This is a genomic window from Vibrio sp. 2132-1, from assembly GCF_033344315.1.
In genome coordinates this window covers 115344-223468 of record NZ_JAWPON010000010.1, presented here as the reverse complement: position 1 = coordinate 223468, position 108125 = coordinate 115344, and the positions used below count along the sequence as shown (strand labels likewise).

Sequence of the window (108125 nt, the reverse complement as noted above, 5' to 3'; positions counted from 1 at the left end):
GCTGCAACCCTGCTTGCTCAAAATCTATTCAAACATGGTTGTGCTTTGGGGAAATTATGAGGGGATCCCTCAGTACTTAACACCCAACGTAACTGCTGAGTTACTGGGATATGAGATGTTAAACGCTTCGCTAGAATTGTGTATAAACACCCACTAATTAAAGCAAATAACATGTATAGATCACCAATATTACTATTGCTGCTAATAGAATGAATATTTCCCCCTGTAATGACGATTACCACTCCGCAAAAACTGATTAGTGCACCTAAAATAGTTTTAACCGAAATGGAAGTCTTGAGAATAAAGCCCGACAACAAGATAGTGACAAGTGGTAGGTTTGCCTGAACAACCGCTGCGTTAACTGGGGTAGTAAATCTCATTGCAGAGAAAATAGAGAAGTTTTGGATAGTTACACCCACGGTTGCTATAACAAACAACGACAACATACTTTTTCGTGTGAGTTTGGCTCCATATGGAGAGCGTTTAGTACCTCTTATCAGTAAGAGTATTAAAGCTGCAACGGAAAATCGTAACGTCGCTGAATCCAAAGGAGAGACATCGCTATTAATAGCCTTTATTACGTTAAAGTTACTAGACCAAAAAAAGATAGCGACAACAACACCGCACCAAATTGATAAATGCTTAGACATAGATCTTCCTGATAAAAATTAACTTGACGCGATAATGCTATATATTTCATATTTGATTTTTAATAGCCAAATTTAAGAGGGTTAATCCCAAATATGGAACGTCACTCTTTGGATGACCTTTTGTTATTCGTTTCTGTTGCTCGCTATCAAAGCCTAACACAAGCATCTGAGCGTCTTAATGTCCCGTTAGCCACGCTAAGCCGGAAGTTAAAAAGGCTAGAAACAAACTTAAATTGCAGACTATTTAACCGCAGTGCACACCACTTTGCGTTAACAACTGATGGCGAAAAATATTATCAACTCTGTGAGCCGTTACTTCTTAGCTTAAATAATGTGACATCGAGAATTGCGACTGAGCGTCAGTCTTTAAGCGGAACGATCAAAATATCAGCGCCAATTAACATGACACAGATGTGGTTAAAGCGGTGCGTTTATGAATTTGCAGAGCAACATCCGAAGATATGTATCGATTTAGATGTACAGAATGAAAAAATCAATCTTGTATCTAACCGTGTCGATGTTAGTTTTCGTCTTGGTGATCTTATTGAACAAGACTGGATTGCTCAGAAATTATGGTCGATTCCATTTGCGCTTTGTGCATCACGAAGCTATTTAGAACAACACCAACCGATTACCCATCCAGAACAACTTGTTCATCATCGCCTAATTACGGTAAACAACGACTGCCAATGGAAATTAGTTAATCAAATCACCAATGAAACATTTGATCATCCGCTAAAGTTTCAATTCACTTCAAATGATGTACTGCTAGTTAGAGACGCCGTCATCCATGGTTTAGGAATTGCGTGGATTCCAACCTATTACTTTCATGAGCTAAATCATGATCAACATAACCTGCTGCCTTTGTTGCCAGAATGGCAATGCTCGGGTAAAGAAGTATTCATTATGTATCGAGACCGCGATAAAAGGCCTGCAAGAGTTGATGCATTTATTGAACATGTCTTAAATTGGAAAAATCGCATTCAAATGTTTGCTTGAAAGAGGTTTATCACATTGTGCTGTGCCGGTAACCTCAATTGAAGCTTCATGACTCTGCTTCAATTGAGTTCATTTATTTAACCTCTAAAAGAATCATGAATACATAGGCAGTTAATGGGATTCGAGTTTACAAGTGATTCGGTCAGCTAAAACTCAAGCTAAGTAGAAAGTATTTGCAGTTGTATTTGCCTCTGAAAATCGTTTAGAGCTTTCTCATCCGCGAAGTTCTATAAGAAATTATTAAGGATATATTTGTGTGCGATTTCGTGAAAAAAATTATTGTAGGTTTACTTTTCAGTGCTTCGTCTTTTGCTTCCTTAAGTCAATATGTTCCAGCAATGAATGATAAGAACGGTTATGTAGAACCATTTCAGATGTTTGATAATGTCTATTATGTAGGAGACAAGTGGGTCTCATCATATGCCATTGCTACAGACGACGGACTCGTTATCATTGATACGCTTGACTTCCCTTACTCTGAGTGGATACCTATCAACCTAGAGAAGCTAGGGCTAAAAGATAAGCCAATAACGCACATATTGGTAACTCATGGGCATTCTGACCACGTTGGGGGCGCCCAGTTACTTCAAGAGAAGTATGGTTCCAAAGTCGTGATGACCAAAAGCGCTCATGAACTATCTATACAGCAATCAAACAAAAGCGAAGGTGAGAACAAGTTCCTTCCTCCAAATTTAGACATAGAGATAAAAAGCGATAGCTCCATGGTTATTGGTGGACATGAGTTTAAGTTCTATCTCACACCTGGCCACACGGAAGGTGACTATTCCTTAGACTTCGCTGTTGAAGATAATGGCGAACAATATCGTGCTTTTATCGTTGGTGGGCATAGCGTAAGTAGCAATGATCCAGAAGTTATTGGCCAGTTCCTGACTAGCATGGAGAAAATTAGAAAAATTTCACTACAGGCACCTATTGTGAACGTTAACCTTTCGAACCATCCACATAAAAATTTCCTTTTTGAAAATAGGAAGAAGCTCGGCACAAGCGGTAACCCGTTTATCAGTGAGGCAAACTTCTTCATGTTCCTTAAGCAACAAGAAGATTTAGCTAAGGGAAAACTAGAAGAACTATAATACCATGGTATACGAGCAGCCTTCGTTATTAGGTTAGAGATTTGCTCTTGAGTTATAGCTAAGGCTTTAATAAGTTGCTCAATCAAGATTCGACACTGGTAGCAGCTATATTGTTTGTCGGTTCTAGTGACAAAGGCGCTGTGCGTAAACATTCGTATTGTGTGCCTTAAACCTTTGCAAGGCGTTACGTGCTTTCTGGAAAAGTCTCAAAATAGCGTACAATTAGCGTTTTGACACAGCGGAAATCATCATGGCCAAAACTGTTCAGCAGCAAATCGGAAACATTGCTCTAGTCGTTGAAAATTACGACGATGCTATCGAGTTCTATACTCAAAAACTTCAATTCACTCTGGTTGAAGATACCCACCTAGGTGGTGGTAAACGCTGGGTTCAAGTTTCTCCTCCAAACTCCAATGGTACAAACCTACTTTTAGCTCAAGCGAGTACACCGGAGCAAACGCATGCAGTAGGAAATCAAACAGGTGGTCGTGTTTTCCTGTTTCTGCAAACTAATGATTTTTGGCGTGACTACGAGTTGATGAAGAAAAATGGTGTTGTATTTAATGAAGAGCCTCGTGTGGAAGAATACGGGACAGTGGTGGTGTTCCAAGATCTCTATGGTAATAAGTGGGACTTACTGCAACTGAACTGAGAAACTACACAGCACCTGCATAACATAGTGTTCATGAGGAGTTTCCAACAAGCCTTTAAGGCTCTGAGATATTAGTGCTAATTCATAGGTTCTCAGAAGTTACTGTATTTCTAAATCACTTTTGTGCAAACAATAACTAGCCATCATTCCTTCTCGATGTATCAACAAGTGTTAGGGCGGCACACCAAAAACAAAAAGGCGAACCAAACGGTTCGCCTTTGTCGATTTAGAGACTACAAAAATTAATCTTCGTAGTTATCGATGCTTGGGCATGAACAGATTAGGTTACGGTCGCCGTATACGTTATCTACGCGGTTTACCGTTGGCCAGTACTTCCAAGATTTGGTCGCTTTAGACGGGAAGCAGCCAATCTCGCGAGAGTAAGGGCGGTCCCAATCTTCAGCTGAAAGATCAACTTGTGTGTGTGGCGCGTTAACAAGTGGGTTGTTATCCAGTGGCCATTCACCGTTTTTCACTTTCTCCATTTCTTCGCGGATAGCGATCATCGCATCACAGAAGCGGTCCAGCTCTTCTAGATCTTCCGATTCCGTTGGCTCAACCATTAGCGTGCCCGCTACAGGGAACGACATAGTTGGTGCGTGGAAACCGTAGTCCATTAGACGCTTCGCGATGTCTTCTTCGCTGATACCTGTTTCTTCTTTCAGCGGACGAATGTCGATAATACATTCGTGCGCTACGCGGCCATTTTTGCCACGGTAAAGAACAGGGTAGTGTTGGCGAAGTGTTTCCATCACGTAGTTTGCGTTCAGAATTGCTACTTTTGTAGCATCTGTTAGGCCAGCTTCGCCCATCATTGCGATGTAAGCCCAAGAGATAGGCAGGATAGAAGCGCTACCCATATCTGCTGCTGATACTGCGAAATCTGCGCCTTCTACACCGTCTTCAATATGCCCTGGTAAGAAAGGAGCTAGGTGAGATTTCACACCGATAGGACCCATACCCGGACCGCCACCACCGTGCGGGATGCAGAAGGTTTTGTGTAGGTTTAGGTGAGAAACGTCTGAACCGATGAAGCCTGGTGATGTTAGACCAACCTGCGCGTTCATGTTAGCGCCGTCTAGGTAAACCTGACCACCAGCGGCATGAACCATTTCACACACTTCTTTCACTTTCTCTTCGTAAACGCCGTGCGTAGAAGGGTAAGTGATCATAATGCTTGATAGGTTGTCTTTGTGTTTCTCGATTTTCGCTGCTAGGTCGTCGATGTCGATGTTGCCTTCTTCATCACACTTAACCACAACCACTTTCATTGACACCATAGATGCTGTCGCAGGGTTAGTACCGTGCGCAGAGCTTGGGATCAAACATACGTTGCGGTGACCTTCGCCACGGCTTTCGTGGTAGCGTTGAATCGCGATAAGACCTGCGTACTCACCCGATGCACCAGAGTTTGGTTGTAGTGAGAATGCGTCATAGCCAGTGATTTCACATAGCTTTTCTTTAAGGTCTTTTGCGAGTGCTGCGTAACCAGCTGCTTGTTCTGCTGGTGCGAACGGGTGGATCGAACCAAACTCAGGCCAAGTAACTGGGATCATCTCTGCTGCTGCGTTCAGCTTCATCGTACAGCTGCCCAGTGGGATCATGCCGTGCGTGAGTGAGAAGTCTTTGTTCTCTAGCTGTTTTAGGTAACGCATCATCTGTGTTTCGCTGTGGTGCGTGTTAAACACAGGGTGTGTTAGATATTCTGTTGTGCGGCGCAATGCTTCTGGAATGGCTGCAAACTCGTTGCCTGCGATTTCAGTTGATAGTGCTGCGACTTCTTCTTTCACACCGAATACTGCGAATAGGGCTTCTACATCTGCCACGGTTGTGGTTTCGTCGAAGCTCACACCTAGCTGAGTACCCAACTTACGTAGGTTGATGTCTGCGGCTAGTGCTTTCGCGTATAGGTCTTCAGTTTGTGCACCTGTGTTGATAGTGATGGTGTCGAAGAAGCTGTTGTGAGCAAGCTCGAAGCCGCCTTTAGTTAGGCCAGCGGCTAGGATGGCTGTCATGTGGTGCGTACGACGAGCAATCGTGCGTAGACCTTCTGCGCCGTGGTAAACCGCGTAGAAAGACGCCATGTTCGCTAGCAGTGCTTGAGCAGTACAGATGTTTGATGTCGCTTTTTCACGACGGATGTGCTGTTCACGCGTTTGCATTGCCATGCGCAGTGCTTGGTTGCCGTTAGTATCGATAGAAACACCGATAACACGACCTGGCATAGTACGCTTGTGCTTGTCACGTGTTGCCATGAAGGCAGCGTGTGGACCGCCGTAACCCATCGGCACGCCAAAACGTTGTGCTGAACCGATTGCTACGTCTGCGCCCATTTCACCAGCAGGTTTAAGTAGGGTAGAAGCAAGAAGGTCCGTTGCTACAGTCACTAGTGTTTTGTTTGCTTGCGCTTTAGCGATGATGTCCGTTAGGTCACGAACTTCACCTGTTGTACTTGGGTATTGAACTAGTGCGCCGAACACGTCTTGCTCTGGTAGTGATTCTAAAGAACCAACCAAGACTTCAAAGCCGATGAATTTCGCACGAGTTTTTACCACTTCGATGGTTTGTGGGTGAACGTCGTCAGCAACGAAGAATACGTTGCTCTTGCTTTTACCCGCACGCTTACAAAGTGTCATCGCTTCTGCTGCTGCCGTTGCTTCATCGAGCAATGACGCGTTCGCGATTTCCATACCAGTAAGATCCATCACCATTTGTTGGTAGTTTAGAAGTGCTTCTAAACGACCTTGTGAGATTTCTGGTTGGTAAGGGGTGTAAGCAGTGTACCAGCCCGGGTTTTCCATCACGTTGCGTAGAATCACGTTCGGCGTGAAGGTGTTGTAGTAACCCTGACCAATGAATGTACGTTTAACTTGGTTCTGATCGGCGAACTTACGCATTGCTGCCAGCATGTCTGCTTCGCTTTTCGCTTCTGCCAAGCTCATTGGTTGCTCTAGGCGAATTTGTGCTGGTACGGTTTCGTCGATAAGCGAATCTAGGCTAACTGCGTTGATCGCTTCCAACATTTTCTGTTGGTCAGATTTGTTTGGTCCATTGTGGCGAGCAACGAACTCGTTTTGTGTGCTGAGGCTTTGAAGTAATTCAGTCATTGTCCTTTACCTACTCCTTGGTTCGGGTAACGGATTTGCGTTACTGATAAATTAAATTATACGTCCGAACCTAGAAAAAAAGCTGTTCTCTAAACAGGCTAGGGAACAGCTTTCGTCACATCCTAATTACTCTTCTTCGATAGAGTTTAGGTATTCGTCTGCGTCTTTCAGGTTATCTAGTTCAGATACATCAGACATCTTCACTTTTACGATCCAGCCACCTTCGTACGGCTCTTCGTTAATTAGCTCTGGGCTGTCTTCTAGTTCTTCATTGATTTCTACGATTTCACCAGTGATTGGTGCGTAGATGTCTGACGCTGCTTTTACAGATTCAACGAGAGAGAAGCTTTCACCTGCTTCAACTTCGTCTTCTACGTCTGGTAGGTCAACGAATACCACGTCACCTAGCATTTCTTGTGCATGCTCAGAAATACCAATTGTTACTGTGCCGTCACCGTTGTCACGTACCCACTCGTGGCTATCTGCAAACTTCAGTGTTTTGTCCATTGCTTAATCTCCGAATAACTTGTCAGGAATTATTATGATTTTAAAAAAATCGTTTACTGGTATAGAGGAAAGCGACTGCAAAGTTCTTTTACTTCTTTGCGAACGCGTTTTTCAACTTCTGCGTCACCTTCAGGGTTGTTCACTAAACCGTCCAGTACGTCACCAATCCAATTACCGATGAGTTTGAATTCTTCAGCGCCAAAGCCGCGGCTTGTACCCGCAGGCGTTCCTAAACGGATGCCCGATGTAATCATAGGCTTCTCTGTATCGAATGGGATGCCATTTTTGTTACATGTGATCCCAGCACGCTCTAGAGCTTCTTCTGCTTTATTGCCTTTCAACCCTTTCGGACGAAGGTCAACCAGCATTAGGTGCGTGTCTGTGCCACCAGTTACGATGTCGCAACCGCGAGTTTGCAATACTTCCGCTAGGACTTTTGAGTTATTGATCACCGAATCAATATAAGTTTTAAATTCAGGGCCAAGCGCTTCACCAAATGCGACCGCTTTGGCTGCGATAACGTGCATCAGTGGGCCACCTTGTAGGCCAGGGAATACGGCTGAGTTGATTTTCTTAATGATGTCTTCGTGGTTAGTAAGAATCATACCGCCGCGAGGGCCACGCAATGTTTTGTGTGTTGTAGTCGTAACAACGTGTGCGTGTGGCAGTGGGCTAGGGTGCGCGCCTGTTGCGATAAGACCGGCGATGTGTGCCATGTCGACCATAAGAATTGCATTTACTTCGTCTGCGATTTCACGGAATTTTGCAAAGTCGATAGTACGTGGAATAGCGCTACCACCTGCGATGATCATTTTAGGTTGGTGCTCAAGTGCTAGCTCACGAACATCTTCGTAGTTGATTTCCAGTGTTTCGCGATCAACACCGTATTGAACTGCATTAAACCATTTACCAGAAAGTGCAGGGCGTGCACCGTGCGTCAGGTGACCACCTGCGTCTAAAGACATACCAAGAATGGTGTCACCAGGTTGAAGCAGTGCTAGTTTTACTGCGCCGTTTGCTTGTGCGCCTGAGTGTGGTTGAACGTTTGCGTATTCACAATTGAAAAGTTTTTTTGCGCGTTCGATAGCAATGGCTTCCACTGTATCTACGTGCTCACAACCACCATAGTAACGACGACCTGGGTAGCCTTCAGCGTATTTGTTTGTTAGGCATGTGCCTTGAGCTTGCATTACCGCTTTAGAAACAATGTTCTCAGAAGCGATAAGTTCGATTTGTTCGTTTTGGCGAGCGGATTCCGCTTGAATTCCAGCAAAGACAGCATCATCTGTCGCAGAGAGGTTGGTAGAGAAAAAGTTTTCCAAGCTGTGGTTAGGGTAACTCTTATTCATGGTAGTTGACCTTCCAAATCTGAAAATGAACCCGCAATAGATGAGTTATGATTTGCGGTTGTGGTTCATTTGTCCTCAAAAACAGCTGAACTGCGTAGCAGAACAGAGTGAACATCCGGCCCTAAATTTGGGCAAAAACTCCGTTGGATTGCGTGTTTCCTTTACCAATCTCTTACGGAAATATGCATCTCTACATCTAACAAGTTGGTAACATAGCGCCTGTGACGGGAACAATCAACCAAAAATTTCCTATAGGAAACAAGATTTCAAAATTTGTTAACAAGAGCACGGTTTAATTCACTTGGTGGACTTCTATCCACTATGTGCTTCATGCACAATGCGAGTAAGACAAAAAATATGGATATCTATAGAGGGATTTATGGCAGAAAGTATTTACGATGAATACCCATCGATGACGTTGGCAAAAGAGCAACATGACCAAAATATCGAGCCGTTAAAACTGGGCCAGCGTATTAAGGATATCCGCTCGAAACTCGGTATCACATTAGAAGAGGCCAGTCAGCGAACCGGGCTTGCTCGATCTACACTGAGCAAAATAGAAAATGAGCAGATCTCCCCGACGTTTCAAGCGATGCAAAAATTGGCACTTGGCTTACAAATTGACATGCCACAACTATTTGAGCCACCTAGAAAAAAGGTAGCGACAGGGCGTAGGGATGTTACCAAGAAGAATGAAGGTAAACCACACCCAACACAAACTTATGAACATGAACTGCTCGCGACACAACTTTCCAATAAGAAAATGATGCCGTTTAAGAGCCAAATTCGAGCTCGTAGTTTTGATGAATATAAAGACTGGGTTCGTCATGATGGCGAAGAATTTCTGCTTATCTTATCTGGTGAGGTCATGTTCTATTCTGAGTTTTACGAACCTGTTGTTTTAAGCGAGGGAGACAGCGTTTATTACGATGCAAATATGGGACATATGTTGACCAGTGTTAGCGAGGAAGATGCGCTCATTTTGTGGGTGACAGCCAAATAGTGATAAATACTTGTAAATTTCCTATAGTGAAAGCAAACGATTGCTGTTGGTGGTCGTTATGATGAAAAGGCGCTTTTTTGATGAGAACTTGCTCATTAAAGCGCTTTTTTTGTACGATTTTTTGTGATTAAAATGTTAAGAGTCACACTTTTGCAAGTCGATCTACGTCTTGTTCGTGCAAAATAGAATGAGCCATGTTTATTATTGGAAACACATCGAATGCCGATAGCATTCTCGGGTCTATCTAAATGGAGACGAAAATGACTCAAGAACTACTGAAAACACCACTACACGCACTTCACGTTGAAGTTGGTGCCAAAATGGTCCCGTTCGCGGGTTACGATATGCCTGTTCAGTATCCTCTAGGCGTAAAGAAGGAACACTTACATACTCGTGATGCGGCAGGTCTGTTTGACGTTTCTCACATGGGACAGCTTCGCCTAATTGGTGACGGTGCAGCTGCGTTCCTAGAAACATTAGTTCCAGTGGATATTGTGGATCTTGAGTCTGGTAAACAGCGTTACGCTTTTTTCACTAATGAAGAGGGCGGCATCATGGACGACTTGATGGTGGCTAACCTAGGCGATCATCTGTTTGTGGTTGTGAACGCAGCATGTAAAGCGCAAGATATCGCACACCTACAAGCGCATTTACCATCTGGTGTTGAGCTAGAAATTATCGAAGACCGAGCTCTACTTGCAATCCAAGGCCCTAAAGCGGCGGCTGTATTGGCGCGTTTTGCACCAGAAGTTTCTGAAATGCTGTTCATGGATATTCGTAAAGTCGATATTTTAGGCGCCGAGTGCATTGTTTCTCGTAGTGGTTATACAGGCGAAGACGGTTACGAAATCTCGGTTCCTGCTGACAAAGCGGAAGAGCTAGCACGTAAACTGACTGCTGAAGATGAAGTTGAATGGATTGGCCTTGGTGCTCGTGATTCGCTTCGTCTTGAGTGTGGCCTTTGTCTATACGGTCATGACCTAGACACAACAACAACACCTGTTGAAGCGAGCTTGCTATGGGGTATCCAAAAAGTTCGTCGTATTGGTGGTGAACGTGAAGGTGGTTTCCCTGGCGCAGACATTATTCTTAAGCAGATTGAGACTAAAGATGTGGCGCGTAAGCGTGTGGGTCTAGTAGGTCAAACCAAAGCGCCAGTGCGTGAAGGTGTTGAACTGTTTGATGCTGACGGCGTTAAAATTGGCGTTGTAACCAGCGGTACGGCGGGTCCGAATGCAGGTAAGCCAGTCTCAATGGGTTATGTTCGTGCGGATTTGGCGGCGATTGGTACTGAAGTGTTCGCTGAAGTGCGTGGTAAAATGCTACCAATGACAGTTGAAAAAATGCCGTTCGTACCACAACGCTACTACCGTGGTTAAAACGAATTGAAACAAAAATGCCGAGCTTTGTAGCTCGGCATTTTTTATGTCTTCTTTTCGCTTGTTTACTTTTAGTTTACTGCTTCATCAATAGTACAGCACATATCAATAACGATATCTTCAAGCTTTTCCGGATGAATCATCTCTTCTTTTGGGATCCCAAATTGAGAGGCCATAATGGTATTAAACAATTCCCAATGCTTGATCAGCAGTTTTTCGCGATTATCTGCAATATCCGGCCATGTTTCTTGCATCATTGGCGCGAGACTGACAGCACCATGTGCGAAGATCAACATTTGCCACTTTGATTCCCACTGATCAAATTGTGCATTAGGGTTTTCGCTGTTGTACTGCTCGAAAATTCCGGTAAATATCGCAGCGAACTCATCTTTTGACTTTAAGAAATACTGCAGCAGAGCACCGTCATCGCCTTGTCGAATGGCATCGGCGATCATCTGTACTGGATGAGGATTGACGAGAGCAAATGCTAGCATGCGAACCATAAACAGATAAATTTTTCTATTCGAAGGTGTGTTCTCCGGCATTTCATTGATGAGTTCAGCCATATAGCACTGCATGAACTCGTCCATTGCATCGCTAACCGCTTGCCAGATTTTCTCTTTGCTGCCGAAGTGGTGACGGATCAAACTATGTGAAACACCAGCCTTTTCACTGATATTGCGCAGCGAGACACGCTCGTAACCAAGTTCACAAAACATATCTGCTGCCACTTTAAGGATCAGACACTTAGTTTGTTCTGCTGCTTCAGCACTTCTACGCCCCTGCTTTCTTTCATTCATAGTTCGAATTTTCCCGAATATTAATCACGCGCTTACTTTTACCAGAAACCGAACGCTTTGACTAATTAATTTGCTATCCACCTGGAAAATATGTTGATCAATTTCAAATTCTGCTTATACTGCACGGCTGTGTAATATATAAAACCTACGGAGAAAGCGGGTGCGAAAACAATATTTAAAGCGCACTTTAGTTGGCGCAGTGGTGACATTAAGTCTTTCTGGGATGCTAACTGGGTGTAATAAAGCCATTTCTGAGCCGTCTGAACCTTTAATCAAACCTGTAAAATTACTGGCGGTGAAAGACCTAGAACTTGAAGACTCGCACGCCTTTTTAGCGCGTATTGATGCAACACATCGCGCGCAGCTTTCTTTTCAGGTTGGTGGAGAGGTTGATGAATTACGTGTACGCATGGGTCAAAAGGTCCAAAAAGGTGAAGTGCTCGCAACGTTAGACCCTAAAGATCTTCAGCTTGCGTTAGATGCCGCTCAAGCGCAGTACGCGTTAGCGAAAACACAATGGGACCGCGCGAAAAACCTTTACGGAAAAAAACTCATTAGTACTGATGAGTACGATCAGAAAGAAACTCAATATAAAGCGGCATTGGCGAACTACGAACAAGCTAAAACCGATTTGAGCTATACCAAAATTCACGCACCGTTTGATGGCATTGTGTCATATACCTATGTCAACCCGTTTCAAGTAGTAGCAGAGAAGCAGGAGATCTTGAATCTCATTGATAACACGACGTTGGATGTATCTTTCACCTTGCCAGTAAGTTATGCGGAATCTGTATCACTTGAGTCACTGCAAAACTCCGATATGTGGGTGACGATGGATAGCGAGCCAGGAAAACGTATTCCTGGGCAATTTAAAGAAATTTCGACGCAGCCAAACATCGATACCAATAGTTATGAGGCGATCGTGACCATCACTCGACCAGAAGATCGCAATTTGCTGACAGGTATGACAGGGCAGGTACACATTGCTAAACAACATGTATCGGACGCGATGACGTTACCTCAGTCTGCTTGGGTCAACAAAAATGGGACGCAAGGTGAAGTTTGGGTAATGGACAGAAGCACGCAGCAGGTCAATAAAGTCACTGTGTCACTTGATGCAGCAGGTGGTGTGAAAGCCGGGCTTGATAACAATGATTACGTTGTTATTGCTGGTGTTGAGAGACTGGTTGAAGGGCAAGTGGTGAAAGCTTGGGTTCGTGAGGGAGGCATTTAATGAAACGTTCTCTACTTACGACCTCTGCGATTGCACTTGCAGTTTTAACAGGGTGCAAAAATGAAAACCAAGCTATCGTCGAGCAGCCACTTTTTGTGTCGACTATCTCGGTGGATGCACCAGTACAAAGTCAACATCGCGCGTTCAAAGGCATAGTAGTGCCTGCAGAGCAAACGCCAATGGCATTTCGCCGCGCTGGGGAAGTTCAGCACGTATTGGTTAAAGCGGGTGACGTTGTGAAGCAGGGGCAAATGATCGCAAAGCTAGATGATAGCAAAGAGAAGCAAGCCGTGAATGACGCAGAAGCACAATACACACTTGCAATTCGTCAGCTTAAACGCGGTGAAGACTTGCATGCACGTCAAATGATTTCAAAAGCGGAACTTGATGAGCTAACCGCCAATAAAGAGCTAGCTGAGGCTACTTTCTATAACGCGACCAATCAATTGAATTACACCCGTTTATTCGCCCCGTTCGCCGGTAAAGTATCTGATGTTTTCAAAGAACGTTTTGAGCGTGTGGCAATTGGTGAACCCGTGTTAAACCTATACCAAAACGATTTGGTTTACGTGCGTATTGAGCTTTCCGACAATGTTTTAGCGATGGTAGACCCAAACTCAGACAGCATGAGCTACAAGCCTAGAGCAACCTTCTCCGGCATCGATGGCAGATTTGCTTTGGACTATTTAGAGCACACAAGTGAACCCAACGCTGAAACTCAAACCTACGAAATGTACTTGACGATGCCACAGCCAAAAACAGAGATATTGCCGGGAACCAGCGTAAGCGTTTTGGTCGATATGGTGAAGGCGGGCATTACCTCTATCGATGGTTACAGTGTTCCTGTCACGGCGCTTCAAGCAGGCAGTGAAGGGAATGAGTTCTTTGTGTGGAAAAAAGAAGGTGACATTGTCACACGAGTGCCTGTCATGATTTCTCAAGTGAATGGCAATGGAGCCATTGTGTCGTCAGGTGTTAGCCAGGGCGATATTCTGATTAATTCAAATCTGCGTAAATTACGCGAAGGTAAACATGTGGATGTTGTGGAGAATAACCAATAATGAACATTGCTGAGTATTCAATAAAAAACAAAGTCATCAGCTGGTTGTTCATTATTATCCTTGCTGTTGGTGGTTTAACGTCATTTTTGGAGCTTGGACGATTAGAAGACCCGGCATTTACGATCAAAGATGCCATGATCATCTCAACATACCCTGGCGCGACGTCAAAAGAAGTTGAAGAAGAGCTGACGTATCCTCTAGAAAAAGAGATTCGAAAACTCCCTTATATCGACAAAATTACCTCTACGTCTTCTAATGGTATGTCTCAAATAACGGTGAGCATGGAAATGGACTATGGTCCTGATGAACTGCCGCAAATTTGGGATGAAATGCGCCGTAAAATTAATGATTTACGACCATCATTGCCTCAAGGTGTTCAGTCTTTACAGATCATTGATGATTTCGGTGACGTTTATGGCGTGATGTTAATGCTCACTGGTGACGATTACGACTATGTAGAGCTGAAACGTTATGCGGATTACCTGACCCGTGAAATCGAGCTTGTTGATGGTGTTGGTAAGGTAGACATCACGGGCGATCAGCAAGAAATGCTATTCGTTGAGATCTCACTTGATAGCCTTGCTGCACTGAACTTAGACATGAATGTGGTTTCGAGCTTGTTGAACCAGCAAAACAATGTGGTTTCAGCAGGGGAAGTGATGGTCAATGGCGAAAGCCTTGTTATTCGCCCAAGCGGCACCTTAAACACTGTAGAAGCACTAGAAAATCTGATCATTCATGGCCGTGACACAGGAAATCTAATTCGTCTAAAAGACGTAGCAACGATTTCTCGCGGTATTCAAGAGAAGCCAGGCAACGTCGTACTCTTTAACGGTCAAAAAGCGATTAATATCGGTATCTCGTTTGCGTCAGGTGTGAACGTGGTTGAGGTTGGTGAACGTTTGGATGCGGAGCTCGCGAGCCTAGAGTCTATCAAGCCTGCTGGCATCGATATGAACTACTTTTACAACCAAGCCAATGAGGTGGATGAATCTGTTAAAGCGTTTGTAATTAGTCTAGCGGAGGCAGTGGCGATCGTAATCATTGTGTTGCTGTTTACTATGGGTTTACGCAGTGGTGTCATCATTGGAGTTGTGTTGTTATTGACGGTATTTGGTACCTTCATTTTGATGAATTACAACAACATCGAACTGCATCGTATTTCTCTTGGCGCGTTAATTATTGCCTTGGGTATGCTGGTTGATAACGCGATTGTTGTCGTGGAAGGCATATTGGTTGGCCTAAAGAAAGGGCGTACCAAAGTTCAAGCGGCTGTCGATATTGTAAAGCAAACACAATGGCCTTTGCTGGGCGCAACTGTTATTGCAATTACGGCTTTTGCACCTATCGGCTTGTCGCAAGATGCGACAGGCGAGTTCATGGGCTCTCTATTCTGGGTGCTGTGTTTCTCATTATTTTTAAGCTGGATTACCGCTATTACACTGACGCCTTTCCTTGCCGATCTTTTGTTGAAAGAGGAAAACAAAGAGCAGGGTACTAGCGAAGATGATCCTTATAAAGGCTGGTTGTTTGTCGTATTTGGGGCATCGCTGAAATTTGCATTGCGATTCCGCTGGCTTACCGTTGCTGGTATGGTGGCGCTATTAGTGGGTGCTGTCGTGGCATTTGGTAATGTAAAACAGCAGTTCTTCCCACCATCGAATACGCCGATGTTCTACGTGGATATGTGGATGCCAGAGGGCACTGACATCCGTGAAACGATCAAAAAAGCTGAAGAGGTCGAAAGCTACATTCGTCAGCAAGATGATATTGACTTTGTTTCTGCTTCGATTGGGCAGGGCCTACAGCGTTTTGCTTTAACCTATCAACCAGAAAAAAGTTACGAAGCGTACGCTCAGTTCCAAGTTCGCGCGACTGATCGTGAGAAAATGTTTGGTTTGCTGCATAAGTTAGATGCGAATCTGGCGAAAACATTTGATGCGCCTACGTTCCAGTTTAAATTGATGGAATTTGGTCCATCACCAGCGTCTAAGATCGAAGCGCGTATTACTGGCCCTGATCCACAAGTTTTACGTGACTTGGCGGTGCAAGTTGAAGACATCCTTCATACCGACCCTGGTGCTCGAAACATTCGTCACGATTGGCGAGAGCGCACCAAGGAACTTGTACCCGTTTTCAATGAGTCTAAAGCTCGTCGCTTAGGTATTTCGAAAGAAGATCTTTCAAGCACACTGCAAATGGCGTTTGGTGGTAGCACCTTAGGTTACTTGCGTGATGGTACACATACGTTGCCAATTATGACACGCCTTCCTGAAGAAGAACGCGTAGATTTTGAATCACTACAAAACGTGACCATTTGGAGTCCTTCGTTGCAAACGTACATTCCGGTTGATCAAGTGATTGATGGCGTTCAACTGGATTGGAGTGAGCCGCTAATTCAGCGTCGTGACCGTAAGCGTACGTTAACCGTTCTCGCGGACCATGATGTGTTGAGTGACGACACGGCAGCAAGCTTATTTGCTCGTGTACAGCCTAAAGTGATGGCATTGCATGTTCCAGAAGGATACGAAATCACATGGGGTGGTGAGTACGAATCATCCAAAGATGCACAAGAAGGCCTATTCGGTTCATTGCCGATGGGTTACTTGTTGATGTTCATCATTACTATTTTACTGTTTAACTCAATCAAAAAACCGTTGGTCATTTGGTTCACCGTTCCGTTAGCGATCATTGGCGTTGCTTTTGGTTTGCTTACCACGAACATGCCGTTCAGTTTTACAGCATTCCTTGGTTTGTTAAGCCTAAGTGGCATGATTTTGAAAAACGGTATTGTGTTGCTTGACCAAATTAACCTTGAGTTGGAGTCAGGTAAAGATCCTTACCTCGCGATTGTCGATAGTGCGATAAGCCGCGTTCGTCCGGTAAGTATGGCTGCCCTAACAACTATCTTGGGGATGATTCCACTGGTCTTCGACGCCTTCTTTGGCTCGATGGCAATAACGATTATGGCAGGTCTTGGTTTTGCTACTGTACTGACACTGATAGTGGTGCCAGTGATGTTTGCAATTCTGTTTAGGGTAAAACCGACCACTGCATAGGGACTCCTGGCTATTTGCCAGCTTCCTGCCTAGCCCTGAAGGTTTTCTTCGGGGCTTTTTTGATCTTACTAATATATACCAAACCATTCATTTGCTTGATTTTAATGATTTTCTTACGATTACAATGCAAATCATGCGTATACTGATGTAACGACACATCAAAGATTGAGATTACATGAATAAGCGCATATTAAACGGACTCTTCTTCGTTGGTTCTTTCACCTTGGTTGGCTGCACCGCGACGGATAGCATGCCGACAGAAACCAAACAACCTGCCCCTAAAGTCAACAGTGTTAGTGCTGAAGTCATTTCCAGTTGGATTGATAGTAAGGTTTTAGCCCCTGAAGGGCTGTCGCTCGAGCAAGACAATCTACGTTATCTATCGGGTAGCGCCGACCTAAACAGCGACGGAAAGGCAGAACACATAGTGTTGCTTCAAGATCGCTATTTCTGTGGTAGTGGTGGCTGCTCTGCATATATGTTTGATAATGAGGGAAACGTTATTAATCGAATGTCGGTAACTCGCACGCCTATTGTACTAGCCGACAGTTACAGTAATGGTTGGCAGGACTTTATCGTTTGGAGTAATGGCTCATATCGACTCATGAGTTACAACGGTGAGTCTTATCCAAGTAACCCGTCACTAGAGCCAAAGGTGGATCGAGACGCTAACCAGCAGGCGGCAATCGCAAATGTAATGGCGACAGAGCTTTATCAGCAAGACGGCTATGACATTCTGCCCGCAGAATCAAAAACCTTGTGGACGCCAGCTAACGTTTACCACTTTACCTTCAAGCACTACGGTGACCCGCATAGCGCTTATCAAGCAACGGTGGATATGAGCAGTGGGGAAGTAGACATTGTAGCCGTTCCGGCTGCGGAATAAAAAGCACCTCCCTTAACCGGAATTAAAGGGAGGTGCTAAATGCCAAATTCGAGGGTGGCATTGTTAACCGGAGTCGCTCTAATTAAGCTGCGACTTCTTGTTTCGCTTCTGCTTTGCTTTTTAAGAATGCGTAAGTAAAGCCAGTTACCGCTGTACCTGCTGCAATAGCCACTAAATACATTAATACTGGTGAAATTGCGTTAGGAATTAGCAGCACGAATAGACCGCCGTGTGGTGCCATTAATTTCGCACCGAATAGCATCGATAGGGCACCAGTAAGCGCGCCACCTGCCATACAAGATGGAATCACGCGCATTGGATCTTTCGCAGCAAATGGAATTGCGCCTTCAGAGATGAAACAAAGGCCCAAGACAAATGATGCTTTACCTGCCTCACGTTCATTTTGTTCAAATTTGTTCTTCGCAATGAAGGTCGCTAAACCCATACCTAGCGCAGGAACCATACCTGCGGCCATGATTGCCGCCATTGGCGCGTAAGTTTGTGAAGCCAAAAGGCCAACACCAAATGCGTAAGCGGCTTTGTTTACCGGGCCTCCTAGGTCGAAACACATCATTGCGCCAAGGATAATACCCAGTAGTACTGCACTGTCAGATCCCATGTTGTTTAGGAAGTCAGTCAGGCCGTTCATGATGCCTGAAACTGGGCCGCCTACGATGTAGATCATGACAAGTCCGGTGAACAATGTTGCCACAAATGGAATAATCAGAATCGGTTTAAGCGCCTCCATCGATTGTGGCAGTTTCACCTTATCTGCGAGGAGTTTCGCTGCGTAACCAGCAATGAAACCAGCCGCGATACCGCCAAGGAAACCTGCGCCAGTAGAACTTGCTAGCATACCACCAACAAGACCAGGAGCCAGACCAGGACGGTCAGCGATTGAAAACGCAATATAGCCAGCAAGTACAGGAATCATCAATGCGAATGCAGAGCCACCACCAATGTTCATCAAGGCTGCTGCTAGTGTGCCTTCTTCTTTAAATGCTTCAATACCGAACACGAAAGATAGTGCGATGATCAAACCACCTGCAACGACAACAGGAAGCATGTGCGAAACACCCGTCATTAGGTGTTTGTAAGCGCCTTTTTTCTCTTCGGTGGTAGATGAAGAGTTAGCTGAACCAGAATGCTGATACACAGTGGCTTGCTCGAATGCTTTGTCCATCTCTTCGGCTGTTTTTTTCAGAGCTGGGCCTGTTTTCGTGCGGTACATCTTTTTGCCGTTAAAGCGATCAAGTGGCACTTCAATATCGGCAGCAATGATCACCAGATCGGCGTCTGCAATTTCTTGCTCAGTCAGTTGGTTTTTAGCGCCAACTGAACCACGAGTTTCCACCTTGATTTGATGGCCACGACGCTTGCCTTCTTCTTCTAAAGCTTCTGCCGCCATAAAGGTATGCGCAACGCCAGTAGGGCAAGCGGTGATTGCAACAATTTTCTTCGCTGCTGATGTTGTATCTGCAGTGATAGGGGCTGCAAGTGTGGTTGCTTTTTCAAGTAAAGTGGCGTTTTCAACCGCTTGCTGGAGAAACGCAGTTGCGTCTTTTGCTATTTCGTTAATTTCCGCTTGGTAAACCTTTTTTCCTACAAAACGAGAAGTGTCGACGCTAGTATTTGCCGCAATGACAATGACTTCTGCTTGTTCAACGTCAGCTTCCGTCAATAGTGTTGGTTCAACCACACTTGATTGACATTCTATTTTGGCATTCCAGTTTAATTTTGCGGCGGCTTGTTCTAGTAATCCTGCCGCAAGGATGCTATTTGCTACACCGCTTGGACAGGCAGTAATAATGGCAATATTCATACAATAACCTTCTGTTCCTTAGTTTTGTTCTAAGTTTGTAATAGGGTAAAGCGCGCTAACTTCAGTTTGTCGCTTGATATTTTCCAGTTCTTCCTGACTGGTTAGCCCTACGCCAACTTGACTAACTGCCAAAGCAGAAAGTGCCGTAGCGAAGCGCAATAAATCGTTTTTAGGCATCAGTTGCATGTGGCCCCAACACAAGCCAGCGACCAGCGTATCGCCTGCGCCAACGGTGCTCACTACATTCATTCGAGGCGGTTTTGCACTAAGCCATTCGCCTTGGTTGAGCCACATAACACCGTCAGGTCCCATAGAAACCACGATGTTTTCTATGCCTTTGTCGCTCAGTGTTTGCGCTGCAGCTTGGCATTGTTCAGGTGTTGCTAGATGTTCGCCAACAAAATCACCAAGTTCTTCATCGTTAGGCTTAATCAACCATGGGTGAGCCTCAATACCTGACTTCAATGCGGCTTTGCTACTGTCGAACAACACCTTTTTGCCTTGTTGATGCAGTGCTTCTATCCATGCAGCGCATTGTTCGGCGGTTACGCCTCCAGGTAAGCTACCTGCAAGTACAAAGTAATCATGCGTCTCCGCTAGACGAAATAGTGTCTCCTCAAAGCGAGTAATTTCGTCGGCCGCTACTTGAACGCCAGGGAAGTTGATATCACTGACGTTGCCATTGGCCTCAACCAGCTTAACGTTGATACGAGTGGCACCCTTTACTTCCACAAATTCATTCTTAACGTTGATGTCATTGAAAAGCTGATGAAATAGCTCAGGGTTATCTTTACCGAGAAAGCCGGTAACCGTGACGTCTGCGCCTAAATCGCTCAATACTTTTGCTACGTTGACACCTTTACCAGCAGCGTGGAGATTGCTTTGCTGTACTAAGCTCACGGAACCAACGTTTAGTTCATTTACTGAACCTGTTAAATCCAATGCTGGGTTGAGCGTAATAGTGACAACCTTATTTGTTTTTTTTGTCATATCGGATCCTTAACCTTCACCAAGGCCAGAAGCGATTGCATTTCCGATAGACTCCAAGGCTTGCGGCGCATCAGGGCCTTCTGCTGTAAATTGAAGTTGGTGACCGTGCTTAACGCCCAGCGCGATGACTTTCATTAGGCTCTTCGCGTTTACTGCTTTTCCATCTCCGTCTAGGTTGGCAACACGTATAGTGGATTCAAACTTTTTCGCTTCTGCGACTAACATTGCCCCCGGACGAGCATGTAGGCCGTGGGAGTTTTTGATTTTAAATACAGCGGTATTGCCTTCTTCTGAAGATGCAGCTGTGACTTCTTCACCTTTGAACAAAGCAAGAATCTGTTCTACTGATGCATCTAAAAGCTTGCCGTGTTCATTGTTAAACACAATATTAGAAAGCGTTTTTAGGATAGATTGGTGAGCATTGTTACATGCTGCGAACGCGACAAGTGCACGCACTTTTTGACCTTCATATTCGCAGTCGTTTGCCGTCGAGACAAATGACACGCCTGTGCGAGTGACATGTTTGTCACTGCCAATTAACCACAGGCCATTACCTAGGTGAGTTGGTTGTTTGGTAACGAGATCAGCAACGAATTCGTTATCAGCACATCCCGTATTTTTTAACAGACCACCAGCAACAGCACTCATCTGTAGCATGTCGCTCGCAGGGAACATGAGTTGAATTAAAGAAGCGTCAAAGTCTGCTTCAAGCTGAACATCACCGTGCAGTAGGGCGATGATCTCGTCTTCGTTTTTTGCATTACGCAGACGCTCTTCTACGCCATCTGCGCCTAACACTTTGGTGAGCTGTTTAAGAATGCCAAGGTGCTCATCAGATTTAGCTGCGATACCGATAGCGACGAACACAGTATTGCCATCACCCCAGTCGACACCTTGTGGGAAGTGGTGCACAGCAACACCCGTTGTTTTCACCATTGAGCGAGTGTCAGTCGTGCCATGTGGGATAGCAATACCGTTCCCCAAAAACGTAGAGTTTTGGTTTTCACGGTTTAGCATGCCTTCAACGTAACCGTGTTCAACTAGGCCTTTATCAGTCAGGCTATGAGCAATACTCTTTATTGCTTCAAACTTATCTGTCGCTGATTGCGAGAGGGTAATGTCGTTCTTATTTAGCTTAAGCATGGTGCTTCTCCAGCCTTAAGGTATCAATTTAAAAATGTATTCTGTGTGAGAATTTGAACGCCGCTTCTTCTGAGCGCTTATCACTCCTCAAACCTTTTATCTTTCAAGCTAAATCGATTCAGCTTGTTGGTAAATTTTTTAAAAGACTCAGAAAAACTGTTTTAAAAACTGACGTTAACAAACGAGCCTTTGCCGCTGTCCTATAGCCTAGCTCACAAATTGGTTTGTTGCGTGTTCGGGTGATTTACGTCAATTTTTAAGTTTTGCTGAATCCTTTCAGCTTTTATACTGAATCGGTTCAGCCTATAATTCAACTTATCGAAAGATCGTTGATGTATTAATATGATCGCGCGCACAGAATAAGGTTTAGAATATGACACTGGATGAAATAGCCAAATTAGCGGGTGTTTCTAAGACAACTGCAAGCTATGTGATTAACGGAAAAGCGCAGAAATACCGCATCAGCGAGAAGACTCAGAAAAAGGTGATGGCCGTTGTAGATGAGTACAATTATAAGCCAGATCATGCGGCGTCTTCCTTGCGGGCAGGTAATTCACGCTCATTTGGGCTTATCATCCCAGACTTAGAGAACACCAGTTATGCGCGTCTTGCAAAGCTGATAGAGCAGAACTCTCGGAAAGCGGGGTACCAAATTTTGATTGGCTGCTCTGATGATGATCCTGATACAGAGCAAAAGGTGGCGGAAGCATTAGTCAGTCGTCGCATTGATGCGTTGTTTGTGGCAAGTGGTATGCCCACTGCAAACGAGTATTACCTTAAGTTGCAAAATTCTGGTACGCCAGTTATCGCGCTAGACCGTCCAATGGATGATGAGCACTTTTGTTGTGTCATCAGCGAAGATTTTGATGCCGCACTTGAACTCACTCAGTCAGTACTGTCAGAGGATATTAAGTCCATTGGCTTAATCGGTGCATTGCAAGATCTTCAAGTCTCAAAAGAGCGTGAGCTCGGTTTTCTATCTGCTTCTCAACAAGGTGGCAAAACGGCAACAGTGGGTTATGGACAACACTTCTCCCGGGAAGAAGGCAAGAAAGTCTTAGAGAGATGGTTAATAGAGAACGCATTGCCAGATGCCATTGTTACAACGTCATACACACTGCTAGAAGGTGTGTTGGATGTAATGCTAGAAAAACCAGAACTGATGGGAAAGGTGCGTTTAGCGACATTTGGTGATAATCGACTGCTGGACTTCTTGCCTGTGAAAATCAACTCTTTGCCTCAACAGTTTGAGTTGATCGCGGACAGCGCAATGGAGTTAGCACTCAACGCTTCCGCCAAGCGTTACAAGCCTGGCGTAGAACTTATCCCGCGTAAAATTGTGAAACGTCACTAAGTAACTAAATAGGTTGCTCAAAGCTTTACTTCAGCCGTCAGCGCCACAAATGCGTGGTCGCTGGCGTTTTTATCTCTGTCATAAATCGGGTTGATCAGATGTTGGTTAGACACCTGATAGTCAACAACCTCGGCAACCGATATATCTGATAAGGTGTCAAACTCTTGTGAGAGCAAGATATAGTCGAGTACATTCCCAGTGGAAAAATGATAGTGCGTGGCTGGGCGTTCATCCTTCAGGGTGTAACTTTGCAATAACCAACCATCTTTGAGTTGTAATTCAGTGACGCTGTCACCAGTGTTGGATACCAATGCGCTGTTAACGCTGATAGGAGTGATAGGTTGATTCATATCGCCCATTAACACTGTCGGCATTGGTTCTTTTCGATACCTCTTTTGCATCGCGTCTCTTAACATCGCTGCTTCCCAGCCTCTTTGCTGGGTGGATAACCAGCGCCCAATAATCGTGCTAGACGTTTCTGGTTGTTCTGAGTCGGCTGGGCGTTGAGATTTCAGGTGCGTTACGTAAACGGCGATATGACCAAGTACAGGATGTATTACTTGGGCATAGATAGGTTTGCGACTGAACTCTGGAACAACACTTACTCCAAAAGGCTCAAGCGTTGCTAAGTCAAACTCTACCGCTTGTACTTTTTCTATTGGAAACCGAGATGCGATTGCCACAACAGGGCTTGAGTAAATGTACTCATCTTCAACATGTGGGGTGTCAACGGTCGCAAAGTAGGGGTAGCCGATGGTTGAAAAGAATGCCTGGGTCTTCTCGATACTGAATACTTCTTGTAAGCCAATCACGTCGCCTTCCAGTTTTTCAACTTGACGTTGCGTCCACGAAAGTTTGTCTCGCCATTGCTCTAACGAGTATATGTTCTCGAAATCATAGTAGGCGTTAGGCGGTGCGACAAAATTAAACAAGTTCGCAGTGACAAAGGTAATTCTACTTGGTTGAGACAAAATATTCGCTCTTTTCAACAATAACTTAGAGAGTATATACCTTCAGGTTGCGTAATTGCAGCTTCGTTTGAGCTACGCATCGGTATACAAGTTAACAAGCGACAAGTTAAATGGGTTAAGAGGTGCTCAAATGCCAAGGCGAATCGGTGATTGAACATCGGCAGAGGTTTCTATTTTTAAGCATTGCGTTTAAACTTCAGGGCATCAAATAGTAAGAGTAAGTAACATGACCCAAGATTACGACCACGAAGAGTATTTAGAAGGCGAAGAGATTGAGATCGAAGCGATTGGCATCGATGTTGATGCGCATCCAATCGAACTGTACAAGCTTTTTAAAATCGCAAACTTGGTCAGCGGTGGCGGCGAAGCAAAACATATCATCGAGGAAGGCTACGTCGCGGTGAATGGTGAACTAGAAACACGTAAGCGCCGCAAGATGTATGATGGTGACTTTTTCGAGTTTAACCAGGAATATTATGTTGTGGTTTGCGATGCGCCAGTAACCGAACCTGAAACGGCAGAGCAAAAAGCAGAAAAGAAAGCGAAAAAAGAAGCACAGTCTTCTCGTAAAGATAAGTCTCGTCAAAGTAAGTCACCTAAAGCCTCTGGGCCTAAATCAACAGGCCGCAAAGCGGCACATAAAGAGCGTAAAGCGCAGAAAGAAGCGTTGTCTCAGTCTGCTAAGAAAGGCAAAAAAGAAGACAAACCGCAAGCCACTCGTGATCCGAAGAGCGGTCGTAATTCTATTGATTTTTTCTAGGGAAATGAACGCTTAACTAAATAAGTGACATCTGAGTAAAACTAAAAAGCGCCGAGCATATTATATCGGCGCTTTTTTGGTTTCACTGTGCTGTAAGTGGGCAGTGTTAATGCACTGTCGTCTCGATGTTTAGGCTATCTGTCCAGTGATGAATGGCGCAAGGCTTTCCTAAGTAAAAGCCTTGGTAATAATCCAAATTAAGTTGATACATAGCTTGTAGTTGCACGTCTTCTTCAACCCCTTCTATAATGACTTTTGCTCCCATATGATCCGCTAGATCAACGGCGCTATGTATGGAAAAGGTTTCTCCGGCGCAGTAGTCTAGCAAATAGGAACGATCGATTTTGATGATGTCAGGGCAGAGCTGCTGAACACGTGCGATATCAGAATGTTGGGCGCCAAAATCATCGATAGCAAAGATAAAGCCATTCGCTTTCATTAACTGTACGGCTTTGATTAATAAATCCGTATTTCCGCATGACTCTTCGACTACTTCAAAAACTACGTCTGATGGGCTCATACCAAGTTCGGAAAGGCGTTTGTAAAGCAGGCCGTTATCTTTAAAGCCCATGTCTTTGGTTAGCGTGAGTAGCGTTTGAGGCATGACGTTAAGAAACAGTTTGATCGGTGTCCCTGCGAAATAGCGTGCAAAATTTCGAATGTGCATTGCTCTGGATAAAAACTCTACACATAAGCGAAAGTAGGGATCAAGACCATTATTGGCCAGAAACACGTCAGGACGAATTAGGGAACCATCAATGCCACGAATACGCAGTAAGGCTTCCATACCAATAATACGTTGGCGTCTATCAAAAATTGGCTGATAAACACTGTGAAAAGTGAATTGATTGAGAGCTACGTAATATTCACCAAGATTATCTTGTTTTATGTATCGCTCGTAGTCGGATTGATTCTTTAACTCCATGAAAAACGCCGAAAATTTAGCATTTTGTCAATGTAACAGGGTGCAATTCTGATTTGAAGAATCAAATGTGCCTAATTACATATGCAGTTGAGTTAATTTGAAATGGCTTCCGATTTTGCTTCAATATGGCGAAAAATAAGTGACAGACCAAAACAAATTAAGAAGTAAGCGAGGCCGACAATCAACCAAATTTCAAATATATACCCTGATGAATTTGCCATCTCTGTCCCAACAAACGTCATTTCTTGTATCGAAATCAGTGAAACAATAGAGGTGTCTTTCACCAAAGAGATGGTTTGACCGGCAAGTGCAGGTGTTATTGATTTAAGCACCTGTGGCGCGATAACAAATCGGTATTTCACCCACCGAGACAAGCCCAATGAGTCAGCCGCCTCCCACTGACCTTGGTCGATACTTTGTAAACCACCGCGCACAACTTCTGCAATGTAGGCAGAAGAGAGTAAGCCGACACATAACACGCCAGAGGCAAGGTTTTCCCAAAGGTTCGAAGGCCCAAACAGAAAGCGCTGTAGCGCATTTGGTTCGCCGTTGTAGTTTCGTAGAAGATCTTCCAAACCGAGTAACGGGATCAATTGGTTAGAAATGAAAAAGTAGAAAATAAAAACAAACACCAACGGAGGGATGTTTCTCACTAACTGGATAAACGCATTGGCAGGTGTGCGCAACCAAACGGAACGAGAGAAGCGTGCTAAGCCTAACAAAGTGCCAAACACTAATGCGAAGCTGATGCCCCAAATACTGAGCCTTAACGTCGAAATCAAACCTTGGAAGAAGTAGGGCAAACCACCATCTGCTCTAGGCGTGAAAAGTAATTCAAGCGCCTCTTTCCACTGCCACAAATAATGCACACCAACAGCGGACCGATGGTACAGCCAAACACCACTGATACCGCACATAACAAGTAGTACCCAGTCTAGTGTGTTTAATTGCGGTAAAAGGTAGCCTGTGCTGGATTTCGCGGGTGCTGTGCGAGTGGTAGTGTGTTCGCCCAAAAATTTGACTCCGATAAGTTATGGAAAAGTAAAATGGATGATTGGAGAGTATAGGCTCGCGGCGTCCACGAGCCATTTAGATTACTGGCCTTGCGCGACTTGATCTTGCCAATCTAATGTCGAGAACCAGTATTCATAACGTTGTTTTAACCATCCATCTTGGGTTCTTGCTTCAATCCATTTATTGAAAAAGGCCTTTTTATCTTCTTCCCCCAAGCGAACTGCAAAGGCTTCGTTGCCTTGTGATAGTCGCTCAGAGAATGGAAGGAATAGTTTGTCGCTGTGTTTCACTGTCTCATGTTCTGGTTTTGGGCTAGAAGCAATGACCGCGTGGGCGTTACCATTCAGTACCTCTTGGAACGCTTGCGCGTCGTCATCAAATTGCAGGATCTTCGCTTTCGGGAAGGTTTCTCTGGCGACTTGAACGGTGAATGCGCCACGACGGGCCGCTATTTTTATGCGTCGTGAGTCAAAGTCCGAAAATTCGCTAAAACCAGAGGCGAGTTCTTTGTTTGCTGCTACTTGAACGCCTGAGTGCGAGTAGGGCGCAGTAAACAAGACGCTTTTGGAACGTTCAGGCGTAACAGACATGCCACCAATGATCACGTCGAACTTTTTCGCCAGTAATGCGGGAATAATGCCATCCCACGCAGTCGGTATGAATTCCACTTTCAAACCTGAATCTTGTGCTAAGCGTTTGGCAACATCGATTTCAAAACCGATTAACTCACCTTGCTTGTTACGCATTGCCCAAGGTACAAATGTTGACATACCAACGCGCAAAGTGCCTCGTTCTTTGATTTGATCTACATTGGGTGTGGCGACATCTTCTTTCGCGATTGTAGGCATAGCGATGGCTAGCCCTAATAATGCAGTAATGGTCGCTTTGAATAACTTCATGTTATCTCCTTATAATTTGCGCCAACTGGCTCCGAGTTTGTGTTCTAGCGTTGCAGACAAGCCAGAAAGTGACAGAGTGAGAGCAAGATAAATTGCTGCCACGGTAAACCAAATTTCGAACGGCATCGCCGTCTCTGAGACGATGTTGCGTGCCTGTGTTGTTAGATCAAAAATCGCCATCACGCTTACAATGGAAGAGTTTTTGATCAAAGAAACCACTTCATTGGTTAATGGCGGTAATGTGCGCTGTAAAACCTGAGGAAAAATTACGTCTTTGTAGGTGTAAAACGGTGATAGCCCGAGAGTTTGTGCTGCTTCGAATTGCCCTTTAGGAATACTGTTTAAACCTGCACGGAATATTTCCGCGGTGTAGGCACCTTGGAAAAGGGATAATGCCAAAACGGCGGTACTGAATCGGTCCAAACCAATCACGGGGCCAAACACGAAGTAGAGTAAATAGATTTGCACCAACAACGGCGTGTTACGTATTACTTCGACATAAGTGGTACCAATAACATTGCCGACTTTCGAATCGTTAAGCCTTAGTAACGCGGTAACCAACCCTAATACTAAGGTAAAAAATAGACTAATAGCCGAGATGTTAAGCGTGACCAATAGCCCATCAATAAGTTCTGCCGGCCACCATTCGCCATCTTCATAAAAAGCGATGTAATCAGGTACGCGCTCCCATTGCCATTGATAGCCCATAGCGTCGGCACCAGAGTCCAACACCCACACAATCGCGATGAAGAGGAGCGTCATTTGCAGTAAAGCTTGAAGGACAGGTTTGATTACGCGAACTATCATCAGTAACTTAAAATTTGGTTCAAAAATGCTTGGGTTCGTGGATGCTGTGGTGTCTCAAATAAGGCGACTGGAGAGTTCATTTCCACGATTTGGCCTTCGTCCATAAATACCACGCGGTTCGCTACTTTTTTGGCAAATCCCATTTCATGCGTGACGCAAATCATCGTCATTCCGCTTTGAGCCAGCTCAACCATGACATCCAACACTTCGTTGATCATTTCCGGATCAAGCGCTGAAGTTGGCTCGTCAAACAGGAGTAAATCCGGTTCCATACACAAGGAGCGGGCAATCGCGACGCGTTGCTGCTGACCGCCAGAAAGCTGGATTGGATACTTACTCGCTTGCTCTTCAATATTGACTCGCTTTAGGTAATGTTTTGCGCGTTTTTCAGCTTCTTGTTTTGATAATTTGAGTGTGCGAATCGGCGCTAAGGTGAGGTTTTCCAGTACAGTCAAGTGAGGAAAAAGGTGAAAGTGTTGGAACACCATGCCGATTTTACCGGGCTTGAGAGATTTTGCGTGAGAAGGCTGGTCGAACACATGAAGCTGGCCTTCTTGAATCGATTCAAGATGATTGATGCAACGAATGAGCGTTGATTTTCCGGAACCTGAAGGGCCACACACCACGACGATCTCGCCAGAATGCACGGAGAAGTTGATGTCTTTTAGAGCGTGGTAATCGCCATACCACTTATTTACGTCGCTAAACTCAACGACGGGAGTATTCTCTTTCAAAGGGGCACGCTATAACGGAAAAATATCCTTTTACAATAGCAAGTTGTGCGCGTAATTTCATTAAGAATAAGCTAATGTTTAGGCGATGATTTTAAGACTCTATTCAGATCGCTTACAAGATACATCCATGTTTCTTTAATGTTGGTGCAGTCTAGAGTCTAGAGTATGACTAACTCAGTTCAACGAGATACGGATAACGAACAACAATCGCAACAACAGACATAACCATTAGTGTCTGTGCAGAATAGTAGGTCACCATGACAACTTGTCGTGAAAATATTGACCGTCCTCCAAAGCGTTCGAAAGCCAATACGATGCCAGAGATAATAAAGATAAAGCTTCCGAGCACTGCAAAAGAGGAGGATTGTGTTTTCCCACTCAAATAATACTCGATCGAAGCCCAGCACATAGTCATCAGTACCAATATATAACTAGCAACTGGCCGTTTTTCTTTACCGAGATCCGGTCGGAACAACCAGTAGACGCATATACCGAGTCCGAACAAGGCAATTGGGAGCCAAGGTGTAAAATGCCACGCTGACATGATGGCAAAACCATAACTATAGGAGAGATGGGCAGAGCAAAAGAGCACTAATCCTGTAATGAACTTGTCTCTAGGGAGCATTAATAACACGTCACCAAGCAACGAGAGCGATAAGCCAATCAAAATCCAATGCGCATATGGCATTGGGTAAGCCGGGGACTGAATTAAAATACCAAGCATACAGAGCACTGGTAATGGTTTAGAAACGTAAAAGAGCCATTTAGAGCCTTTACGGATACTGATGATATGTATGAATGCTAATACGACAACAACTAGCCACATAAAGTGTTTTCTCGAACAGACAAAATTATGTAGTACATCACTACAACAAATCAAAACTTAATTAACGAGTTAACTCGTTCTTTGATCTCAATTATTTTTATTTGTGTAAAGCTGGACAGTTGTCTCTTTACTAACCAACACGGCCGATTTTTTGTCTGGAGGGAATCGTTGTTTTTAGAAGCCTCCTCGTTTTGAACGTGATGTGGCTTACAAAATAGCATAAAAAAACGGTATTGTGACTGTTAAGTCACAATACCGTTAAACCCTAGGAAGGGCAGTGAAGAATTGTTGCAGTTATGAGACAGCTAACTCTAAGATTTCTCGGCTACGTTCAAGTGTGATCGCCTGGTTTTCACCTAAAACAGTCATGCCGTGTTTGTTTAGTTGATCAATGATGGCATCGATAGCTTGTTCACGGCTCTCACCATAGTTTTCGAGCTTAGTTGCGACATCAAGTTGATGATAAAACGCTTCGATAGCTTCGATTGTGCGCTCTGCTAAATCCTCACCTGCTTCAAGAGCAAATACGTTGCGACCCATTTGTTCTAACTTAGGGCGCTTAAACTGCATTTGGTTACGAAGTAACGATGGTTGGACAATTGCAAGAGAACGCGCATGATCAACGCCCCATAGAGCGGTTAATTCATGGCCGATCATATGTGTCGCCCAGTCTTGTGGAACGCCACTACCAATTAACCCATTCAATGCTTGGTTAGCAGACCACATTAAGTTTGCGCGCCACATATCGTCGTCTCGTTCCGCAAACTGTTCTCCGAGTGTTTTTAAAGTTTTCAGCAGTGTTTCTGCGTAACCATCTTGAACCATTGCACCGGTAGGAAGCGTCAAGTATTGCTCACATACGTGCACCCATGCGTCAACAATGCCGTTGATAAGCTGGCGTTCTGGCAGTGTTTTCATTACATCTGGGTCTAACACGGCAAATTTTGGCTGCACTGCTGGAGACATGAACGGAAGTTTGTCTTGAGTTTCTTTTTTAGTGATAACTGCGCCCATGTTTGACTCTGAGCCTGTTGCTGGCAATGTCAAAATTGCAGCTAGAGGCGTCGCTTCAGTGACTTGGTGCTTACCAATCATGATATCCCAACCATCACCATCATACATTGATGCCGCTGCTACGTATTTGGAACCATCGATGACTGAACCACCACCTACCGCTAGAATAAAATCAACACCATGCTCTTTTACCATTGCGACTGCTTTATCGAGTGTTTCTTTGGTTGGGTTTGGTTCAACACCTGAAAACTCTAGCCATTCATGTCCCTCAAGAGCTTCTGCTACTTGGTCGTACACGCCATTTTTTTTGATGGAGCCACCACCGTATACCACTAAAACTTTTTGGTCGGATGGGATAGCTTCTTTGATTGCTGCGATTTGTTTTTGACCAAAGAAAATCTTGGTTGGGTTTACATAAGAAAAGTTCATTATTAGCCCTCTTGCTTCCAGTGAAGGAGATTGAATACATGCATATTAGTCCTGATTAATGATGGTTAACAGGTCGATTTCTGCAAATAATTTGCCTATTTCTACAAAATTAATGCTCTTGAGCTAGAAAGTTAAAGTCGAGAGGAAGTATAGTGCTCGAAACGATAATAGAGACCAAACTCGTTGGTCATTGATGGAGCGCTCTAATGCACACTCTCGCAAATATCATGCAGCAATATGTTGAAAAGCAGGGGCTGCATGACCTAGAAGGTATGAAGAAAACAGCGATAGATGGCGTATGGTTTTATCGCAGTAGCAAAGGGAATCATCGCCAGCCGTTTGTCTATCAGTCCGGCATCATCGTATTGGGTCAAGGGCATAAGAACATTCATATTGGTGATACACCAGTGCAATATGGGCCCGATGATTACCTTGTTGTCGGGGTTCCCATGCCACTAGAGTGCGAAGCGTTTGCGACAAACAATGAGCCTTTACTTGGCATTTCGATAGATATTTCGCCAACGCTTCTTCATAAACTCGTTAAAAAATTAGAGGCTGAAAAATTCAGTAATAAGTGTCTGGATGCTACCCGTTGCGGCCTTAAGTCGGTACGTATGAATGAAGGTATGTTGGATGCGTGCAAACGGTTAATGAAAGCAATGTGTAACGAGCTTGATGTCATCATGCTTGGCGAGTTGCTTCTTGAGGAAATTGTGTATCGTACTTTGGTGAGCAAAGAGGGGTATGTTTTATTTGACCTAGCACATCAAGAAGGTTCTTACGCGAGGGTAGCTAAAGCACTAAATCGTGTACATCAAGCGTATCATGAACAGTTGAACGTACAAGCATTGGCTGAAGAAGCCAACATGAGTGTGTCTGCTTTCCATCAAGCATTTCGCAATGTCACGCTTGAATCTCCGTTGCAATATATTAAGAAAGTTCGACTTAACAAAGCGCGCGAATTGATCCAGTTAGAGGGGAGACGTGTTAATGATGCAGCGAGAATGGTCGGGTACACGAGCCCATCACAGTTTAGTCGCGAGTACAAGCGGCATTTTAATGAAACGCCAAGGTCAACAAAGGCTTAGTGATCTTTATTTCAAAATGGCGACTTTTTTTACCTTTTTTATTAATTTGCGAGTGACATATTTATTTGAGTTATAAAATTAGTTACTGGTGCCAAATAATAGGTACGTTGTTGCAATCATTTAGTGGATTGTTGCGAGGCGGTGTGGAAAACTCGTAAATAGATAGTGTGAAATCACCAACTTGTACTTAAGTTATTTTACGTCGAAATAAAAGTATAGATGCGCTTCGTTTAGCGCATTTAGTATTGTTTTAACAATAACTTAAGGAAGAGCGATTATGCACCTTAAAAACGGCAACGCAGTGAAAAACGTGTTCACACTAAGCACACTCACCGCTTCTTGTCTTATGGCCTTCAATAGCTACGCAGCAGTTGACTGTGCCCCTCTAGAAACTTGGCAATCATCAAAAGTTTATAACGGTGGCGACCAAGTTCAGCATGAAGGTAATGCTTATAAAGCGCGTTACTGGACGCAAAACAACAATCCAGCGCAATCTGGTGAGTGGGGCGAGTGGGAAACACTTGGCGCTTGTGATGGCACTGGACCGGTTGAACCACCTCAGAATGAAGTCCCGACGGTTACTCTGACATCGCCTTCTGCGTCGGCTTCTGTGACTGCGGGTGATGTTGTTAACCTAGCTGCAGATGCGGCAGATACTGATGGGACTGTTAGCAAAGTAGAGTTCTTTGTTGATGGTGTATTAGTTGGTCAGGCAACGTCTGCGCCGTATGCTGCATCGTGGACAGCAACTGAAGGACAGCACGAGTTCTCTACCAAGGCCTATGACGATGCAGGTGCCGTTAGTACGGCAAGTGTTGTGACGTTAACTGTGGCATCAGCGCAACCTGGTAACGAAGCGCCGACAGTGGATGTCGCGCTTTCTGCGAGCTCTATTGACCTGGGTGGTTCCGTAACACTGACTGCAAATGCTACGGATGCGGATGGTACCGTTGCTAAAGTTGATTTTTATGTTGCAGGTGTGCTTGCTGGCACTGCTACAACAGCGCCATACACGCTGGATGTAACCCCTTCACAAGCTGGCTCATTAAGTGTTTATGCGAGAGCAACCGATGATGCTGGAGCAACAGCAGATTCTGCAATTGCGACGTTAACAGTAAACGGCGGCGCAGTGACATCTAATTGTCGTCCTGATGGTCTTTATCAAACAACGGGTGTAGATGTTCCTTACTGTTCTATTTATGATGAAGAAGGTCGTGAGAAAATGGGGGCTGATCACCCACGTCGTGTAATCGGCTACTTCACCAGTTGGCGATCAGGTGACGACCCACAAGCGACTTACCTTGTTAAAGACATTCCTTGGGAACAACTTACTCACATTAACTACGCGTTTGTGAGCATTGGTTCTGACGGCAAAGTAAACGTTGGCGACGTTAATGATCCTAACAACCCTGCTACAGGTAAAACTTGGCCAGGCGTTGAGGTAGATCCTGCTCTTGGTTTTAAAGGTCATTTTGGTGCACTAGCAACTTACAAGCAAAAACATGATGTTAAAACGCTAATCTCGATTGGTGGTTGGGCTGAAACGGGCGGTCACTTCGATACGAACGGCGATCGTGTAGCTGATGGTGGCTTCTACACCATGACGACGAATGCGGACGGTTCTATTAATCATGCTGGTATTGAGAAGTTCGCAACTTCTGCCGTTGAAATGATGCGTCAGTACAAGTTCGATGGCCTGGATATCGACTATGAATACCCGACGTCAATGGCTGGTGCTGGTAACCCTTACGACAAAGACTTCATGGAACCACGTCGTCAGTATTTATGGGCGTCTTACCAAGAGCTGATGAAAGTATTGCGTGAGAAACTTGATGCGGCATCCGCGCAAGATGGTATTCATTATATGCTGACTATCGCAGCACCATCTTCAGGTTACTTGCTACGTGGGATGGAAACCTTCGATGTAACTAAGTACCTAGACTACGTAAACATCATGTCTTACGACTTGCATGGGGCTTGGAATGATCACGTTGGTCACAACGCGGCTTTATTCGATACAGGTAAAGACTCGGAGCTAGCGCAGTGGAACGTATACGGCACTGCTGCATACGGTGGTATCGGTTACTTGAACACAGACTGGGCTTACCATTACTTCCGTGGTTCTATGCCAGCAGGTCGTATCAACATTGGTGTTCCTTACTACACCCGTGGTTGGCAAGGTGTTACTGGTGGCGAAAATGGCCTTTGGGGCCGAGCGGCACTACCAAACCAAGCAGAGTGCCAACCGGGCACAGGTGAAGGTGAGAAGAACAACTGTGGTCACGGCGCTATTGGTATCGACAACATGTGGCATGATACCGACCCTAAAGGAAACGAAATGGGCGCTGGTTCTAACCCAATGTGGCATGCTAAGAACCTAGAAAACGGTATTTGGGGCTCTTACGCAGCTGCTTACGGTCTTGACCCTGTCAACGATCCTTCAGATAAGTTTGTTGGTACTTATACTCGTCATTACGATAGCGTTGCTGTGGCACCTTGGTTGTGGAACGCAGAGAAGAGCGTATTCCTATCTACGGAAGATAAAGCTTCTATCGAGGTGAAAGCCGATTACGTTATCGATAAAGAGATCGGCGGTATCATGTTCTGGGAACTAGCAGGTGATTACAACTGTTACGTCCTGGATGCAAATGGTAATCGTACGGCAGTAGATGCAACTGAACAAGCTTGTGCGGCGGGTAATGGTGAATACCATATGGGTAACACTATGACCAAAGCTATCTACGACAAGTTTAAGTCTGCGACGCCTTACGGTAACAAAGTAGCGACTGGTCCAACACCAACTGAAGCAGTAGACATTACTGTTAGTGTTGGCGGCTTCAAAGTTGGCGACCAAAACTACCCAATTAACCCGAAAATCACGTTTACAAATAACACTGGTCAAGCGATCCCTGGCGGTACTGAATTCCAATTCGATATCCCAGTATCTGCGCCGGACAATGCGAAAGACCAATCAGGTGGTGGTTTGAAAGTGATTGCTTCTGGACATACTCGAGCAAACAACATTGGTGGCTTAGATGGCGTAATGCACCGTGTGTCGTTCTCTCTACCAGCATGGAAAGACTTGCCAGCGGGCGGCACTTACGAGCTTGATATGGTTTACTACCTACCAATCTCTGGTCCGGCTAACTACTCAGTGATTTCTGGTGGTAAAGAGTTTGCGTTTAAGTTTGAACAGCCAGCTCTACCAATTGGTGATCTCAATGCGGGCACGGGTGGTGGTACCCCTGAACCAGGTACGTGTGATACGACAGGTTTAGTGACATACCCAGCTTTGCCACAAACGGATTGGGCAGGTAATCCAAGCCACGCTAACCAAGGTGATAAGATCATCCACAACGGTGTGGTTTACCAAGCGAACTGGTGGACAGCGGCTGAACCGGGTACAGATGGTAGCTGGTCAACGGTATGTAACATCTAATTATTATGGATTATTTGTCATAGCCTAATGTTTACAGGCACTTAAACAAAAGCGCACGATGATTATCGTGCGCTTTTTTGTTGTGATAGTTTGTCGTTTAATCGAATTGGTAACTTTCAGGTATGACGACAATACCTTTGTCTGAGATTTTAAATCGCTTCGCATCTTCAAGTTTGTTGATGCCAATTTGAGTATGTGGCGGAATACGAACATGTTTATCAACTATGCAGTTGACCAACTGACTTCCTTCACCGACTTCCACGTCATCAAAAATTATGGAATCGACTACCGTTGCACTGTCTTGGATGCGTACATTAGAAGAAATAATGGAGTGCTGTACTGAGCCGCCGGAATTGATGACACCGGTAGCAATGATGGAGTTAATAAAAATACCTTCATTACCCGTAGCCGACGATACAGTACGAGCTGGTGGAAACTGCGGCTCGTAAGTACGAATCGCCCAATTAGACTGATAAAGGTTCATTGGCGGCACAGGTTCTAGTAGATCCATATTCGCTTCATAGAAGGAATCAATGGTACCCACGTCGCGCCAATAGCAATCTTTATCGACGCGCCCTTTACTGCCACAGAATTGATAAGCGTAAACGGATTCGGTATCAATCAGCTTAGGTATGATGTCTTTTCCGAAGTCATGGCTTGATGAATCGAGTTTTGAGTCTTCTTCAAGCGCTTCTTTCAAAACATCCATATCAAAGATATATATTCCCATAGAAACGAGGCTTCTGGTCGTGCTTCCTGGAAGGGTAGGAGGGGTTTCAGGTTTCTCTATAAACGAAGTAACGAGCCCGTTTTCTGCGGTGCCCATTACACCGAATGCTGAAGCATCCTCTACGGGAACATCCATACAGGCAACGGTGAGCTTAGCACCTTTCTCTTTATGCTCTTCAAGCATTGCGGCGTAGTCCATTCGATAGATATGATCGCCAGATAACACAACCACATACTTTGCATCATTTCGCGATAGCAACCACATGTTGTGATAAATCGCATCGGCGGTTCCTTCATACCATGCACCACCTTTGCGCATTTGTGGTGGAACAGCAGTGATGTACTCGCCTAGCTCTGGATTGAATATCGACCAGCCGTCTCGTAAGTGTTTTTGAAGTGAATGAGATTTATATTGGGTTAAAACAAGGATCTTGCGTAAACCCGAATGTAAACAATTGGTTAGTGTGAAATCTATAATTCTATATTTTCCGCCAAAAGGTACGGCTGGCTTGGTTCTGTCATCGGTGAGTGGGCTGAGTCTAGACCCCATCCCTCCTGCTAAAATTACGGCGAGTGCGTCTTCCATAGTATTCCCTTTCCCTTTTCTGACATGCATCAAAACGGTGCTAACCTGAAGGAGGTGGTATGCAACGCAGAGGTTTTGAAAAGCATGTGCTAATGTGCTTATTAGTGAAAAGTCTACTACAAGAATCGAGCCATAGAATATCTCCTTAAAAATCAAGGAGGTTAAAATTTCACTGTAAGACAACTGCACCATATTAGTGAAGTGCTAAATAACCCGTGCATCAAATTGGCGCAAAATTGTAGAAAGGAGAAGTCAACAAGTATGGATTTACAATGTAAAGTGGCGACAAAACAAGAAGATAAATAGGGTTTTCTAGCTTAATAACTATGGCTAAACAAGGCTTAGGGTTAGCGTCTTAACTCTAAAGGTGTAAAACAGGCGCGTTGATGTAAGGCAGGAGAGCTTTGTATCAACGATTCAAGAGTAGAAGGCCTGAGATAACTCTTTTCACAGTTGTTGAGAGTGAGTGGATAGGTAAGTAGACCACTCACTCAATGAATATGCTCACTTCACTGATAGCGATACGTTATCACTGCACTAAGAGAGACCGACGATATTTCCTTCATCATCAAGATCTAAATTCATAAATGCGGGTTTATCAGGTAAGCCTGGCATCGTCATCACGGTAGCAGATAATGCATAAACGAATCCTGCGCCCGCACACAAGCGCAGCTCGCGGATTGGGACGGTAAAACCAGTTGGTGCGCCTTTGACTGCGGAGTCTGTGGTTATCGATAGTGGTGTCTTCGCGATGCAAACCGCTAAGTTGTTAAAGCCTAATTGCTCAAAATGTTTGAGCTGTTCAGTCGCGATAGGAGTCATTTCTATATTGGTTGCTCCATAGCCCGCTTCACATACTGCCATGAGCTTTTCGAGTAATGATTGCTCTTTGTTGTATAACGGACAAAACTCTACAGGCGTGTTACACGCATCAATAACATGTTGAGCTAGTTCCGTTGCGCCTTGTCCGCCTTGCGAAAAAGCGGTGCTGATGGCTACTTTAACTTCGGGATTAAATTGGTGAATTAGATCTTCAAGAGCTTTAAGCTCTTTCACACAATCTTGTGGAAACTGGTTAATGGCAACGACAGCAGGTAAACCGTATTTATGAACGTTATTTATGTGCCATTTTAAATTTTCAAACCCAGCCTCCAATGCTGCTTGGTCCGGATTAAAAATGGAATCTGGAATAGCCATACCTGGCCGTAAATCGTAGTGTCCGGAATTCGCTTTGAGGCCGCGTAATGTTGCTACGATCACTACACAGTCTGGGGCTTTGTTGGCGGCAGCAGCTTTAATGTTACACGCTTTCTCAAATCCCATATCCGAACCAAAACCGGCTTCAGTTACCGTGTAACCTGACAGTTTTAGCGCAATATCGTCCGCGATAATGGATGAATTTCCATGGGCGATGTTTGCAAATGGACCTGCATGGATCAACGTAGGAACACCTTCTAGAGTTTGCATCAGTGTTGGTGCAATCGCCTCTTTTAGTGTTACTGCCATTGCTCCTGCAACTTGTAGATCTTCCGTAGTGACGGGGTTTCCGTTCAAATCGTACGCTACGACAATTTTCCCGATACGTTGACGTAAATCTTTTAAATCTTTGGCTAGTGCAATGATAGCCATTAACTCGGAAGCAGCTGAAATATCGAACCCTTCGTCACGCTCGAAACCATTGATGGTTTTTCCTGCATCATTGAGGCCAATTTTGACTTTACGTAGTGCACGATCATTATGGTCCATCACTCGTTTCCAAGTAATACTGGCCGTGTCGATTTTAAGTGCTCTTAACCCGGTGCGTGATTCAAAGGCATCATAACCCTCGCGTTGCTCATGGAACAAGCGAGCGTCAAGAGCGGCTGAAGCAAGGTTGTGCGCCGCTGTCACTGCGTGAATGTCACCAGTAAGGTGTAAGTTTAACTCTTCCATTGGAGCTACTTGAGAATAACCACCGCCCGCTGCGCCACCTTTAATACCGAAGACGGGTCCCATCGAAGGTTGCCTTATACATGCAATAACAGATTGATTAAGCTTTGCTAAACCTTGCGCCAGTCCTATCGTCGTAACGGTTTTTCCTTCGCCAAGAGGAGTCGGCGTGATCGCAGTGACGAGTACAAGTTTACCGTCATCATTTGCTTTGAGTCGTTCCAAACATTTTGTGTGGACTTTGGCTTTGTGCTTCCCGTGAGTGTCATACTCTTCGGGCAATAGTCCTACTTTTTCCGCGATAACATCAATAGAAAAAAGTGGTGTGTTTCGGCAAATTTCGATATCTGACTGCATGGAGAATCCCCAAAGTGGCACACGGGTAGCGTTGAAAAACTACCTGAGTTATAACGAGTATTATTGTGAGGCAAAGGTCTGCTTGGTGATGGTACTGTTTCGGTTAGGCTTGTAAAGAGTTTACTGCTTCGTATTGTGCGACATACTAACGAAATCTACTCGTTATAGTGTTAGATAAAAACAAAAAGGCCACCAAATGGTGACCTTGATATATTTTTAGCTTTAAAGCTGTCGTTTTAACGATCCCAATAAGTCTCTTCTAAGCTATCTTCTCGTTCAGGAAGCGCTCGCGATAGGCGAGGAGAGTGCTGCGTCAACACTTCATAGCTTACTCGGTTTGCGTATTTACAAATCTGAGAAAGAGAGGAGTAGGTTAAGCATCGTACTTCGTGCTTTTCTGAGTTAGGCACTTCTTTTTGGTGGAAAGAGTTTGCTGCCATGTCATGCAGTAAGGCTGAAAGGGCTGCATCACCTGCACCATTAGTGTTCTTAATCTCTAATGGTCCACCAAGGTAAGGGCCGATGTGAGAGTAGACCTTCATTGGGTTTTGACAGTCTTCTTTACGCATCGCACGACTAAACTCGTACTGGTTAAAGGCTTCGAGGGAGCTTTCAAGGATGTCGTGTGTGGTTTCTCGTTTTACTTTCTCGTCGGTGTAACCAGCCATGTACAGACCATTTGGTCCTGCCGTACACAGTACGAGATCAACCCACTCAAGTGCTTTATCAGCAGCTGCTAGCGGCTCTGTTTCACCTGTTAGCGCCGCACCTTCTTCTTCATTCATAGCGACAACAGAAATGTTTTCGCGAATGTATTCTTGCCACCACTGTGCGTTACCTTCGATAACGTACTTCGTCCCTAACGTAAGTACAACAGGGACATCGTGCTTCTTAGCAAAGTCGATCGCTCTTTGTACCGCTTTAGGCATTGGATCTTCTTCTTTACCACGCATTAGGTAAGAAGAAACAACCAGGGCTGATGCTTTCTCAAAGATCTCTTCAGGAATGCTTTCCGGAAGTAGTTGATTCATATGACCTTCGTTGATAGCAAATGTACGCTCACCGTCTTGAGAAATTAGGGTGTAGCAGCGACCAATAGGGCCATCTACCGTTTGTAAATGGTTAAGGTTCATGCGTGAAGACGTACGGCAAAGGTAGCGGTAAGCAAAAGAACCGACTTGAATGTTCTTAGACATCACACCGAGCAAAACGGATTTGCTATCGGCTAAAACTGAGTAGTTGTGAAGAGTATTGCCAATCGTGTCACCTGGGTATTGGTGTGTGATCAGGCCTTGCTCAACCAGTTCTTCGTAAAGAGCATCTGCTTTGCTTTCTTCAAGAACGAGCGAATGTCCTTTACTCAGGTTGTATTTCTCTAAAAACGCGTCATCTACACGTGCTTCGATATCTACAATGGTTTGACCGACACCAACAATAGTTGGGCGATATAGCTTAGGTGCCTGTCGGATTTGGTTTACTAATGGATCTCGAGCGTGAGTTGGGAAGTAGTGTTTAGATTTACGCTGACCAGGAAACTTCATGCTTGTTCTTGAGTGAGAAAAAAAAGAGGCGGGATTGTATCACAAAAAAATGAAAATCGTGGCGATTTATTACAAAGAAGTCTGCTCGCTGAAAAAATCAGCGAGCTGAGTAAATAGCAACCAAAGCAGCTGCAATTTATGACGCTTGTCGTATTGCAATGGGTTGTTTTTTAAACTTGTTGCTCAGCAGCGCCCGGAAAGAGCCTGCTCCGCGCTAACTAAATTTACCCGCGTTACTTTTTCACTTCAGTTGGCTCAACGTAAGCCTTGGTACCCCAAAGTGGGACTGTCGAAAGGCTATGCTTAAAACTACCATCGGTCTCTTTTGTTGTATAAGACAAGTAGAGTAAGGTTTGGTTATCGGCATCATAAATACGGCGAACCTTCATTGTTTTGAAGAAAATGCTTTTTGACTTCTTAAATACAATTTCACCGGACTTACTCTTATCTATTTTTGCAATCATTTCCGGTGTGATTTCGCCAGTCTGACGACATGATATTGAGCTATCACTTGGATCTGCTAAGCTGAAATCCGCTTCGATAGAGGCGATGTGACATGTGACACCTGTTACTACCTCGTCTTTCAACTCACCGACTTTGATGTCTTTCAAAGTAAACCACCCGAGCCCCACGTCAGCAACATCGTTATCTGAACAACCAACTAGAGTAGTAGCAAGCAATGCACTTAACAGCATCTTTTTCATTATTTTTGTCCTTAACTAGGAAAGATATTGATGAAATCTATCAGAGGTTTGCACCTAAAACAAAATTTAGCCACGGAAAGGTCTATGTGCGCTAGGTTTGTTGCGGGCTTCATGCTAATGTACTGCTCTAAACGAAGGTATCAAGATGAATGAACAACAGTTAGCCAGTATCGAGCGTAAAAATACATGGCTGTATGATCTGGTCGAAGTTGAATTTCCGACACCAGAGAGTTTGAAAGGGCGCGATGTCTATTTCAAAACGCTAGAAAAAGCAACGTATCAAGTAGTCGACAAAGACACACTACTGGAAAGTGACTCTGAATTTAACCCCGACGATATTTTTCTGGTCGATTTTCATCGACTGACCATTATGTTCTCTATCTTGCAATCTCAGCGCTGGGAACAGCAGTATGATAAAGATATGATCATTGAATATCTGACACAGATTATCCTCACGCCAGATTTTGAATTATATGTTGGTTTTAAATCTGGAGTCCCAATTGGTGCTGCTATTGTTAGCCATCTCGAAGGAAATACACTCATCTCTGATGTTGCTGTTTCTGAATCAAAATACAAAAGCTCGTTTGTGGCTGATCTGGCTAAAAGACTAAGCACCGAGCAAAAACTGTTAGACTCAGTGGTTATCGAAAACTAACTTACACATCAATGTGCATAAAAAGTAAAGCAAGATGACGTTGGGTGATCTTGCTTAGAAAAACTGTAATTGCTCCCTTCTATTTCCATGAAATGCCAAGCTCGTCGTTTCAACAATCCCAAACTCAAATAAGATTAATCCAAACATTCTTAAAATCAGCTTGGGCTTGAGCCTTTAAGACGTCTGGAGATGGCTATGGCAATTACCAATATTAAGTGCGTGATATTTGACTGTGATGGTACGTTGGTCGACAGCGAAAGACTGTGTTGCCAAGCGCTCGTCAATGTATTTAACCAGCATGGGGCTGAGTTAACGATGGAAGAGTGCGTTTCTCACTTTAAAGGAGGAAAGCTCGCTGACATCCTTTTAGATACTAAAGAATTGAAAGATATCAAAGTCCCAATTGATGTTTTAGAGCCGCAATACCGAGAAGAAGTCCAGTCTCTTTTTGTGCGTCACTTACAGCCGATGGATGGCGCAAAACGATTAATTCAGTTTTTGGATTCGCATAATATCGAATATTGTGTGGCGTCTAATGGACCTAAAGATAAAATTGAATACGCTTTGGAGTTAACCGGTTTACTCGATGCTTTCCGAGGGAAAGTGTTCTCGGCATTCGATGCGAATAGTTGGAAGCCTGAGCCCGATTTAATCATGTACAGTGCTATGAGCATGGGCTTTTTACCAAGTGACTGTCTTTATATTGATGACACGCCTAAAGGAGTTGAGGCGGGACTAAACGCCGGTATAAAAACGATACAGTTATTTAATGGTGAAGCTATCAATCTTGTTGATGACGAGCGTGTAATTCGCATCCATCATTTAGATGAATTAAAAGAGCAGCTGTGTGGCTGCTCTGTTTGACCTACTAATGGCAAACCGGACTCAAGCTGTGGATGTGCTTAAGTTTAGACTGTAGGTAAGGCGTTTGATGTAGACATTGGATAGATGAGAAGTTTTTTGTATGAAATCCGCAAGCAGCGCATGTGAATTTCTCGCCATCCGATGAAATGAGATATTCATCTCCTTGGCAGAGTGGGCAATTCAGGTTCTCTATGTCTTTTGTGTCTTTGTAATTATTCATATTGTTTTCCAGCAGCAAATTGGAATTGGGCAAGATCAAGCATAGCGGAACGCTTTGTTTAAGAACATTATTTCATCCGGTACAGCGAGAACTTGAGATTCACTTCAAATATCCACTTGGATGTCGTAGAAAATATCGAAGGTAATAGTTGAACACGGTTTAAAGAAAAGGGCTCCTTAAGGAGCCCTTGTTGATCATAAGTTCCACAATGTTATGCGGTGCGGTAGCGTTGTAATATCTCACCAAGAGAAACGGAGGCTTGCGTGAGATTAGCGACGCCAGCGGTAGATTGCTCCGCCACTTCTCTGATTGTGCTTGATTGACTACGAATTTCTGAAAGTTCCGATGCAATATCGTTAGCCACTGCGCTTTGTTCTTCAGCAGATGTGGAAATCTGAATGCTCATGCCCATTAATGAGCGTGCTGACTCGGCAATAGAGGTAACATCATGGCCGATTTCATCAATAAGCTGGCTGCTGGTTTGAGCTTGCTGAACGGTTCGGTTGGTGATTGAAGCAATGTTCTGGCTCTCAATTTGAAGCTTCTCAATCATGGCTTGGATCTCTACTGTTGCCTGTTGAGTTCTGCTTGCTAATGTACGTACTTCATCGGCAACCACTGCAAATCCACGACCTTGTTCACCAGCACGGGCTGCTTCGATTGCTGCGTTTAGTGCCAACAGATTAGTTTGTTCTGAAATGGCGTTAATCGTTGTGATCACGTCATTAATCTGCGTCGTATTCTCGTTTAAATTGGTTACTGACGTAGAGGCTTGTTCAATATAGCTAGATAACGTCTCTATCTCGCCAATCACGTTTTGTACACGGCTTCTGCTTAGTTCGATCTTCTGGGCATCTTGGTCTGACTGCGTCGTTGCTTGTTGAGAAATACTTGATACCTCCTTTGCAGAGGCTGTCATTTCTTCCATTGCCGTCGCGACTGAATCAAGCGTTTGATATTGATGAGATATCTGGGTTTCACTCAACTGCATATCTTTTTCGAATGCAGAAGATGTCTCGCTCAACATCGTTGCATTATTTTTAACACTATTAACCAGTTCACTTAAGGTATCCATAGACTTGTCTAGCGCACAGCCGATGGTACCGAATTCATCTCGACCTGGATGGAAACCAAGACGAGAGGTTAAGTCACCGTCACCAATTTTTTCGGTTGTTGTATATAAAACCCACAGAGCTCCTCCGATAAACGTTGCCACCCAGTAAGAGAATAGGGCAAAAGGAATAACCCATAAGAAGCTGAGTAATAGTGACGATAGAGCTGATGATTTTAACGATTCGTATTGTGTGGACACATTTTGAGTCAGCTTAATCACTTCTCCAGAATGCAACTTGGCATAAGCGGTCACAGACCCATCGACAAAAGAACTCTCGCTTACGCGGTTCGATTTCGATACGCCGTCAATTTCTGTAGCGCGGTTTGATTGAGCATCAACGATACCAGAAAGCTTCGCTTCGCTCGCCGAGATGGCTTGCTGCTCAAATTGTTGTATTTCATTGAAGTAGCGGCTTCCAGCCACTGAAGTGAGGGCTACTAAAAATAGTAGGAATATAACCCACATTTTGTCGTTGATAGACATCTTGATAAACAGCCTGTCTATCGTTCTAAACTCAACTTCTCTCATTTAAAGCTCCATTAGAGATAAAAGATATTGACCAAATCTATTGCTATATCGAAACAAAATATGCGAAGTTAATCAGCAAAATATGTAACGAATACTAAATTTAGTTTAAGAAATGAGATCTAAGGACGCCTATAACAGTATGTTATATCTTTAAATTGACATGAATGTTGATAAAAGAGTCATTTCTCTAAAGTGTTAAGCGGATATGAAATCTAATTGCAATCGTTTACTTTTGATTATGCTCATAGGTTTTTAAATCTTTACTTCTCGCTGTCATGAATGTGTCATATAAAGACTATAAAAAGGAGTTGCTGATGTGGATATGGCAAGAGCCAGGCCGTCAGCAAGTAAAAGCAAGAGAGCTTAAAATAAAGGAGGTCACAATGAGCGACCAATACCAAAACGATGAGAGCCTAGAGCTGCTAGATGCGCTTGAAATTGGCATTATCTTGTCGGAATACGTTGGCTCAGACAACGAAGCCGAATAGCGGAACACTCTCATCTCGTCGTAATTGACGTTATACTAGGTTCATGTCACACCAAGCCCTAGAGGCCAAAACTGGCGTCGAATGAACTTTCTAGCCCACCTGCATATCGCAGAACACAGTAACAGCCATTTATTGGGAAACTTGCTTGGAGACTTCGTAAAAGGAGATCCAAGCAAGCTGTATGATCGCGATATCTCAAATGGCATCAGATTACATAGATTTGTTGACCGTATTACTGACCATCATCCAATCGTCAACGAATGTAAGCCTCATTTCACTGGTGTTGCGCGACGTTTTGCACCTATCGCTTTGGATATGTTTTGGGATCATTGCCTCGCAAAACACTGGAACGACTTTCATTCCGTGCCTCTCGAACACTTTGTCCAATCGGCATACGAGAGAGTAAACCGAGAGGTTCATGAACATTTGCCGCCACGTTTTTTGGTGCTCCACAGCAGAATGTGGCATGGCCGATGGCTTCAATCCTATCAAGATCTAGACAATATAGAATTTGCACTACATCGGATGTCGCAAAGAAGTCCTAGAATGGCAGACTTAACCACAACATTTAAAGTGATTGAAAGTGATTACACCGAATTAGAAGAGAAGTTCTCGTCACTTTATCGAGATGTTTTGCGCCAGTCGTATGATTTTCAGCAACAGCTTAATGACTCAACTCAATGAGATAGAAAAGTAGTATGGCTTTAGGGGCTCTGGTAAACTCTGCGCTCCAAAAATAATGAGGTTACACATGTCTGTTAATTTTGCTGATTTAGGCATCGAACAAAAGCTAATCGAGACGCTAGGCAATCTAAATATCGTGACGCCAACACCAGTGCAAGAAAAGTCAATTCCACACGTCCTTGCAGGAAAAAACTTACTTGCTGCTGCACAAACTGGTACGGGAAAAACGGCTGCGTTTGGTTTACCTATCATACAAACCGTTCAGCAAAAGAAACTTAACGGCACACCTCAAGCATTGATTTTGGTTCCAACACGCGAGCTTGCACAGCAGGTATTTGATAATTTGAATCAGTACTCGGCAGAAACAGAACTTCGCATCGTGTGTGTTTATGGTGGTACAAGCATTGGCGTACAAAAGAGAAAGTTAGAAGAGGGCGCTGATATTTTGATTGCCACGCCAGGCCGCCTTTTGGATCACCTGTTTAATGGTAACGTAAACATCTCTAAAACCGGTATGCTCGTGTTAGACGAAGCCGACCGTATGTTAGATATGGGATTTTGGCCTGACTTGCAGCGCATCTTCCGACGTTTGCCTGCTGAGAAACAGATCCTATTGTTCTCTGCGACATTTGAGAAGCGAATCAAAACTATAGCGTATAAACTCATGGAATCGCCAGTTGAAGTCGAAGTTTCACCAGCAAATACGACTGCTGAAACGGTAACACAAATGGTTTATCCAGTGGATAAAAAACGGAAACGTGAATTGCTAGCGTACTTAATTGGCTCGCGGAATTGGCAGCAAGTGCTTGTATTTACAAAAACGAAGCAAGGTAGTGATGAGTTAGCGAAAGAGCTCAAGTTAGATGGCATCAAAGCGGTTTCTATCAACGGCGATAAATCACAAGGTGCCCGCCAAAGAGCTTTGGATGAATTTAAACAAGGTAAGGTACGTGCTTTGATTGCAACCGATGTGGCAGCACGAGGGTTAGACATTCAAGAGCTAGAACAAGTCGTGAACTTTGATATGCCATTCAAAGCAGAAGATTATGTCCATCGAATTGGCCGCACTGGAAGAGCAGGAAAGTCAGGTTTGGCGGTTTCTCTGATGAGTAGAGATGAGGAGTACTTGTTGCAAGCTATCGAGAATCTGCTTGATCAACGCTTACCCCAAGAATGGCTGGCAGGTTTCGAACCAAGTCTTGTAGAAGAAGTTGAGCCTGAACAAAATGGGGGTGGGCGTCGTCGTAGTCGTTCATCTGAGAAGCGTAAGCTAAAAGCAAAATTGGCGATTCATAAGAATCGTGGTAAATCACGTAGCTCTCGCTAAACCGCGCAAACTTTTGTTCTTACATAGTCAGGCTGTTTTTGCCTCTTCATAGGCGTCTAACGTTTGGGGGATAGCAAGTAGGTACCCTTGATACATATCGAAACCGAGCTTTTTCATTAAGCGAAGTTGATGCTCGGTTTCAATTCCTTCGATAACGGTTTTAGAGCATAACGCTTTTGCGAGTGATAATGCATCGTTAAGCGCTTTAAAATCACCGTTTTCATACCTTAGCAATAAAGAGCGATCCATCTTGATTATATCTGGGCAAACGCTTCTCACTCGCTCAGTTGTCGATGCATTGACGCCATAATCGTCAATCGCTAATTTAAATCCTTCAAGACTTAACTCCCGAGCAGCTTGAGACAAAGAGAGTTCATCCTCCACCTTCAATTCAAGTAACTCCATGACGATTTGTTCATTCATCAAATGCGATTCATAAATGGTTTGTTTTAGCAGTCGGTTATACGTGATGTCTTTGACTAGTATCTCTGCCGCTACCGGTAATACATTGAGAAACAATTGTTTTGTGTGAAAGCGAGACTGAGAGAAATTTTTGATATGGATTAGGCGACTTAAGCGTTCAACATTGAGCAAATCTTGAGTGGGAGTCGCTTTGGATTGGAAAAACTGATCTGGCCTAACCATGTTGCCATTGGCATTGCTAATTCTTACCAGTGCTTCAAGGCCAACGATGGAAATATCGTTCTTATATATGGGTTGAAAGACACTGCGGAGAGTGAAGTTCGCGTATTTCGCAATATACTGCCCGTCGGCTTGTTTCCGGATGCAACTAAGTAGTTGCGAGATGCTCATCATTGTTACCACAACCTAAATCAATGTCTCAACATCAGCGTTATCGCGCTAATTTTTCTATTTCATTGGCAATGAATCTAAGTGTGCTCATTAACTCAAGCAAGAACGATGGTAATGGATGGGTAGGTTTGTCGAGTGACATCAAACAAATTGATGAAATAATTAATAATCTCAGCACTTCAATTTGATGCTACCATTGCAGTACGGCATACAACTGCAAATATTTTCTGACTAACTGCTGTTTGTTCGAACGCCGTAAAGGATGCCCAAACTTAATGTAACAAGGGCTAATACCGAATCGAGTGTCCAACGATTGCGTGAGTTGCGACTCGCTGGTGTACAATGTGATTCCTTGTTCTGTGTATTCGTTGATCTGATCGGGTAGTTCACCCATCCACCAATGAAGCAATTCTCGGCTCGTTTTGCTGCGACTTATCCAATGATCGCAAACCAAAAAGAGTAGGTCATTAGGCTGTAAGGCATAGCCATATTCACTCTGCCATTCCGTAATTGATGAGAGTAAGTTTTCCCGGCAAGATTTTCCGGCACTGACCATATGGTGACTCAGAACCCAGACAGTGCCAATGTCGGATGAAATTCGATAGTGATGGGGAAGGTCTGGAGAATCCAACACTTCGATTGGCTTTATCACGCAGTTGTATCCAAAGTGACGAAAAGTATGTTCCATCCTTCTTGAAAACGCGAGACCAAGATGATGCTCACTCATGCCTTGGTTATGCACCGCAGGGTAATGCTTTTCACACAGCTTAAGACAGTCGTCTTGAAAATCATTAACACTTTGAATAACTAGGTCGAGTAGCAAAGAATATCCCTTAATAATTACAAAACGAACTGCAAAAGGTTAGCATAGTCTTTTGAGAATAGACTAATTTACTTCGGCAACTTCTTGATCTAAACACCAAATTTCTCACAAATGACCGTGTCTAATCTTTAATAGAGCAACACGAAAGAAGCAGAAGTTGAACAAAAATTTGAAAGGGAAAAAATGATAAAGCTAGAACGCGCACAAAAAGAGGCGTTGGCCACCGCCATTCAAGATTACATGCAAGACGAGCTAGATGTTGAAATTGGCCAGTTCGATAGTGAGTTTCTAATTGATTTTATTACAGAAAAACTAGGACCAATTTATTATAACAAGGGTGTTGAAGATGCTAAGTTACTGGTTGAACGCAGAATGTTAGAAGTTTCCGAAGAGCTGTATGAGATAGAACAAGAAATTAAGCTGTAAGTTTCAGTTTTACAAACGATTTAAAGTTCCTTCAAAAAATTCGAACAACTTGATAGATACGGCACCATTGGCTGGATGTAAATGATGGTAAATAATCTGTTTCATATGACGTAAATAGGTTAATGTAGTGTTTCTTGCTCAGCATTAACTTAGGAATATATCTAGGAACTTGAGATGGATACACTGGTAAAGAATTACAACCTTACTGCACGCGTGATGCATTGGTTATCAGCGCTGTGCATTATTGGTCTATTTGCAGTGGGTTTGTGGATGGTCGACCTTAGCTATTACAGCGAATGGTATCGAACTGCGCCGCATTACCATCGCTCTGTCGGTATTTTACTCGCTATTTTAACTTTGGCACGCATCGTATGGAAACATGTGACGGCGTCACCAAAGGTAGAAGGCAAACGTTACGAAGTGCTTGCTGCTAAAGCAGCGCATGGTGTCATGTACCTACTATTGGTCACCATCTTTGTTTCAGGTTACCTCATTTCAACGTCTGATGGACGCGGCATCGAAGTGTTTAATTGGTTCACCGTGCCAGGAGCGGGAGAGTTATTCCCAGGCCAATCAGATATTGCAGGTGAGATTCACTTCTATGCAGCTTGGGCAGTCATCCTGATTGCAGGTTTACATGCTATTGCTGCACTAAAACACCACTTTATCGATAAAGACAACACATTAAGAAAAATGTTAGGAGCTTCAAAATGAAAAAGTCACTTTTCGCTACAGGATTAGCTATCGCTATGGCACTGCCATTTGGTGCGCAAGCTGCAGATTATGTCATCGATACCAAAGGTGCTCACGCTTCAATCAACTTTAAAGTTAGCCACTTGGGTTACAGTTTCATCAAAGGTCGTTTCAATACATTTTCTGGTGACTTTTCTTTTGATGAAAACAACATTGCTGACTCAAAAGTAAATGTTGTTGTTGATACAACCAGCCTAGATTCAAACCATGCTGAACGTGACAAACACATTCGTAGTGGTGACTTCATCGATGCTGGTAAATACAGTGAAGCAACCTTTACGAGCACAAAAGTGGTTGATAAAGGCAATGGCAAACTAGATGTAACTGGTGATCTAACGCTACACGGTGTTACTAAGCCTATTACTATTGAGGCTGAATTCGTTGGTGCTGGCAGTGACCCATGGGGCGGCGAGCGCGCTGGCTTTGTTGGCAACACTCGCCTAGAGCTTGCTGACTTTGACATCCCAGTAATGGGTGCTTCAAGCTACGTCGATATGGAACTTCATATCGAAGGTATTAAGAAGTAATTAGTTCCTTTTAGATACACTAAAAGCGCTCTTCACTTGAAGAGCGCTTTTTTATTATCTTAATCACATCACTAACATCGATAAACCCGTCAGTGATAGCGATTGAAAGCCAATAGACGTTGTAAATGTTTAGCGAATTACGCTGTTTCTAACTCGCTTTTTTCCACTAGGTTTAAACGCTCACCAAAAATCGGGCGTAGTGCTTTTAATACTTCAGTACGAGTAACCACCCCGACCATCTGCCCATTTTCAAGCACAGGAAGCACTTGTGGCTTACTTACTTTGATACTTTTAGCGCGTTCTTCGAGAGACAAAGACGTCAAGCGAGTGGCAATACCCATACTGCTCGCTGGGTACAACTGCTCTTTATCGATACATAGGAATTCCACAACATCAACGAGGCGATCACCAGCGTCAATTGCAACCACATCTCGGCTCATGATGTCTACGACTTTTTGGTCTTTCACCGGAATGTAGTCCTCACACCATAGTTCTACCATCACATCGTGAGCAGAGAAGAAGCCAACTAATCGATTTTGTACGTCTACAACAGGTGCGCTAGTTACGTTGTTATCAAGTAACACATCCAGCGCGGCTGCAATTGGCGTTTCTGCACGAATGGTGACTGGTTTTTGGTTCATAATGTCTTTAACAAAAGAAGCATTTTTCATGGTGAAATCCTTAACTGACGACAGTGTTGTAGTTGTAGTGATAGAAGAAATATTCGCTGCTTTTAGTTCTGGTCGGCGAAAAATACACCAGTTTGAAAGGCCAACTAATACCGCTCCGCCGACGATGTTGCCAAGCGTGACAGGAATTAAGTTAGCGGTAATAAAGTGGCTAATGTTTAGGTCTGTGTATTGTGACGCGGGCACACCGACAGATGCCCAAAAAGATTCAGGTGCAAAATTCGCGATAACAATACCAAGTGGAACCATAAACATGTTCGCAACACAGTGCTCAAAACCGCTGCTGACAAACATTGCCACAGGCAAAATTGTCATTGCTGCTTTTGTCATTGCATTTGCAGAACTAAATGTCAGCCAAATCGCTAGGCAGACCAACAGGTTACAGAGAATACCGAGTGCAAACGCTTGAATGAGAGTGTGGTGAAGTTTGTGTTGTGCGATGTTAAGCGCATTTAATCCCCATTGACCGCCATCCATCTGATAAAGACCAGCAGCAGTAACCAGCGCAAGTAGGAACATCGCACCAATAAAGTTACCAACGTAAACTTTGCCCCAGATCGAAAGCATCTTACCGAACGAGATTTGTTTATTGGCCCAAGAAATACTGGATAGGACGGAGCTGGTAAATAATTCACCACCGCAGATCACGATGAGGATCAATCCCATGCTAAATGAGAGTCCACCAGCTAGGCGGCTCAAGCCCCAACCAGCGCCCGTACTGCCGGTGGTCACCGTGATGTAAAACAAGAATGCTAACCCGATGAACGCGCCGGCCATAATCGCGAGGCTTAATGTCATACGGCTGGTTTTGTTTGCCTTACTTAACGCAAATTTTTCCGCTTCAACCATCATCTCTTTTGGAGAAAAATACTGGTGATTTTGAGAACTGGTCACCGCCATATTGACTCCTTAATTTGTAATCGCATAAAAAATCCTTGGTTATTAACTCAAAAATGAAATTGTTGTTTTTATTAAGAGCCTCAACGACTTCGGTTTCAAAACCATTGAGGCTTGCGGTGTTCCCGAACCGCGTAATCAGAATAGGGAGAACGGTTAGTAAGGTAAAATTGATAATATTTAGAAACCTCATCAAATTAATTGATAACTTTACGGGGCCAGGTAAAATGAACTCTATTGCTTATTGGGGCATGCTTTAACAATTGTGGGGATTGGGAAATACCCACTAATAATGGAGGACACTTTGCGCTACTCACTTAAGCAATTAGCGGTTTTCGACGCAGTTGCAGATACCGGCAGTGTAAGCCAAGCCGCAGAAAAATTGGCTTTGACACAATCAGCGACGAGTATGTCGCTTGCGCAATTAGAGAAGATGCTTGGCAGGCCGTTGTTTGAGAGGCAAGGCAAGCAAATGGCGTTAACCCATTGGGGGATGTGGTTACGACCAAAAGCAAAACGCTTGCTACAAGACGCATTGCAGATTGAAATGGGCTTCTATGAGCAACATTTATTGAGTGGTGAGATTCGTATGGGAGCGAGTCAAACACCAGCAGAGCACTTAGTTCCCGACCTTATTAGTATCATTGATAATGACTTTCCAGAAATGCGTATTTCCCTCGGTGTACAAAGTACAAAAGGGGTGATTGATGGGGTATTAGATTACAAGTATGACTTAGGGATTATTGAAGGGCGCTGTGATGATAACCGTTTACACCAAGAAGTATGGTGTCGTGATCATCTTACTGTTGTCGCAGCTTCTCATCATCCTTTTGCTCGTAATCAGTCTGTTAGCCTTGCGCAGTTAGAGCAAGCGAAGTGGGTACTAAGAGAGCATGGCTCTGGCACACGAAAAACATTTGATAGTTCTATTCACCACCTTATTGAAGATTTGGATGTGTGGCGCGAATATGAACATGTTCCGGTATTACGTAGTTTAGTTGCTAATGGTCAGTACCTTACTTGCTTACCGTATTTAGATGTAGAGCGATATATAGAAGCAGGTCATCTTGTGGCATTAAATGTACCTGAGTTAAAAATGGAAAGGACGCTTTCATTTATATGGCGTTCAGATATGGCAGAAAACCCATTAGTCGACTGCATTAAAAGAGAGGGACTGCGAATGATGAAAGGGAAGCCTTCAGTTCTTTAAAGGTTGATTAAACATGCCTACGAGATGAGTTGGGTTTATTCCCTAAATCTGTTGATTTATCGGTTGCGTCAAACTTTTAATGTAAATTGTGAAAATAATAATATCTTATTGTGATCAATATCACCGATAAGCTGAGCTGATGTATCTAACATGTGTCCTTGATTTCAATGTATGAAGGCAGTTATTGAACCATATAGGTACGATAATAGCCGAGCAGGTATGACTACCATGACGACACTTTTAGCTATTTCTATCACTACTGGAATTTTATCTGGCGTATGGGGTTGGATCGCCATCTCTTTAGGTTTGCTTTCTTGGGCTGGTTTTTTAGGTTGCTCGAGCTACTTTGCAGCGCCAACGAGCGGATTGAAAGGACTAGGCATCAGCTTAATCACCAATATGACAGGCGTATTCTGGGCAATGGTAATTATTCACGGTTCCACTTACGTGGGGTTGGAAATTATTGGCTATGTGATTACCGCTATTGTGGCATTCTTCATGTGTATTCAAGCTAAACAGGCTTGGCTCGCGTACATCCCTGGTACTTTTATTGGTTCATGCGCAACATTTGCGGCTGACGGAAACTGGCAACTTGTTATTCCATCGTTGTTGCTAGGTGGTGTGTTTGGCTATCTAATGAAAGCGACAGGGCTATGGTTGCATACGAAATCAACCGCTACTTCTTCTTCGCTTGCTGAGCAAGCACAGTAGTGAACCCCCGATCTTATTGGTATCCACTGTGTATTGAGTTTTATCCCTCTCAATACCCTTAATCAAAATTAATGATGTTTGATACAAGCACACCAAATTGGTGTGCTTTTTTTGTATTATAAGACAATACGTTGAGTGTAAAATACGCCTAACTCATGTATTGCCGTTGGCCATGGTAACAACGCGTTTAAGTGTCCAGCGCAGAAGAACAGGAATACACTCCATGCCTTTCTCTTCACAATGAGAAACAATAGCCAAAGCTAAGTCCGGTTTTGCATGTTTTTTCAAAACACGACTTACGACTTTTTTAGCAGGGATAGGGTGGTCATGAGGAACTTTGATGATGTCCTTAAAGAAAAGTTCAAAACCATTGTTGTACAGAAAGTGCTCGATGTCTCGGTCGGGTAACTCCGTAAGCCGATGCCTTTCCTGATCATGGTCGAGCTGTGCTCGCACTGCATGCGCGTACTTTTTCCCTGCTGGGTCGCCATCGGTAACGACATGCCAATCAATACCAAACTCTTTTGCTACTTTGATGAGTGATTTTAGACCTGATTGAGCAAACTCAACGATTTGAACCCCTTCGGCAGCCAAGTCATACCCGCATTGACGAGCCAGTTCATGAAAAAGCCAAACTTCGGTTTCGCCCTCAACAAGTAACCAGCACCGTGCAAATAATGCTCCTGAACGATGAAAACGAATATGGAAACCAATTCGGCGCAACTCATCTCGACCAAACTTTGTTGAGTTTAAACTCTTAGCGATGGTTCTGTCTGATAGCCGAATTAAACGTCGAATTGAATACAGTGGAACAGAACCGAGTAACGTGCCACTGTTGGTGGTTAATATCTTTTGCATTGGCAACAATTGCAATAAGGACCACGCTCTCGCTAGATGAGTTGGATGCAGTCGACCTTCTGGATCTTCAATAATCAGTATTGGTCTCGCACAGCGCCTTAAATCGGTGGGACCCTTAGCTTGAAGATAGGCATTGAGTAACCCCATTAAAAGCAAGCGGCTTTGTTTGTCATTGGTTTCTTTCAAGAACTGACTCAAGCCTTTATCAGAGGAAGGGCTTGTATAGAAAAGACCATCACGAGGTTTGCGTGGGTTGCCTTTACTGACACTTCTGAACGCGAAATAGTGTTCAACAAGCGTTTGCATTGAGTCGAGGCTACTACGAATCTCACCTTTATTCACATGGCCAGGCATAGCCAATAAGCGTCGACAGGTGTTGTTGATTCGTTTTTCAATCCGAGCATTTTTACCATCGCCGTTGACATGGTTTAAATCTGGGAAGCGTCGGGAGTCACGTAGTCGGATTACAGGGTGAAGTGTCATTAACTCAATAGCGAGTTTCTCTGAGTGGTGAAGTTTTTTGGGTTTGCCGTTATGATCCAAAAACGCGTACTTTGTATTAATGCCGTGCTCATCGCGAGACGCACTAATACGATAGTAAATGACTTGCTCACCATCTTCGTTGGTGCACCATGTAGGCTTTATGCGTCTGTAGCGTCCCGCTTTTACTTCGTTTTTATCCTGTGCTTTAAAACAAACAATGATCTGTAAGTGTTGTGTTTGTGGATGAGAAATTGAGTAGTCAACGTGAAAATCTTTCAGTTTGAATTGATACAATGAGCCATTGGCAGGTAGTGCGATGGAAAGGGCATCGAGCAATGATGATTTGCCCCACGTGTTTTCACCGATAAGCGTGGTGAGTTCGTCAAAAGAGAGTGAAAGGCGTTTGATGCCTCTAAACCCGGAGATTTCGATGCGTTCTAGTCTCATCTCAATCCTCCTTGCAATTATTTGAATTATCGAGAGTTATTTTGCTACTCCTAAGCATATATGAATTCGGAATTTTTGAGTTAAGCTCAGTTCACAAAATTACGAGAGCCTCTTACTGAATAGAGACCGTTACAAGCGAGGCTTGCTTTCAAAGCTGGGGGACAGCATCGTGATCACTTAAACATGAAATCCTAAATCGCAGTTTCATAAAATTCATGATTCTGTCATGATTCACTTCTTATTATTATAAGGAATGAAAAAAGAGAAGATGAAGATGAATAACAATCATAAGCCAGTGAGAATCAAACTGGCACACATCAATGACACACATTCCTACTTTGAACCAACGTCATTACAGTTAAAGCTTAAGATAAACAATGAACTCACGCTAGAACCCTATGTCAGTGCTGGCGGCTTTTCTCGTATCGCAACCAGAGTCGAGCAGTTAAGAGATGATGCTCAGCGCCAAGGTCATGGGATGTTGTTCCTCCATGCCGGAGATTGCTTCCAAGGTACGCTGTATTTCTCACTATTTAAAGGCAAAGCCAATGCCGACTTATTGAACGCATTAAAGATTGATGCAATGGCGTTAGGTAACCATGAATTAGATATGGGGAATGAGCCAGTTGCATTGTTTTGCCAACGTACTCAGTTCCCATTGCTTGCTGGCAACTGGGATTTATCCAATGAATCACTTAAAAAACCTCACCGTATCAGTGATTGTAAGGATGTATATAGTTACCAACCGGATACACAGAGCGCTCAATACATTGTTAAAGAATTCCATGGTGAGCGGGTCGCGATTTTCGGATTATCCATAGATAAAATGAGCGACATCGCAAACCCTGATGCAGACACGCCTTTTCACTCAGCAATTGAAACCGCCAAGGCGACCGTAAAACAAATCCATTCATCAGGTATAAAAAATATTATTCTTCTGAGCCACTTAGGTTATGAAGGTGATTTAGAGTTAGCTGAGCAAGTCGCAGGTATTGGTATAATTGTTGGTGGACACAGCCACCGGTTGCAAGGTGATTTTTCATCAATAGGGTTAGGACAAGACGATCCCTACGGTATCAAAATTAATGATACCTATGTGGTGCAAGCGGGTTTCCATGCTTTGACAATGGGGCACTGCGTCATTGAGTTTGATGAACACGGTAAAGCAACGATGTTGAGTGGACAAAATGAACTGTTGCTTGGTCGACGTATTTTTTGGGACTCGACGCTAAACCAACAGCTCGACCAAGGTGTATTCGAAACCGCGTGCGACTTCATCCATGGTCAACCGAATGTCGTGGTTTGTAAGAAACACCCGGAAACTCAAGCGATCCTGAGCGATAAATATATTCCTCAGGTCAGGCAGTTACAGTCACAAGTCATTGCTAGTGTTGACACCAAAAAGCGTCATGTGAGAATTCCCGATGAATTTGGTGAGAGTGAGTTGGCTTCCTCCGTTGCCCGATCATTTCTGCACTGTTTAAACAAACGTGGATATGACGTTCAATTTGCAATTCATAATGCGGGTGGCGTGCGAACCTCTTTGAACCCTGGCAACATCACAGTGGCAGACATTGCCGGACGGCTGTTGCCTTTTGCCGTTCCTATCGGCTTTTACGATGTAAAAGGCAGCGCTATTCGCCGTGCACTTGAAGGCGCGATAAATAATGCACTCAACAATGGCGTAGAAGGCACTGGATCTGGCAGTTATCCGTACACTTACAATTTAAACTTCGAGTATCACGCAGATGCCCCAAAAGGTGAAAGAGTTCAATCATTAGTGATTTTTGATGGCAAACAATGGGTTGGTGTTCAAGATGATGTTTGGTATCGAGGGACTTCTTCTGCCTATACGATGAAAGGGAAAGAGGGGTACGACGCATTGCAGGAGATGAAAGGAGAAGGGCGTGTGACCAGTTTGTCCATGGCTGATTGTTTTATTGAACTCCTGACCGATGAGCCAAACTGTTTGAATCAAAGTCACAAACTTTACACAAAGCGACGTCGATAATAGATACTGGTATTGATTTTGCTGCTCTCCACTTACTACATGGGTTGATGAGGATGGCAGTATGTGGAATAAAGATTGGGCAGATACGGCAGTCGTGGTTGCCTGGATCGCAATTTGGTCAACACTGGTCTACTTTGTGCCTCTAAGCGGCTTTTGAATTGCTAAGAATGTGGATGCTACAAAAGGGAGCAGTAATGCTCCTTTTTTGTATCTATCTTCCCCGTTAGGGCTCTAACCAATGAAGAGTTTGTCTTGAGCCATTTGCTGCTTTTTGTCTGTTTACTAAAGTTCAGGTGGTTGAATCCACTTCTTTCTTTTTATAGTGCTTCCTGATTTTTGATAAGAATTTTATTTCGATAAGACAAGGCTTTTTTGTTGGAAAGCCTGACGCTCGGCGTTATTATGTCGGCGTTTGGGGAGTAGTTAGCGCAAGTTTACTTATCGTCATCTCGTTAAGCATCAGCTTATCCGGTAAGTAAAGGTGTTACGTGGTTCATTCACGTCAACACTTCAACGAGACCAACGCATTCATTGACTAGCAGCACATAATCGTTATGTGGCTGTTGGTTGTTATTGTCTGCGGAAGGTCACCAAACGAAGTCCTTCCGCCATGGGAGGAAATATGTCTCTTATCGAAAATACCACCCAATTGAGCCAATCGGTGCCTCTTCAAGAATCATTAGCGATGTATGGTGCTTTTGGTTTATTTACCCTTGTTCTTGTTACGCTTGATATCTATCAAACACGTGGTGGCGTTATCACGATGAAAAAAGCCATCGTTTGGAGTGTTTTTTGGTTCTTGCTTGCCTTTGTTTTTGCAGGTTCTATTTATTTATTCTGGGACTTTTACGCGCCACATAGCGCTTATACGAACGACAAAGCAACGATTTCATTCTTAACTGGTTACTTACTAGAGAAGTCGTTAAGCGTTGATAACTTGTTTGTGTTTGCCATCATCTTTGCACAATACAGTGTGCCGGAGCATTTGCGTCCGAGAGCATTGCTTTGGGGGGTGATAGGTGCGCTAGTTTTACGCGCTGTCATGATTGCGGTTGGTGCTCAGTTACTTGCACAGTATCACTGGGTATTGTACTTATTTGCTGCTTTCCTTATTTGGACAGGTGTTAAGCTAGCTCGCGACAAAGGCGAAGCAGAAGAAGTTAATCCATATCCGGAGCAGTTGATTCGAAAGGTATTGCCAGTTACAGATGACTACCAAGGAAATCACTTAATCTTAAAGCAAGCTGGTAAGTGGGTGGCAACACCGATGCTGATCGTTGTTGGTGTCATTGCAGTAATGGACGTTATGTTTGCGTTGGATTCTATACCAGCTATATTCGCGGTAACGCGAGAGCCATTTTTAGTCTTAGCTGCGAACGTATTTGCATTATTGGGTTTGCGATCGCTGTACTTTGTTCTTCAAGCAATGTTAGACAAGTTTGTATACTTAAAACCAGCATTATCAGTAATCATGATGTTTATCGGGGTAAAAATGCTATTGGTTGGAACAGAATATGAGATTCCGACAACATGGTCTCTCACATTTTTAGTTGTTGTGATGACATCGGCAGTGGTGGCATCACTCCTAAAAAATAAAGCGAAGCGTCAAACTAGCGTTAATATTACTAATCAAAAAATATAAAGTAAGAACAAAAATCAAAAGAAATAACGAAAAATATTGTTAAATATATGTTGTGAGTTAAGGGGCGATTATGCAGGTAATGTTCAGTTATTCAATGTAATTACGGGAATTGTGATTATTTATGCCGTTATTATTCATTTGTATTTTTGAGTTTTGTAATGAGTTTGTTTTATTAGAAATTCTAATTTGAATGGGTAAAATTTGTCATTTCTTAAACAATAAGAAACTGACTAATATACAACCAACTAAACAGACTACTGCTTTTAAAGAGAGGCAATCATGGCACAAGCAATGCAAATGACAAATGTAGCTTTACCAACCTCTATGGATAAGAAAACCTACGCGGTTAACTTCAAAGGACTGATTGCTCACTTACTGGACATTCTATTTGTAGATAACACTGCGCCACGCAGTTACTACGCAGAAGACTTGTCAGCACATATTCAAAAAGACATCGGTATGTACCGTTAATATTGAAATAATGTAAGAAATACCGGCCTATGAGCCGGTATTTTTTTATTTGTAAAACATGCCTACTCAACCTACGCCCTAGAAAAGAAACACTCTAGAGGAGGTAGACATGAGAGTAGATTAAGTGTTGTATAGAAAAACGGGGCACCATTGGTGCCCCGTTTTGACATGACTGAAGTGCGATATTACTTCTTGCGGCAGTATTCTGCGATCACGTACATCGACTGACCACCATTTGCCTTACCCGAAACTAGCTTTGGATCATCGCCAAGGCTAATACCACGAATCACGGTACCTTGCTTGATTACTTGATTAGTGCCTTTTACTGGTAGGTCTTTAATTACTGTTACATCGTCACCTTTCTTAAGTTCAGTGCCGTTACAGTCAACCGTTTTATCGTCAGCAGACATCCCTTTCATTGCCCAGTTCATTTGCTCTTCTTCCATGTACATCATGTCAAGAGCATCTTGAGCCCAGCTTTCTGTGTTTAGGCGAGTGAGTTGGCGCCATGCCGTCACTTGTACAGCAGGAACCTGGCTCCACATGCTTTCGTTTAGACAACGCCAGTGGTTAATGTCTTTTGGCTCATCGATCTCACCCAGACACTTATCACAAACCATGATGGCAGTATCAACCGTCACATTACCGTGAGGTGGGACAGCGTATGCAGTTAGTTGAGATTCAGAAGAACACAGTTCACATTTTGACTCGCAGCGCGCAAGCAGAGTAGCTTCAATAGACATAAGGACTCACCTTAGTAATGTTATTTTGTGGCGGTATTATCCACTTTATCCTGAGAAATAAAAGGGTGTTAGCGAATTAAAGACTAGATTTTACAATACTCCAACCTGATTAAGGTGAAGATGTAAAATATTCGCTAAATAAATAATACGGAAGTATAAAAGACACTATTGATTGTTTTGGCTTATGAATTGGTTGTGTCAATTCCTACAACGATTACAAGCCTAAAAGAGGTAAATGTAAAGAGAGGGTGGCTAGAACATAGCCCTCTAATTTACAGAGGGCCTGTCGTTAACGTTCGACAATCTGGACAATATGCTCTTTTGAAATACTCATTTCTTTACCATCCATGTCTTCATATTCGTACATACCCGTTTCCTCGTTCAGGTCTGGTTTACCGTAAGAGGTAATAATTTTCCCTTCATTTGTCGACATCAGATATTGGCTACTTCCGCATGCAGAAAGAAGTAATACAGTGGCAATAACAGTCAATACGCGCATAGAGTTTTCCTTTTAAACAAGTGAGTTAGGCAAAGACATCGATTTAACTATAGCAGAGGAAATATGAGTGGGTTTGAATAGAATTGAAATGAAAAAGCCCAGTAGAAACTGGGCTTTGGTAGGAAGGGTGTTGCGATTACTTCAAAACAGAAGTGTTAGTGACACCTGTTAGTGCGTCATCCATTAAGAAGTCAGTGTTTTCCATCTGCATCTCTACATGATGATCAATATCAGACAAAGTGCCATTTGGCGAAGCAAAAGTACTGTGCGATGCAGTAGCATTAAACTGTACAAAGCTCGCAGTTGCATTCACAGTAGTGTCCGTACTGTTCACAGTCTTCAACCCTAGCTTATTAGCAAGCGGTTCAGTACCCGCGAATGGTGCATTTGGAACGCTGTTTGGTACTGTGCTATCGCCATCCACTTCTGTCATAAAGAATGGTGTCGTTAGCGAACCAGATGCCACTAAATCTGAAGCGTTTGTGAACGGATCGACAGTGTCTAGTGTAGTCTGTGCTGCATAGATAAATTGTGAGAAACCTGCTTCTAGCGCTGCTACTTGAGCTTCCGTTGCCGCAGCCTCAAATGCTTCGTAACATGTTTTATCTTCTAGATCCGCACATGATGCATCAGCGTAATTCGCATAGTCTTTTGATGCTGCATAAGCGAGGTTATGTTTGATCTGAGGGCCGTAATTGTCTGAACCCAGTAACAAATTACCAATTTGTCCACCAGAGTTCTGTACTGATGCAGAACTAAAGGTGTACAGCGCATCCGCAGTAGAGCTGCCCAGTGTATTGTTTGCTGCTGCGACGGCAGATGTAGCTACAATACCGCCAAGTGAATGACCTAGCATTTTGACTTTTGAACCCGTCATTGGGTTGAAGCCTTGCAGAGGACCTCCAGCTAAAAGACCGCCTTGAGCAGATACTACTAAGCTAGCGCGCAAACCTAACACATCCAGAACACTCTGACGTAGGTTGTCACGCGCAACGGCTAAGTTGGAAAGATTTAGATAAGCCAGTACATTCGCATTTGCGGAACGTTGTTCATCTAAGCTGCGCGTACCATGAATAGGTAAGTCAATAGCGATAACTGCCACACCTGCTTTTACCATATTGAACGCGAACGCGTACGCATTCTCTTTCGCAGAGGTGATGCCGTGTTGATAAATCACAACGTCTTTCGCGACGCCAGATTTAGGTGTGAAGACCAGTACTTCGACATCTTCAACCGATTTCACTACGGGAACAGGCGAGTAGCGAGTAATGATACGCTCACTATCAAGCTGGGTACCATCGGTAAGAGTAAGCTTAGCTCCAACAAGTTTTAGCTGCTCTGTAGGATCTGTAGCAAGCTTTGTCACATCAACAGGATCATTTGCAAAAACGCCTGTTGATAGCTGCTGAACCATGTTTGCTTGCTCGTTCGGATCCGCTAATGCTGCGCTTAGCTTCGCTAGGCTTGGCATCGCAGATACCATTGGTTGCATGTTCCAGCTTGCGCCTTTTTCCAAGTAATGAGGCAGTCTTACCACACCTTGTGTCACGCTTACATCGGCACCTGATTGCATGTAAAGGCCTTTAATTGCCGTTTTAGCTGCGTCTAGATCGCTAATGTATTTACTAAAGTCATCGTCAGAGTCTAGCGCAGTGCTAAAGTCTTGGGTTTCACCGAGCGTTATTGTGTAGGCCGTTGATAAGTCTACTGAACCTTCGTTTGAGTCATTTTTGTAAACGGTATTTAGTGTGTTTGCGCCAGTAGAAAAACCAGTAGCGGTTACTCCTTTGACTGCCGCTAACGTATCACCTACAGACTGGGTACTGAACCATGAGGAGTAAACGATGTCGTTAGGATTAACTTGAGCTAGACCAAAAATGCCTTCAACCGCCTGAGTGACTGCTTGAACAGAAGCAAGGTCGCCAGTTTCATAAACGATTTCTTTCGATTTACCAGTCGCATAACTTGCTGATGTACCAATTGGCTCACCATTCACGTCAGTAACATCTTGTGTAACCGCAAAAATGTACTCGCTTGACTCATCAAGTGCAGCCAAGAACTGGATGTATAGAGAGCTACCTTTTGCTTGAACTACGTAGTCCTGATTCTGAACGAGTACCTCTTCGATTGGGTTAGATTTACCGTCCCACTCGGTTAAGCGTTGGTTAATCTTGATGACTTTAACACCAGACGACAGCATGCCCGTTGCAAAACCGTCGCCGTTGAAGTTAAGAACGATTGGCATAGACGTTGACCATCCATCCATCGTGTTCATTGAGGCTCTAGGGTTGGTTAAAGCATCATCGCCATCAGTTGGCAGACCAAGCGTACCATCGCTTGTGTCCATTAATAAGTAAGACGGTGCCGGTACATCTGCGTTCGCTCCTTGAAGCGTAAAACTGATGGATGTTTCGCGATCAAGCAATGCTTGGACTTCATCTTCAAATTGAACTTTGTCGGAAGTACCAGAGCTGGAGGTATCATCACCACAACCAGCAAGAAGGATTGCAGAACAAAGCATTGATAATTTAAACGTGTGTTTCATTGGTTTACTCCGTAATCCCATTATTTGAAGGTGTAGTTCATCTGTACCGCGCTGATGTAAGCAGTACCTTCTGAGTCAAACTTAATCTCTTCACCCAGAGCATTTGTCTCAGTGAAAGAGCCTGATTTACTCTTAACAAGTGCAAAGCCTGCATCGAAAGTTAAATTCTCACTCATTGCGTAAGTTAGGCCCGCGCTGTACCAAAAACGGTCACTGTCAGGAATACTCAATGTCGCTTCACCTGCTTGTTCGTCGTACGCAAAGCCTGCACGGAATGTCCAGTCTGTATTAAGTTTGTAAGTTGCACCAATGGAGTAGCGATTGTTGTCTTCATATTTCTCAGGTTTAAAGAAACATACTCCGTCATTACATTCGTTACTGGTCGCTTTTAGTTCTTTAAATGTGCTCCAGTCGGTTTGTTGCCAGCCGTAATGTACAGCCCATTGTTCATTCAGTTGATGGAAAGCCGATAATTCGATAATTGAAGGGAGAGAGATTTTTAAACGGCCATCAACTTTTGGTGATGAAGCTCGACCAGAGTCGTAACTACTAAACTCACCGTCATCAAAATCTAGATCAACCTTAGAGCGGTAGCCAAAGCCAAAACGGTTGTTTTCATTTAGCTCAAATAAAGCGCCGACATTCCATCCCCAAGCGAAAGTTTCACCTTCCATGCCGACAAGGTTATCGGACTTATTACCACCTAAAATACCGGCGAGTGCGCCTTTGTGGCGAGTCAGCTCTGCTTCAGCGTATACTAGGTTGATACCACCACCGACACTGAAAGACTCGTTGATACGGTAAGCGACATTAGGGTTGATGTTTACTGAAAGTAGGGAAGTGTCACCCGCCATATCACCTGCGGAAATATCATTTGGATAGTCAGTGGCAACACCGTATGTTGTGAACATACCGATGCCCCAAGCCCAGTTATCATTGATAGGGCTGATGTAATAACCTGCTGGCACGATCTGTAAAGGGGCGACATCTTTCGCGTGTTCATTGTTTACAGTGTCGTACACATCGACTTCAGGGTCGATGATAGATAACGCGCCCGAAAATTGAGCTTCTTTGAAAAGTGTCATTGCTGCAGGGTTACGAGCAAGGACGCTGGCATTATCTGCGACAGCCCCTTCACCTGAAAATGCTCGACCAAGACCAGATGCCGAATGTTCAGCTACCTGGAAGCCCGCTGAGTGGGCATTACACGCAAACAATATTGAAATTGTAAGCAGAGAGCAGTGCTTCTTGTTCATCCTTGACCCTCCTAGGGTGTCATAATGCTGGACCGAAGTCCTTGTAATTGTTGTGTGGTACTTACACCAATTGTTAATACGCGAAATACAACGGTGATGTAAATGTAATGTTAATTGTATGTTTAATAACTTGTCAAAGTTTGAGCGTATTTTGCGTTTTAAATATGATGCATAGGTCAAACGATGGCTTGTAAGGGCATGTATTATCGTTATATTTTTGAAGAGAATGGTACGACCAGAATTGTTTTGCGAGCTTTATAGTTAAATAACGATCAAATCAAGAGATAGCTCGCTTTGCTGTTTCTTCACTTCACAGGCATAATTCGCGCTCGCTATGTAGTTATTCAATAGACGCAATAGGAGCCGCATTGGAATTACTGAATGTTGAATTTTTAGGTCGTTCGCTAAGGCTCGAAGGATCGATGGCTGGGTGGCAGCAGTTATATTGGGATAATACGTTGGTGTCTCAAATCGATGCCAGTGACAATACCGCAGAGACTTGTCTACACCAGTTTAGGCTCTCTGCGGGTGAGGAAATCCTGAACTGTCATTTAGAGTGTTCTTTAACATGGCAACCGTTTGAATTGAGTTACAAGGTCACAATTAACGGTGAGCTCGTCAACGAAGGTTGTCGAAATGAAAAAGACATCGAGCGCCAAGTGCCAGAAGTTACGCCACCATCCGAAAAGCGTTTAAGTATAATAGGTCTCGTATCTCTTGGGATGAAAGCACTTAAAAGTGCGAAAGTTATTAAAGTGGCGTTAGCGTCTGCAAGTCTCGCTGCATATTCTTGGCTATTTTCCATCGAGTTCGCGCTAGCGTTGATCGCTTGCTTGGTTTTCCATGAATATGGTCACATTAGAGCGATGAAGTATTTTGGAATGAAGACCAAAGGGATCTATTTGATTCCATTCCTAGGTGGTTTGGCGCTAAGTGACGAAAAGATAAACACGCGCTGGCAGGATGTGGTTATCTCAATCATGGGACCATTTTTCGGTTTAGTACTTAGTATTGTTTTTACTTTGCTTTATTGGATGACTGGTGAGGTGATCTTCGCTGGGCTTGCTGTGTTTAACGCCTTGCTAAACCTATTTAATCTGCTGCCTATTTTACCATTAGATGGTGGCCATGTGCTCAAAAGTATTACCTTCTCAATGAATACTTGGGTCGGGTTAGTTGGCAGTATTGCGACCGCTTTATTAGGCATTTTTATCAGTTACTATTTCGGTCTGACGTTGCTAGGGTTTTTATTGTTAATGGGAATGTTGGAAGTGGTGATGGAATGGAGAGCTCGACATCAAAGCCATTTATTGCCATTAACCCGTTATGGGCAACTATTTTCACTTGCTTGGTACTTGGTCTCTGTCGGAGGTTTTGTTTCTATCATCTGGTATTTTGCCACTCTCGGAGATAGTTTGTTAAGTTTGCCGCTACAGATATTGGGCACTTGATTAGAATCATTAAAAGCTCCCTAGGGAGCTTTTTTATTTGGCAAGCTTAAGTAGTAGACGATAGTAGCAATGAATTAGCCACATCTTGGTGCTTTCGCGTTATACGCAGGCAGCTTATTTATGGTTGCTTGTAAATCTTTAATGCGCGTACTGTGCGATGGGTGGGTTGAGAAGAATTCAGGTGGTTGAGAACCACCTGATGCAGCACTCATATTTTTCCATAAATCGACACTTTGACGTGGGTCGAAACCTGCTTTTGCCATGAATTCCAGCCCGACAATATCAGCCTCAGATTCCTGAGTACGACCGTATGGCAAAATAACACCGTATTGGACACCGACACCAAGTGCCGCCATCGTCATTTGTTGATACTGTTTGTACTCGGAAGCTCCAATGGCAACGTTTGCTAGAGACAACCCGGCATTTGCTAACTGACTTTGTGAAAGACGTTCATTACTGTGGTCAGCGAGGACGTGAGCGACTTCGTGACCAATAACTGTTGCCAACTGATCTTGGTTTTTCGCGACATCTAAAAGCCCGGTATACACGCCGATCTTCCCACCTGGTAGAGCAAACGCATTGACTTGTTCACTATCAAAAACAACGACTTCCCAGTCTTTAAATCCAGATTGAGCGGGAATGGTGTCAGTGATGTGTTTGGCAACGCATTGAACGTAGGCATTCGTTTTGCGATCTTTGCTGATTGGGATATCTTTCTTCATTTGTTCGAAAGATTTAGCGCCAAGCGATGACATTTCCTGATCTGAAAACATCAGGATCTGGTTGCGACCCGTCGGTGATGCGCTACACGCTGTTAAACCCGCGATAGTTAAAAGAGCAGAGGCTTTCATCCATACCTTCATAACAGGCTCCATTTAATTTTTTGTTTTGAAGCAATAGTATATACCCAAATAGTAACATGATGCATGGATCAAGTTATTCATCTGATTAATAAAGAGGGTGAGATGTTACGTCTTGAAGTTATGCCCAAGTAGCGTCTATGCTAGCTTCCTAGCACATCGTTACAACCTAACAAACCAGTTTGTGAAACTAAGAGTAAAACAATGAGTATATGGAAAAAGCCCGTAAGCATAGAGATTCTGAATGCCACGTCAAAAAATACCCTGATCGAGCACCTACAAATTAAATATACAGATTTCACTGACGACTCCCTTACAGCAACCATGCCCGTATGCAGCTTTACTCATCAACCTTTAGGAATGCTTCACGGTGGTGCATCAGTCGTGCTCGCAGAAACATTAGGCTCATTGGCTGCAAACTTCTCTGTCGATGAAGGCAGCTACTGCGTCGGTTTAGATATTAACGCGAACCATGTGCGAGCCATGCGAAGTGGTCATGTGATTGGTACGGCAAAACCGCTTCATCTGGGTATTTCAACGCAAGTGTGGCAAATCGATATCACTGATGAGCGAGGCCGTTTAGTGTGTACCAGTCGCTTGACCATCGCTGTGAAACAACACAAAACAAAGTCGGTATAAACTAAGATGGTGATTGAGTTTTCATTAGGAAAAATCATTGCAACCCAGCGTGAAATAGTGATTAAGCTCTCCGGTAGTGCAATGGTAACCTTGCAAGCGCAAACCGATGCAATTCAGTTGCTGGGTAGAGGAGCGAACGTTGTTTTATCTCATGGAGCAGAGTGCAAATGGTCTATCAAGCTGGACAACGAGGAACAACTGGCTGAACTTTCGCGAGAAATTGGTATCGATATTCAATAATCTATAGTGTGATGTTTGCACTTTTTGGTAAAAATGAGGAAACTTAGCTTATCGACAACAAGATAAGAATTTCCTCTTTATGAGTAGCCCTCGTTTACGTGTTCAGTTCGAAACACTGTTTGAAAAATTTTCCGGTCACGATACGGACGTTCAGCTCGAAGACATCACCGAAGCGTTGTTTTGTACACGTCGTAATGCTCGTATTGTTCTAAATAAACTTGAAGAAGAGGGCTGGATTGAGTGGCATCCGGCAGCGGGTCGAGGAAAACTTTCGAAACTCGTTTTTAAACGTAATCGAAGCGACGTCAGCGAAAACCTCGCCAGGCGTTATCTCGATGAAGGGAAAATCGGTCAGGCTCTAGATGCGCTTGATAACGATGCGGCACGATTGACGCAGGTTATCCAAGGTTATCTAGGGCTTCAACATCGACAGGGCGAGCAGGTCGTGCGTTTGCCTTATTATCGACCATTGTCGATGTTAAACCCGCAGAAACCGATGCGGCGTTCTGAACAGCACATCGCCAGACAAATTTTTAGCGGACTCACTCGCCTTGATGAAAATGAACAACTTCAACCAGATTTAGCCCACACGTGGGAAGCAATTTCTGATACACATTGGCGTTTTTATCTTCGTCGTGGAGTACGCTTTCATAACGGTGAACCGTTAACAACTAGTTGTGTTCTTGAAAGTGTGCTTGCGTTAAATAGCTTGAACTTGTTTTCTCACATAAAGCGGGTGTCTTCACCACAAGAGTGGACCGTTGATATTGAGCTCGTCCGTCCTGATCGCTACCTTCCTCTGGCTCTGAGTGAGTCGCAAGCAAAAATTTTGCTACCGAGTGCTTTGCGTTCTGAAAGCTTCGATAGACAACCGATAGGGACAGGGCCGTTCCAAGTTAAAATGAATGATGATAAGCGTCTTATTTTGACTGCTTTTGATGGCTACTTTGGTTTTCGCCCTTTACTTGACCAAGTGGAGGTGTGGGTAATCGATGAAGCCTATTCTTCAATGGTTTATCCAAGCCTGTCAAAGCCGAAGATGGATAGACAAGGTTCATCCGATGAAGTCGAGCTGGACCCTGGCTGTACATTCCTATTACTAAACAAAAACACTGGGATTGCAAAAGATCCACGTTGGGCAGAGTTCCTCTCGCAAACCCTCAACAGTCACCAGATTTACGCGCATGTCCCACAAGATAAAGTGATGGAACTGGGAGTATTGCAAGCCTTTGGCCTTAAGCCCGGTTGGATTGATCTTAGGCCAGCAGAAGCGGGCAGCGTACCACAGGCTAATAAGGTAATTTCCGTAGCGTATCAGAAAAAGCATCCGATGTTTCCAGTAGTTGCCAAGGCCATCAAGACACTCTTAAAACCGCACGGTATAGAGGTTGAGTTTATTCGTTATGATTCTCAACCGCCCGCGCCTGAGGAAGTGGATATCTGGGTGAAAGCTATGGGCATTGCAACGAACCGAAATGACGCGTTGGCGGGCTGGCTCCTGGATTACAGTGATATTGAGAAGTTCAGTTCAGGTTACGATTTTAGTGAATGGGCTAAACTTGTCGATCAATGGCGTGCCGGCATGCACACAGACTTTCCTGCGCGTGAGCTAGGACGACAATTAGTAAAAAGCTGTCAGGTGATTCCTATGTTTCACTGCTGGCTAGGCGTGAATAAAGACCACAGCGGTGCGTTACAAAATGCAAAGTGTAATGCCTTAGGTTGGTTTGATTTTAATAATGTATGGGTCAAACCGGATATAGAAAGTAACCATGGCGAAACCGAATAAAAAACAACCGACGAAAACCGTCGATATCTTTTGCTCTAAATGTAAAACTCAACTATTTAAGTACCGTAAAGGCGGGAAAGGCGCACTGGTTAAATGCTTCAAAGAGCGCATTGTTGACGATTTCACACAAACCCCATGTATTTGCCCCGCTTGCGGACAAGAGTTTGCAAGAGATACCCTAGTAAGAGGAACCCCCGCTTACAAAATGATTGGCGGCAAAGTGACGATGAAATAATAAAGGGCTAGAAAATGAGTATGAAACATGACTATTGCATGGTTTTAAGTACAACCAGTAATGAAAAAAATCGAGATCAGATCATTAAAGGTTTGCTAGATGCCCAATTAGCCGCGTGTATTCAAACAATGCCTATTGAAAGCCACTACGTTTGGAAAGGGGAGGTTTGTACTGACAACGAATGGTTGCTGGTGATCAAAACTCGTCGAGAGCTCTATGAATTGGTGGAAGAGAAAATAGAAAACCTGCACGAATACGAGGTCGCTCAAATCGTACAGGTTCCAATTGTTGATGGGTTTAACCCTTATTTAGAATGGTTGAGAGAATCGACGTTGAGCCGACATTAAGAATAACGACAACACTGCACCAACGGTATCGCACAACATATCTTTCTGGGCGTCCCATATGTCACCTTGCGAGCCCAGAAAGGCAATTCCCTCATCGCCACCAGCCAACTCCGCATACCACCATTCGATAATCTCATAGCCAGCAGCAAGTGACATGATAGCAAACAAAGCAAACCAGCAAGAGAACGCTTTGTTGAACCGTTTTTTGTTTATCAAGTATTCAGCGATCGGATATGCGTAAAGGCCAATTGAAAAGTGCGCAATGCGGTCAAAATTATTTCGCTCTGAACCAATCATGTCGTTAAACCAGTCAAACGGCACTTCGGAGAACGTATATTTCGCACCGATAGTGTGCAAACAGAGCCAGATGAACATTAAAAAGTAAGCCGTATTACTGAACTGATAGCGAATCGAAATCGCCCAAATAGCAACAAGAATACCAATCGCCGGGATAATCTCCGCAAACCAAACTGCACGTGAGTTAGGTTCCAACGCAGAAAATAAAAACACGATGGCATAAAAAATCGTTAATCCTAAGAGTGTCGAGGTGCTTTTCATAGAGTTATTTGATCCTTCAATTTATCTTACAGTGGGACTCCATAGATTGTGTTAATGATTGCACTTAATTGAACGGTGTGCAATTGATATTTTAATGGGTTTTTTGATCACTGAAAATGTTGATTTATTGGCAAACTGCTCAACATTAAAACGTTTGCGCGTGCACTTTTCATTAAAGTTTGATTTACAACATGCCCATCCATAGAATCCATGATTCAGTCTAATAAAAAAGAAGTAAAGCCATGAAACTGGAAACTGTCGATTATCTTGCTGACGATGCTGCTCAACAGTTCGTTACCTCTCTACGCGAAACGGGGTTCGGTGTGTTGAAAAACCACCCGATTCCACAAGAGCTTGTAGAGTCAATTTACAAAAACTGGCATGAGTTTTTCTGTTCAGAACAAAAGAATGATTTTCACTTTAACGTAGACACCCAAGATGGCTACTTCCCACCTTCTGTGTCTGAAGTGGCGAAAGGGCACAAAGTGAAAGACATCAAAGAGTACTTTCATGTTTACCCTTGGGGGCAGATCCCAGAGCAGCTTAAAGCTGAAATCTTAGAGTACTACGAGCGTGCCAATGCATTTGCTCAAGAGCTATTAGGCTGGGTTGAAGCGTACGCACCTAAGGACGTTCAAGAGAAGTTCTCTATCGCGTTGTCAGAAATGATCAATAACAGCGACAAAACATTACTACGCGTGCTTCACTACCCACCGATGACAGGCGAAGAAGAGCCCGGCGCTATTCGCGCTGCTGCGCATGAAGACATTAACCTGCTAACGGTTTTGCCTGCTGCCAATGAGCCTGGACTGCAAGTAAAGAGTAAAGAGGGTGATTGGATCGATGTACCATGTGACTTCGGAAACTTAATCATCAACATTGGTGATATGCTTCAAGAAGCGTCAGGTGGTTATTTCCCTTCAACGACTCACCGTGTAATCAACCCTACGGGTGGCCGTCAAGAAAAGTCACGTATCTCATTACCGTTGTTCCTGCATCCAAAGCCGGAAGTGGTGTTATCTGAGCGCTACACTGCACATAGCTACCTTATGGAACGTTTACGTGAGCTAGGGGTTATTTAACCTTTACGTGATCTCCTTACAAAGGCCGATGGTGAATGACTATCGGCCTTTTTGCATTTATGCTACAAAGTGGAAACTATGTTTTTTGTGCCGTGAATGGGGCCCTAAACTCGTGTCAGAGAGGATGAATGGAAGGACAACGTACTGTCAATAGTATTGAGCCTCATGCAATAGAAAATCCGCTGCTTTGGCCAATGCTAGAAATTCTGAGAAAACAGCCCTCTAATTGGAAAGTGCACACCTTGGCAAGCTCGTTGGGTGAACAAGGTTATATTTCAAAGCTGGACGACTCTCCCGATAAGGATTTATTCAAAAGAAATTTCCTGATCATGAATGCATTATATCAACTGCAAGACACTCTGTATCCGGATAGTTGGCTTCGAGTCGAAGCCATGGATATTCAGCTCATGTCTTCGATGGAAGCTTTGAGGCATAAGATCGATATTCATGATCCTTTGCGTGAGTATTACTTAGATTGGCGCAATTACGAAGCGGATGAAGATGAAGTGCGTCGACTGTTGAATGAATTTTGGACAACTTATCAAAAGTTCATCGGTGGTTCGTCAGTAGCCAGCGTAGATAAGACAAAGGCACTGTCACTATTTGAACTTAACACTGACGCTACGCCTGCGGAAATTAGAAAACAATGGCGAAAACTCGCGCTTCGTTGGCATCCTGATCGAGAAAATGGCGATGCAGAAAGATTTAGAGTTCTTTGTGAAGCGTGGAATGTACTGAGAAACGAATGATTCGCTAAGAATAAAGATAAAGGAAGGCAGCTAACTATAGCTGCCTTTTGATTGAACTGTCTCTGTCAGCGTATCAAAACTAGCATGATGACTTAAACTGAGATTTTCGCATGCGGTTGAGGGCAGCCATAACGTCTAGTGTGCGTGGTTTGGCTAAGTCGCCTTGCTTAGGAAGAGCGGCATGCCACTCACCAGACAGCATTTCTTCAATCTCCTTCGCCGGATGATTACACCAACCTGGAAGTTGAGCAATTTGGAACCATAACCAGCCAATTGTGTTGACTTCATCGGCTGACTCTATCTGTTCCAAAGCGCTAAGATCAGTAAACTCTTTACCAAATCGAAGTGACTCTTTGCCTTTCGCATTCACACGGAACTTGCCGTCAGTCAGAATATTCATCAACGCAACGCGGTTCAGTGCTCGAGGTGGGAAGGTCTGTAAACGTTCTTCTGACTCGTTATGGCGTTGAGTAGGGTGCTGAGCGATAACTTCTTTCGCTTTTTCAGTCACATCAACGGCTTGGTAGTCGTGCATTTGAATGACGGTATCGGCAACGTCTAAGTAGTCGCCCGACCCACCCATAACGATAATGGTAGAGATATCAAGATCATCTCGTAATTGACCAATGCGGTCGACGAGAGGAGTAATTGGCTCATCACCTTTTGCCACCAATGCCTGCATACGCTCATCTCTAATCATGAAGTTGGTAGCAGAAGTATCTTCATCAATCAATAATGTGCTTGAACCCGCTTCAATAGACTCTTGAAGCCAAGCGGCTTGCGACGTTGAGCCTGATGCGTCTTGAGTAGAAAAGTCCGCCGTATCTTTACCCATTGGTAAATGGTTGATGTAGTTCGACAGGTTCAAGTGGTGTACGCATCGACCATCTTCGGCACGAATCTTCATAGCCTTGTTATCGGCAACAATGTATTCGCGACCATCTCCTGGAATATGATCGTAAATTGAACGCTCTATTGCATTTAATAAGGTAGATTTACCGTGGAAGCCGCCACCTACGATCAGTGTGATACCTTTTGGAATTCCTAATCCTGTGACATGGCCCTTGTTTGGCGCATGTAAAGTGACTTGTAGAGATTCAGGGGCTTTAAACTCAACGGCTTCTTTCATAGGAAGGTCGCAATTACCTGCAATTCGAGGAAGGATACTGCCGTTTGCGACAAACGCGACTAAGTTATTGGCCTCCAACTGTTCTCGCAGGGCATCTTGGTCTTCAACAACTTGGCAGTGCTTAATTAAAGCGGCTTTGTCGAGTTCACGCTCTAAAGTTGCTCGACGGATAAACTTAGGCAGGTGGAAAGTCAGTATGTTGTTGGCTTTTTTCCCCAATACTGAACGACCTTCGGCTGGTAAGTTAACTCGAAAACGCAGTTCAATACCTTCTTCAGTAAACAACACCGCGGTGCTATCCAGTACAGTTTGGCCTGTCAGTGAAATTGATACTGAGTTTTCTTGTTTAGCAAACTGTTCAAAACTACGCGCAATAAAATCACGTGCAGCTCTTTGAAATGCAGGAGACTCGTCTCTTAGCCACTCAAGACCAGTCAAAGACCATGCGCGAGTCGCACGAAAACGTGACGCCGATGCATAAGGGTCACCCTGTACATGATCGATAAACAAAGTGAAATCAGTGAAGTCGTATTGACCTTTGATTTGCTGATAAGCTCGATAGTTCTGCTTTTCAATTTTCTTAAGCGTGGCAGTCAACTGATCCATGAAGATATTAGCCTTTTAATAGAAGCGGGCGGCGATTATAGAAACCACCGCCCTCATAGTAAAGAGAATGCTTAGGAAGAGTAGGCGTATTGCCCGCCAGAAAGGCGCTGATTAAACAAACTTTGCTCAAATTCATTACAAGGCATAGGTTTACCATAAAGAAAACCTTGTCCGATATCACAGCCCTCACCAATGAGAAACTGCTCTTGTTGGGGAGATTCAATGCCTTCGATCACGACTTGGAGTTCCAGTTTTTTCGCAATGTGTATGATAGAACAAATTATCGCGCGATCATCGTCCGACTTTTCCATTTGCTGGACGAAGCTTTTATCAATTTTGATGGCATCAAATGGATATTTCTTTAAATAGCTGAACGAGGCATATCCTGTACCAAAATCATCAAGTGACAATGTCACACCTAGTTTGTGCAACTTATTTAACGTTGTGCGTGCTACTATTTCATCGGCAATTAGAGCGCTCTCGGTTACTTCGAGTTCGAGAAAGTGTGCTGGCAAATGGAAAGTGTCGAGTAGGTGTTGCACTTGTTCTGCAAAATTTACGTTTTGTAATTGAATGGGAGAAACGTTGACGGCAATTTTGAAGTTATCGATTAACTCAGACCATTGTTTCGCTTTGTCTATCGCGGTACGCAGAACAAAAGAGCCAACTTCAAAGATAAGCCCGTTTTGTTCGGCCATATGTATCAATGCTTCGTTGGAAACGTCGCCAAGTATTGGATGTCTCCAGCGAAGCAAGGCTTCTGCGCCAATCCATTTACGTGTTTTGGAGTCTACTTGAGGTTGAAAGTACAACACTAAATCGTCGTTACGCACTGCTTGTAAAAGGTAACTTTCCAGTTCATTGTGACTATTGAGATCCGCCGAATGATTTTCTCTAAAATAACTAAAAGGTTCGCCGGATTCTTTACATAGAAGCATCGCGTAACATGCATGTTGAAGGATACGCTTAGCATTGCTGCAATCTTTGTAAGCTTGAACTATACCGATATACGTGTGCAAATGTATTTCTGTTTTGTTGAAGACAAATCCATCTACGCTAATTTTAGTGATATCATCTAATAGTTGATTTAACCGAGCTTCAATATCCTCTCCCCAAATCAATAAAACCATGTCATTCGAACTTGGTCTACCAGTGATAAATCCGCTAGCACCGTGTCTGGTTAATCTGGAGTGAAATTCTTTTAAAATGTTGTCAAAGACCTCGAACCCGTGCCTGGTCTGAATACTGCGAGCGTTACTAAAACCAATGTTGATGACCACAAGCGATTGCTGATCACTATCAAGGGACTGTAAGGTGTATTGGACAATGTTCTCAAGTGCAGAGCGATTTAGAAACCCAGTCCCCTGATCATGTGTTTTTTGGTAGCTCACTTGTTTTTCCGCGGCTTTACGGCGATCAATTTCTTGTGTTAAGGAGTAACTTAACTGGGCTAAATCCGTGGTACGATTTTCAATTCGACTCTTTAGCTCGGTGTTAAGTCGCTGAAGTTTATGTTGTTGGTACACAACTGAAAGCTGTGCTTCGATTGAATCTTTGAAAGTTTCAAGCAACTGACGGTAACTATCGTTGTACTCGTTTCTCTCAGAGTCAAGCATACAGATTGTTCCAAATGTCTCCCCATTTGGCCAGAATAGCGGTAAGCCGCAATAAGAAATCATGCCTAGTTTGATGTCTGGGTTATTTTGCCATTCTTCATCTTCAAGCGCATTGGGGATTACAAGCTCGCCTTTCTGTTCTATAACTTGCTCGCAATACAAACCGTTACCAAGCAGCTCTGCATCGCCAGTACGATAAGGATTACCTAGAGTTTCGCTAGATGTATTTACTTCTATGCGATCCGGATGGATACGCATAATTAATGTGGTGGGTACGTGTGTTATTTGAGCCAGTAAGTTGACGATTTCCTGCCAACTTCTTCGCATAGACTCAGGGATTTCGTAGTCTAATGTTTGCAATCTCCCCATATAGGTCATCCTTTACGTGGTTTCACTTCCTGTGAATTAAAAATGCAGACTGCTCTATTTTGTTCTCGCTTTTTAATTAAGTATAGGGTGGCTAGGGCTCGAAACAAAAAAAAGTCCTGAAAAGTGTTCAGGACTAGGAATAGTTGTCACATATCTCATCCTTGAAACAGGTAACAAGTATCAAGGCTTAAGCGACATTAACGATTCAATAGAAATGTCTTGCGAATAGTCGACATCTTCAAAGTTAAAGCCATTGAGCTTCATAAACTCATCTTTAAAACCTTGGTAATCACCAATCTCTTTAAAGTTTTCAGCATTCATCTGTTCTAAAAGAGCGTGGACTTCTTGTTGAACTTGCGGTTCAAGTTCCAAGTCATCTATTCGAATCAAGCGTTCGCCGTCAACTGGCACTTTCTCTTGATCGTATAACTTCGTAGTAAACAGCCGCTGCATTTGTTCAATACAGCGTTCGTGAGTACCTTTTTCCTTCATCACTCTATAAAGCGCTAACAGGTAGGGACTTAGCGCAGGGATGAATACACTGGCTTTCGTCACCAACGCCTTACACACGGTTGCGTAAGCACCGCCGTCAAAGTTGGCGAGTTTGAGGTTTAATGAATGACTGGTTTGGTGTAAATCGATTTTCGCTCGACCTAACGTACCATCGAGATAAATTGGGTGCGTAATGTCAGGGCCCATGTAAGAAAAGGCGATGGTTTTGCAGCCGTTTGCGATAGAGTCGTTATTGATGAGTGTGTCAATCCAGCTTTCCCAGTCTTCGCCTCCCATTACTTTAATGGTGGCATTGGCTTCCTCTTCTGTTGCAGGCGTTAAGGTGGTTTCTATCCACTTATCGTTCTCCAGCATGATAGAAGCGCCAGTGACAGGTTCACCAATAGGTTTAATGACACTGCGCCAAAACTCATCAGATTCAGGTTTAGGTCGAACACCGGTTGCCAAGCTATAGATGACTAAGTCAACTTCACCTTCAAAGTACGTTTCAATGGCTTCAATCACTTGATTGCGCACCGAACCAGAGAATGCATCGCCAACAATATTTATTGCGGTACGCCCGGCTTGATTTGCTTCTTGCTTAAAAAAGACGTTGTTATACCAACCCGCACTCCCAACCCCTTTCTCTGAAGGGCCACGCTCAAATGAGACGCCAATGGTATCGGCGTTAGCGCCACCGAACGTTAGGGCTATTCGTGCCGCTAGGCCGAAACCAGAGGAGGCACCAATAATCAAAACCCGTTTTGGGCCTTTTTTGATCTGTGGGGCGTGCTTTACGTATTCAATTTGCTCTTTAATAGATGCATGACACCCTTTGGGGTGCGCAGAGCGAGCAACAACACCTTGAATTAACGGTTCTATTCGCATGTTGTTATCTATCCTCGATGAGTGGAATTGAAAATAGATTAACGTAAAGTTACGTAAAACTTATTGAGCTAGACCATTAAAATTAGAGATGTTTAATTAATTCTTGAGCAACGAAATCAGCGATCCAAGGTTGTGCATCTGGTTTTGGGTGAAGGCCATCATCCATCATCCATTCTGGTTTGGTGACAACATGCTCTAAGAAGAATGGCATCAAGGCAACTTGTTGATGCTGTGCAAGCTTAGGGTAGATATCGTAAAACATATCGCTATAGCGCTTACCATAATTAGGTGGAACCCGAATTTGCATCATGACAACGTCCGCACCAGAATCTTTTATCATGGTAATCATTTTTGAAAGATTCGACGTAATAAGTTTAGGAGGGAAGCCTCTTAGGCCATCGTTGGCACCTAACTCAATAAGTACCATGTCAGGGCTATGCTGAGTTAGCAACTGAGGTAACCGTGCTAAGCCATTGCCGGTTGTATCGCCAGAAATGCTGGCATTAATAACTGTTACATCTTGACCATGTTCTGACAACGCATCAGGGAGTAAGCTAGGCCAACTCTCTTCGATCGGCATCTGATAGCCTGCACTCAAGCTATCACCCAAGACAAGTAGCTTTTCGCTCGCATGTGAAGTAGCGGAAAAACAAAAAAATAGAACTAAGGAAAGTATACGAATCATGCAAACACCTGTACTTAATGCACCTATTGTTCAAGCCAATTTGGTTTCTAAACAAGTCTCTACTAATCAAGAACAATTAACAATCCTCAAAGACGTAAATGTTGACATCCGAAAAGGAGAAAAAATCGCCATCGTCGGAACTTCCGGTGCAGGTAAGTCAACATTGATGACGTTGCTAGCTGGTCTTGATACGCCGACATCAGGCGAAATTACTTTATTAGGTCATGAATTATCAAAACTGGACGATGAAGCACGTGCGAAAATTCGGGCTGACTCTTTAGGTTTCGTTTTCCAAAGTTTCCTGTTAATCCCGAGTTTGAGTGCATTACGTAATGTCACGCTTCCTTGTCTTTTACGTGGTGAAGCCGAAGATGAAGCAAGAGCAGCGGAATTGTTAGCTGCTGTTGGGTTAGAAAAACGTGTCGACCATCTACCAAGCCAGTTATCTGGTGGTGAACAACAGCGAGTTGCGCTAGCGCGTGCATTTATGACACAGCCTGAGCTGTTGTTCGCAGACGAGCCTACCGGCAATCTTGACCATCAAACCGCAGACAAAGTGATTGAGCTGCTATTCGATCTTAATGAACAGCACGGGACAACTCTGATTTTAGTAACACACGATGGTCATCTAGCAAGCCGATGTGACCGTATCTATCGTATGGAGGCGGGTGAGCTTAAGGAGGAGATATAATGTCTGCAGTATCATCAAGTGAAGCCACATCCACAGAACAAAACAGTACAACACAGCACTCGCCGAATAAAAGTTTGATACGTTGGAGTTTCGGCGAAATAAGGCAGGGGAACCTTTGGCCTATTAGCGTTGCTCTTATTCTCGTGATTGCGAGTATCTTTGCGCTTTCTGCATTAGCAGAACGAATGGAGCAGGTGATCGTCAAGCAAGGGAAGGACGCATTAACGGCAGATGCGGTGTTTGTGTCTGCTAATCCCATTCCGGACACGTTGTTAGCCTCGACTGAAAGCCTTGAACGTTCGATGATGACGCGATTTGCCACTATGGCATTTAGCGATAATGGTATGCAGCTTATTTCGGTAAGGGCGGTGGATGATAATTACCCTTTAATGGGAGAGCTCGTTCTCGAAAATAATCCGGCCGGTCGCGTTAAAGAGAACCAACTCTGGCTTGATGAGCGGATTATGACTCAACTAAACGTAAAGCCAGGTGACAGTGTCACGATAGGCGATGCCGAGTTTACTGTATCAGGCGCAGTATTGATGGAACCTGGCTTGAGCTTTAATCCATTTCGGCAAATGCCTTCTGCATACATTCATCAAAGTGACGTAGATAAAACAGGAGCAATTCAAGTTGGGAGCCGAGTTCAATACCGTCTGTTTTTACAAGCCGATGATAAAATACTAAAGAGCTTACAAGATGATACGCAGCTTTCTCCGAGCGATCGCTGGCGCACGCAAGATACTGCCAGTCGTAGTAATGAGGTTTTTGAACGCACGACGCAGTATCTGTCTTTGACCGTAGCGATTGTCATCATTATGGCGGCGACAACATTGGTTCTTACTTGTCAAAATTACGTGAACAGCCGGACACAAACTATTGCGATGTTGAAAAGTCTTGGTGCGAGCCGCCGATGGATTGAAAAGTGGTTATTTATTCAAGTCACAATCCTTCTCATTAGTGCCAGTGTCGTCGGTCTATTGTTAGGGAGCGGGCTGGAATATTTATTACGCATTCCACTCAAAGACTTATTACCCGATCCACTCCCTGGTTACGGTGTCACACCATTTTTGGTGGCATTTATCTCAGCAGTCTTGATTACGGTGCCTGCTCTCGGTATACCATTGTTAGGCTTGATTAAAACTCCCGCGTTAGAAGTGCTACAGCAGGGTAAAGCGCAACGTTCTTGGAAGCGAATGTTACTTGTTCTAGTTCCCGTTGTTCCACTGCTTTTACTGTATGCAGATAACACCTTAGTTTGGATCGTGCTCACTGGTATAGCGGTACTGTTTGTGGTACTCGCAGCAGTTAGCGTCATACTCACAAAGCTGTTTGCACGTGTTTCAACCCATCCTGCAATGAAGCTTGCGTTGAGTCGTATCAACCGGACGCCAGTAACCAGCGGTCTACAGTTTGGTGCTTTGGCATTATCTTTAATGTTGCTGTCTATCATTTGGCTTGTGCGCAGCGATATTCTCGCTGATTGGGAGAGAACCTTACCTGCAGATGCGCCAAATGTGTTCGCATTGAACATTGGTGATTATGAACTCGATAACTACCTAGAAACCCTAGATAAAAATGGAGTTACGCGGTCACAAGCTTATCCAATAATTCGTGGACGACTAACAGAGATCAACGGTCAAAACGTCAAGGAGATTGATTACGAAGGAGAAGGTTCTGACGCGATACGTCGAGAGCTAAACCTGACATGGGGAGATAGCCTACCAGAATATAATGATGTGCTTTCGGGTGAATGGACAAACAAAGGGAGTGTATCTGTAGAAGCGGATGTAGCAAATGACTTAGGCATCAAACTCGGTGATACGCTGCGCTTTGTAATAAACAGTCAGAATTACGATGCAGTAGTAGATACCATCCGTTATGTCGAATGGCGTGACATGAAGCCTAACTTTTATTTTATTTTCTCATCTGACGTGATGGCTAATTTACCTGGTTCTTACCTCATCAGTTATAGGATTGAAGAAGGAAATGAAGCGTTGTTGACGTCAATGTCACGTGCTCACCCAACGGTCTCTGTTTTAGATATCCGAACTATGGGCGAGAAAATTCAGGCTTTGATTCAGCAAATCGTATCAGCAATCACCATCCTTGCTCTTTTAGGCGTTGTTGCTGGTCTGCTGCTCATCTTTACGCTACTGAGGTTAAGCTTGTCCCAACGCCAACAAGAGATTCGTTTGTATCGCACATTAGGTTCAAGTAAGAAACGGATCAACACAACCCTGTGGGCCGAGTACGGAATTATGGCGTTGATTGCTAGTGGTGTTGCGGTATTCGCTGCGGAAGTTTGTGTGGCCGCAGTCATGACATATGGATTCGATCTCAATGCACAAATTCACCCCGAATTGTGGATAGCTTTACCGCTTGCAACATTTGTTACGTTGGCACTTGTAGTGATGAGTTTGTTGAAAAGATTGTTAACGCCAGTAAACACTTAATCGCAGCGAGTGTTATCAAGTTTGGAACACTCCATGACACTTTTATTTTAGTTATCCACAAAAACAGTGGATAACTTTTGGGATAACTAAATGGGGTAAAAAGTGGGGTGTTTCTGCAGGCTTTGCGCCATGGGTCTTACAGTGAAATTCTTATTCACATAGACACAAAAAAGTGTCTTCTTAACCATGTCGTCAAGTACTTTTTCGCAAATTTTTTCTACTTTAATGCACTTTACAGGCGCTGTTGGATATTTCGCAAACCCATGAACTTTTTGTGATTTTAATCAAGTCCAAACACGAGTAGAATCCACCGTTAGTAAAGAATTTTCCTTATAAAATTTTTAGTGAAGCAATGAAGTCTGAGTTTCCAAGTTATAAAGATAAGCATATCGCTGTTGTTGGTGGCGGTGTAGCAGGTGCAACAGCAGCAATTCATTTTGCGGAGCTGGGTTTTAAAGTTTCCGTAATAGAGAAGGGCGTATCACTAGTAAATGGTCCACCCATTTGTCATTTGCATGCTGGTGGTAATTTATATCGAGAGATTTCCGAGCAACAATGCTTAGACTTGTTAGCACAATCTATCGATACTGTTCGCCTGTATCCGCTTTCACTGAATATTCGTCCGACAATCATCGCGGTTCCTCATTCCGATGGTGGAGACCCATCCACACTAGTTCCGCGATTAGAGGTTGTGAAAAGTGCTTATCAGACGCTCGTTGATAAAGATGAGAGTAATAAAGTGCTCGGCGAGCCAAGCGAATACTACAAACTGTATTCAAAAGCGGAGCTAGAAGCTCTCGCGCAACGTACTCAACCAAGTCATCCTACAAACTTCGATGAGTGGTGCATTCCTTTTGCTCAACATGCTGATCTTGAAGCGCTAAAGTATCCTGTTGTCGCAGTTCAAGAATATGGTTGGAGTGTTTTTCGCCTCGCCGCAATTGCCAACTTAACACTAGATACGCTTCCTAATGCTTCGGTCTTCACACAAGCAACGTTTAAGCAAGCCGATTGGATGGGGGAACACTGGCAACTTGGCTATGAACGTGAAGGTATCGATTACCTGATGACATGCGACTACTTGGTTAACGCGTGTGGCTTTGAAACAGGCTCAATTGACAACACAGTTGGTGCCAAGCGTGACAGGTTGGTGGAGTTTAAAGCCGCTTACGTTACGAGGTGGGCAGACTGTCAACAACAATGGCCAGAAGTTATTTTTCATGGCCCGCGTGGAACCGATAAAGGAATGGCTCAATTGACGCCTTATGGCGATGGTTACTTTCAACTTCATGGTATGACAAAAGGAATCACGCTGTTTGAAGATGGTTTAGTGGAGAGCACGAACTCATCTGCTCAACCTGAACTGCCTATGCCTTTACTCTCGAAGATCCGTAACGGCTGGAGAGAAGAAGTGTTAGAAGAGCGAACGAACAATGCCATCAAACACATGGCGCAGTTTATTCCCGACTATCACTCTGCTGTAAAAGGAGGAAAAGCATTGTTTGGCGCTCAGCAAATTCCCGGAACAGACCCAGTACTCAGAGCGGCAGATGTGACTTTTGAAGATAACCACTATGCGAGAATAGAGGTGGTAAAAGCGTCATCGACACTACTCGCAGCGCAAAAAATGCTTCAATTCTGGTTTGACATCGATCCTAACCAAAATGTGGAAACACAGCATCCGGTCGCTGTAAAGTGGTCTGAACAAGAGGTCGAGCAGTACGCGATTAAACTCACTCAAGAGCGAGGCTATCCACAAGCTTTAGCAGTGCGTTATGGTATGCCTACATAATCGGCTGTGTTTGGGCTCAGTGGTTGTATTAGTACCCAAAAAACTGAGCCCATTGGCACCATACTTCTTGCAAGCCTAGCCTATCTCCTTTCACAAAATTGACTTTTTGTCCGGGCTTCGCCTGTGCCAGTCTAGGTAAGTCAATACGGGCTACGCAGCCAAATTTAGGATACCCGCCAATAGTCTGGTGATCGTTGAGCAGCACAATAGGGTTACCATCGCTAGGTACTTGAATTGAACCTAATGCAATTCCCTCTGATAGGACGCCTTCGTAAGGTGGACGAATGTTATTGCCCTCAAGACGGTAGCCCATGCGATTCGAATTGGGGGAGATGATGAATGCTTTGTTGTAAAATACTTGGCGAGCGTCTTCATCAAAGTCCTCGTTCTGATAGCCTTCAATCACTCTCAGCTTAATGGGTAAGTTGTAATCTGGCTTAAAGCGAAACGTCATTTGCCTTGGTTTACGTTTCGGTAAGTTATGAGGGACAAAGGGAAGAATATCGCCAGCTTTCAAAGCGCCACCATTTGAATCATAACCACCTAGAGATTCTCGCAAGACGGTCGATGCGCTTCCTAAGTGCTGAGCAACATTGAATCCACCTTTAACCGCTAGGTAGGAGCGAAGTCCATTCCTTGCGACTCCGAACTGAAGCTTCTGTCCTTTTTTCAACGTAAAGTCAGACCAATTTGAAATAGGTTCACCATCTATTTTTGCATTTAAATCACCGCCACATATAGCAAGGTGGCAGTTATGCAAGGCAATAAAACAAGCGTTACCCAAAGTAATTTCAATCGCAACGCAATTGACTACGTTACCAAGCAAATGGTTGGCCCAACTGTAAGCATAGTCGTCGACCGGGCCACCTTGAGTCACACCGACATGCGCCAAGCCAAAACGACCAAAGTCTTGAACTAAAGAGAGCGGTCCTGGCTTTTCCACCAGTAATCCACCGTAACTCATAGTACGCCTCCTAAATCGATAAACTCTTGTTTTGAAATAGCATTAAAGGTGACCTTGTCACCCACTTCAAACGGTATAAAAGGAGGAGAGTCGGAGAAGAGCGCAAGCGGGCTTTTACCAATAATGTTCCATCCGCCAGGACTATCTGATGGATAGACGGCCGTTTTAGAGTCTGCGATTCCGACACTTCCGGCCGGCACGTGAGTTCTTGGTGTGGCAAGCCTTGCCATGTGCAATTGAGTATCAACGTCAGAGAGAAATGCAAAGCCTGGAGCAAAGCCAATTGCAGAAACCGCGTACTCGGTTTTCGTATGCAGGGTAATAAGATCGTCTAATGACAGACCTCGCTTTTTAAAACGAGATAGATCTAACGCGGTTTCTTCAGAGTAATATACAGGGATAGTAATGTGATTCGGCTGGGAAAGCTTAAGTGATTGAGTATCAAACTGGCTCACGATTTGTTGCAGCTCATTGACTAAGTTCTTTTCGTTGATTCGAAAAGGTAAGTAATCAATGAGAATAGTTTGATAGGAGGGGACAACGTTCATAACAATTGAAGCGAAAGTTTCTCTTATGCTGCGAGCAAGCTCTCCGACTGCATTTTCAGAAATACTCTCATCAAACTTAATGAAAATACTGCACTCGGAGATCAAAGAGATATTAAATTTCTCTTTATGCATTAATTTCCTCCAGCGTATAGGCTTTGGCGGATCTTTTGGAGCAGCGCGATCGACTCTTCATTGTCACCATGAACACAAATTGTATCGGCTTCCAATAATATGTAACCGCCTGAAGCGGTTTTGACACGCCCAGAGTCAGCTAAGGTCCGGACTTGCTCAAGTATCGCGTGCTCGCTTTTTAACACGGCATTGGGCTGTGTTCTAGGAGTCAGTAAGCCGTCATCTTGGTATAAACGATCTGCAAATGCTTCAAATAGCAAGGGAACATCATAATCGTCTGCGATTTCTAAGTATTTTTCGTTTTCCTGTGAAGCTAGGATCATTAACGGTACTTTGAACAGTGCTGCCGCCTTTACTACCGCTCTAAATATCGCATCACTTTTCATCATGTCGTTGTATAGAGCACCATGAGGCTTTATGTAACTGATGTCTGTGTATTGCGCCCGGCATAATGCTTGTAAAGCACCAACCTGATATATAACCATGTTCGTAATTTCATCACCCGTCATGCTTATGCTTCGTCTGCCAAAGCCTTGTAGGTCGGCGTAACCTGGGTGTGCGCCAATATCAACATCGTTGTCATTCGCTAGGGTGATGGTGTCGTGCATGACATTAGGGTCGGAGGCATGAAAACCACACGCGATGTTCGCCATATCAACATGGGGCATCACGTCTTCATCTGCGCCCATACTCCAAGAGCCAAAGCTCTCGCCCATATCACAGTTCAATGTAAGTTGCTGTTTATTCAATGTCATACGTTTTATTTCTACACAAGCAATGGGTTTACGATGCAGGAAAATGCATCTAGGTTCAGTGACTCACTTCATTCTTCTATCATGAAAACGAAGCTTTTTGAGCAGATAGCTGACGAAAAAGATCACGTTAGTCCATAAAGATGTTGCCGTTATTTGAGTTGATCCGAATTTTAAGGTATTTCGTTTCTTTTCCATCCAATTTTTGAGAATTTAAGGTTATTTTGCATTAGCATCGTGTTAATCTTGTCGCCCTTCATGGGTGATAGATTGCATAATGGTTCTTCTGTCATTTTTGTGGTTGTCTGCGACAGGAATATATATGTCATTACGAGCGAAGCTTATTTGGCCTCTTCTGGTCTTTTTAACGGCTATCTTTGTTATCTCAAAAGGTTACACCTCGTATACTGTATACCAATCGTCTAAGCATGAACTGGTCGAGCAGACAAGAAAGTTGATTAACAACGTTTCTTTCTCAATTAAAGATGCGCTGACGACAAAGGACAAGCAAAAAGCTCAAACTATTCTCGCCAACTTTTTAAACCAGCCAAATGTAACGCGGGTCAAACTTTATGACCAAGATGACCAACCATTCGCTGTTATGGAGATAAGTGGGGCACTAGCACCCGTTCCCAGTCAAACCGAAAGAAGTAGGTTGCACGCTCTAGGCTATGCCTTATCAACCAAATTTCTTTATGTTCTAGAGCCGATTATCCATGATGGCTATGTCATTGGTAGCATTAGAGTCACGCTTTCTCATCGTCCAATCGTAGAAGCCATGCAATCTTTACTTCAAGATAGCGCTTTACTTCTTCTGTTTCTGATCGCTGGTGGCACTGTTTTTTACATAAGTATAGAGAGGCTTGTTCTCAAGCCCGTTATGGAGCTTAGCCGCGTAATAGAGAATGTGACACACGGACGAAGCACGGAAAATCAAGCACGCTATTACGCCAACGATGAAATTGGAGAGCTCGCGAGATCTTTCAATCAAATGATGAATAGGTTAACAGTACGTGAGAAGCAGCGGCAACATTCGCTAGACACACTAGAACAAAAGCGCGCATTTTCAGAAGAGGTTATCGAATCTGTTCAGCATGCATTAGTTATTACAGACAATTCCGGACGTGTTATTCATTGTAATACGGCGACCCAGCAAATATTTCAAAAAAAATTAGATGAACTTAAATACGCCAATATTCGTGATCTAATTAAAACCAAAATACCGAATGAGCTGAGTCAGATCCTGAGTCGAGGCCTAGAGTGCGATGATATTCACCTCAAAAATGCAGATAACGAACAGCAGTTGAGCCTAACCAGTCGTCGCCTCTCGACACATGAATACTTACTGTTTTCGATTCAAGATATCACCGAAATTGAAGAAGCCATAAACCGGCAACGTGTTGCGGGACGTGTTTTTGAAAGCAGCCAAGATGGTCTCATTGTTCTTAATCATCGCGGTGTCATTACGATGGCAAACCCTGCCGTCACTAAGTTAGTCGGCTTAGAGGTGGATCAGCTTATTGGGAAGTCATTCATCCAAACGCTAAAGTGGCGCAAGTTACAGGAAATGATGCCTAGTATCATCGAGTCGATAGAAAATTATGGCGTTTGGCAAGGTGAAGTTATCGAGAAGAACCATATTGGTCAGTTTGTACCGATGTTTGCTCGAGTCAATCGTATCGTTAAGTGTGAAGACTATGGTTTCTATGATCTGGTTATTGTTCTTACCGACCTTTCCGGCGCAAAAGAGATGGAACGATTAGAGCATTTAGCTCATCACGATGCTTTAACGGGGTTAGCCAATCGATCTAAGTTCCATTTAGAGTTGGAACAACTAGTACAACGCTCTGGATACTTGCGTGACGAATTTGCAGTTTTGTACCTCGATCTGGATGGATTTAAAGAAGTTAACGATACCTACGGTCATGATGCAGGTGATGAAGTTTTGAAAAAAGTTTCCGAGCGTCTAACATCTGCGACGAGACATAGTGATTTAATCGCAAGACTTTCTGGTGATGAATTTGTCATGTTGGTAAATCCCGCCAATCAAAAAGTGGTCACCCGAATAGCAGAACAGTTGCTCGAGAGCATATGTGCTCCAATTGAGTACAAAGGTCACTTACTCAAAGTTGGCGTTAGTATCGGCGTAAAATTAGTCGGCGTAAATGAGCGCGATGCTACTCGAGTTTTAAAAAGTGCGGATACGGCAATGTATCAAGCAAAGAAAGCCGGAAAAGGCCAAGCAATATTAATGGGATGCGAATTACAAGAGACAGTTTAAATCGTAACGTCAAAGCTTTAAACTAACCCAATTCGCGTCAGAAGGAATAATAAAATGAAAGTACTCGTTACGGGTGGTATGGGCTATATCGGTAGTCATACGTGTATTCAAATGATCGAAGCTGGCATGACGCCAGTGATTCTAGACAACCTGTACAACAGTAAATCTACGGTATTAGATCGAATTGAAAAGGTATGTGGTGTAAAGCCAACCTTCATTAAAGCCGATATCAGAGATAAATTGGCGATGGTAGAAGCACTAAAGTCGCACAATATTGAAGCTGTTATCCATTTTGCAGGTTTAAAGGCCGTCGGTGAGTCTGTAGCAAAACCTTTAGAGTATTACGACAACAACGTTAATGGCACTTTAGTATTGGTTGATGCAATGCGTGAAGCCGGAGTTAAATCGTTGGTATTTAGTTCATCAGCGACTGTATATGGTGATCCTGCATCTGTACCCATCACAGAGGACTTTCCAACTAGCGCAACTAACCCATATGGGCGCAGCAAATTAATGGTAGAAGAGTGTTTAACCGACTTCCAAAATGCGAACCCTGACTGGAGCATTACACTTCTTCGTTACTTTAACCCGGTAGGTTCACATCCAACAGGCGAGCTAGGTGAAGATCCTCAAGGTATTCCAAACAACTTAATGCCGTTTGTTTCTCAAGTTGCGGTAGGGCGCAGAGAGTTCCTTTCTGTGTTTGGTAGTGATTATCCGACCAAAGATGGCACAGGCGTACGTGATTATATTCATGTAATGGACTTATCCGATGGTCACGTTGCTGCATTAGAAAAAGTAGGTAGCAAAGCTGGCCTTCATATCTATAACCTCGGTACTGGTAACGGCTACAGTGTACTGGACATGGTGAAAGCATTTGAAGCCGCAAGTGGTAAAGATGTCCCATACCAACTTGTTGAGCGTCGTCCAGGTGATATTGCAGAGTGTTGGGCGGATCCATCAAAAGCGATGAATGAGTTAGGTTGGAAAGCAACTCGCACTCTAGAAGAAATGACTGGCGATACATGGCGCTGGCAGTCTACTAACCCTCAAGGTTATCCAGATGCCTAATCTTTAATTTACATAATAGTAACAAAAAGGCGCATAATTGCGTCTTTTTTGATCCAAATCGGAAAAAATCGTAAATTACTGGTTAAAAGGTAGCAAGTATATATAGAGCTGTTAAACTATGCCCGACTCTTAATTTGGGTTATAAATTTTCTCATAGCTATTGGGGTAGTTCATGGAACTCGGTCTGATCATCACTTTCATCATTGCAGCAGCAGTAATGGTGAAAAAAGAGATGGCAAAACAGTAAACTTTCATTTTTCATACTTTTCTTTACATTTTTGAAATGAAAGCCATAAAAAAAGCCAGCATTACGCTGGCTTTTGTGTTTTTAAGGTTTAGAACTCGTATTTAACACTAATGTTATAATTACGCTCAGCTTGCGTTTTGTCTCGACTTAACTCAGTCTTACCGCGAACATCGTTCCAAAGATGGTATTCTTCATTCGTTAGATTCATAACACCAGCACGAATGGTTATATCTTTCATTGGTTTGTAGTACGCCGTTAAGTCAACGACTGTCGCAGACGGCAAAGCAACTTGGTCTTTGATTCCGCCTTTATCACCATCAGAGTTGATATCACTGTTCGATTTCTTAGCCGTGTAGTTTACTTTTAGGCTTGTCCCCCAAAGTGCATTTGGTGAATCGTAATTTACAGCAGCTACGGCATTCCATGGGTTTACACTGTTCAAAGGATTACCATCACCATCTTCACCTTCTGTGTATGCTGCAACAAAGCGAGTTGTCACGCCTGATGGAAGACCAGCAATGGCATGCCAATCAAGACGGTTAGAGAGCTCAACCCCTTTAATGTTTGCTTCACTAATATTGATATTTGTGAATTCAGTTAAACCACCATTGTTTGATGACGTTTGCTCAATAAAGTCACTGTAATCACTGTAGTAGAACGCTACTTCAGTTGCAGACGCTGCAGTGTTATGACGGTAACCAAGCTCATAAGACAAACTCTTTTCAGATCCCAAATTTGGGTTAGGGCGATTGGTATAGCCATGAGCCGGATTATCGTAGGTGTAGTAAAGCTCGTCGAACGATGGCGCTCGGAACCCTTGGCTCACTTGCGCGAAGATCGTGCCAGGTTTCGATACAGAGTAAGTTGCTCCTAAACGACCAGTTAATGCAGAGTCGCTAAACTTCTCGAATGACTCTTCAGAAGTATTTGAAGGATTAGTAGAGAAGTAATCGTAACGCACACCTGGAGTCAGAATTAGCTTGTCATTAAGAAGCGAAATTTCATCTTGCAAGAATAAACCAAAGCTTTCTTCTTTTGCATCCGGTGTGTAAACGTAAACAGTATCTGGCGTGCCAGGATCGGAATTAAACTCGCGATTGGTATTACTGATGTCACTATGTTTGTACGATATTCCGTAAACAATATAGTGATTTTGAATCTCTTTATCTAACTGAGTTTCGAATTCAAATTTGTCTTCAGTATATTCGTAATCTTTTTTCTGTTGGTTGTCACCACTAGGCGGTACGTAAGGTGGGTAACCAGGGCTAGCTTCGATAAAGCGATTAGAGACGCCGTTTTCTTCTTTACCAATCCATGTAAGCTTGGACGTGATCGTATCCGAGATAGCTGCATCTGCAAACCAAATGTGCTTGAGCCCAATGCGATTTTGCTTGGTTGTGTCTTCAGCGTTGAAGTTTTTGTAACTTTTATGTGCGATCTCTGAGTCAGTCTCGTTGTAAATAACTTCTCCCAAAAACTCCAAGCGATGAGCGTCATTCAATTGAGATTGAAGTTTTACCAATAGATCGTTTTTGTAATAATCTTGGTTGTCCACAGAATAGTTATCGTAAGGCGCCTTAGAGAAATTTTGTAGCTCTGCACCATCACGGCGTGTAAAGGCTACAAGTGCTTCTGTACTACCGAAACGCTTTGCTAAAGCTACATGCTCACTAAAAGAGTTATCTTCCGATGAATAAGAGAGTTTAGCTTGACCACCAAAGTCTTTGCCATCTTTGAGGAAATCCTTCGGATCTTTTGTTTCGAATGCGACAACACCGCCAATTGCATCACTACCATGTAGGCTAGAAGCTGCTCCTTTAACAATTTCGACACTCTTTAGCATATCGGGGTCGACAGTAACGGCACTAGAATTGATAAACGAATATGGTCCACCGCTGAATACACCTGGTTGAGATGCACCGTCTACTAAGATTTTAACTCGTTTACCTTCCATCCCGCGAATGTTAATACTTTGGACGCCTTGGCGTTGAGTGCCATTAACAGTAACACCTGGCGTATACTCGAATAGATCATTCAAGTCCTTTACCATGTTTTCTTCGATGTCTTTCTCTGATACAACAGCAACAGAAGCAGCAACAGTGTTTATGGTTTGGTTGGTACGGGTGGCCGACACAACGACTTCTTCAAACTTAGAAGCTTCTTCCGCATAAGCAGTATGGGAAAGGGCAACTAAAATGGAGGCTGACAAAATTGATTTTTTATACATTGGCTTCAATACCTTAGATCCATAATAGGTAACAACACGCGGATATTAATGGATCTAAATGGTAATTACTATCATTACCATTGTCATTTATTGATTTGTATTGAATCTTCTTCTTAGGCTATTAGCATTCCTAGTCTTTAGTTATCAATATGTTATATAATTTGTCGTTAGTTCTTGATAAGTTCATCCAAATACAACGAATGTGATAAATGTCACATTAAGAGAGGCCATGTGCAGAGTCCAATTACGTTAGAAGCACTCCATATTCTAGATGCTATTGATCGAAGAGGGAGTTTTGCTGCTGCTGCGAATGAGTTAGACAGAGCCCCGTCATCGCTGAGCTATCAAATCCAGAAACTCGAGCAAGATTTAGACATTATTATCTTCGATCGCTCTGGTCACAAAGCCCATTTTACTGAAGCAGGTAAGCTTATTCTTGAAAGAGGAAGAGCCATTTTACAAGCCAGTGAAAAGTTAGTGAACGATGCAACGTTATTGGCGAATGGTTGGGAACTGGATATTACCATTGCCTTTGATGGCATTATTCCTATATCCAATTTTTTCCCGATGGTTGATGCGTTGGCCGAGGTCAGCTCAACTCGAGTCAGGCTGCAAGAGGAGATTCTGGCTGGTAGCTGGGAGTCTTTGAATACGGGGAGAGCTGATTTACTGATTTGCCCATCACTGGATACGCTTCCTCAAGAAGTTAAGTCAGAAAAAATTGGTAAAATGAGTATGTATTGGGTAGCTTCCGCTGATCACTATGTTCACAAGCGTAGTGGTAAGTTTGATGAAGCAGCGCGAGAAAAGTATCGGATTATTGCTATTGCAGATACCGCACGTGAGCAACCCGCGCTCTCAATTAATATCATTCAAAAACAACCTCGCTTGACCGTCACCAACTTTACGGCAAAAGTAGAAGCGCTAACTGCAGGTTTAGGCATTGGTACATTACCAAGCCAAATTGCACAACCTCTTATTGATAGTGGTGTATTGAAACGAATCGAAGGCACTGAAGAACAGCCGATGGATATTATTTTGGCATGGCGCCGGAACACTATGGGTGAAGCAAAATCCTGGTGTATTCAGTACTTAAAAAAGAATTGGAAACTAAAGTAACAACGTAACTTTTACTTCTTAGATTCCCATTGATTATCGAATGTAAGAAGTAAAAGTCATCGCTAATGCTGCGCTTTTCAATTTAAAGGGAGCACCATATCTGCCGTACCGTCTGCAAACTGGACATCGATCTCAAACCCCAAGTTCTGAGCCAACATCAACATTCCTCTGTTTGTTGGCATGGTCATTCCAGACATTTGCTTTGTGCCTTTAATTTTGCAATAGCTGATTATTTTCTGCATCAGCACTTTGCCTAAACCTTTTCCTTTCAAATCTGAACGAACCAAAATAGCAAACTCAGCGTCACTATTGTCTGGTGTAATCAATGCGCGGGCTACCCCTATGATAGACGGTCCGTCAGTATTAAACGCTACCGCAACAAACGCCATTTCGCGGTCGTAGTCGATTTGAGTAAAGTTTGCCAAAGCCTCATGGTTGAACTCTCCAACTTCAGAAAAGAAACGTTTATAGAGATCTTCTTTCGATACGCTATTAATGAATTGAGCATGCAGCGGCTCATCCTCAGGCAAGATAGGGCGAAGCAGGATAGGTTGGCCATCTCGAAGCGTTACAGTTTCGACAAACTCTGCCGGGAAAGGGCGAATCGCTAGCCGTTTTTGGGCGTCTCCTTCGTATTTACACAGTGTGACATCTGCATCAAGGATAGTTAAATCGCTTCCGGACACTAGCACTGGATGGATATCCAGTTTTTGTATTTCTGGTAACTCAACTGCCATTTGGGAGATACGAACCAAGAACTTCGACAACTCAGTAATATCGAGCGCATCTTTGTGTTTCTGCAGGCGAATCTTTCCAGACTTTAGGGCAACAACGACAAGGTAGCGCGCAAGCGTCATGTTCAAAGGAGGAAGTGCAGCGACGGCATCTTGGGCGATATTCCACTCAGAGCCGCCTTGACCAAGCAAGATCACTGGTCCAAAGACTTTATCTACTGCAATACTAATCCGTAGCTCTTCAGCGCTGCCGAGCTTTGCCATCCCTTGTACCAACAGCCCATGTACATTGGCGGAAGGGTAACTGAGCTTTACGGTATCTAAAATGGATAGCGCTGCGTTGGAAACTTCTCGACTGTTTCTTAAATTTAGAGCAACACCGTGAACATCCGATTTATGAGGAATGTCTGGAGAACGCAATTTTACCGCAACAGGATATCCAATATTTTCTGCCATATGAACAGCTTCAATGTCGTCAGATGCAATCCACGTAGGCAAAACGTTAAACCCGAACAGCTTAAATAATGGGCTGGTTTGATGCGTATCTAAGGTGACTGTATTTTTATCCAGTAGTCGTTCATTTGCCCACTCTTTTGCTGAACTCACACTTCCAGAATGTAATGGCTCTGCCGTCGTTGGCGTTTCCATTAGTTGTTTCTGGTTTCGTCTGTATTCGACCAAGTGCATGTATGCTACAACTGCACTTTCAGGTGTTCTATAGGTTGGAATACCTGCTTGAGTAAATGCCAGTCGCGCTTCTCTCGACGTTTGTTCTCCTGACCAGTTGGTCAAGATATTAAAATGCTTATGCCGAGGGTGAGATTTGATTGCATTAATAACGGCTTGAGCAGTTTCAAGAGGATCAGAAACAGCAGAAGGACTATGCATAATCAATATCGCATCTGCACAGTCGTTATTCATCAGTGCGTTAATGGTATCAATATAGCGTTTTTGGGTTGCGTCACCAGACAGATCAATTGGATTTCGAGCACGCCAGTTGGATGGAAGTACTGCTTGTAATTGCTCAATGGAAGCGTCATCAAGCGTTGCGAGTTGGCCACCACGTTCAATCAAAGTATCAACGGACATAACAGCAGGGCCGCCGCCATTGGTGATGATCGCTAAACGCTCTCCACGAAGTGGCACAGAATGCGTGAGTGTTTCAACCGCGGCAAAAAGCTCATGCGTATTGCTGACTCGTAACATACCAGTTCTGCGAATAGCAGAATCGTAAATTACGTCAAGTGTATCTCCGTCTTGCTGCTTAAAAGTATTCATCTCTTTAGAGCGGCCCGCTTTTAGCACCAATATACGTCGGTTACGTGAAGCGGCTCGCGCAGCAGACATAAATCGGCGAGCGTCTTGGATATTATCAACATAAAGCAGAATAGCTTCTGTGTTTCCATCCATACTCAAATAGTCGAGCAAATCTGCAAAATCGATATCCTGTCCACGCCCAATTGAAATGAACGAAGAAAAACCAATGTTCTTATCATTTGCCCAGTCTAAAACCGTGGTACAAACCGCCGCGGATTGTGAGATGAAAGCAATTTTTCCGGGTTTAGCTGCGACAGGGGAAAACGTGCAGTTAAAATTGTGCCAAGGAAGAATGATACCTAAGCTGTTTGGGCCTAAAACTCGAATGTTCAATGATGAGATATCTAAAGGCTTAGGGTCATCAGAGATAACAATCGCAAACGGTGTGCCTCTCTCATCTAGCTCTTTAAGCAATTGCTCGTTACGTGAAACGTTCGTACACAAAATTGCAATATCTGGCGTATAGGGCAGGGAAGCTACATCAGGGTAAGCGATCACGCCAGATACGGCTTTATATCGCGGCGTTACTGGCATAATCGCGCCACCAAATCCACTTTGTAGAAGGTTGCGCATCACAACATGTCCTGCTCGCAATGCTTTTTGAGATGCCCCAATAACGGCCACAGAGTTGGGTTTAAAGAGTTTATTTAGTTTATTCATGCTGACTCCTAGCCGTTTGTAAGTCACGTTGGCTTCTCGGTTTCATATCAATCATAAACGAATAATTTACTGATAAAACATCTTCAGACCAGACATTGCAGAAAATGTGTACGATGCTTATGGAGTTTGTGTTATTCATCACATCAAAATCACAGATTATTGTATTTGATGCTTGATAAACGGCCCTGCTATCGGCATGATTTATCGTAATATTTATCCAGAGCATTTGTTACTTCATGAAAAAAATCGCAATCATCGGCTTGTCAGTTCTGCTTTCTGCTTGTGCATCTGAAACTTACATCACGGATGTGACCTCAGAAAGTTACCGAGAGGACTACAAATCAGATCGTATCTCTAAACCAATTATGGCGTCTGAAAACGCTGTAGTAGAAAAAGACATACAACCAACTGTTGTGAAAATGACGGCAAAGCCTGAAGAAAAGAAAGTAGTCAAGCTAACGCCAAAAGAGCAGGCGAAGCCAGTTAAGATCGTACCACCAAGTAAAAAGCAAGCTGGCATTCAACGATTCGGCTATACCATTCAAGTCGCAGCTGTGGGTAGCCAAGCTAAAGTCGATCAGTTTGCAAATAAGCTGCCACAGAACGGTCAGCCAATTTGGGAAAACTACAAAGTTGTAAACGGTACTAAGTGGTTCTCAGTTTTATACGGAGACTACGCAACAAGCGCAGAAGCCAAGCAAGCGATTTCGACTTTGCCAGCTCAATTTCAGCAGTTAAGGCCATTTGTTAAAAGCATTGATGCGATCAAAAACTCAGCTTACCCAACGCTTAACAAATTAAATTAACACATAAAATAAGGGAGCGAATAGCTCCCTTATTTATTTGCTCAAATCCTATTCGAACAACATTCCTCACATTAAAATTACTGTACGTCACACTTCAAAGGTTTATCATAATAAATAGTATCTTTTGTAGGTCACGGAAAGATGGATTCATGATTAAAAATATTCTTTTACTATGCGGCGGTGGCTCTTCTGAGCACGAGATTTCATTATTGTCTGCAAACTTTGTCGAACAACAACTAAATCTTATTGAAGACGTTCACGTTACACGCGTAGAAATAAAAAACGAAGGTTGGATGACCAACCAAGGTGAGTTGGTTTACCTGGATCTCAATACCAAGCAGTTGTGCTCAAGTGAATCTAATCAAACCATTGATTTCATCGTGCCTTGTATACATGGTTTTCCTGGCGAAACAGGCGACATTCAATCTCTGTTTGAAATCGCAGGTATTCCTTATCTTGGCTGCGGGCCAGAAGCGAGTAGCAATAGTTTCAATAAAATCACATCTAAGCTTTGGTACGACGCTATCGGCATACCCAATACGCCATACTTATTCTTAACGCGAAACGATGAAGAAGCTCACGTTCAAGCTCATAAAGCCTTTGAAAAGTGGGGAAAAGTTTTTGTTAAAGCCGCTCGCCAAGGCTCTTCCGTTGGCTGTTACAGTGTCACAGGAAAAGACAAGCTTTCTAATGCAGTAAATGATGCTTTTGGGTTTTCTGACCAAGTGTTGGTTGAGAAAGCAGTAAAACCTCGAGAACTTGAAGTTGCTGCATATGAGATGAATGGCCAACTACATATCACTAAGCCAGGCGAGGTCATCGCGCCTGATGGTGCTTTTTACTCGTACGATGAAAAGTACAGCAGTTCAAGTCACTCGCTCACAGAAGTTGAGGCGAAGAATCTAACTCAAGTACAATTAGATTCCATCCAACACGCGTCAGAGACGGTATTTAAACAAATGAATCTTCGTCATTTATCTCGTATCGACTTTTTCCTAACGGAAGATGATGAGATTTACTTAAACGAAGTAAACACATTTCCAGGAATGACTCCGATCTCAATGTTCCCTAAAATGCTTCAAAACAACGGGCACAAATTTCATGAGTTCTTGGAAGATTGTATAAACAGTGCAAAGTGATTAACGTTATCGAGACGCGTTTTATGATACAAGTTGTTTTCTAGAGCAAGGATTATTCAAGCCGTATTTGAATATTGCTCAGTAGCAATTATGATTATATCAACGCATTAAACAGATGACTCAGTGGTATGGCGATTTCAAATTATAGAGGTTTTAACCTGCAGTCAGTCGGATCAGATGGCAGTGTTTGGAAGGTTAAAATCAAGAACCACGTTTTACAGGGCAGTTTGACGGCGGTAAAGAAAAGCATTGATTGGTGGTGTGACACCGCATCGATTATTGATCCCAAAGAGTTTGCTTCACTCGGGCAAAGAGTGCAGCAAACTGGTGTTGCAAAATCAGAGGTCTTTAACGGCTATACTATTCAAAACGATACAGGCCAACCTAACTCTTGGTACTGTATGTTTAATGGTAAACTGATTAAGGGCAGTAAAGCCGCTATTCAACGCCATATCGAAGCTTATTTGGTTGCAAAGCAAAAAGCGATGCAAGCTCAACAACAAAAGAAACAATAGAATGACTCTGGTATATTCAACAGAGACCGGTCGAATTAAACCGGAAGAAGAAAAAGTATCTCGCCCTAAAGGCGATGGTGTTGTTCGGATTCAGCGCCAAACGAAAGGCCGTAAAGGTAAAGGCGTATGCATTGTTACAGGTTTAGACTTGGATGATGCACCTTTAAAGTTATTAGCGGCAGAACTCAAAAAAGTCTGTGGCTGTGGTGGCTCTGTAAAAGATGGCAATATCGAGATTCAAGGTGATGCTAGAGACAAGATCAAGGCACATCTTGAAAAGAAAGGCATGACAGTCAAATTAGCCGGTGGCTAATTTAATATTTCCAGTAAACAAAAATGGCGTCTAAAGAAATAGACGCCATTTTTTATAAGTTGCTAATTGAAGGGCAAGCAATCGTAGATTGATAGATCGATATTAGCTATTTTATGGTAAATAACGATTATGTTTAATGCTCACAGTAAGGCCCTTAAATTTAAAATCTGCAGGGGAATAGGAGCATACTCAGACAGCATTTAGCGTACGACGACATACAATTTAACATAACACATATAATACGCACTCCAGGGTTAAAAGATTAGCAGTGGCGATGTCAGCTTGCTTACCCCGTATTTGGCTTTTGCGACCTTGCAGGCTTCATCAGCTGTCTTGTATGGGCCATGAACTTCGATTCCACCACAGCGACCACTTGAACTGTATCTTTGGTTACGTCCGACACCATGCACGTTGGTTTTGCATCTTGCTCATTCAATATGAGTCAACATGGATACGCGTTTGCTTAACCCTAACGTGTAAGTACTAGATTATCTTTATAGGAACAAGGAATCTAACAGATGTAAACTCTCTACTTTTCAATCTATACCTAGATCTTTCTTCATATGTTCACTCAACTCGTTAGTGGTTCTTACATTAATCTTATGTTTGCAATGATGGATTCTCAACTCTTCACCAAATAATTTTACTAGTGATTTGGTATACAAAGTACTAATATTATTTATTATTCTATACAATGTATCTTTCTGATAAACAGATCTTTTCGAATTTTGTATTGCAGTCTTCATATTTTAATATCCTTACACGTTTAACTTTATAATTTAAAAAATCAATTTCAACTTTTATTATTACTTTTTTCGATATGTAATGAGTCATTATCAATGATGCACAATCAACAATTAAATCACCCGAATCCAACTTAGTAATTTCACGAGACAAATTCTTTATTTTTAAATCTTTATTTTCTATATTTAATCCGATTGAGTTAATTTCTTCAGGATATCGGTTTAACTTAATATTCAATATGATTTTATTAAGATAGTAGTCTGCCTTTATTTCATGGCGGCTTTTAAATATCATTGTCCCCCTCCGATGAAGCAAGTTATACTTTCCCACCAGTTAAAAGACAACGTGACTCAGAGTTGCAAAAAGGTAACAATCATGGAATTGATGAACAATGAGTTGATCTGCTTTGCAGCCATTTGTAAACACCTCTCTCTTACAGAGGCATCAAAAGAACTTGGAAAGTCGAAAGCTCAAGTCAGCAGGCAGCTAGCAGCATTAGAAAAACAACTTGGTGTAACACTCGTCCACAGGACAACAAGGAAACTCGTTTTAACTGATCATGGCGAAAGCATTAGAGAGCTTGCTATCAAGACGTTAGAGAGTTTGCACGAGTTAAATTACAGAGCTAGCTCGTTGAGTGAATGCATTGATGGAAAGTTTAAAATCACAATGCCCAACTCTATAGCCTCTTCTATTTTTGGTTCTGTTCTTAAAGACTTACAAGAACGATATCCAAAAGTTGATTTTGAAATATCGTCAAGTAACAATGTAGAAAATTTATTAGAAAGCAATGTAGATTTAGCGATTAGGCTTAATAATGTTATTGATGACACTCTTATTGCACATAAAATTGGTGATTATAGTGATGTTTTGATATCTAGGGTAAGTAATGCCAACAACAAAACACTATTAATCTACAAACATCATTCGAATAAGGAATCAATTAAAAATCAATATACTGATGTTATCGAAGTTGATAACACCTCTATTTTAATAAACTTTGTTTCTGAGGGAGTTGGGGTTGGTGTCATTCCAAACTATCTTATTAAAAGTAACTATATAGACAAAAACATCCGAATATCGCAAACTTTTGATATAGAACGTTCCATGTATATTGCCTACCCTTATCAAAACCCTTTGCCAAGAAAGCTAGCTGAGATATCTACTTTTATTAGGTCTGAGTTATCACAAGTATTGAAGAGTGAGTCATTTTAGGGCGGTTGTTCAGATTTAGAATTTTGCGTTGTCTACTCAACTAGGCCTAACGCTAATCTTTGTAACATATTGTTTCGGCGGTATTTATTAACACCCCCATCTTTATGCTTGCTATCACAATGTGAGGTGCTCTGCCGTCTTGTTATCAAGGTTTTGCGTGGAATAAATCACGTGGGGTAAACGATAGATTGACTTACATTAAAATTTTCATCAAAAGCAACTTTATATAAAATTGATTTCATACCAATCTATGTGTATCTTCTACCCATATCCCCACAATAACCAAGGAGAATGCCATGGATAAGCTACTCGCGTCTGCATTAGAAATTAAGCAGCGAACTATGGTGACTGGCTTTTTTGCTAGAAATGGATTCAAAATCGCTATGACCGATTTTGATGATGTCACTTTTGAGCGAGAAGGCGTGCAAGTTAACGTACATTTTGATCTGCAGTCAAACGCGGAGTCTGCATCTGTTTTATCTCATGAGGCATCAATCATTCCTGGCTAAAAACTTTTATTCTCACCGATATACCAAGCCGAACGTTTATGTTCGGCTTTTTAGTGACAAAAAAATGATGAGTGCGAACAAGAGTTGTCGATCACTCATCTAAATAGACGATTAATAAATCAGCTTCAACCTCGTTCACAACCTTTGGTATCGATGAAAAAAAGCGACTCAATAAGTTGTGATGATGGCCACAGACAACTAAATCTATCCCCTCTTTTTTGACGATTCCCGATAGTTTTATATGAAGATCGCCGATTACTACCATAGTCTCGTTTACTGGGTATAAGCATTTATCAGCGAGCTCTTGCAGCCTTCTTTCCAATTCTTGCTCTTCCTTCGCTTCCATGACTATCCGATCAACATCTACGTAAACAAATGAGAGTTTGCTGCTTGAGTTATCTGCTTGCATTATTGCTTTTTCGATAACGGCTTGGCTAGATTGAGATAAGTCGACAGCAACCAAAACGTGCTTATAACCCATCATTCCTCCCTAGGTTAGTTTTTGTTCTCATATTAAGTCTAGTCCACATAGAGCGAACACAACATCAAAACTACTGCTACATGATAGTTAAAGGAGTTTAGTTTAAAACAGGCAAATAGTTTTCATTGCAACCTTGTTGCTTCCTCTCATCCAAAGATAAACGATGTTTTTCCAATTTCTTCTCTAATTATCGGACTATTTAACAGGAAGGATGCCAGGAAACGTTACGTTGTAATGCGCGTTACTGCTCTTGATTTCTACTACTCTTGAGGATTCATATTATCCACTTCAACGTCGCCTAGTTTAGTAAAACTACTTTAGATTAAGCATATTCAATATGTAACGCTCCGCTCAAATCCAGGAGACGTATTTCGGCTAAAAAAGCAGCTCAATAAGATGAATTTCGATTCATCTATTACATATGTCTGCGAGTGCTTACTGTTCTTATATCGCTTATTTAATAACTCTAGTTTAATTATCGTTATAAGTTACGGTGTCTCTTTTTTCTTTTTTTAGCATAATCTTCTGTCTGAGAACGAAGCTCTCTTGGGCTTTGTAATTAAATTACAAGATCAATCGCGACCAATATGGTTGGCAGATTAAAAGACCGAGGTAAACAATTGATATAATAGAGTTTAATTTATAAGTTCTTTAAAAAATGCCTAATTACCTGCACTATGCAAACCAAGGTTAACATAATGAGGTAAAATTTTACCAACTCACTATTTAGTCTTAAAGGTAATTGAACAAGATTAAAATCATATAGGTATAGTAAATTGTAGTTACAGCGTAACCAGGGTGGTGTTTGGGAATGTAAAGGAATAGAAAATAGAAAGGCAAAAAAACAGGGCGTATGCCCTGTCCATGAATTGATTAGTTTTGTTGCTGTTGTTTTTCTGCGTACTCAGATCGAATCCGTTCTGCAACAATTTTGATAGCTTCTGCAGTACTTGTGCCCTTCGCCATCAATTCTTGAATTCTCTCTACAGCTTGTTGTTGCTCTTGGTGAGATAGAGGGGGTAAATCGTCAAACATAAAAAGCTCCTCATTTTGAGGAGCTGACTATAACGATTCAATTAATAGGTAGCAAGGAAATTAATGGATGCCCCCATAGCGTTCTCGTTTGTGTACTGAGCTGCGATATCCAATTCGAACAACTTAAGTGGAGACAACCCGATACCAGCAGTCATGGTTCCTTCGTCATTACTTCGAGCTAAGTTCTTCATATACCCTGCTCGTAATGCCATTTGACGCAAAATATCAAATTCAATACCAGCTCGAATCATTTGCGTATTATCATCAAAGGATGAAAAACGTTTTTCTTCGTTGAGATCGTAGTCAACACTCATCGTAAAGTAATCGGCAACAATCCCAGCCCCAACAGTGTATACAGGACGCATGCTATATTCGTATGATTTTATCGTATCACTGCCATACTGGAATGATTTTGTTTTAACGTCTCTTCCAATCAAATTTTTTGCTGAAATACCGAGACGATATGGGCCAAAGAACCAAAGTGCGCCTGCGTCTAAGTTAAACATCGTTTCCGCGGTCTCATTTTCACGTAAGTCTTTAGTATCAAAATTCTGAAAACTCGTGGCGTATGAGTACGTGTATATACGCTGAAGTTTAGGAGTAACACCAAAAGAAAGGTGTTGGTTCATGAAATTAGTGTATTTAGCAAGTGAAATACCAGCTTCAGCCACGCCAATAGAAACACCTTGTACATAGCTATCATCTAATGGATTAGTACCTAAGGTATCAACATTTGGTTGTACGAATGATTCAGTGTATAGCTTACCGTATGCAGTTGCAGATAAGAATTTGTTGGGGATACCAATGGCAACGACACCACCAAGATCAAAGTCTGTCTTTTTCCCATCGATAGCATCCATCGATTTTTTGATTTCATCGACGTCTGTTAATTTGCTGATGCGTTCGATCTCATCAACTAGATCATATTGATCATCGTAGCTGCCACCAAAACTTGGCACGATCATGCCTGCATCGTCATTTCGACGATAAATCGCAGTAAGAGCGGGGTTGAAAAAAGGCGCAGTTAGATAAGTTGCTGATACGGTACCAACGCCACCCATTGCATCACTACGAGCCTCTATCGCATAAGTAGCAGCAGAGGCAGCATTAGCGAAAAGAATAGTAGCAACAGAAGTGGCAAGAATTTTATATTTGTTTTTCATACTACACTTGTGATTTTAGTTCGTCCTGAACCTTTATCGGCACAAGTAGTATTTCTTTAACTATTCTTCCTGGGAAAGATCATAGGTTCGGCTAATAGTTTGAGCCTGCTCAACAATTATATCGCCCTGCCAACGGCGACTATTGATACTTACCGCCAATACGTATCTATCGTTTGGGACACCCGCTAGCTCCAATGAATTTGGATAGTTAGACTCATAAGTCTTTTTCCACATTTGCTCGTACTGGCCATCAATGTAGTCATACAAACCAACTTCAAGTTGCGGTAATGGACAATGGGGATTACGAAGTGCGCTCTTTTCTACTTTCCAATTCTCTTTAGATGTCCAACGAACATATTGAGAAGAGTTTGAATCTCCAAGTATTACCCAAGTTCGATACTCTTGTTTATCAGTAGAAACAACGGTTAAGTGATATAAACCAGCTTCAAGCTTGCCTGTTAAGTTATAGCGTTTCGAGTAACTACGCTCGTTGGCAAGTTCTGTCCCGTTCGGCTGTTGTTCATAGCTGAATGAACTGTCCGCGGATATAGAATCATCCACCCATCGATTAAATGAAATATTTTCGATGTCAGTTGTAGCTCTTAGCTTGATCACCAATCTAAATGTATCTCGCCCAGGGCTTTGAATAGTCTGACGAATAACGTTCACACCACTTATCCAATCAGGCAGCGTTACACCAGTGAGAGCCTTGCCACAGTTTTTAGATAGTGACTGACCAAGAAGATCATTAAGGTGAGGAGTCAAATCTTTACTTGGTTCCGTTTGCCAGAGTTCAACAAGAGAGTTGAACATACCCGCAAGATCATCTTCAAGTAAGTGTTGATGTGCCTGTGTTAAAGGCGTGTTAGTTTGAAACCAGTCCATCGCATGGACTGGTTTCACTAACGCTAATGAGACAACTACAGGGAGTAGTATTTTCATTACGACTTATGCTTTCATCTTGTAGCCAACACCACGAAGTGTTTCAATTTCCAGTCCTGGCAGTTTTTGACGAAGCTGTAGTACATGTGTATCAACCGTACGTGTTGTCGGGAAGTGATTGTAACCCCAAACGTGGTCAAGCAGCTCATCACGAGTAAACACGCGACCTAAGTTTGACGCCAAAAATAGCAGCAAATCAAACTCTGTTCGAGTAAGCGTAATTAGCTCGTCTTTATAAGTCACTTCACGAGTCGAGCGGTCAATCTCTAAGTCTTTTGTAATCACTTTATCAGCGTTGCTTTGTTCTGCTGAATCCGGTGCTCGTAGCTGTGCACGGATTCTCGCAAAAAGCTCCGCCTCAGCAAAAGGCTTTGTTAAGTAGTCGTTCGCGCCGGAATCAAGGCCTGCAACTTTATCTTTTACGGTAACAAGTGCCGTTAACAAGATAACTGGTACGTCTTTAATCTGTTTCCATTCTGGGAGACATTGTACAGAGTCACCATCTGGGAGTTGGCGATCGAGAATTACCAAGTCAGCTTTTTTCCATTGTGGCTCTACGTCTGCAATACGCTCCACATGTAAACACTCATATCCTGCTTGTTCCAGGCTTACTAACAGGCCGTCAGCCAAGTTTTTATCGTCCTCAACGAGAAGCAGTGTCTGTTTCACAAGGTATCTCCAATATAAAAGTTGTAGGTGGTCCCATTAAGGACATTTTTCCGCCCATGCGGCCTACCATAGATTCAACGATTGTTAATCCAAGTCCTAACCCGCTCTTACTTACGAACGGTTTCTTCAAATTTGCCCAATCTTTAGCCGTTAGGCCTCCTGCATCTCGGACTTGGAATACTATTTTTTCTTCACTAGTTGAGACATCCAATTCAACCGGTGCGACACCGTACTTAAGCGCATTACGAAGCAAGTTATCGATACAAGTTCCTAACCAGTACACATTAACTTTAGCAGCCACATCTTCATTGATGTTAAAAAGCACGGCACTATCAAATTCTTCTTCGATCTTAAATTCTAACCAATCTGCAACGGATGGTACCCAGTCTGTTGCAAGCATTTGGTTATCAGATTGCAAATAATCTTTACTCGCTTCTGCCAATTGACGCAGGCGGCGCGTATCTTCACACAATCTGCGGAATTCGTCATACACACTTTCAGGCAAATGCTCGAACTCTCGACGAAAGCCCTCAACCGTTAGTGACAGAGATGCAATCGGTGTTCTGAGCTCATGCGTTAAAATTTGCAACACGAGCATTCTACTACGTAGTTCTTCTCGCTTACTATTCCAACGGTACACCGCCCAACCAATCACCAAAAGAATATTGGCGATTACCAGTATGATCATACTGATCCGCAAAACTTGCGAGTGATCTTCTACATCCCAACAAATATTACCTCGTTTAACAAAGCAACTTTTGCTTTGAGACGCTAGAGCGTATGACAGACCCGCATTCGCTACGTTCTCTTGCCAGATATCTTTCTCGAAAACAAAGTAACGGTCACCACGTCTTAACCAAAGTTCGTTACCTTCAATAAACATGCTCGCGCCTGCAATCAAAGCATTAATGGCGTCGTCATCCATGTTTTTCAAGCTTTCTAGCAACTCATCCCCTTCCTCGTTATCACGCTCTTTTATATGCATGTACTGAGATAGTTTGGGTTTGAGTTCTGGATACTTATCCACATAACGTGCCGCATACGTCCCACCACCAGGGTGAATGAGACCACTACGCGAGAACCAACGAGGTGTCAGCTGCGTCCCTTTACAAATCGCCCTTGTAAATACTAAAGGCTCAGTAATTAAAGGACTTAATGGTAATTTGCCACGACAAGTATTCGCCAAGCTGTAAAGCTGTTGGATATCTTTTAACGGATAGTCAGACGTTTGCGGCAGAAGCGAATCTGGCGCAAGTAACTTGGTAGGATAATTTGATTGCAGAATACGAATATCGTACGACTTAAGAGCTACTTCATAGTTAAATAGCTCTGTAAACGTATCTATTCTTTCTGGTAGTGAATCGGAAAATGCAGGTGCCGAAAAAAGCGGCAATACAGTTGCAAAACCGAGCAAAAACTTTTTAATCAAACTGTTACCGTCACTTGTTACATTAGCCAAAACTATACATCAATCTACAAGCAATTGACATCTGCTAACAGAAGGATTTGCATTACTATAACATTGAAACGGAACAAAAAAGGGCCAGCGATTGCTGACCCTGTATAGTTTTAAATCAAGAATGGTTAAAGTGCTTTAAAAATAGACTCAACACTTTCTTTCGCATCACCAAATAGCATTGATGTATTTTCTTTGAAGAACAGTGGGTTCTGTACTCCTGCGTAACCAGTATTCATTGAGCGCTTGAATACCACTACGTTTTTCGCGTTCCATACCTCCAATACGGGCATACCAGCGATTGGGCTGTTCGGATCTTCCAGTGCGGCTGGGTTGACCGTATCGTTAGCACCGATAACCAATACGGTATCGGTTTCTGCAAAGTCATCATTGATTTCATCCATTTCAAGAACGATATCATACGGTACTTTTGCTTCAGCGAGTAACACATTCATATGCCCCGGTAGACGACCCGCTACTGGGTGAATCCCAAAGCGAACTTCAATACCTTGTGAACGAAGTACATCAGTAATTTCATGAACAGGGTATTGTGCCTGAGCTACTGCCATGCCATATCCTGGAGTGATGATTACTGATTTTGAGTTCTTCAACATCTCTGCAACTTCTTCAGCCGTTGTTTCACGATATTCGCCCTGCTCTTCGTCACCTGAAATCACTATCTCTTGACCAAAACCACCGGCAATAACACTGATAAACGAACGGTTCATTGCTTTACACATGATGTAAGAAAGAATCGCACCTGATGAACCTACCAAAGCACCTGTTACAATCAATAGATCATTTGCGAGCATGAAACCTGCTGCCGCTGCTGCCCAACCTGAGTATGAGTTCAACATAGAGACAACAACTGGCATATCAGCACCACC

Annotated in this window: 94 protein-coding genes (1 of these 94 only partly in view); 46 read left to right on the top strand and 48 right to left on the bottom strand. The window is 43.3% G+C overall.

Annotation, left to right across the window (positions count from 1 at the left end):
* Window positions 1-17: 17 nt before the first annotated feature.
* Window positions 18-650: a DMT family transporter gene (locus R8N47_RS13590; RefSeq protein ID WP_318070377.1), complete on the bottom strand. Its 633-nt coding sequence runs from the start codon at window positions 648-650 to the stop codon at window positions 18-20.
* Window positions 651-758: 108 nt separating this feature from the next.
* On the opposite strand from R8N47_RS13590, the gene R8N47_RS13585 reads away from it, so the two are divergent.
* The 3 genes from R8N47_RS13585 (at window position 759) to R8N47_RS13575 (ending at window position 3395) form a co-directional block, all read left to right on the top strand.
* A complete protein-coding gene (locus R8N47_RS13585) occupies window positions 759-1649 on the top strand; it encodes a LysR family transcriptional regulator (protein ID WP_250156979.1) in 891 nt (296 codons plus the stop codon).
* Window positions 1650-1915: 266 nt separating this feature from the next.
* A complete protein-coding gene (locus tag R8N47_RS13580) occupies window positions 1916-2743 on the top strand; it encodes an MBL fold metallo-hydrolase (RefSeq protein WP_235213038.1) in 828 nt (275 codons plus the stop codon).
* 250 nt (window positions 2744-2993) lie between these two features.
* Window positions 2994-3395, top strand: coding sequence for a VOC family protein (locus R8N47_RS13575; RefSeq protein ID WP_064354751.1), 402 nt, complete (start codon window positions 2994-2996; stop codon window positions 3393-3395).
* Between the two features lie 242 nt (window positions 3396-3637).
* On the opposite strand, the gene gcvP is transcribed toward R8N47_RS13575, so the two are convergent.
* The 3 genes from gcvP to R8N47_RS13560 form a co-directional block, all read right to left on the bottom strand.
* Window positions 3638-6502, bottom strand: a complete 2865-nt coding sequence (gene gcvP, locus R8N47_RS13570) for an aminomethyl-transferring glycine dehydrogenase (RefSeq protein ID WP_017820968.1) — start codon at window positions 6500-6502, stop codon at window positions 3638-3640.
* 126 nt (window positions 6503-6628) lie between these two features.
* Window positions 6629-7009: a glycine cleavage system protein GcvH gene (gene gcvH, locus R8N47_RS13565; protein WP_005376432.1), complete on the bottom strand. Its 381-nt coding sequence runs from the start codon at window positions 7007-7009 to the stop codon at window positions 6629-6631.
* Between the two features lie 53 nt (window positions 7010-7062).
* Window positions 7063-8358: a serine hydroxymethyltransferase gene (locus R8N47_RS13560; RefSeq protein ID WP_213913564.1), complete on the bottom strand. Its 1296-nt coding sequence runs from the start codon at window positions 8356-8358 to the stop codon at window positions 7063-7065.
* A gap of 379 nt (window positions 8359-8737) precedes the next feature.
* Here R8N47_RS13560 and R8N47_RS13555 point away from each other — a divergent pair, with 379 nt between their 5' ends.
* Complete coding sequence (locus R8N47_RS13555) at window positions 8738-9361, top strand: helix-turn-helix domain-containing protein (RefSeq protein ID WP_005376429.1); 624 nt, start codon at window positions 8738-8740, stop codon at window positions 9359-9361.
* Between the two features lie 260 nt (window positions 9362-9621).
* On the top strand, window positions 9622-10740 hold the full coding sequence (gene gcvT / locus R8N47_RS13550) for a glycine cleavage system aminomethyltransferase GcvT (protein ID WP_017820967.1): 1119 nt from the start codon (window positions 9622-9624) through the stop codon (window positions 10738-10740).
* 71 nt (window positions 10741-10811) lie between these two features.
* On the opposite strand, the gene vdeR is transcribed toward gcvT, so the two are convergent.
* Window positions 10812-11540, bottom strand: coding sequence for an efflux transporter transcriptional repressor VdeR (gene vdeR, locus R8N47_RS13545; RefSeq protein ID WP_005376423.1), 729 nt, complete (start codon window positions 11538-11540; stop codon window positions 10812-10814).
* Window positions 11541-11700: 160 nt separating this feature from the next.
* Here vdeR and R8N47_RS13540 point away from each other — a divergent pair, with 160 nt between their 5' ends.
* The 4 genes from R8N47_RS13540 (at window position 11701) to R8N47_RS13525 (ending at window position 17780) form a co-directional block, all read left to right on the top strand.
* On the top strand, window positions 11701-12774 hold the full coding sequence (locus tag R8N47_RS13540) for an efflux RND transporter periplasmic adaptor subunit (protein WP_017820965.1): 1074 nt from the start codon (window positions 11701-11703) through the stop codon (window positions 12772-12774).
* Window positions 12774-13835 carry an efflux RND transporter periplasmic adaptor subunit gene (locus R8N47_RS13535; RefSeq protein WP_213913568.1) on the top strand — a complete coding sequence of 354 codons (1062 nt, stop codon included), beginning with the start codon at window positions 12774-12776 and terminating at the stop codon, window positions 13833-13835. Before R8N47_RS13540 ends, R8N47_RS13535 begins: the two co-directional genes overlap by 1 nt.
* On the top strand, window positions 13835-16894 hold the full coding sequence (locus R8N47_RS13530; RefSeq protein WP_213913570.1) for an efflux RND transporter permease subunit: 3060 nt from the start codon (window positions 13835-13837) through the stop codon (window positions 16892-16894). The genes R8N47_RS13535 and R8N47_RS13530 overlap by 1 nt, the downstream gene beginning before the upstream one ends.
* Window positions 16895-17069: 175 nt before the next feature.
* Complete coding sequence (locus R8N47_RS13525; RefSeq protein ID WP_005376411.1) at window positions 17070-17780, top strand: hypothetical protein; 711 nt, start codon at window positions 17070-17072, stop codon at window positions 17778-17780.
* 82 nt (window positions 17781-17862) lie between these two features.
* Here the strand turns inward: R8N47_RS13525 and fruA are convergent, their stop codons facing one another.
* The 3 genes from fruA to fruB are packed head-to-tail and all read right to left on the bottom strand — an operon-like array spanning window position 17863 to window position 21735.
* Entirely contained in the window at window positions 17863-19602 is a 1740-nt protein-coding gene (fruA, locus tag R8N47_RS13520) for a PTS fructose transporter subunit IIBC (RefSeq protein WP_017820962.1), read from the bottom strand.
* An 18-nt stretch (window positions 19603-19620) separates the two neighbouring features.
* The gene (pfkB, locus tag R8N47_RS13515) at window positions 19621-20592 is read right to left on the bottom strand and encodes a 1-phosphofructokinase (RefSeq protein ID WP_065275271.1); all 972 of its coding nucleotides are present in this window, start codon (window positions 20590-20592) and stop codon (window positions 19621-19623) included.
* Window positions 20593-20601: 9 nt separating this feature from the next.
* On the bottom strand, window positions 20602-21735 hold the full coding sequence (gene fruB / locus R8N47_RS13510) for a fused PTS fructose transporter subunit IIA/HPr protein (protein WP_025767801.1): 1134 nt from the start codon (window positions 21733-21735) through the stop codon (window positions 20602-20604).
* A 373-nt stretch (window positions 21736-22108) separates the two neighbouring features.
* On the opposite strand from fruB, the gene cra reads away from it, so the two are divergent.
* Complete coding sequence (gene cra, locus R8N47_RS13505) at window positions 22109-23089, top strand: catabolite repressor/activator (protein WP_005376402.1); 981 nt, start codon at window positions 22109-22111, stop codon at window positions 23087-23089.
* 17 nt (window positions 23090-23106) lie between these two features.
* Here cra and R8N47_RS13500 read toward each other — a convergent pair whose 3' ends face one another.
* Window positions 23107-24060: an endonuclease/exonuclease/phosphatase family protein gene (locus tag R8N47_RS13500; protein WP_318070378.1), complete on the bottom strand. Its 954-nt coding sequence runs from the start codon at window positions 24058-24060 to the stop codon at window positions 23107-23109.
* A 226-nt stretch (window positions 24061-24286) separates the two neighbouring features.
* On the opposite strand from R8N47_RS13500, the gene R8N47_RS13495 reads away from it, so the two are divergent.
* Window positions 24287-24820, top strand: coding sequence for an RNA-binding S4 domain-containing protein (locus R8N47_RS13495; protein ID WP_005376400.1), 534 nt, complete (start codon window positions 24287-24289; stop codon window positions 24818-24820).
* A gap of 106 nt (window positions 24821-24926) precedes the next feature.
* On the opposite strand, the gene R8N47_RS13490 is transcribed toward R8N47_RS13495, so the two are convergent.
* The 7 genes from R8N47_RS13490 to R8N47_RS13460 all read right to left on the bottom strand — a co-directional run bounded on the left by R8N47_RS13490 (window position 24927) and on the right by R8N47_RS13460 (window position 31468).
* Complete coding sequence (locus R8N47_RS13490) at window positions 24927-25745, bottom strand: EAL domain-containing protein (protein ID WP_053303582.1); 819 nt, start codon at window positions 25743-25745, stop codon at window positions 24927-24929.
* 92 nt (window positions 25746-25837) lie between these two features.
* Complete coding sequence (locus R8N47_RS13485; RefSeq protein ID WP_104980647.1) at window positions 25838-26758, bottom strand: amino acid ABC transporter permease; 921 nt, start codon at window positions 26756-26758, stop codon at window positions 25838-25840.
* A gap of 81 nt (window positions 26759-26839) precedes the next feature.
* Window positions 26840-27658: a transporter substrate-binding domain-containing protein gene (locus tag R8N47_RS13480; protein ID WP_213913572.1), complete on the bottom strand. Its 819-nt coding sequence runs from the start codon at window positions 27656-27658 to the stop codon at window positions 26840-26842.
* A gap of 9 nt (window positions 27659-27667) precedes the next feature.
* Window positions 27668-28465: an amino acid ABC transporter permease gene (locus R8N47_RS13475; RefSeq protein WP_213913574.1), complete on the bottom strand. Its 798-nt coding sequence runs from the start codon at window positions 28463-28465 to the stop codon at window positions 27668-27670.
* Complete coding sequence (locus R8N47_RS13470) at window positions 28465-29199, bottom strand: amino acid ABC transporter ATP-binding protein (protein WP_053307675.1); 735 nt, start codon at window positions 29197-29199, stop codon at window positions 28465-28467. Before R8N47_RS13470 ends, R8N47_RS13475 begins: the two co-directional genes overlap by 1 nt.
* Window positions 29200-29368: 169 nt before the next feature.
* The gene (locus tag R8N47_RS13465) at window positions 29369-30025 is read right to left on the bottom strand and encodes a lysoplasmalogenase (RefSeq protein WP_005376394.1); all 657 of its coding nucleotides are present in this window, start codon (window positions 30023-30025) and stop codon (window positions 29369-29371) included.
* 294 nt (window positions 30026-30319) lie between these two features.
* Window positions 30320-31468 (bottom strand): iron-containing alcohol dehydrogenase, encoded by a 1149-nt coding sequence (locus R8N47_RS13460; protein ID WP_005376393.1) that lies wholly within the window; start codon window positions 31466-31468, stop codon window positions 30320-30322.
* 206 nt (window positions 31469-31674) lie between these two features.
* On the opposite strand from R8N47_RS13460, the gene R8N47_RS13455 reads away from it, so the two are divergent.
* Both R8N47_RS13455 and R8N47_RS13450 read left to right on the top strand, forming a co-directional pair.
* Window positions 31675-32556: an AraC family transcriptional regulator gene (locus tag R8N47_RS13455; RefSeq protein ID WP_005376392.1), complete on the top strand. Its 882-nt coding sequence runs from the start codon at window positions 31675-31677 to the stop codon at window positions 32554-32556.
* A gap of 277 nt (window positions 32557-32833) precedes the next feature.
* Window positions 32834-35995 (top strand): chitinase C-terminal domain-containing protein, encoded by a 3162-nt coding sequence (locus R8N47_RS13450; protein WP_206954116.1) that lies wholly within the window; start codon window positions 32834-32836, stop codon window positions 35993-35995.
* Window positions 35996-36092: 97 nt separating this feature from the next.
* Here R8N47_RS13450 and glgC read toward each other — a convergent pair whose 3' ends face one another.
* From glgC to R8N47_RS13430, 4 genes are all read right to left on the bottom strand, one after another.
* Window positions 36093-37310 carry a glucose-1-phosphate adenylyltransferase gene (gene glgC / locus R8N47_RS13445; protein ID WP_017820952.1) on the bottom strand — a complete coding sequence of 406 codons (1218 nt, stop codon included), beginning with the start codon at window positions 37308-37310 and terminating at the stop codon, window positions 36093-36095.
* Between the two features lie 537 nt (window positions 37311-37847).
* Window positions 37848-39596 carry a formate--tetrahydrofolate ligase gene (locus R8N47_RS13440; RefSeq protein WP_064354762.1) on the bottom strand — a complete coding sequence of 583 codons (1749 nt, stop codon included), beginning with the start codon at window positions 39594-39596 and terminating at the stop codon, window positions 37848-37850.
* 236 nt (window positions 39597-39832) lie between these two features.
* Window positions 39833-41137 (bottom strand): inosine/guanosine kinase, encoded by a 1305-nt coding sequence (locus R8N47_RS13435; RefSeq protein ID WP_005376376.1) that lies wholly within the window; start codon window positions 41135-41137, stop codon window positions 39833-39835.
* Between the two features lie 233 nt (window positions 41138-41370).
* Window positions 41371-41841, bottom strand: coding sequence for a CreA family protein (locus tag R8N47_RS13430; protein WP_005397614.1), 471 nt, complete (start codon window positions 41839-41841; stop codon window positions 41371-41373).
* Between the two features lie 145 nt (window positions 41842-41986).
* On the opposite strand from R8N47_RS13430, the gene R8N47_RS13425 reads away from it, so the two are divergent.
* Both R8N47_RS13425 and R8N47_RS13420 read left to right on the top strand, forming a co-directional pair.
* A complete protein-coding gene (locus R8N47_RS13425) occupies window positions 41987-42496 on the top strand; it encodes a hypothetical protein (protein ID WP_005376378.1) in 510 nt (169 codons plus the stop codon).
* Between the two features lie 195 nt (window positions 42497-42691).
* A complete protein-coding gene (locus R8N47_RS13420; RefSeq protein WP_017820949.1) occupies window positions 42692-43360 on the top strand; it encodes an HAD-IA family hydrolase in 669 nt (222 codons plus the stop codon).
* A gap of 431 nt (window positions 43361-43791) precedes the next feature.
* On the opposite strand, the gene R8N47_RS13415 is transcribed toward R8N47_RS13420, so the two are convergent.
* Entirely contained in the window at window positions 43792-45222 is a 1431-nt protein-coding gene (locus R8N47_RS13415; protein WP_206954114.1) for a methyl-accepting chemotaxis protein, read from the bottom strand.
* A gap of 314 nt (window positions 45223-45536) precedes the next feature.
* Between R8N47_RS13415 and R8N47_RS13410 the strand changes: the two genes are divergently transcribed.
* The 3 genes from R8N47_RS13410 to R8N47_RS13400 all read left to right on the top strand — a co-directional run bounded on the left by R8N47_RS13410 (window position 45537) and on the right by R8N47_RS13400 (window position 47721).
* Entirely contained in the window at window positions 45537-45710 is a 174-nt protein-coding gene (locus tag R8N47_RS13410; protein ID WP_017820948.1) for a hypothetical protein, read from the top strand.
* Window positions 45711-45791: 81 nt separating this feature from the next.
* Window positions 45792-46394, top strand: coding sequence for an ACP phosphodiesterase (locus R8N47_RS13405; protein WP_064354764.1), 603 nt, complete (start codon window positions 45792-45794; stop codon window positions 46392-46394).
* A 67-nt stretch (window positions 46395-46461) separates the two neighbouring features.
* Complete coding sequence (locus R8N47_RS13400; protein WP_005376383.1) at window positions 46462-47721, top strand: DEAD/DEAH box helicase; 1260 nt, start codon at window positions 46462-46464, stop codon at window positions 47719-47721.
* Window positions 47722-47748: 27 nt separating this feature from the next.
* On the opposite strand, the gene R8N47_RS13395 is transcribed toward R8N47_RS13400, so the two are convergent.
* Complete coding sequence (locus tag R8N47_RS13395; protein ID WP_017634180.1) at window positions 47749-48537, bottom strand: EAL domain-containing protein; 789 nt, start codon at window positions 48535-48537, stop codon at window positions 47749-47751.
* A 187-nt stretch (window positions 48538-48724) separates the two neighbouring features.
* On the bottom strand, window positions 48725-49357 hold the full coding sequence (locus R8N47_RS13390; protein WP_005376385.1) for a hypothetical protein: 633 nt from the start codon (window positions 49355-49357) through the stop codon (window positions 48725-48727).
* A 183-nt stretch (window positions 49358-49540) separates the two neighbouring features.
* Between R8N47_RS13390 and R8N47_RS13385 the strand changes: the two genes are divergently transcribed.
* The 3 genes from R8N47_RS13385 to R8N47_RS13375 all read left to right on the top strand — a co-directional run bounded on the left by R8N47_RS13385 (window position 49541) and on the right by R8N47_RS13375 (window position 51063).
* Entirely contained in the window at window positions 49541-49783 is a 243-nt protein-coding gene (locus R8N47_RS13385; RefSeq protein ID WP_042520836.1) for a DUF2164 domain-containing protein, read from the top strand.
* A 174-nt stretch (window positions 49784-49957) separates the two neighbouring features.
* The gene (locus R8N47_RS13380; protein WP_005390157.1) at window positions 49958-50497 is read left to right on the top strand and encodes a cytochrome b; all 540 of its coding nucleotides are present in this window, start codon (window positions 49958-49960) and stop codon (window positions 50495-50497) included.
* On the top strand, window positions 50494-51063 hold the full coding sequence (locus tag R8N47_RS13375; protein ID WP_017634178.1) for a YceI family protein: 570 nt from the start codon (window positions 50494-50496) through the stop codon (window positions 51061-51063). The genes R8N47_RS13380 and R8N47_RS13375 overlap by 4 nt, the downstream gene beginning before the upstream one ends.
* A 137-nt stretch (window positions 51064-51200) precedes the next feature.
* Here R8N47_RS13375 and focA read toward each other — a convergent pair whose 3' ends face one another.
* On the bottom strand, window positions 51201-52652 hold the full coding sequence (focA, locus tag R8N47_RS13370) for a formate transporter FocA (protein WP_213913577.1): 1452 nt from the start codon (window positions 52650-52652) through the stop codon (window positions 51201-51203).
* Between the two features lie 301 nt (window positions 52653-52953).
* Between focA and R8N47_RS13365 the strand changes: the two genes are divergently transcribed.
* Window positions 52954-53859: a LysR substrate-binding domain-containing protein gene (locus R8N47_RS13365; protein WP_005376369.1), complete on the top strand. Its 906-nt coding sequence runs from the start codon at window positions 52954-52956 to the stop codon at window positions 53857-53859.
* A 228-nt stretch (window positions 53860-54087) separates the two neighbouring features.
* Window positions 54088-54570: a DUF1097 domain-containing protein gene (locus R8N47_RS13360; RefSeq protein ID WP_064354766.1), complete on the top strand. Its 483-nt coding sequence runs from the start codon at window positions 54088-54090 to the stop codon at window positions 54568-54570.
* Between the two features lie 153 nt (window positions 54571-54723).
* Here the strand turns inward: R8N47_RS13360 and R8N47_RS13355 are convergent, their stop codons facing one another.
* Window positions 54724-56358, bottom strand: coding sequence for an ATP-dependent endonuclease (locus R8N47_RS13355; RefSeq protein ID WP_064354767.1), 1635 nt, complete (start codon window positions 56356-56358; stop codon window positions 54724-54726).
* Between the two features lie 268 nt (window positions 56359-56626).
* On the opposite strand from R8N47_RS13355, the gene R8N47_RS13350 reads away from it, so the two are divergent.
* The 3 genes from R8N47_RS13350 to R8N47_RS13340 all read left to right on the top strand — a co-directional run bounded on the left by R8N47_RS13350 (window position 56627) and on the right by R8N47_RS13340 (window position 60482).
* Window positions 56627-58369 carry a bifunctional metallophosphatase/5'-nucleotidase gene (locus tag R8N47_RS13350; RefSeq protein WP_005376363.1) on the top strand — a complete coding sequence of 581 codons (1743 nt, stop codon included), beginning with the start codon at window positions 56627-56629 and terminating at the stop codon, window positions 58367-58369.
* A gap of 622 nt (window positions 58370-58991) precedes the next feature.
* Entirely contained in the window at window positions 58992-60011 is a 1020-nt protein-coding gene (locus R8N47_RS13345; RefSeq protein ID WP_064354768.1) for a TerC/Alx family metal homeostasis membrane protein, read from the top strand.
* 279 nt (window positions 60012-60290) lie between these two features.
* Window positions 60291-60482, top strand: coding sequence for a hypothetical protein (locus R8N47_RS13340; RefSeq protein WP_005376351.1), 192 nt, complete (start codon window positions 60291-60293; stop codon window positions 60480-60482).
* 185 nt (window positions 60483-60667) lie between these two features.
* Here the strand turns inward: R8N47_RS13340 and R8N47_RS13335 are convergent, their stop codons facing one another.
* The 4 genes from R8N47_RS13335 to R8N47_RS13320 form a co-directional block, all read right to left on the bottom strand.
* Complete coding sequence (locus tag R8N47_RS13335) at window positions 60668-61225, bottom strand: PhnA domain-containing protein (RefSeq protein ID WP_005376350.1); 558 nt, start codon at window positions 61223-61225, stop codon at window positions 60668-60670.
* 289 nt (window positions 61226-61514) lie between these two features.
* A complete protein-coding gene (locus tag R8N47_RS13330; protein WP_054575997.1) occupies window positions 61515-61724 on the bottom strand; it encodes a YgdI/YgdR family lipoprotein in 210 nt (69 codons plus the stop codon).
* 136 nt (window positions 61725-61860) lie between these two features.
* Window positions 61861-64269 (bottom strand): VolA/Pla-1 family phospholipase, encoded by a 2409-nt coding sequence (locus R8N47_RS13325; protein WP_064354769.1) that lies wholly within the window; start codon window positions 64267-64269, stop codon window positions 61861-61863.
* Between the two features lie 20 nt (window positions 64270-64289).
* The gene (locus R8N47_RS13320) at window positions 64290-65525 is read right to left on the bottom strand and encodes a porin (protein WP_064354770.1); all 1236 of its coding nucleotides are present in this window, start codon (window positions 65523-65525) and stop codon (window positions 64290-64292) included.
* A 422-nt stretch (window positions 65526-65947) separates the two neighbouring features.
* Here R8N47_RS13320 and R8N47_RS13315 point away from each other — a divergent pair, with 422 nt between their 5' ends.
* Complete coding sequence (locus tag R8N47_RS13315; RefSeq protein WP_047103591.1) at window positions 65948-66976, top strand: site-2 protease family protein; 1029 nt, start codon at window positions 65948-65950, stop codon at window positions 66974-66976.
* 74 nt (window positions 66977-67050) lie between these two features.
* On the opposite strand, the gene R8N47_RS13310 is transcribed toward R8N47_RS13315, so the two are convergent.
* Window positions 67051-67839 (bottom strand): M48 family metallopeptidase, encoded by a 789-nt coding sequence (locus R8N47_RS13310; RefSeq protein WP_017634168.1) that lies wholly within the window; start codon window positions 67837-67839, stop codon window positions 67051-67053.
* Between the two features lie 201 nt (window positions 67840-68040).
* Between R8N47_RS13310 and R8N47_RS13305 the strand changes: the two genes are divergently transcribed.
* The 5 genes from R8N47_RS13305 to cutA all read left to right on the top strand — a co-directional run bounded on the left by R8N47_RS13305 (window position 68041) and on the right by cutA (window position 71086).
* Complete coding sequence (locus R8N47_RS13305) at window positions 68041-68475, top strand: hotdog fold thioesterase (protein ID WP_005376340.1); 435 nt, start codon at window positions 68041-68043, stop codon at window positions 68473-68475.
* Window positions 68476-68481: 6 nt separating this feature from the next.
* The gene (locus tag R8N47_RS13300) at window positions 68482-68715 is read left to right on the top strand and encodes a DUF3389 domain-containing protein (RefSeq protein WP_005376338.1); all 234 of its coding nucleotides are present in this window, start codon (window positions 68482-68484) and stop codon (window positions 68713-68715) included.
* Window positions 68716-68794: 79 nt separating this feature from the next.
* Window positions 68795-70504, top strand: coding sequence for an SgrR family transcriptional regulator (locus R8N47_RS13295; protein WP_064354771.1), 1710 nt, complete (start codon window positions 68795-68797; stop codon window positions 70502-70504).
* A complete protein-coding gene (locus tag R8N47_RS13290; RefSeq protein ID WP_005376334.1) occupies window positions 70488-70739 on the top strand; it encodes a hypothetical protein in 252 nt (83 codons plus the stop codon). Before R8N47_RS13295 ends, R8N47_RS13290 begins: the two co-directional genes overlap by 17 nt.
* A 14-nt stretch (window positions 70740-70753) precedes the next feature.
* Window positions 70754-71086 (top strand): divalent-cation tolerance protein CutA, encoded by a 333-nt coding sequence (gene cutA, locus R8N47_RS13285; protein WP_017634166.1) that lies wholly within the window; start codon window positions 70754-70756, stop codon window positions 71084-71086.
* Here the strand turns inward: cutA and R8N47_RS13280 are convergent.
* The gene (locus R8N47_RS13280; RefSeq protein ID WP_017821932.1) at window positions 71048-71644 is read right to left on the bottom strand and encodes a DUF2238 domain-containing protein; all 597 of its coding nucleotides are present in this window, start codon (window positions 71642-71644) and stop codon (window positions 71048-71050) included. The two genes, cutA and R8N47_RS13280, sit on opposite strands and share 39 nt — an antisense overlap.
* A 242-nt stretch (window positions 71645-71886) precedes the next feature.
* Here R8N47_RS13280 and R8N47_RS13275 point away from each other — a divergent pair, with 242 nt between their 5' ends.
* Window positions 71887-72726, top strand: a complete 840-nt coding sequence (locus R8N47_RS13275; RefSeq protein WP_005386285.1) for an isopenicillin N synthase family dioxygenase — start codon at window positions 71887-71889, stop codon at window positions 72724-72726.
* A 128-nt stretch (window positions 72727-72854) separates the two neighbouring features.
* The gene (locus R8N47_RS13270) at window positions 72855-73475 is read left to right on the top strand and encodes a DNA-J related domain-containing protein (protein WP_064354772.1); all 621 of its coding nucleotides are present in this window, start codon (window positions 72855-72857) and stop codon (window positions 73473-73475) included.
* Between the two features lie 79 nt (window positions 73476-73554).
* On the opposite strand, the gene R8N47_RS13265 is transcribed toward R8N47_RS13270, so the two are convergent.
* From R8N47_RS13265 to tesA, 4 genes are all read right to left on the bottom strand, one after another.
* Complete coding sequence (locus R8N47_RS13265) at window positions 73555-75210, bottom strand: ABC-ATPase domain-containing protein (RefSeq protein ID WP_064354773.1); 1656 nt, start codon at window positions 75208-75210, stop codon at window positions 73555-73557.
* Between the two features lie 71 nt (window positions 75211-75281).
* The gene (locus R8N47_RS13260) at window positions 75282-77195 is read right to left on the bottom strand and encodes a sensor domain-containing phosphodiesterase (RefSeq protein ID WP_005376326.1); all 1914 of its coding nucleotides are present in this window, start codon (window positions 77193-77195) and stop codon (window positions 75282-75284) included.
* Window positions 77196-77375: 180 nt separating this feature from the next.
* Window positions 77376-78575, bottom strand: coding sequence for an enoyl-ACP reductase FabV (gene fabV, locus R8N47_RS13255; protein ID WP_064354774.1), 1200 nt, complete (start codon window positions 78573-78575; stop codon window positions 77376-77378).
* Window positions 78576-78657: 82 nt separating this feature from the next.
* Entirely contained in the window at window positions 78658-79260 is a 603-nt protein-coding gene (gene tesA, locus R8N47_RS13250; RefSeq protein WP_054575991.1) for a multifunctional acyl-CoA thioesterase I/protease I/lysophospholipase L1, read from the bottom strand.
* Here tesA and R8N47_RS13245 point away from each other — a divergent pair.
* The 3 genes from R8N47_RS13245 (at window position 79259) to R8N47_RS13235 (ending at window position 84199) form a co-directional block, all read left to right on the top strand.
* Complete coding sequence (locus R8N47_RS13245) at window positions 79259-79951, top strand: ABC transporter ATP-binding protein (RefSeq protein ID WP_005376323.1); 693 nt, start codon at window positions 79259-79261, stop codon at window positions 79949-79951. The two genes, tesA and R8N47_RS13245, sit on opposite strands and share 2 nt — an antisense overlap.
* Window positions 79951-82407 carry an ABC transporter permease gene (locus R8N47_RS13240; protein WP_064354775.1) on the top strand — a complete coding sequence of 819 codons (2457 nt, stop codon included), beginning with the start codon at window positions 79951-79953 and terminating at the stop codon, window positions 82405-82407. Before R8N47_RS13245 ends, R8N47_RS13240 begins: the two co-directional genes overlap by 1 nt.
* 352 nt (window positions 82408-82759) lie before the next feature.
* On the top strand, window positions 82760-84199 hold the full coding sequence (locus R8N47_RS13235; RefSeq protein ID WP_064354776.1) for an FAD-dependent oxidoreductase: 1440 nt from the start codon (window positions 82760-82762) through the stop codon (window positions 84197-84199).
* A gap of 28 nt (window positions 84200-84227) precedes the next feature.
* Here the strand turns inward: R8N47_RS13235 and R8N47_RS13230 are convergent, their stop codons facing one another.
* From R8N47_RS13230 to R8N47_RS13220, 3 genes are read right to left on the bottom strand one after another with little or no spacing between them, the layout of a single operon-like run.
* Window positions 84228-85163 (bottom strand): biotin-dependent carboxyltransferase family protein, encoded by a 936-nt coding sequence (locus tag R8N47_RS13230; RefSeq protein ID WP_064354777.1) that lies wholly within the window; start codon window positions 85161-85163, stop codon window positions 84228-84230.
* On the bottom strand, window positions 85160-85843 hold the full coding sequence (locus R8N47_RS13225; RefSeq protein WP_064354778.1) for a 5-oxoprolinase subunit B family protein: 684 nt from the start codon (window positions 85841-85843) through the stop codon (window positions 85160-85162). Before R8N47_RS13225 ends, R8N47_RS13230 begins: the two co-directional genes overlap by 4 nt.
* A complete protein-coding gene (locus R8N47_RS13220) occupies window positions 85843-86598 on the bottom strand; it encodes a 5-oxoprolinase subunit PxpA (RefSeq protein ID WP_064354779.1) in 756 nt (251 codons plus the stop codon). The genes R8N47_RS13225 and R8N47_RS13220 overlap by 1 nt, the downstream gene beginning before the upstream one ends.
* A 319-nt stretch (window positions 86599-86917) precedes the next feature.
* Here R8N47_RS13220 and R8N47_RS13215 point away from each other — a divergent pair, with 319 nt between their 5' ends.
* Together R8N47_RS13215 and galE are read left to right on the top strand one after the other, a co-directional pair.
* Window positions 86918-88876 (top strand): diguanylate cyclase domain-containing protein, encoded by a 1959-nt coding sequence (locus R8N47_RS13215; protein ID WP_064354780.1) that lies wholly within the window; start codon window positions 86918-86920, stop codon window positions 88874-88876.
* 54 nt (window positions 88877-88930) lie between these two features.
* On the top strand, window positions 88931-89947 hold the full coding sequence (gene galE, locus R8N47_RS13210; RefSeq protein WP_005376309.1) for a UDP-glucose 4-epimerase GalE: 1017 nt from the start codon (window positions 88931-88933) through the stop codon (window positions 89945-89947).
* 335 nt (window positions 89948-90282) lie between these two features.
* On the opposite strand, the gene R8N47_RS13205 is transcribed toward galE, so the two are convergent.
* Window positions 90283-92421 carry a TonB-dependent hemoglobin/transferrin/lactoferrin family receptor gene (locus R8N47_RS13205; protein ID WP_064354781.1) on the bottom strand — a complete coding sequence of 713 codons (2139 nt, stop codon included), beginning with the start codon at window positions 92419-92421 and terminating at the stop codon, window positions 90283-90285.
* Between the two features lie 231 nt (window positions 92422-92652).
* On the opposite strand from R8N47_RS13205, the gene R8N47_RS13200 reads away from it, so the two are divergent.
* Entirely contained in the window at window positions 92653-93540 is an 888-nt protein-coding gene (locus R8N47_RS13200; RefSeq protein WP_017634152.1) for a LysR family transcriptional regulator, read from the top strand.
* Window positions 93541-93617: 77 nt separating this feature from the next.
* On the opposite strand, the gene R8N47_RS13195 is transcribed toward R8N47_RS13200, so the two are convergent.
* The gene (locus tag R8N47_RS13195; protein WP_064354782.1) at window positions 93618-96251 is read right to left on the bottom strand and encodes a bifunctional acetate--CoA ligase family protein/GNAT family N-acetyltransferase; all 2634 of its coding nucleotides are present in this window, start codon (window positions 96249-96251) and stop codon (window positions 93618-93620) included.
* A gap of 236 nt (window positions 96252-96487) precedes the next feature.
* Between R8N47_RS13195 and R8N47_RS13190 the strand changes: the two genes are divergently transcribed.
* From R8N47_RS13190 to yciH, 4 genes are all read left to right on the top strand, one after another.
* Window positions 96488-97057 carry an SPOR domain-containing protein gene (locus R8N47_RS13190; protein WP_064354783.1) on the top strand — a complete coding sequence of 190 codons (570 nt, stop codon included), beginning with the start codon at window positions 96488-96490 and terminating at the stop codon, window positions 97055-97057.
* Window positions 97058-97206: 149 nt separating this feature from the next.
* The gene (locus R8N47_RS13185; protein ID WP_064354784.1) at window positions 97207-98196 is read left to right on the top strand and encodes a D-alanine--D-alanine ligase; all 990 of its coding nucleotides are present in this window, start codon (window positions 97207-97209) and stop codon (window positions 98194-98196) included.
* Window positions 98197-98324: 128 nt separating this feature from the next.
* A complete protein-coding gene (locus R8N47_RS13180; protein ID WP_005376294.1) occupies window positions 98325-98711 on the top strand; it encodes a DUF3319 domain-containing protein in 387 nt (128 codons plus the stop codon).
* A 1-nt stretch (window position 98712) separates the two neighbouring features.
* Window positions 98713-99024: a stress response translation initiation inhibitor YciH gene (gene yciH, locus R8N47_RS13175; RefSeq protein WP_005376292.1), complete on the top strand. Its 312-nt coding sequence runs from the start codon at window positions 98713-98715 to the stop codon at window positions 99022-99024.
* A gap of 687 nt (window positions 99025-99711) precedes the next feature.
* Here yciH and R8N47_RS13170 read toward each other — a convergent pair.
* The gene (locus R8N47_RS13170; RefSeq protein ID WP_064354788.1) at window positions 99712-100062 is read right to left on the bottom strand and encodes a hypothetical protein; all 351 of its coding nucleotides are present in this window, start codon (window positions 100060-100062) and stop codon (window positions 99712-99714) included.
* Window positions 100063-100143: 81 nt separating this feature from the next.
* On the opposite strand from R8N47_RS13170, the gene R8N47_RS13165 reads away from it, so the two are divergent.
* Window positions 100144-100983, top strand: coding sequence for a LysR family transcriptional regulator (locus R8N47_RS13165; RefSeq protein WP_025998628.1), 840 nt, complete (start codon window positions 100144-100146; stop codon window positions 100981-100983).
* 296 nt (window positions 100984-101279) lie between these two features.
* The gene (locus R8N47_RS13160) at window positions 101280-101492 is read left to right on the top strand and encodes a hypothetical protein (protein ID WP_005376260.1); all 213 of its coding nucleotides are present in this window, start codon (window positions 101280-101282) and stop codon (window positions 101490-101492) included.
* Between the two features lie 91 nt (window positions 101493-101583).
* Here the strand turns inward: R8N47_RS13160 and R8N47_RS13155 are convergent, their stop codons facing one another.
* From R8N47_RS13155 to pntB, 7 genes are all read right to left on the bottom strand, one after another.
* Complete coding sequence (locus tag R8N47_RS13155; RefSeq protein WP_017634770.1) at window positions 101584-101973, bottom strand: universal stress protein; 390 nt, start codon at window positions 101971-101973, stop codon at window positions 101584-101586.
* Between the two features lie 873 nt (window positions 101974-102846).
* The gene (locus R8N47_RS13150) at window positions 102847-103008 is read right to left on the bottom strand and encodes a YoaH family protein (RefSeq protein ID WP_005376257.1); all 162 of its coding nucleotides are present in this window, start codon (window positions 103006-103008) and stop codon (window positions 102847-102849) included.
* A gap of 41 nt (window positions 103009-103049) precedes the next feature.
* Window positions 103050-104171, bottom strand: a complete 1122-nt coding sequence (locus R8N47_RS13145) for a conjugal transfer protein TraF (RefSeq protein WP_064354789.1) — start codon at window positions 104169-104171, stop codon at window positions 103050-103052.
* Between the two features lie 60 nt (window positions 104172-104231).
* Window positions 104232-105113, bottom strand: a complete 882-nt coding sequence (locus R8N47_RS13140; protein WP_005388048.1) for a DUF2861 family protein — start codon at window positions 105111-105113, stop codon at window positions 104232-104234.
* Window positions 105114-105119: 6 nt separating this feature from the next.
* The gene (gene vxrB / locus R8N47_RS13135) at window positions 105120-105782 is read right to left on the bottom strand and encodes a response regulator transcription factor VxrB (RefSeq protein WP_005376251.1); all 663 of its coding nucleotides are present in this window, start codon (window positions 105780-105782) and stop codon (window positions 105120-105122) included.
* On the bottom strand, window positions 105757-107211 hold the full coding sequence (vxrA, locus tag R8N47_RS13130) for a sensor histidine kinase VxrA (protein ID WP_025767766.1): 1455 nt from the start codon (window positions 107209-107211) through the stop codon (window positions 105757-105759). The genes vxrB and vxrA overlap by 26 nt, the downstream gene beginning before the upstream one ends.
* Window positions 107212-107366: 155 nt before the next feature.
* On the bottom strand, window positions 107367-108125 hold the 3' portion of the coding sequence (pntB, locus tag R8N47_RS13125; protein ID WP_005376248.1) for a Re/Si-specific NAD(P)(+) transhydrogenase subunit beta. 618 nt of this gene lie beyond the right edge of the window; 759 of the gene's 1377 nt are visible here — the last part of the coding sequence; the start codon falls outside the window, past its right edge — the gene reads right to left on this strand; its stop codon occupies window positions 107367-107369.

Coding starts and splice junctions, on each gene's coding strand:
- R8N47_RS13590 (WP_318070377.1), bottom strand. CDS start 650: ATGTCTAAGCATTTATCAATTTGGTGCGGTGTTGTTGTCGCTATCTTT.
- R8N47_RS13575 (WP_064354751.1), top strand. CDS start 2,994: ATGGCCAAAACTGTTCAGCAGCAAATCGGAAACATTGCTCTAGTCGTT.
- gcvP (WP_017820968.1), bottom strand. CDS start 6,502: ATGACTGAATTACTTCAAAGCCTCAGCACACAAAACGAGTTCGTTGCT.
- gcvH (WP_005376432.1), bottom strand. CDS start 7,009: ATGGACAAAACACTGAAGTTTGCAGATAGCCACGAGTGGGTACGTGAC.
- R8N47_RS13560 (WP_213913564.1), bottom strand. CDS start 8,358: ATGAATAAGAGTTACCCTAACCACAGCTTGGAAAACTTTTTCTCTACC.
- R8N47_RS13555 (WP_005376429.1), top strand. CDS start 8,738: ATGGCAGAAAGTATTTACGATGAATACCCATCGATGACGTTGGCAAAA.
- gcvT (WP_017820967.1), top strand. CDS start 9,622: ATGACTCAAGAACTACTGAAAACACCACTACACGCACTTCACGTTGAA.
- vdeR (WP_005376423.1), bottom strand. CDS start 11,540: ATGAATGAAAGAAAGCAGGGGCGTAGAAGTGCTGAAGCAGCAGAACAA.
- R8N47_RS13535 (WP_213913568.1), top strand. CDS start 12,774: ATGAAACGTTCTCTACTTACGACCTCTGCGATTGCACTTGCAGTTTTA.
- R8N47_RS13530 (WP_213913570.1), top strand. CDS start 13,835: ATGAACATTGCTGAGTATTCAATAAAAAACAAAGTCATCAGCTGGTTG.
- R8N47_RS13525 (WP_005376411.1), top strand. CDS start 17,070: ATGAATAAGCGCATATTAAACGGACTCTTCTTCGTTGGTTCTTTCACC.
- fruA (WP_017820962.1), bottom strand. CDS start 19,602: ATGAATATTGCCATTATTACTGCCTGTCCAAGCGGTGTAGCAAATAGC.
- pfkB (WP_065275271.1), bottom strand. CDS start 20,592: ATGACAAAAAAAACAAATAAGGTTGTCACTATTACGCTCAACCCAGCA.
- fruB (WP_025767801.1), bottom strand. CDS start 21,735: ATGCTTAAGCTAAATAAGAACGACATTACCCTCTCGCAATCAGCGACA.
- cra (WP_005376402.1), top strand. CDS start 22,109: ATGACACTGGATGAAATAGCCAAATTAGCGGGTGTTTCTAAGACAACT.
- R8N47_RS13495 (WP_005376400.1), top strand. CDS start 24,287: ATGACCCAAGATTACGACCACGAAGAGTATTTAGAAGGCGAAGAGATT.
- R8N47_RS13490 (WP_053303582.1), bottom strand. CDS start 25,745: ATGGAGTTAAAGAATCAATCCGACTACGAGCGATACATAAAACAAGAT.
- R8N47_RS13480 (WP_213913572.1), bottom strand. CDS start 27,658: ATGAAGTTATTCAAAGCGACCATTACTGCATTATTAGGGCTAGCCATC.
- R8N47_RS13475 (WP_213913574.1), bottom strand. CDS start 28,465: ATGATAGTTCGCGTAATCAAACCTGTCCTTCAAGCTTTACTGCAAATG.
- R8N47_RS13465 (WP_005376394.1), bottom strand. CDS start 30,025: ATGTGGCTAGTTGTTGTCGTATTAGCATTCATACATATCATCAGTATC.
- R8N47_RS13460 (WP_005376393.1), bottom strand. CDS start 31,468: ATGAACTTTTCTTATGTAAACCCAACCAAGATTTTCTTTGGTCAAAAA.
- R8N47_RS13455 (WP_005376392.1), top strand. CDS start 31,675: ATGCACACTCTCGCAAATATCATGCAGCAATATGTTGAAAAGCAGGGG.
- R8N47_RS13450 (WP_206954116.1), top strand. CDS start 32,834: ATGCACCTTAAAAACGGCAACGCAGTGAAAAACGTGTTCACACTAAGC.
- glgC (WP_017820952.1), bottom strand. CDS start 37,310: ATGGAAGACGCACTCGCCGTAATTTTAGCAGGAGGGATGGGGTCTAGA.
- R8N47_RS13440 (WP_064354762.1), bottom strand. CDS start 39,596: ATGCAGTCAGATATCGAAATTTGCCGAAACACACCACTTTTTTCTATT.
- R8N47_RS13435 (WP_005376376.1), bottom strand. CDS start 41,137: ATGAAGTTTCCTGGTCAGCGTAAATCTAAACACTACTTCCCAACTCAC.
- R8N47_RS13430 (WP_005397614.1), bottom strand. CDS start 41,841: ATGAAAAAGATGCTGTTAAGTGCATTGCTTGCTACTACTCTAGTTGGT.
- R8N47_RS13425 (WP_005376378.1), top strand. CDS start 41,987: ATGAATGAACAACAGTTAGCCAGTATCGAGCGTAAAAATACATGGCTG.
- R8N47_RS13420 (WP_017820949.1), top strand. CDS start 42,692: ATGGCAATTACCAATATTAAGTGCGTGATATTTGACTGTGATGGTACG.
- R8N47_RS13415 (WP_206954114.1), bottom strand. CDS start 45,222: ATGAGAGAAGTTGAGTTTAGAACGATAGACAGGCTGTTTATCAAGATG.
- R8N47_RS13410 (WP_017820948.1), top strand. CDS start 45,537: ATGTGGATATGGCAAGAGCCAGGCCGTCAGCAAGTAAAAGCAAGAGAG.
- R8N47_RS13405 (WP_064354764.1), top strand. CDS start 45,792: ATGAACTTTCTAGCCCACCTGCATATCGCAGAACACAGTAACAGCCAT.
- R8N47_RS13400 (WP_005376383.1), top strand. CDS start 46,462: ATGTCTGTTAATTTTGCTGATTTAGGCATCGAACAAAAGCTAATCGAG.
- R8N47_RS13395 (WP_017634180.1), bottom strand. CDS start 48,537: ATGATGAGCATCTCGCAACTACTTAGTTGCATCCGGAAACAAGCCGAC.
- R8N47_RS13385 (WP_042520836.1), top strand. CDS start 49,541: ATGATAAAGCTAGAACGCGCACAAAAAGAGGCGTTGGCCACCGCCATT.
- R8N47_RS13380 (WP_005390157.1), top strand. CDS start 49,958: ATGGATACACTGGTAAAGAATTACAACCTTACTGCACGCGTGATGCAT.
- R8N47_RS13375 (WP_017634178.1), top strand. CDS start 50,494: ATGAAAAAGTCACTTTTCGCTACAGGATTAGCTATCGCTATGGCACTG.
- focA (WP_213913577.1), bottom strand. CDS start 52,652: ATGGCGGTGACCAGTTCTCAAAATCACCAGTATTTTTCTCCAAAAGAG.
- R8N47_RS13360 (WP_064354766.1), top strand. CDS start 54,088: ATGACGACACTTTTAGCTATTTCTATCACTACTGGAATTTTATCTGGC.
- R8N47_RS13355 (WP_064354767.1), bottom strand. CDS start 56,358: ATGAGACTAGAACGCATCGAAATCTCCGGGTTTAGAGGCATCAAACGC.
- R8N47_RS13350 (WP_005376363.1), top strand. CDS start 56,627: ATGAAGATGAATAACAATCATAAGCCAGTGAGAATCAAACTGGCACAC.
- R8N47_RS13345 (WP_064354768.1), top strand. CDS start 58,992: ATGTCTCTTATCGAAAATACCACCCAATTGAGCCAATCGGTGCCTCTT.
- R8N47_RS13340 (WP_005376351.1), top strand. CDS start 60,291: ATGGCACAAGCAATGCAAATGACAAATGTAGCTTTACCAACCTCTATG.
- R8N47_RS13335 (WP_005376350.1), bottom strand. CDS start 61,225: ATGTCTATTGAAGCTACTCTGCTTGCGCGCTGCGAGTCAAAATGTGAA.
- R8N47_RS13330 (WP_054575997.1), bottom strand. CDS start 61,724: ATGCGCGTATTGACTGTTATTGCCACTGTATTACTTCTTTCTGCATGC.
- R8N47_RS13325 (WP_064354769.1), bottom strand. CDS start 64,269: ATGAAACACACGTTTAAATTATCAATGCTTTGTTCTGCAATCCTTCTT.
- R8N47_RS13320 (WP_064354770.1), bottom strand. CDS start 65,525: ATGAACAAGAAGCACTGCTCTCTGCTTACAATTTCAATATTGTTTGCG.
- R8N47_RS13315 (WP_047103591.1), top strand. CDS start 65,948: ATGGCTGGGTGGCAGCAGTTATATTGGGATAATACGTTGGTGTCTCAA.
- R8N47_RS13310 (WP_017634168.1), bottom strand. CDS start 67,839: ATGAAGGTATGGATGAAAGCCTCTGCTCTTTTAACTATCGCGGGTTTA.
- R8N47_RS13305 (WP_005376340.1), top strand. CDS start 68,041: ATGAGTATATGGAAAAAGCCCGTAAGCATAGAGATTCTGAATGCCACG.
- R8N47_RS13300 (WP_005376338.1), top strand. CDS start 68,482: ATGGTGATTGAGTTTTCATTAGGAAAAATCATTGCAACCCAGCGTGAA.
- R8N47_RS13295 (WP_064354771.1), top strand. CDS start 68,795: ATGAGTAGCCCTCGTTTACGTGTTCAGTTCGAAACACTGTTTGAAAAA.
- R8N47_RS13290 (WP_005376334.1), top strand. CDS start 70,488: ATGGCGAAACCGAATAAAAAACAACCGACGAAAACCGTCGATATCTTT.
- cutA (WP_017634166.1), top strand. CDS start 70,754: ATGAGTATGAAACATGACTATTGCATGGTTTTAAGTACAACCAGTAAT.
- R8N47_RS13280 (WP_017821932.1), bottom strand. CDS start 71,644: ATGAAAAGCACCTCGACACTCTTAGGATTAACGATTTTTTATGCCATC.
- R8N47_RS13275 (WP_005386285.1), top strand. CDS start 71,887: ATGAAACTGGAAACTGTCGATTATCTTGCTGACGATGCTGCTCAACAG.
- R8N47_RS13270 (WP_064354772.1), top strand. CDS start 72,855: ATGGAAGGACAACGTACTGTCAATAGTATTGAGCCTCATGCAATAGAA.
- R8N47_RS13265 (WP_064354773.1), bottom strand. CDS start 75,210: ATGGATCAGTTGACTGCCACGCTTAAGAAAATTGAAAAGCAGAACTAT.
- R8N47_RS13260 (WP_005376326.1), bottom strand. CDS start 77,195: ATGGGGAGATTGCAAACATTAGACTACGAAATCCCTGAGTCTATGCGA.
- fabV (WP_064354774.1), bottom strand. CDS start 78,575: ATGCGAATAGAACCGTTAATTCAAGGTGTTGTTGCTCGCTCTGCGCAC.
- R8N47_RS13245 (WP_005376323.1), top strand. CDS start 79,259: ATGCAAACACCTGTACTTAATGCACCTATTGTTCAAGCCAATTTGGTT.
- tesA (WP_054575991.1), bottom strand. CDS start 79,260: ATGATTCGTATACTTTCCTTAGTTCTATTTTTTTGTTTTTCCGCTACT.
- R8N47_RS13240 (WP_064354775.1), top strand. CDS start 79,951: ATGTCTGCAGTATCATCAAGTGAAGCCACATCCACAGAACAAAACAGT.
- R8N47_RS13235 (WP_064354776.1), top strand. CDS start 82,760: ATGAAGTCTGAGTTTCCAAGTTATAAAGATAAGCATATCGCTGTTGTT.
- R8N47_RS13230 (WP_064354777.1), bottom strand. CDS start 85,163: ATGAGTTACGGTGGATTACTGGTGGAAAAGCCAGGACCGCTCTCTTTA.
- R8N47_RS13225 (WP_064354778.1), bottom strand. CDS start 85,843: ATGCATAAAGAGAAATTTAATATCTCTTTGATCTCCGAGTGCAGTATT.
- R8N47_RS13220 (WP_064354779.1), bottom strand. CDS start 86,598: ATGACATTGAATAAACAGCAACTTACATTGAACTGTGATATGGGCGAG.
- R8N47_RS13215 (WP_064354780.1), top strand. CDS start 86,918: ATGTCATTACGAGCGAAGCTTATTTGGCCTCTTCTGGTCTTTTTAACG.
- galE (WP_005376309.1), top strand. CDS start 88,931: ATGAAAGTACTCGTTACGGGTGGTATGGGCTATATCGGTAGTCATACG.
- R8N47_RS13205 (WP_064354781.1), bottom strand. CDS start 92,421: ATGTATAAAAAATCAATTTTGTCAGCCTCCATTTTAGTTGCCCTTTCC.
- R8N47_RS13195 (WP_064354782.1), bottom strand. CDS start 96,251: ATGAATAAACTAAATAAACTCTTTAAACCCAACTCTGTGGCCGTTATT.
- R8N47_RS13190 (WP_064354783.1), top strand. CDS start 96,488: ATGAAAAAAATCGCAATCATCGGCTTGTCAGTTCTGCTTTCTGCTTGT.
- R8N47_RS13185 (WP_064354784.1), top strand. CDS start 97,207: ATGATTAAAAATATTCTTTTACTATGCGGCGGTGGCTCTTCTGAGCAC.
- R8N47_RS13180 (WP_005376294.1), top strand. CDS start 98,325: ATGGCGATTTCAAATTATAGAGGTTTTAACCTGCAGTCAGTCGGATCA.
- yciH (WP_005376292.1), top strand. CDS start 98,713: ATGACTCTGGTATATTCAACAGAGACCGGTCGAATTAAACCGGAAGAA.
- R8N47_RS13170 (WP_064354788.1), bottom strand. CDS start 100,062: ATGATATTTAAAAGCCGCCATGAAATAAAGGCAGACTACTATCTTAAT.
- R8N47_RS13165 (WP_025998628.1), top strand. CDS start 100,144: ATGGAATTGATGAACAATGAGTTGATCTGCTTTGCAGCCATTTGTAAA.
- R8N47_RS13160 (WP_005376260.1), top strand. CDS start 101,280: ATGGATAAGCTACTCGCGTCTGCATTAGAAATTAAGCAGCGAACTATG.
- R8N47_RS13155 (WP_017634770.1), bottom strand. CDS start 101,973: ATGGGTTATAAGCACGTTTTGGTTGCTGTCGACTTATCTCAATCTAGC.
- R8N47_RS13150 (WP_005376257.1), bottom strand. CDS start 103,008: ATGTTTGACGATTTACCCCCTCTATCTCACCAAGAGCAACAACAAGCT.
- R8N47_RS13145 (WP_064354789.1), bottom strand. CDS start 104,171: ATGAAAAACAAATATAAAATTCTTGCCACTTCTGTTGCTACTATTCTT.
- R8N47_RS13140 (WP_005388048.1), bottom strand. CDS start 105,113: ATGAAAATACTACTCCCTGTAGTTGTCTCATTAGCGTTAGTGAAACCA.